Below are 92,844 nucleotides of genomic sequence, written 5' to 3' on the forward strand. Positions count from 1 at the left end.
GCCAAGCGCCGTCCGCTGCTGTTCCGCGTGCACGAGGAACCCGCGCCCGAGAAACTGGAAAGCCTGCGGGAAACGGCGCAGGCTGCCGGATTGAACCTCGCCAAGGGGCAGGTGCTGCAAACCCGCCACCTGAATGCGCTGCTGAACGCCGCCGCCGGGACCGAGGATGCGGAACTGATCAACCTGACCACCCTGCGGTCAATGGCACAGGCATATTACAACCCTGAGAACTTCGGCCATTTCGGGCTGGCGCTGCGGAACTACGCGCATTTCACCTCTCCTATCCGGCGCTATGCCGATCTGGTCGTGCATCGGGCGCTGATCTCAGCTCACGGTTGGGGCACGGACGGTTTGACCGAAGACGAGATTACCCGGCTCGAAGAAACGGCCACTCATATCTCGGATACTGAACGCCGATCCATGATGGCTGAACGGGACACGACTGACCGCTATCTGGCCGCGTATCTGAGCGAGCGGGTCGGCAATGAATTCACAGGGCGGATCAGCGGCATTGCCCGGTTTGGTGCTTTTGTCAAAATGGATGAAACCGGTGCGGATGGCTTGGTTCCGGTGCGATCACTTGGGCGCGAGTTTTTCCATTTCGACCGCGAGGCCGGGACACTTATGGGGGCGGACACGGGGCTGACTATCGCCATTGGTCAACGTGTCACCGTTCGACTGACCGAAGCGACACCAGTGACCGGGGGGTTGGAGCTGGAGCTGCTGTCCATTGACGACCAGGCCCTGCCGCGCGGACAGGGGCCAAAAGGGCGATCATCCCGGCGCAAAGCGATCAGCACCAAGCGCAAGAAAGACAAGATCAAGCGCAAGGTCGAACGCAAACGCCGTCAGAGGTGATAGGTCAACGCCCGGGCAATCAGCCATCCGTGGCGTGTTGGATCGATTTGTGTAGTGTCATCAAACAGAACGGCACGGTTCCCATCTATCTGATCCTCGCCCGGAAAGGCGGATGTGAAATCGCTTATCAACCGGGTTTGGCAGTGCACAAACAAGGCGAAACTTGCCGACTTGTGCGCGCCCAGCCGGATCGTTGACCCCTTGGGCGCAAGATAGGCGGGCTGACCCCACCGCAGCTCCTCTTGCACCGTGGGGGCGGCAGGCAGAGAGGCTGCCGTGTCAAACACAAGCGCCCGCAAGGCCAGAGCCCCCGCACGGGTTTGCGGGGGCAGGGCTTCAAAGGCCGAAGCGACCAAAGGGTTTTCAAAGGGTTTCATGCAATTGGTATCGCCTGTTCCAACCGATCCACGTAGCTGTTTAGCAGGTTATCCTGTTTGATCCGGCGGGTCAGGGGGGTGTCCGCAGGTGTGGCGCGCATTGCGGCAAGCATTGGACCAACGCTCATGTCCGCAGATGTCGGCCGGTCCCCAAGCAGGAAAGAGGATTGCCACAGATAGGCCGAGATCGCCTCGAGGTCACGTTCGATCCGGTCCAGCCGTTCGGACAGCGAAAACCGCCCGATTCCCTGCGACGTGATCCCCTTCAGAACGGATTTCCGGATCGCATTGGATGCGGGTTTTCGGATCAACGCCGGAATTCCGGTAAAGAACGTATCTCGCAAGATCGGCCAGACTTGGTCATTGCCCCAGCGATCCAGAACGATGTGAAAATACAGATGCTCTTCGGCCATGCGCACCAGGGCGCGGGACTGCGCCTTTTCGACATCCGTCAACCCTTTGTCGAAATCCGCGCCCTGCTGTTCCAACCAATCGCGGATCAGGTCGCTGTCCGGGACTAGGCGTTCCGGCGTCCGCAAAACGGGCAGCTTCTGGTGGGGCATCTTGCGGGGGTCAAGCATGTCCGAGCGCTGCCAGGTCTGGCCGGACTGCTGAAGCATCAATGCTGTCTTGACACAGAAGGGGCTGGCACTGAACAGGCCGAAGGCAGAGGGGAAGGTGAGAAGGGTCAGCATTATAAGGCTCCGTGTTATGGGGTGCTGACTGAGTATCGGGACCTAATGACAGTTTCTGTCATTAGGGATAAGCTATAATACATCATGTCCCGCACCGCCCGTTTGTTCCAACTGATGCAAGCCCTGCGTTCTGGCCCTTCGCCCAGAACATCCGAACAGTTGGCGCAGGATTTGGGTGTTTCGGCCCGAACAATTCATCGGGATATTGATGCATTGCGCGGACTGGGTGCCGTGATCGATGGCGAAGCGGGGTTTGGCTTTACGCTGATCGAGGACGCAACCCTGCCCCCATTGGGGTTCACTGATGATGAGCTTGAAGCGTTGGTTCTGGGCCTGCGCGAAGTTCAGGTGATTGGCGATCCGGCTTTGTCGGGCGCAGCGGGCACGGCCCTGCGGAAACTTCAGGGACGCTTGCCGCAACGCCAGTCCCACCGGCTCAGCCATGCGGTTCTGGCTGCTACGCGGTTCAACCGCCCGCCTGAACCCACGATTGACGTGGCCACTCTGCGGCAGGCGACGTGGGATGAGCGCGCGGTTGAGTTTTTCTATACGGACGCGAAAGGCGATGCTACGCACAGGCGCGTCAACCCGTTGAGCATCGTCTATCTGGATCACTCGAACGTGTTGTTGGGCTGGTGCCACCTGCGACAGGATTTTCGCGTTTTCCGGTTGGATCGCTTGCAGGACATGTCAGTGACGGAACAAAGTTTCAGGCCGAACCGCGTGCCCCTGCTGCGCGAAGCATTGGAACGCATTCGGGCAGAGCGTGCCGCGCAGGAGCGTGAGGCGAACGTCTGAGCTCTTTGTGAATTTCCGATTTTGCGCTACCCTGTGGCCGAGCAGTAATCAGGAAAAACGGAATGCGAAAATGCGTAGGCGGCGTCATGACCGTCGCATTGTGGGCATCCATAGTGCAGGCGGAAACAACAGAGAACACCAGATGGGCAGACAGCGGGATATCGCGCGATGCGTTGCAACTGGCTTCGGCGGATGTGACCGTTTCGATCCGTCCGGTCCCGCGCCCGTTGACTGAGGCCTTGCCCGTGGCTTCTGCGACAACGGCACGGTTTCAGACCTGGCTTGGCGCGTTTCAGGGCCGCGCGCGGCGGCAGGGCATTTCGCAGGGAACACTGGCTCAGGTGTTTTCGGGCATGAGCTATGACGCAGATGTCCTGGAACGGGATCGCAATCAGGCGGAGTTTTCGAAACCCATCTGGGAGTATCTTGAGACCGCAGTTTCGGAAACGCGCTTGTCGAATGGGCGCGCCGCCCTGCAGCGGCATCGGCAGGTGTTGAACCGGATCGAGGCTGAATACGGCGTTGAAAAAGAGGTGGTCACAGCCATCTGGGGACTTGAAACCTCTTTCGGGTCTTATCGCGGCAGCAGTCCAACGCTTCGTTCATTGGCGACGTTAGCCTTTGATGCGCGGCGGGCACAATTCTTTGAAACGCAGTTGGTCGCTGCCCTGCGGATTGTGCAGGCTGGTGATATCAGTGCCGGCAACATGCTTGGCAGTTGGGCGGGCGCAATGGGGCATACGCAATTCATGCCCACGTCATATCTGGATCACGCGGTAGACTTCGACGGTGATGGCAGGCGCGACATCTGGTCGGATGACCCTACGGATGCGCTGGCTTCGGCGGCGTCTTATCTGGCGCGGCATGGTTGGACGAAGGGTCAGCCGTGGGGCGTGGAGGTGCGTCTGCCCACGGATTTCGATTACGCCTCAGCCCGTCGTGATTTTACGCTGATGCCGTCCGAATGGGCTGCAAGGGGTGTCGTGGCGCGGGATGGCACCGTCGTGCCGGATCATGGGAAGGCCGCGATCCTGCTTCCGGCTGGAAGTCAGGGCGTCGCGCTGATGATTTTTGACAATTTCAACGTGATCGAGGCGTATAACGGGGCCGATGCCTATGTGATCGGCATCGGGTATCTGTCCGACCGGCTTGCGGGGGGCGCACCGTTTCAATCTGACTGGCCGCGCGGCGATCGGGTGCTGAGCTTTGCCGAGAAAAAGGAACTTCAGACACGTCTGACGGATGCGGGCTTTGACACAAAGGGTGTCGACGGGCGCACTGGGCCAAATACTATCAACGCGGTTCGAGCGTATCAACTGGCGCAAGGGTTGGTCCCGGACGGATACCCCACGCCAAACCTGCTGGAGCGGTTGCGATGACAAAAAAAGGCGGCCCATATGGACCGCCTTTTAAGATGCATAAATCGCTGAGTTAGGATGCGGCTTTCATCAGCCCCTGCGCAATGATCTCGGCCTGTGCTTCGTCCAGCGACTTGTAGATCCGCACGAACATCTCGTCGATATCCGCAGGCGTCAGGATCAGCGGGGGTGAGATGATCATCCGGTCGCCGACATGGCGCATGATCAGGTTATTGGCAAAGCACCGATCACGGCAGATATAGCCGACCGTGCCGGGTTCGGATGCGAATTTGGCGCGGTTTGCTTTGTCCGGGGTCAGCGCGATAGACGCCATCATGCCAACGATCTTAGCCTCACCCACCAGCGGATGATCTGCCAGTGCTTCCCATTTCTCTTTCAGATAGGGGGCGGCAACGTCGCGCACATGCTCAACGATCTTCTCTTCTTCGAGGATGCGCAGGTTCTCCAATGCCACGGCAGCCGCGACCGGGTGGCCGGAATAGGTATAGCCATGGTTGAATTCGGTACCGCCGATTACTTCGGCGATTTCGTCGTTCACGATGGACCCGCCGATGGGCGCATAGCCCGAGCTAAGGCCCTTGGCGATGGTCATGATATGCGGTTTGATGCCAACGGTTTCAGAGCCGAACCAGTTGCCTGTCCGGCCAAATCCGCAGATGACCTCGTCAGCTATCAGCAAGATATCGTACTTGTCGCAGATACGCTGAATTTCCGGCCAGTATGTATCGGGCGCGACAATCACACCGCCTGCACCCTGAACCGGCTCGGCGATAAAGGCGGCTACCCGGTCTTCGCCCAACTCCTCAATCGCCTCTTCCAGCTCGCGCGCGCGGGCCAGACCGAATTCTTCGGGCGACATGTCGCCGCCTTCGGCCCACCAGTTGGGTTGGTTGATGTGGTGGATGTTCGGGATCGGAATGCCACCCTGTGCGTGCATCCCGGCCATACCACCCAGCGAGGCCGAGCCCACGGATGAGCCGTGATAGGCGTTCTTTCGGCTGATGATAATGTTCTTGTCAGGCTGGCCCTTCTGGGCCCAGTAGGTGCGCACGAGGCGGATATTGGTATCGTTTGCCTCGGACCCGCCTGCTGCGAAAAAGACATGGTTCAGGTCGCCCGGAGCCAGTTCGGCAATCTTGGCAGCCAAAGCAATCGCCGGGACGTGGGTCGTTTTGAAGAAGGTGTTGTAATAGGGCAGCTCGCGCATCTGGCGCGCGGCAACATCAGCCAGCTCATCACGCCCGTACCCGATATTGACGCACCACAGGCCCGCCATCGCGTCCAGAATTTCTTCGCCTTCGCTGTCAGTCAGATAAACGCCAGTGGCACGTGTGATCACGCGCGCTCCTTCCTTCCCCAGCGCACCATTGGCCGAGAAGGGGTGAATGTGATGCGCCGCATCCAGCGCCTGCAATTCGGCGGTCGGCATATGGTTGGTGATGGTAGACATCGGAGAATCTCCTTCAAGAACGCAGTTGGCGAACACAATATGATCAAATTTTTTCGTGTCAATCGAATCAGGCTGAATCAGACGGACGTCAATGCTTCCGCCATCAGGTCCATGCCTTGTTCGATGTCCTGGGCGGTTGCCTTTGCGGTCATTTCAGCGTCACCGACGCGCAATGCGGCAATAATGTCCTTGTGCCGATCCGGAAGGCTCTGTGTGCCGAAGCGCCCGCAGACAACACGCAATGAGGGGCCAAACCGCAACCAAAGTCTTTCAGCCAGGTCACTGAGGATCGGCGCGTTTGCGTAAGAATACAGCGTTTCGTGAAAAGCCTGGTTCAAACGCAGATAGCCACCGACATCTCCATCGGCGATCATGCGATCCAAATGCCTGTCCAGGCGTTCCAAGTGATCAATGTCCTGCGTTTTCAGGTTGGCGGTTGCACGTCTGGAAAGCTCTGATTCTATTGAAATTCTGGCGAAGATCATCTCTTCAATATCGTTGGAGTTCAGCAACGGTACACTGACGCGCCGATTGCCCTGGAAAACCAACCCTCCATCCGAGATCAACCGGCGAATCGCTTCGCGGACCGGAGTCATCCCAACACCCAGCGAATCAGTCAGACCCTGGATTGTGACGGGCTGACCTGGGACCAGTTCACCGAACAGAATCTGTGATCTGAGTGTTTGGTAAACCTGCTCATGCGCGGGTTGTTTGCCCCCTTCGGTCGACGGCGCATATGCCTTATTTTTGATCAAATCCAATTGGTTCTTCCTATTTCGACTAAGCCTGACTTGTCAGGTGACTGGCCACGTGAAACCATACGCTGGATCGAGGGAAAACGCAAAACTTGATCAAATCCAAAAAAACGGGAAAATACCCGTACACTTGCAGGGAGAAGAATATGACAATCAAAACGCTGACCATGACAGCGGTCATCGCATTGGGGACTTCGGCGGCATTTGCCGAAGAGGTGCGTGTTTACAACTGGTCCGACTACATCGACGAAGAACTGCTGAGCAAGTTCGAAGCAGAAACAGGTCTGACCCTGATCTATGACGTGTTCGACAGCAACGAGGTTCTGGAAACCAAGATGCTGGCCGGTGGCTCGGGCTATGATGTGGTTGTACCGTCAGGTACATTCCTTCAGCGCCAGATCCAGGCCGGCGCGTTTCAGCAGCTGGACCAAAGCAAGCTTTCGAACGCCGGAAACCTTTGGGATGTAATCGAAGAGCGAACTGCCGGTTATGACCCGGACAACGCGTATTCGATCAACTATATGTGGGGAACAACCGGGATCGGCGTGAATGTCGGTAAGGTCAAAGAGGTTCTGGGCGACGACATTGCCCTGAACAGCATGGACTTGGTCCTGAAACCCGAGAACATGGAAAAGCTGGCCACTTGCGGTGTGCATTTCCTGGATGCCCCGGCCGAGATCATTCCCATGGTACTGCAATACCTTGGAGAAAACCCTGACAGCCACGACGCGGACGTGATCGGAAAGACCGAAGCGGTTCTGACAGCGGTCCGCCCGCATATCCAGAAATTCCACAGCTCGGAATATATCAATGCGCTGGCAAATGGCGACATCTGCGTTGCTGTTGGCTGGTCGGGTGACATCCTTCAGGCACGCGACCGTGCCGCAGAGGCAGATAACGGGGTGGAGATCGAGTATCACCCCTTCGCCGAAGGGTCACTGATGTGGTTCGACCAGATGGCAATTCCTGTCGATGCTCCAAATCCCGAAGGCGCACACACGTTCCTTAACTTCATTCTGGACGCCAACAACATGGCGGCGGCATCGAACTATGTGTATTACGCCAACGGCAACAAAGCGTCTCAGGAATTTCTGGAAGAGGACGTGATCGGCGATCCGGCCATCTACCCGGATGATGCCACGATGCAGAACCTGTACATCACGACACCTTATCCGGCGAAAACGCAGCGGGTCGTGACGCGTCTGTGGACCAAGGTCAAATCGGGCACCTGATCCGAATTGCACCGGCAGGGCGGCGCCGCCGCCTTGCCTCTCTTTTCAGCTATTCGAACGAGGGCCGTAGTGAATTCTGACGTCTTTGCGCCATGGGATGACCCGCAGGCGAAACCCTTGATCCAGTTCCGAAACGTGACCAAGCGTTTTGGTGAATTTACTGCCATCGACAACCTGTCTCTGGATATCTTCGAGCGAGAGTTCTTTGCCCTGCTTGGTCCGTCTGGATGTGGCAAAACGACGATGATGCGGATGCTGGCCGGGTTCGAAACACCTACCGAAGGCCAAATCCTGCTTGGAGGGAAGGATATCGACCCAATCCCGCCCAATAAGCGTGCCGTAAACATGATGTTCCAGTCCTATGCCCTTTTTCCGCATCTTAGCGTCTGGGAAAACATCGCCTTTGGCCTGCGCCGGGACAGAATGCCCAAACATGATCTGGAAGACCGGGTCGAAGAAATGCTGCGCCTGACCCGGCTTGAACAGTTCGCCCGCCGTAAACCGCATCAGATTTCGGGTGGGCAGAGGCAGCGTGTGGCGCTGGCGCGCTCGCTTGCCAAGGCACCCAAGCTTTTGCTGCTGGATGAACCGCTGGGCGCACTGGACAAGAAATTGCGCCAGGATACCCAATTCGAACTGATGGATATTCAGGAAAAAACCGGCACCACATTCGTGATCGTTACGCACGATCAGGAAGAGGCCATGACAGTCGCCAGCCGTGTGGCGGTGATGGATCAGGGTCAGCTTATGCAGGTTGCCACTCCGGACCGGATTTACGAAAATCCTGCCTCGGTCTATGTCGCTGATTTCATCGGGGACGTGAACATCATAGAAGGGCGCGCGACATCTGTCGGAGAGGATACCTATCAGGTAGACTGGGCTGAAGGGCAAGCGCCGCTGACCGCAGCGTCAGCGAAGAACTTTGAAAACAGTCAGTTGTGCCATCTGGCGATCCGCCCGGAAAAAGTGACAATCTCGGCTGAGCGTCCGGCGGATGCAGTGAATGCGGTGCAAGGCAAGGTTCATGACATCGCGTATCTGGGCAATCTGTCCACTTATCACGTTGAACTTGCAAACGGCACAATCATCAAGGCGCAGACGGCCAATACCCGCCGCATCTCGCGCCGTTCATTCACCTGGGAAGACCCGGTCTGGCTGTCCTGGACGGCCACCGCTGCGGTTCTGCTGGTCGACTGATGCGCCGTGCTGTTCTGATCGCCATACCTTATGTCTGGCTGTTGGCGCTGTTCATGGTGCCATTCTTCATCGTTCTGAAGATTTCGCTGTCGGATACCGCGCTTGCGATCCCGCCCTATACACCGACACTGGATTTTTCAGCTGGTTGGTCGGGGATCAAAGAGTTCTTCAGCCAGCTTGATCTTGAAAACTTCATCTGGCTGACCGAGGACGACCTGTACTGGAAAGCGTATCTGTCCAGCGTCAAGATCGCTTTGATCTCAACCTTCCTGACTTTGCTGGTTGGTTACCCCATCGCCTATGGCATGGCCCGTGCGCCCGAGGAATGGCGCCCAACGCTGATGATGCTGGTGATCCTGCCTTTCTGGACGTCATTCCTGATCCGGGTTTATGCTTGGATGGGCATTCTGTCGAATGAAGGGTACCTTAATCAACTGCTTCTGTGGACGGGTATCATTTCGACGCCTTTGACGATCCTGAACACCTCGACTGCCGTCTATATCGGTATTGTTTACACCTATCTCCCGTTCATGATCCTACCGATTTATTCGTCATTGGAACGTATGGATGGTTCGCTGATCGAGGCGGCCGAGGATTTGGGCTGCTCGAGGGCACAAGCCTTCTGGCTGGTCACCGTTCCACTGTCCAGACCGGGCATCATCGCAGGTTGTTTTCTGGTGATGATCCCCGTGATCGGCGAGTTTGTGATCCCGTCACTACTGGGAGGGTCCGGTACGCTGATGATCGGCAAGGTGTTGTGGGAAGAGTTTTTCTCGAACCGAGACTGGCCCGTGGCAAGTGCTGTCGCGATCGTGCTGTTGCTTATTCTGGTCGTTCCCATCGTGCTGTTCCAGCGCAACCAGCAGAAACAGGCGGAGGCTGACGGATGAACAGATTAAGCTGGTTCAATACGGTTTCGCTGACGCTGGGTTTTGCGTTCCTGTATATTCCGATGATCATCCTGATCATCTTCAGCTTTAACGAAAGCAAGCTGGTCACGGTTTGGGCCGGGTTTTCGACCAAATGGTATGGCGAACTGGTTCAGAACGAGGCATTTCTGGATGCCGCATGGGTCACGGTCCGGGTTGCGGTGTTTTCTTCGACATTGGCAACCATTCTGGGGACTGCGGCCGCTTATGTGCTTGTCAGGGGCAAGCGGTTCTTTGGTCGGACACTGTTTTCCGGCATGATCTACGCACCGCTTGTGATGCCCGAGGTGATCACCGGCCTGTCGCTGCTGTTGCTCTTTATCGGGATCGGGCTGGACCGGGGTATCCTGACCATCGTTCTGGCTCACACAACATTTTCGATGTGTTTTGTGTCGGTTGTCGTCTCGTCACGGCTTGTGACATTCGACAAATCGCTGGAAGAAGCCGCTCTGGATCTGGGTTGTTCACCCGCGCAGGCCTTTGGTCTGGTCACCTTACCGATTATCGCGCCCGCGGTAATCTCGGGCTGGCTGCTGGCTTTCACATTGTCGCTGGATGATCTGGTTATAGCGTCGTTCACATCGGGCCCGTCGGCGACGACCCTGCCGATCAAGATCTTTTCGGCCGTGCGGCTGGGCGTCAGCCCCGAGATAAACGCGCTGTCGACGATCATGATTGCGGTCGTGACGGTTGGGGTGATAACGGCCTCACTTGTGACCAAGCGCGCCATGATGCGTCAACGGCAGGACGAGCAGGCCGCTGCGCGCACCGAATGAAACGGATATTTCCCGAATACACCTATGGTGCGGGTCCTCGTGATGGTTGCTGGTGGGACGAGACCATTGCAAACCCGAACTGGCCAGAGTTTCAGGGCGATCTGAACGTTGATGTCGCCATCGTCGGTGGCGGCTTTACAGGGGTCTCAGCGGCTTTGCATCTGGCTGAAAACGCGACCTCGGTTGCTGTGCTCGAGGCAGGCCCACCGGGGTGGGGCGCATCAGGTCGCAATGGCGGTTTCTGCTGTCTTGGCGGATCGAAGCTAGGGCAAAAGTCCATGGTGCGCCGCTATGGCCGCGAAGCGGCGCAGGCCTATGAGACGGCTGAACAGGACGCGGTCCAGCTGGTTGCCGATCTGCTGGCGCGGCATCGGATAGATGCGGATACGCATTCCAATGGTGAGACCCAACTGGCCCATTCGCGACATGCGATGGATGTCCTGCGCCGACACGCGGACGAGACCGGCATTCTGCACCAAGCTGCTGATTTGCCAGCGCTTGGTATGTGTGGTGCATTCTTCGGAGGGTATACTCTGCCGGTCGGCTTTGGGCTCAATCCCCGGAAATACCTGTTCGGGTTGGCAAGCGCTGCGGCGGCTTCGGGTGTGAATTTCTTTCAGAACAGCCCCGTTCTGAACATTGAAAAAACAACGTCCGGCTTCAGACTGCAAACAAGCGCAGGGCAGGTTAACGCTCAGGTCGTGCTGATTTGTACCAACGGGTATTCTAGCGAAGACATCCCCGATTGGATGTCCGGACGCTACTTGCCCGCGCAATCGACCGTGATGGTAACGCGCCCGCTTAGCCAGGCTGAACTATCGGCGCAGGGCTGGAACTCGGACCAGATATGTTACGACACGCGTAATCTTCTGCACTATTTTCGCCTGATGCCGGATGGGCGCTTTTTGTTCGGAATGAGAGGCGGCTTGTTATCGTCGCCCCGGTCCGAGGCCGCGATCCGGGCAAAGGTTCAACAGGATTTCAAACGCGTGTTCCCGGCCTGGGCGGCGGTTGAGGCGACTCATATCTGGTCAGGTATGGTGTGCCTCTCGCGAAGCCTGATGCCTTTTGTTGGTGCCGTGCCCATGCAGCCAGGCATGTTTGCCGGATTTGCGTATCATGGCAACGGCGTCGCTATGGGCACATACAGCGGACGCGCATTGGCACGGCTGGCTTTGGGCAAGGATGCCCGTTTGCCTGCCCCGATGAGGCAAACTCCTGAACGGTTTCCGTTGGGCCGCTGGCGTCGCGCATTGATGCCACCGGCATACGCCTTGTTTGCGCTTTCGGACCTCAGGTGAATTCGTTCGGTTTCAGGGTTTCGATTTCCAGTTTCAAGCCTTCGGAATAGTCGGGTGCACCGTTTTCCGCGCGCCACAGGCAATAAGCGGCCATGCGCCAAGCATACCATGGCTTGAGCCGTTGATAACGGGAAACAATCTCAGGTCTGCGATAGGCGGACAGAAACTGAACTTCTTCCGCGTCCGACAAAGGTGAGCCCCGGTAAAGCCTTTGCATCGCCGGGGACAGAAACATCGCAAGGTCTTCGCACGGGTCGCCAAAGGCAGGGCATTGCCAGTCGATCAAGGTCAGGCCGCGGGATGCAACCAGAATATTCCCAGCGACCGGGTCGCCATGGATCAGGCAAGTCTTGGTCGTGGAAGGGACAGATATCGAGGGTTGCAATACTGCCAGTTCGTTTCTGGTTTCTGACCTGCACCCTTGCAGAATTCTGTACCCATGGGCCATCAGATCCGCGCTGCCGTTGCACCCGGCAGGCGCTGGAATGGTGTTGGGCAGCGAATGCAGCCTGCGCAGCAGTTCACCAACCTTGTCCGAGCCATTCCGCCAGGGTGTTCCGGGTGCGTGGTCGTAAAACACCCAATGCGCGTCCTTGTGCTGTCCTGCGGCGCGCAGCCTTGGCACAAAACCGGTCGGACCAAGCGCCTTAAGGCAGAGGGTTTCCAGCTTTGCATCATTTCGAAACAAGGGGTTGCGCAGGGTCGGGCTGTAAAGCTTCAGCACTTTGTCGCCGTCGTCCCCCAGCACTTTCCAAACCCTGTTGGTCCGACCGCCATACAGGATTTCGAACTGCGCATACATGTTGACCAGCCCAAGAGAGCTGAGGTGTTCAACCAGATCATGAGGGGGGGCAGGCAGGTTGGGCAGAGGTCTTTTCACTTCTTCTGGCGAGTCAAGTTGCCAACCTTTGGCCCGTCCAGCCCAACAGATCAAGCGCCCGTTCGAACAGCCGTGACCAGATCTGCGGGAATCACCTGACCGCCTTGCAGGGTCAGCAGAACAGCATCTTCTCCCACCTGCGCCTCGACGACCCGGTTATAGGCAGCGACGGGTTTCTCGGAAATCAGCCGGTCATTCTTGTAGCTTTCAAGCGTCGCGGTGTAGTTGCCAGCAGCCATCGGATCACCTGAGGAACTTACACCTGCCCAAGCAAACTCCGTCGCCGTTGTAGGAACAGAAACCGTGTCGACGACTGTGCCTTCATGATCACGGATCACCAGTTTGGTTGCGTCCGCGTCAGAATCCGCGCGCGAAAACAGGGTCACTGGCTGGCCGTTGAAATGAAAACCCGAGGCAGATCTGACGTCCATTCCGACCCAGCTTGCAAGGTCGTTCAGATTGACACTGCCAAGCGTGCTGGTCAGGGCGGAAAGCAGGTCATTGGTTTGAACCTGTTGTTCAACCATCGAAAACTGCGCAAGTTGCGATGCGTATTCGGTTGAGTCCATCGGCTCCAGCGGGTCCTGATTCTGGGCTTGCGCGGTCAGCATCAACAGAAACGTTTCGAAATCCGAAGTGATCGCAGAACTTCGGGACGGACCGGCAGTTTGCTGAGATGTGGCAGCCTGTGTGGCAGTGACGGGTGTGATCATCTTTCAATATCTCATATCGATGCCCCTGACCGGAGCAGGAGTTTGTGGATGTGGCGTGGCTTGCGCGAGGTGTACGTTCCGAACCAGTTCGGATTCCGGTGTGGCCTGAGCGTCGAATTCATTTGCCGGTTGATCCCGTGCACCTGAATCCGACGGAGTCCCCAGATCGATGTTCAGGTTTCCATAGCCCAGTTTCTGAAACTCCTCCGTAAGAACGGACAGGTGGCGGCGTATAAGTTCCATCGTGTCCGGGCGTTCGGTGGCGATTGTCATCTGGAGCCCGTCATCCCTACCGTTCAGCACAATGGATACACGCCCCAGTTCTTCGGGGCTTAGCGAGATTTCCATGATGCCGGTTCCCGGTCGGGTCTGAATCGTTGCCGCCAATTGCCCGGCTATAGCACGAGCAATTTCAGCACGGGCGGACGGAGAGGGCATCGCCGTGTGTTGTGCCACCTCGCGGGGGGCTTGCTGAACGGGTTCGTCTAAGGCGATGGACCCCGCGTCAACCTCCTGCGCCGGTGCCGCCTGTTCCGCTTCGATTGAGTTGAGGATCAGTTGAAGCTGCGCAACGGGTGTCGCGCGGTTTGGATTTGTCGGCTTGGGCGTGGCAGCGATTTCTGCTGTCTCGGGCGCCGCCTTTGTGCTTTCAAGGAGCGGTTCGGTTTTCACCCCGGTTGTCTGGTCCTTAGATTGGGGTGGCTGGCCCAAAACAGGCAAAGCCTCTGTGGGTTTTTGGGCAGGCACGACCTGGGTCGAAGCGGCGTGAACCTGCCTTTCGGTTGGTTGTCCGTGCACAAAGGGTTGAATGTCGGTCTGACGGGGTAAACCCGTTGACGCAACGGTTTGTTCCGGTTCTGTCGTGCCCGTTGCGGGGATATCCGCCCTAGCAGGTATAAACGGCGCGGGATGCACCGTATTCGCCGTAGGCGTTTCAAACGTTCCGACAATTTCGGTCTGCGGTGAAATGTTATCTGCCAACTCTGGTGCCCGAGGTGAAATCGCCACGACACATGCCTCAGCCGTGTTTGGCAGAATGGCCTCCACCTCAATCTCGGCAGTTTCGTCGGTGGTTTCGATAGAAGCGTCCAAAACCGTATTGTCAGTGGCGGGACTTGTTTCGTTTCCCTGTTCAAGGATGTCCTCGAAACTGCCCACCCCGGCAGCACGACCCGGTTCTTTTGCGGGCGAATTGGGTTTCGCAGTTGCTGTTGGCGCTGCGGTCGCCAGCGTTAGTGGGTTGGGCATTTTGCTCTGGCTCCGTGTGACTGATCAGAACTCTGCCCGCAGGAAGTTACGTTTATTTTAACCGCTTTCACCTTTGATCGAGAAAGTTCGAAGCATTTTCGGAGAATACCATGCAGGTTTCGACATTTCCCCAGGCGGTTCAAACGCCCTTGACCCAGACCCGACTAAAAGAAGCGGCCATCGAATTGGAGGCCGCATTCCTCAGCGAAATGATGAAGTCCGCCGGATTGGGCAAAACGCGCCAGTCCTTTGGTGGCGGGGCCGGTGAAGACCAGTTCTCTTCGTTTCTAGTTCAGCATCAGGCCCGGCAACTGGCCCGGGCTGGCGGAGTGGGCTTATCAGAAATTCTGCTGAAATCTTTGATGGAGAAAACCGATGACGTCTGAGGTCGACATGGCACTGATCAAATCTCTGGAAGAAGTTCTGGATCTGGAGCGTGCGGCGCTTGTCCAGGGTGATCTGGATCGTCTGACGCATATGGTGCCGGAAAAAGAAAAACTGATTGGCGCGATCAACGACCTTCAGGTGCTGAACAGCGATGCACTCATGCGGGTGCAGCAGAAAGTCGAACGCAATCAGGCATTGCTGAACAGTGCCGCCGACGGGATTCGGGCCGTGGCCAGCCGCATGGCCGAACTGCGGTGGGTTCGGCAGGAATTCAGCACTTACGGCGCGGATGGGCAACGAAGTGAATTTCCCGTTCGTAACACGGCAAAGCTGGAAAAGCGCGCATAGGCCTGGGTTTGATTCAAATCTGAAACTTCTGGTTCGGGCGTTTTAGCACTCCGTTAGGGGATCGGGCTCAAAAGTGATGCTGCACCTGGAAGCATCAGGTGGCGCGAACAGCCACGCGGCGCGTCGCACAAGTCAGAAAGACACCAATGCCCGCAGATACTGTGGGGTGAACATGGGCGAAAATGGCCCGAAGGCAAAAGGATAAAAGCTATGTCCAGCATTCTGACAAACAATGGCGCGATGGTTGCGCTGCAAACTCTCAAGTCGGTCAACAAGAACCTGGCAATGACCCAGAACGCGATTTCGACCGGTAAGGACGTCGCGACAGCCAAGGACAACTCGGCGGTTTGGGCGATCTCGAAAGTGATGGAATCCGACGTCAAGGGCTTCAACGCGATCAAAGACAGCCTCGCGCTGGGCGAATCGACAGTAGCTGTTGCGCGAAATGCGTCTGAAACCGTCACCGACCTGTTGACTCAGATGAAAAGCAAGATCGTCGCGGCGCAGGAAGACAACGTTGATCGCGGTAAGATCAATGACGATGTGACCGCACTGAAGGATCAGATCGCATCGGTTGTCAGCGCTGCCCAGTTCAACGGTCTGAACCTTGTTGACGGCTCGACCGGCTCTGCCTCGATCCTTGCATCGCTGGATCGTGACAACACCGGGGCGGTGACTGCGTCGTCAATCTCGGTCTCGGGGCAGAACCTGTCGACCGGTGGGTATGTCACCAAACAGGTTTTCGACGGCTCTACCGGTGCATCGACCGGCAACGACCGCGTGGGGGCAACCATTGACAATGGTGCAACGGCTGCGACGGCGTTGGTTACCGATGAATCCAGTGGCGCTTTCGCTGCCGGAGATAAGGTTGTCGTCGCCATTAACGATCAGGTTGTGTCCTATACCGTTTCTGCGGAAGATGCTGCCGCGACAACGACCGGTGACCTTGTTGCCGTCGGATTGAAATCGAAGATCGAAGAGCTTGGAATTACCGGTCTGACCGTCGATTACGACTCCGGAACTGCGGGTACGTTGTCGGTTACAAACGGCACAGGATCTGACATTTCGTTCTCGGCTCAGTTCGTGAATGCGGGTGCCGGTGGTTTGGGCGCGCTGGCAGGTATTGATGTGTCGACAGGTGCGGGGGCAACCGCTGCGTTGGCGGCCGTCGAATCGCTTATAGATACGTCGATTGATGCTTCGGCCGCCTTTGGCTCGGCGCAGGGGCGTATCGAGACCCAGAAAGAGTTCATTTCGAATCTCTCTGACTCGTTCAAATCCGGTATCGGCGCGCTGGTCGACGCTGACATGGAAGAAACCTCGGCGCGTTTGCAGGCCCTTCAGGTACAGCAGCAGCTGGCAACACAGTCGCTCTCGATTGCCAACCAGGCTCCGCAGTCGATCCTGTCGCTGTTCCGCTAATACGCAACGCGGTCCGGGGCGCGATTATCGCACCCCGGTCGTGACCACCTGACGACGGCTTTTTGGAAGGAATTCAAGTGACCCCGCAAACCCTCGCTCAATACACTTATGCGCAAGCCGCCGCGCCGACGCGAACGCCCCGTGACACTGAATATGAGGCAATTTCCAGGATTACGCGGCGTCTCAAGGCGGCTACCGCACGCAAGGCAACGGATTTCTCAGCGTTTGTTCAAGCCGTTCACGAGAACCGCCGGTTATGGGGCGTGATGGCAACAGGTGTCGCGGATTCGGCAAACGCGTTGCCAAACGATATTCGCGCCAGGATCTTCTACCTTGCCGAGTTTACGGAACTGCACAGCAGCCGCATTTTAGCGGACGGCGCATCCATCGAACCATTGCTTGAAATAAACACGGCGATTTTGCGCGGATTGCGCCAGATGAGCGCAACGTGATGAGCGGGCTGGTTCTGAAACTCGCCCCGAAGGAAAGGGTGTTGATCAATGGTGTTGTGATTGAAAACGGCGACCGCCGTGGCCGGTTTTCGATCATGACGCCGCAGGCCAATGTCCTGCGGCTGCGCGATGCGATACATCCGGATGAAGTAAATACTCCGGTGCGCCGTGTCTGCTATGCCGCACAGCTTGTTCTGTCCGGAGACATGGATCCGGCTCGGGCGCGTCAACACCTGTTGCGCAGCGTGGAAGAGCTGAGCCAGGTTTTTACAGATACAGACAGCCGTCGTGTATTGTCCGAGGCGACAGACGCGCTGGTGGCCGAGCAATACTATAAATGCCTCAAGTCACTTCGCTCGCTTCTTCCGCGCGAAGAACGGTTGATGGCCTATCAGCAATGAGCTTTCAACCGGTCATCCCCACTGGCGGGATCGTCGGCTGGCGGTTTCTGCAACGTAGTTATCAAGGTCAGTTTCAAAGTTTCTCGTCTTCGGCAGTGAATGAGAGGGAGACGAAGTATTTCCTGGACAACATTGGGAAAGTGAAGACCGCCGAACAGTTGGTTTCGAACCGCAGATTGTTGCAGGTCGCTTTGGGTGCCTTTGGGTTGGAGGCGGATGTGGACAACCGGTTCTTTATCCGGAAAATTCTGGAGGATGGAACACAGGCGGAGGACGCTTTGTCCAATCGTTTGGCGGATAAACGGTACCGGGAATTTTCGGATGCTTTCGGGTTTGGCCCGGGGGCTGTTCGAAAAACGGTGCTGGTTACCAATATGGAAAAGATAGCCCAGGCCAATCTGTCTGCGCGGTTTGAGGTTGCGGTCGGACAGTCGGATGAGACGATGCGCATTTCGCTCTATGCCCAGCGCGAGCTGTCTGATCTGGCGAAAAGCGGAAGCAGTACAGATACGAAATGGTTCGATCTTATGGGATTGCCACCACTGCGCAAAATGATGGAAACGGCGCTTGGGCTGCCACAGTCATTCGCCCAACTGGATATCGACAAACAATTGGTCGAGTTCAAAAGCCGGCTATTCCATCTGACTGGATCGGATGATCTGGCACAGTTTTCGGACCAGAAAGCAGTTGAGAAACTGACCGACACCTATCTGGCCAGAAGTCAAATCGCGGGTTTTCAGAGTACGATCTCGCCAGCGCAGACCGCTTTGATCTTGCTTGGGGCTGTGTGATCAGAAGACGCGGGGCAAAAGCCCGGGCCGCAATCAAGTATCCGACGTCTCTCGTTTAACCTGCACAAACCACATGTTAACCGTTCATAATCTCGTCGGCCGTGGTGTGCAAAGCGTAGCATACAACGGGTCGAGACACGTTGTGCAGGTTGACCGCGCCCAATGGCAAGGCGTTGGAACAGGCAGGCTCGATATCTTCGGAAACGACTATGCGATGCCCTTCGGTTTTCCCATATTCGCCCAACCGCGCGGCTATGTTGGCCGCTTGTCCAATAACCGTAAAATCAAGACGTTCACGAGAGCCCACATTGCCATAGGTGACGCGCCCATAAGCCACGCCAATCGAACAGTCGCAATGTATGCCGGTACCTGCTTTGCGCAACTCACCGAATGTTTCGACGATCTTGATTGCCGAGTGCTGTGCGTTGGCACGGGCCGCGTTGGCGTTTTCATCGGCTGCAGGGAATACCGCCAGAACAGCGTCACCAATGAATTTCAAAACTTCGCCTTCGTTTTCGTGAACGATACCCGAGACGGTTTCAAAGAACTCGTTCAAAACACTGATATACGTGCCCCGCCCCAGTTTCTCTTCGAGGCTCGTCGAGTTGCGGAGGTCACAGAACATGATTGCCGCGTCGATCTCATCCCCGTCACCGCGCCGGATCTCGCCCCCCAGAACGCGTGCGCCAGTGCGTTTTCCAACATATGTTTCCAGCAAAACCTGCGCATTCTCGCGTTGCATGAACACTTCGTAAAAGCGGGCGATCACCGAGGAGCATTCGAACACAAGGCCAAGATTCTCGGTGGTGAAGCCGTTGGGGTGGTCACAGGTCAGGGTCAGAACGTTGGTTCGCCCGTCAGAAAAGGGCAACGGCATCGCGACATAGTCGGTGGCACCCTTGGCCCGCAACTCCTCCATGATCGGGAAGCTGTTATGCGGGTTATCGTCGTTCAGCCTTTGCCGTACGCCGCCTAACCCGTTCGAGACATGGCGCAACGGGCTGTTGATGAAAGCCGGGTGATCATAGATTTCGTAGGTCGGGGCGCGGGTCAGAATCTCGTCCTGATCCTTTTCCCAGATATAGTGTTTGCCCGCGATCAGGGGGTGCAAGGACCATGCCAGAATGCTCAGCCGCTGGATGGCAATGCCGTGCTCCAGCATCTTCTCGGCCAATGCCTTGGTAAAGCTTTCGGGCGTAGTCGCGGCCGAAGCACCGCGCATCAGCCAGTCGATCAGAGGTCCGCTGATATTGCCGTCGTCCGGCTCGCGCAGGCGATTGTCGCCCAGGTCAATCCGGGTGTAGGCGCCGGACACAAACCCGATACATCCCCGGATATCCGCGCTTTCCGGCAGGGCTTGTTCATAAGCCCAGACGGAATTGGTCAAAGGCCCCGAGGCCAGTTGGATGTCGTGGTAAGTGGCGGTGCCTTTGAACGGGCAGAATGTTTGCAGGTCTGTTTCTTCGCTCAGATCCACACATACATCTGCACGGGGAACGTAAATCGTTGGCGGCAAACGCGTTTCATACATCACCTTTGCGTTTGTGCTTTCAGCCAAAAGAATGTCGTTCCGGTAAATGGCAATCCTGCCATCCAGCGGCTCAACCGAGATTCCATATCCATTCATCTGTGGCGCGGCGTGGACGTTCATAAGCGACCTCCTCTGCCTGGGGTTTGTTTAGAATGGGGTTTTCCATCTGACATTCCAAGAGGCTGCAACGGGAATTTACCGGGTGCGAGCGACGCGTCAAAACATCAGACCATTTGAATGACGTCCTTCTCGATCGACAGCATGTACCCCTTCTTGGCAATATTCTTGACCAGCAGTTCGCTAACCATCTGGTTGCCAAGCGCATCGCGCAACCGTTTGATCCGTGTTGCGCCAGCGGCTTCGTCACAATCGGCAGCATCGCGACCGGAAATCATGGCCTCGATCTGGGCGCCGGACAACACCTCGTCATCCAACCGGGATTCCGCCAGAATCGACAGGGTTTCCATGGCGGCGGGTGTCAGTTTGAAATCCATGTTGTTAAGGTAAACAGTGTTTTCTTCGCGACTGATCAGCAGAGACGTCACCTGAATGCCGGTACGTTCGATCTGCGCCATGCGCCGGTTCAACAAGACCAGCATCACCAGAAAGACCAACGCCGAGATCATCATCGCGCTGGCAAAAACCAGCAACACATAGATCACCATCCGGTAACTGGACAGGGTGTCAGCAAACGCGGTGCCCGATTGGGCCAGAATTTCAAGCAGGCGAATCTCGGTCTGTGACGTCAGATCGGCCTCGACAAACAGCCGTTCGACACGAGCGTTGAACGCATTTGCGTCCGGCAAGGTCCAGAACAGGAAAACGGCAGCGGTGATCAGAATGACGACAATGGCCGCGATGCCCAGCACAACCAGGCGGACACCCGACCGGCGTGCATCAGAAACGGAGATAGAATTGTCCGGCATTGCCTTTCCTCTGATCCAACCCTTCCGGCCCGAAAACGGACTGCACTTCAAGCAAGGTCCAACCTGATGCGCCCAGGCGCTGGGCGATTTCTGCCCGGGCCTGCCCCTTGTCGCAGTTTGTGACCTGCATGACGCCGTAATGCAAACGCAGCGGGTTGTCCTTCTTGGCTTTGTAGTCCGCATAACAATCTGCCGCTGTCGCAGCAGAACCAAGCGATAACAGGGCCGCAAAGGTCAGAGAAGAGAGGATCTGTTTCATAGGCCGCATCCTGCGCATGAGTTGTCGCGATATTCAATAACCCAAGGGGTTTGCGGCCCCTGATATCCGATAACACCGGGCCGTTATTGCTTGTCTGGGGCAGGTGTCCCCACTTTCAGGGCAATCAGCACGCGGTCCGTCATACGGTCGCACGAACATCCGAAAGGACAGGCATCATGCATAAGAAATTCATCGCTTTGATCATTGCAACCGCAGTTGCGATTACCGGTGTTTCAGCTTCTCAGGCGAAGGCGGCCGACGCAAAGGACATTCTTGGGGGGCTGGCGGCCATCGCAATTATCGGTGCCGGTGTTCATTACTATAACAAGGAAAAGAAAAAGGACCGGGCAACGCGTCAACAGACCTATTCCCATACACCATATGTGGCGCAGCCAGTGCGCCCGTTGCCGCCGCATGTGGCGCGTTACGACCTGCCCCAGCGCTGCCTGCGCACCTATGATGGGTATTCGCAGGATCATCCGCTGCTTGGGCCGAAATGCCTTGAAAAACACTACAAACATGCCAATAGCCTGCCGCAAGAGTGCAAGGTCGGTTTCTGGAATGGCAAAAAGGTCAGGCAGGCCTATGAACCTGCATGCCTGCGCCAGAAGGGATACCGCGTCGTTTATCAGTAGTTTGGGTTGAGCAGGAACGGTGCCACAGAAGTGCCGTGAGAGAGAGGGTGGTGTGGGCCGCCCTCTCTTTTTTTCTTGCGGTACTGCGCGAAACGCGGTTTTCCAAGGGCATGACAATGCCGACTTTCGAACTTGAGCAGGCGCTGCTGGACATGGGCCACATCCGTATCGCAGGTGTGGATGAGGTCGGGCGCGGCCCATTGGCCGGGCCGGTTGTGGCTGCCGCCGTGATTCTGAACCCGCAGCACTTTCCTGATGGCCTGAATGACTCAAAAAAGCTGACCGCAAAACGCCGGGCTGCGCTGGACGCTGAGATTCGAAACACTGCTGAGTTCGCGGTAGCCGAAGCTTCTGTCGCCGAAATTGATGAGGTCAATATTCTGAGGGCGTCGCACTTGGCGATGATGCGCGCGGTGGAGGCGTTGACCTCGGCACCTGATTTTGTGCTGATTGATGGCAACCTGATACCGCAGGGTCTGAGAATTCCGTCACAGGCCGTTGTGAAGGGCGATGCACGATCGGTGTCGATCGCGGCTGCTTCGATCCTGGCGAAAAACTGGCGCGATCAGGTGATGGTGGATTTAGCGCAACAGCATCCGGGTTATGGGTGGGAAACCAACGCGGGCTATCCGTCAAAACAACACAAGGAAGCGCTGCGAAATCTTGGCGTGACCCCACACCATAGGCGTTCGTTCAAACCGGTGCACAATATCTTGTATCAAGAGTAAATCGTAAGTTGCTGATTCAAAAAAGAATTTGACGGCGAATCGACTTTGACTCATCCTTGTCTCAACCAAATGAGCGCAAAAGCGCCGTGGACACTTGAGGCAGTGATATGACAACAACCACCAAAAAGGGCGCAAAAGCGCTCCCTTTAAACACGATTCTCTCCGGGGACTGCATCGATGTGATGAACAGTCTACCCGAGGCATCTGTGGATCTGATTTTTGCGGACCCGCCGTATAACCTGCAATTGAAAGGTCAGTTGCATCGTCCGGATAATTCGCAGGTCGATGCGGTGGATGATCACTGGGATCAGTTCGCAAGTTTTGGAGCGTATGACCAGTTTACGCGCGAATGGCTGAAGGCGGCGCATCGTCTGCTGAAACCCAATGGTGCGATCTGGGTGATCGGGTCTTATCACAACATTTTCCGCGTGGGGTCAGCGCTGCAGGACGCCGGATACTGGATCCTGAACGATGTCGTGTGGCGCAAGTCGAACCCGATGCCGAATTTTCGCGGCAAGCGGTTCACCAATGCGCATGAAACGATGATCTGGGCGTCCAAGCGCGAAGGCGCGAAATACACCTTCAACTATGAGGCGCTTAAAGCTCTGAACGAAGGTGTGCAGATGCGCAGCGACTGGGTACTGCCGATTTGCACCGGGCATGAGCGCCTGAAGGACGAAAACGGCGACAAGGCGCATCCGACGCAAAAACCGGAATCGCTGTTGCACCGCGTGCTGGTCGGCTCGACCAACCCCGGCGATGTGGTGCTGGACCCGTTCTTTGGTACCGGAACCACCGGGGCCGTCGCCAAGATGTTGGGGCGCGAGTTCATTGGTATCGAGCGAGAGGAAAGCTATCGCAAGGTGGCTGAAAAACGCATCGCCAAGGTCCGCAAGTTTGATCGCGAAGCTCTGGAAGTCAGCGCCAGCAAACGTGCCGAGCCACGCGTGCCATTCGGTCAGCTGGTCGAGCGCGGAATGTTGCGCCCGGGTGAAGAGCTCTATTCCATGAACCAACGTCACAAGGCGAAGGTGCGTGCGGACGGAACGCTGGTGGGTGACAATGTCAAAGGGTCAATCCATCAGGTCGGCGCGCATCTGGAAAACGCACCGTCCTGCAACGGCTGGACATACTGGTGCTTCAAACGGGACGGCAAGACCGTACCGATTGACATCCTGCGGCAACAGATCCGCGCAGAAATGCACAATTGAATTCACGAACACCGCCGGTGCCTGTGGCCTGACACATGGCACTATGCCTTGCCCCGCCGATCAATCGGCGGGGTCTTTTGTTTTGCCTTCAACAGTGATTGCATAAGACTGCCAAGCCTCCGCAAGAAAGACCACGGCCATGACCGAGACGACCGCACAGCCCCGCCGAAGCCTGTTTTTCACCCAGCCCGATGCGTTTGATCTGGACAACAAATATACCGAGGCTGCGTTGGAACGGCACAAGCGCGAGGGTCTGGAACTGGCTGTGCGTGCGCGATGGGTGGCGATGGCGCTGACTGCGGTGCTGCTCATTTTTCTGAACCCGCAATGGGAGGTGCTTTGGTATCACTTCATTCTGCTGCTGATCTGCGGCAACGGGTGGTTGATCCGCCGTGCAGGTCGTGTCGGGCAATCGCGGGGCGAGTTGTTTTTGATTTTCGTCGACCTGCTGATCATGACGCTCGGGATGATCGTGCCCAATCCCTTCAGCGATGATGTCAGGCCATTGGCCATGCAATACCGGTTCGACAACTTTCAGTACTTCTTCGTCATTCTGGCCGCAGGCACGTTGGCTTATTCCTGGCGGACCGTGATCGCCATCGGAACCTGGACGGCGATGATGTGGACGATCGGTTGGATCGTTGCGTCGTGGGTCGCAACGCCTATTCCGGGGATCAGCGAAAAAGTTGCAGCCGCCCTGCAAGGCTACCCAGATGTTGCCGAGCTTCTGGATCCGAACAGTTTCATGGCGCCTCAGCGCATCCAGCAGGTGATCGTGTTCATGATGGTGGCCGTGACTTTGGGCATTTCGATGCAGCGGCTGAACCGGCTATTAATGAGCAACGCAGGGCTGGAACGGGAACGGGCCAACCTGTCACGCTATTTCTCGCCCAACGTGGTAGAGGAGCTGAGCCAGAATGACGAGCCGCTGAAACGGGTCCGAAAAGAGAATGTGGCCGTTCTGTTCATCGACATCGTCGGGTTTACAAAATACGCGGCCGGGCGTGACCCCTATGATGTGATCGAAGTGCTGCGAGGCTTTCACGCCCGCATGGAAACCGAGGTTTTTCGCCACCACGGAACCCTGGACAAGTATCTGGGGGATGGTCTGATGGCGACCTTTGGCACCCCGGTGCCTACACCGCTGGACGCAAGCAATGCGCTGGGATGCGCACGCGCGATGGTCGGCGTGATTGATCGATGGAACCTGGACCGCCGCCGGACGGGAGAGCCGGAAATCCGCGTCGGGATTGGGGTGCATTATGGCTCGGTCGTATTGGGCGACATTGGTGCGAACCGGCTTGAATTTGCTGTCATCGGGAATGCCGTCAACGTCGCAGCCAAGCTCGAGGCGCTGACGCGTGATTTGCAGGCGCGTATCGTGGTCAGTGATGCCGTGCGCGTGCGGATTGCAGAGGAAAACCAGTCTGCGTCGGTCGCCATGACTGGTTTTGCAGAGCTTACCGATCAATCCGTGCGCGGCGTGGAAACACCGATGGATATCTGGGTGATGAAAGGCTGAGGACCGTACACCCCACCAGAACAGCACCCTAAGCGCCGAGCCTGATGGGCAGGGCTGCGCATCGGTTACGCATCAGGTACCGGGTTCAGGGCCTTGTTATAGGCGTGCCAATCGGTGATCTCGGGGTAGTACTGGCGTCGCCATTCCCGGACCCGCGGGTTCATGACCCGCCGCCACAGCGGTGGGATCATCGCAGCCACAGTCATGACGGGATAGCCAAAGGGCAGTTGCGGTGCCTTTTCGGGCGTGTGGTGTTGAAGCAGCGGAAACCGGCGGTTTGGTTTGTAGTGGTGATCCGAATGGCGTTGCAGATTGATCAGCAACCAGTTTGAAGCCTTCTGTGATGCGTTCCAGGAATGCCTGGGCAGGACGTGTTCATACCGCCCGTCCCCCAGATGTTTCCGGGTCAGGCCGTAATGTTCCACGTAGTTGACCAATTCCAGCTGCCAGATCGCGACACCGGCCTGCAACAGAAAAAGGGCCAGACCTGACCAGCCTCCGATCAGCGACGCCAGTGCCAGCATCCCCAATTGCAACGCCCAGTAACGCCAGAACGGGTTGGAGCGGTCGGTCCAGGGTCGGTCCTTGCGGGCCAGTTTTCCGCGTTCGGCGATGAAGGCCGAGACCAGACTTTGCCGCAACACCCTAGGGTAAAAGCGGTGAAACCCTTCGTTGTATCGCGCCGTCACCGGATCGCGTGGCGTTCCTACATAACGGTGATGGACCAGCAGATGCTCGGACCGGAAATGAGAATAAAGCACCATTGCAAGAAGGATATCGCCCAGCCAGCGTTCCCAACGGCTTTTCTGATGCATCAGCTCGTGGCTGTAATTGATACCGACCGTACCCGAGATAACACCCATGCCAAAGAACAGGCCGATTTTCTCAGGCGTCGAAAGCTGGCTGCCGCGGCTCGCGTACCAGATCAGGCCAAACAGGGTAAGGAACTGAAGGGGTGCCCAAAGCTTGGTCAGCAGGATGTACCGTTGCAGATCGCCGTCCGGCGTCTCGGGGTCCGCATTTTCCACGTTGAGCCCGGTGATCCGGTCCAGCACGGCAAAGACCCACCAGGTCGAGATCGGGATCAGCAAAACCCACCATCCGCCCGCGAAAGCAGTGAACCAGATCAGCGGGATCAACAGCAGGGACACCCAGAAGGGTGATGCTGATTGCCAGCGTGCCAACGAGACTGTTGCGTTCATCTCTGGTGCTCCTGCTAGATGGGAACAGCCTAGCCGCGAGGCCAAGGAATGCACAGCGGTCTTATTGTCCTTTCCACAGATCATAGGCTTTGCGCATCACCGTGGGCAGGTCGCTGGGTTGGAAGCTGTGCTTTCCCACTGCGATCAAGTGTTCGGGAACATCCTGACCGGTGGTTTCCGCGGCCCAGATTCTTAAAATCAGATGAAAATGCGTAAAGGTGTGGCGCACCTCGCCCGGCACCATTTTCCAATCTGCCGCAAGCGGGGGGTGCTCGACCGGATCGTCAGCCCACTCCGATCCGGGCCAGCCCAGCATTCCGCCCAGCAGACCTTTGTCCGGTCGGCGCTCCAGCAGCATGGCCCCATCTGACATGCGCACAATATAAACGTGACCGCGACGGGTGGGTTTGGGCTTTTTCGGTGTTTTTCGGGGAAGATCAGCCTGTGTTCCCGCGATCCGCGCTTTGCATGGTTCGCGCAGCGGGCAAATGCCACATGCCGGGGATTTCGGCGTGCATATCGTGGCCCCCAAATCCATGACCGCCTGCGCGTAATCACCGGGCCGAGTAGAAGGTGTCAGCGCTGAGGCTTTTTCCTTCAGCAGGGGTTTCGAGCCGGGCAGCGGCGCGTGGATGTCGTAAAATCGGGCCATGACGCGTTCGACATTGCCATCCAGAACCGTTTCAGGCTGATCGAAGGCGATGGCCGAGATTGCCGCAGCTGTATAAGGGCCGATGCCGGGTAGCGTCAGCAGCGCATCATATGTATCGGGGAACTGACTATTGTGATCCCGTGTCACAGCGCGGGCGCATTTCAAGAGGTTGCGCGCACGCGCGTAATAGCCAAGACCGGCCCATTCCCCCATGACCTGATCATCCGGCGCGGCGGCCAGCGCCTGAACCGTAGGCCAACGTGTCACGAAGCGCAGAAAGTAATCCCGCACCGCTGCTACAGTCGTCTGTTGCAACATCACTTCGGATAACCAGACCCGATAAGGGTCAAGGCGTACCCCGGCGGCGCGCTCTGCCGGTCCCGTGCGCCATGGCATGGCGCGAGCGTTGTGGTCATACCACTCCAGAAGCGCAGCGCTGACGGTGAATTCAAAGGAATCACGCAAGTTTTATTCGTCTCCCTGTCAGGTTTCGCTGGCACCCGGTGTTCTGCCTATTACAATAGCGGCGCAGGAGTTGGAAACCAGATGCAACGCAGACGTTCGTCAACCCGCGGGTTCAAGCGCACCGCGTCTTTGCTGAATGACCAGATCAGACGCGCCGGGGAAAGCCGGGGCTTTGCTGTGTCACGTCTGTTGACCCATTGGGCCGAGATCGTGGGTCAGGATACCGCCGCCATCGCGCGCCCAGTCAGTGTCGGCTATGGCAAAGGCGGTTTTGGCGCGACCCTGACCGTTCTGACCACAGGCCCGCAGGCCCCGATGCTGGAAATGCAGAAGGAACAGCTGCGTGGTAAAGTGAACGCGGTTTACGGTTACAATGCCATTAGCCGTGTCCGGATCACCCAGACCGCTCCGACCGGATTTGCCGAAGGGCAGGCCAGTTTCGACCATAGACCGAAGCAAGCAAAACCCGAGATTGCACCTGAAATTGCTGCCGAGGCAGACAAAGTGTCACGCAGTGTAAATGATGAAGATTTGCGCGCGGCCCTTGAACGTCTTGGGCGCAACGTTTTATCCAAACAGAAACGCTGAGAAAGGGCTGAGAATGAGCCGTATTGCAACCGTAATCTGTGCGGCCGTCGCCGTGGCCGCAGGCGGCTATTGGGTGTCGCTGTCAAATTCCAACACAAGTTTTCCGCTGGTCAGCGCCGCCGAGGCGCAAGAGGCGGACCTGGATACATCCACCATCATTGACATGGTTCAGGGCGCCGAGGGCGCGCCTGTCGAAATCATCGAATACGCATCCTACACCTGCCCGCATTGCGCGAATTTCCACAAGAGCGCGTATAAACAGCTCAAGAAGGATTTCATTGACACCGGCAAGGTCAAGTTCACCTATCGTGAGGTCTATTTTGATCGCTATGGTCTGTGGGCGTCAATGGTGGCCCGCTGCGCCGGTCCCGAGAAATTCTTTGGCATCACTGATCTGATTTACGAAGGTCAGGCAGAATGGACGCGCGCAGGAGGCCCGGCCGAGATCGTCGATGAACTGCGCAAGATCGGTCGTCTGGCAGGTATCGATGGCGACCAGCTTGAGGCCTGTTTGCAGGATGGCACCAAAGCGCGGACATTGGCCGCGTGGTATCAGGAAAACGCTGAACGCGATGGAATTCAGGCAACCCCGTCCTTCATCGTGAACGGCAAGAAAGTCGACAATCAGTCCTACGCGGATTTCAAAAAGCTGATCGAAGCAGAGCTCGGCAGCTGACCCGCCCCCGGCTGACCCCGCCGGAGGCCAGCCTGAGTTACTTTGGTGAAGGGACGGCTTTCAAAAGCATGTCCCTGACCCTGTCGGCGTCTGAAATCTGAAGCCGAACCGGCAAAGTGATCACCTTGCTTCGGAAAGCGGGCGGCAGGCGAACGGCGTCTTTTTCGGTGGTGACCATCTGAGCGCCAAGTAAACGCGCATCATTTTCCAGTCGGGTCATCAGGGCCTGTGTCAACGGTTGGTGATCGTCCAACGCCTCGGCCCGTACCAGATCAACACCCAGCCGCCGCAGGGTTTGGAAGAACTTTTCGGGATAGCCGATGCCTGCGAACGCCAACGCACGCGTTCCTGACCAATCCATACCGGTTTGCAGGGGTTCGACTGCCCCGGTGACATGAGGAACGGTCAACCGGCCTTTCCAGTTGTTGGCAAATACCTTTTGTGCCGCCTCTTCACCCAAGGACAGTACAAGATCGGCCCGTTGCAGGCCGGTATCGACGGGCTCTCGCAATGGACCGGCTGGCAGACATAATCCGTTTCCAAATCCGCGCTGGGCGTCCACAACGATAATCGAGAAATCCTTGGCGACCGAAGGGTTCTGAAAGCCATCATCCAGAACGATCACCGTTGCCCCCGCCGCGGCCGCTGCACGCGCGCCCGCCGCCCGATCCTTGGCGACCCAGACCTCGGCAAACATCGCCAGCAACAGCGGCTCGTCCCCCACCTCGGCGGCGGTGTGCCTGCCCGGATCGACCCGTACCGGGCCTTCCAGCGATCCGCCATGCCCTCGTGTCACGACATGCGGCTTGTGCCAGGCGTTACCAAGCTGTTCGAGGGTCCAGATCACGGTGGGCGTTTTCCCGGTTCCACCTGCATTGAGATTGCCGATGCAGATCACGGGCACACCGGGATTTTCCCCCGATTTCGAGGCAATCCTGCGGGCAGTCGCCGCTGCATAAAGGCGGCCCAGCGGGGCCAGCAGCCGCGCCCTCAGATCCGGCTGGTCCGGAGGAGTGTTCCAGAACTCAGGTGCCCGCATGATCTGCGCTCCTCTCGTCCAGAATATCCTGCACCAATTCGATGAGAGTGTCTGCCTGTGGCGCACCTTCGGTGATTATCTGCCATCCTGCCAAAGCCATGTCAGCGGCGCGGTCCGGTGCCAGAAGCTGTACGACGGCATCGCCCAACTCGGTTGCTGACTTGACCTCCTTGGCTGCGCCAGCCTGTTGCAGGTGGGCGTAAAGCTCTTGATGGCGATGCACGAATGGTCCTGAAATTATGGCAGACCCCAGCGCGATTGCGTCGGACGGGTCCTGACCGCCTGCACCGCGTTCCAGTGAACTGGCCATGAACGTCACTGCCGACACACGGTGCCACAACCCCAGATTTTCTGGGTCCGCAGTCAGAACGACCTGCGTGCTGTCTTCGATCAAGTCGCCATCGTCCCAGTTAACACAGCGTAGATCCATCGCCTCCAGCCTCCGTTTTAGGGGGGCAGCTTCGTGAACGTCGGCGACGTGAAGTACAAGAACCAGCCGGTGCAAAAGGCGCAATGCCTGACGATGTGCTGTCAGAACCGAAATGAACTCTTTGTCCTGCACCCAGGCAGCCAACCAAACAGGTCGCCCTGCAAGCGTGTGGTTGGTTTCGATCAGCTCGTCTTCTGGCCAAGGTCTTGGATTTGGGCTAATGCGCAAAGGCGGCGATTCTTCGACTGTTGAAAACGGGATGCCAAGTCTCCGGATGTGACGGGCGGTTTCAGAATTTGCAGTCAGTATCTTGCGAAAGCAGCTAAAGGTCACTCTGGTTATGTCTGGCAGCCAGCGCGCGTTCCGGGACAGTGCAACGGTAAACTGGGCGTCAAACAACACAAGGGGTACAGCCTGTTCATCGGCTCGGGTTATGATGTTGGGCATCAAATCACCGCCGACCCAAATCCCGATACCTGGGCGCCAGTATTCGATAAAGTCACGCGCGGCCCCGCTCTGTTCCTGAGGCAGGTTGATCAGGGGAAAGCTGCATTCCGGCCAGGCAGACAGATCCGCGTCCGGCGGAGCGGTCAGTAGAAAATGCAGCTTGGATCGGGACTGAAGCAACCGGCGACAAAAATCACTCACCGCCCGCAGGCGGTCTGGCGTGGCGACGTGCATCCACACGACCTCGCCTTCGGGGCGTGGCAGGTCGGTTTTTACACCAACGCCGTTCCGCATTCTCCAGGACAGCACCCGATAAGCGGCAAGGCTTAATGAGCGCGGTTTGCTCATGCGCTGATTCCGGGCCCGATCGGGTCCAGCTGAGCAGACAGTTGCGCATGGATTGCGGTGCTGGCGGCGATTACGCCATTCAGCCTGGGGTGGGCATTGTTGAAGATCAGAGGATGACCCAAACGGTCTGAACTGACGCCGCCTGCCTCTCGGATGATCAGATCGCCAGCGGCAATATCCCATTCCCAGCTTGGGCGAAGGGTCAGCATGGCATCGAACCGCCCCTGCGCGACCAGCGCCATGCGATAGGCAAGCGAGGGACGGTACGCGCGGTGGAAGGCTGGAACATTCTGATTGCGCCAGTGCTGTGCGTCCAGATTTGGTTTGGCGGCCAGAACCTGCGACTGCAATAACTCAGACGTTTTCGACGTCGTGATCTTTTGCCCGTTGAGAGTTGCGCCCTGACCTTGCGCGGCAGCATAAAGCAAGTCGCGCATCGGCAGATAGATTACGGCGGAAGTCACAATGCCATCCACTGCAACAGCCAGCGAATGCGCCCAGGTGCGCGCGCCTTCGGTAAAGCTGCGGGTGCCGTCAATCGGATCGACGATAAAGGCATTGCTGCGGTCCAGCCGCTCGGGCGAATCCTCGGATTCCTCGCTGAGCCAGCCATAGCCCGGTCGCGCAGCGCACAGCTTTTCTTCCAGCATCGCGTTGACGGCCAGATCGGCCTCGGTCACCGGACCGGCGCCACCGGGTTTGTCCCAACGCTGTGCCTGCGTCCCGGAATAGCGTGTAGCGATCTTGCCGGCCTCAATCGCGGCCTCAATCAGAAGGGGCAGATCAGTTGCCGGCAAGTGTCATTCCTTCGATCAACAGCGACGGGACCACGCGCGACAAATATGGGCGGGCGTCATTGGCGGGAATGATCCGCCGCAGCATATCACGCAGATTGCCTGCGATTGTGCATTCGTTGACAGGATGCGTGATCACACCGTTTTCGACCCAAAAACCTGATGCACCACGGGAATAGTCGCCCGTATTGGGGTTGATCGTCGATCCGATCATGGACGTGACCAGCAAACCGGTGCCCATATCGCGCAACAGATCGTCGCGACTGCGGGTTCCCTGCGTAAGGCTCAGGTTCCAGTTGCTGGGTGAGGGTGGGCCGGACACACCGCGCGCAGCGTTGCCTGTTGAGTCCATTCCCAGCTTGCGGCCACTCGACAGATCCAGTGTCCAGCCCGTCAGGACACCGTTTTCCACGATCACCCGGCGCTGCGTGGGCAGACCTTCGGCATCAAATGGGCGCGAGCCAGAGATACGCGGGCGGTACGGATCTTCGATCAGTGACAGATGCGCGGGCAGCACGTCTTGCCCCAGGCAATCCTTCAGCCAAGAGGCGCCGCGCGCAATCGCGGCCCCATTGCTGGCGGCCAGAAGATGCCCGATCAGCGAAGACGAGATACGTTCATCAAACAACACCGGGAAACTGCCGGTCGCCGGTTTGCGCGCGCCAACCTGTTGCACAGCGCGTTCCCCTGCTTTGCGCCCAATCTCAGCCGCGTCGCGCAAGTCGGATTGAAACGTCCGGCTGTCACCGTCATAGTCGCGCTCCATCCCGGTGCCTTCACCAGAGATCGCAACGCATGAGATGGATCGGCTGCTGCGCTCATACCCACCGGAAAACCCGTTTGTAGCCGCCAGATGCACCCGGTGCGCTCCGTAGCTTGCAGCCGCATCCGACACCTGCGTGACGCCTTTTACTGTCAGTGCTGCGGCCTCGGCGGCCAGCGCATCCTGCATCAGGCTTTCTGCGGACGGGGCCGGGGCGGAGTCCAGCAATTCCAGTGACTGAATATCCCAGTCACAGGCCAGTTGGCTTTTGTCCGCCAGCCCGGAATAGGGATCTTCGGGCGCTTCTTTTGCCATGGCCACGGCGCGTTCGGCCATCGCCGCAAGGGTTTCCGGGCGGCTGTCAGAGCTGGACACAATGGCTGAGCGTTTACCCAGAAACACGCGCAAACCCAGATCAGCGCCTTCCGAGCGTTCCGCATGTTCCAGTGCGCCGCCCCGCACATCGACCGAGACCGAGGACCCTTCGAGAACGATGGCATCTGCCGCTTCTGCGCCTGCCCGGCGAGCAACATCGAGCAATTGTTGGCTGATTTCTTCTGGTGAGCGGGTCATGAGGTCTCCGGGTTGATTGCCAAGGACCTAGCCTTGCACCGCCCGCCCCGCAAGACCTGTGACCGGATTGTGCTGTGTGGATCGGGATAAATCCATGCCGCTACCGGGTTTGGCACAAGGTTCACAGGAATGGAAAGGGCCGCACTGCGCGGCCCTTTCAGATAGGTATCACTTGATACGCTGGCCATTCGCCAAAATCTGACCGTCTTCCGTGAATTCGATGGTCGAGTTCAGGGTGTCAGGCTCATCGCCGGGGACAGCCATCAGACCCATCATCATCCGCGCGCCCAGTGCATCGTCGTCCGAAATGAGGCCCATGCCGATCAGCGTATCGATCAGCTGATTGGCGCCAACAAGTTTCAGGTTCGCCACGCCGCTTGGGCTAGGCATTCCGCCAAACTCTTCTGTGTTCGAATTGTCGAAGGCGAAATCGCCATCACCGGTCAGTTTGGCACCAACCAACGAAACCAGAAGCTGGCTGATTTTCAGCGAATGTAACTCACCCGGAGTCTCATCCGACTCAACGTCAATTTCCGGATCGAAGATGTTCATCAGAACTTTTGCCGTGCCGGTCGTTTCCAGCGCGATTGTCGCCGGATCGCGGGGCAGCGCGCCTGCCGGGTCAAAAATGCCCCACAAGACATCAGACATGGTGAAATCGGTCATGTTCAGGCCAAAGGCGAAGGGCTGTATTTCGTCCGATTGCTGGATCGGGAATTCGAAGTTCAACCCTGCACTGGCCATGGACAACTCGATCGGGAACGGCAGATCCGCTGTTGTCACCGCCAGTTTGGTGCTGTTCTGCGCGATGTCATAGGCGATGCGCTCGGCGTCGATGCTGGCGGCAAAGTGCCCACCCTCCGAGGTGCTGTTCATCGAGAACGCCTGTCCTTCGCTGGTCCCGCTCAGATCGGTGCTGCCGGATGCATAGGTAAACGTGCCATCAAAGGCGAAACCCGCTTGGTAAAACGCCTGCGGATCAGACATGTCAAAATCCAGTGGGATCACGTTTTCGCCTTCAAAGGCCAGTTGGCCCAGTTGGCCATTGATCAGCCCGCTTTCACCACTTTCCGGATCCTGAAAGTTCAGGTTATAGGTCAGTGTATCGCTGTTGAATATCTGAGTGATGTTTCGGTGTTCGCCGATTTGCATCCGCGACCGACCGGCCAGATCACCTGCCTCGACCGCGATGCTGAAAACCTCGTTCGGCAGCGGTTCGCCATCGACTTCGATCGAATCCAGTGCAATGCCCAGTTTGTCAGCGGTGTAGTCATAAGTCATGTCTTCGGGTGTACCCGAAACGACCATGTTCAGCTGGCTGTGCGAATAAATCACTTTGGCTGCAAACTCTTCATCGTCGGCTGTTCCCGTGACGTCCATGGGAAAGCTCTCGGGCAATCCGATGGTAACGGTTCCGTCACCATTTTCGGTCAGCGTCATTTCCGGCATGACCATCTGGAACTGCCCGTCTTCTTCCGGAAAGGTCAAAGAAAGTGTCATGTTCGAAATTGTGGTGACGTCACCGGCGATGCTTTCGTCGCCTGTAACGGTGTAGCCCATTGATGTGAAATAGCTTTGCCAGTCGGACCAGACATCATTTGCAGTAAGGTCGGCGAACGCGCCCTGGGTCGCGACGGCATAAGCCAGAACAGCACCGCAGCTGCGGTGGAGGAAAACGGACATAAGGTAACCCTTCTTGATCAATTTGCGGCGCATGGTCGGGGTTGTGGCACCTATCGTCAAGGGGGCAAGGGCTGGACCATTTCCCCGTTTCCGCGTTACGCCTGTTGCCGGGATCAATAACAATGCGTGAGGAGAGGCGAATGCAGGGGAAAACAGTTCTGATAACCGGGGCCAGCCGTGGCATCGGGGCCGAAGCGGGGCGCGTTTTTGCCGCAGCCGGGGCCAATGTCGCATTGGTGGCCCGCAGCCGCGATCAGATTGATGCCTTGGCCGCTGATCTGGGTGATCAGGCCATCGCGCTGGCCTGCGATGTCAGCGATTTCGCGCAGGTCGAGCAGGCTGTGGCCACTTGTGTGGATCGGTTCGGCGGGCTGGATGTTCTGATTGGCAATGCCGGTGTGATCGATCCGATCTTTCATCTTTCCAACGCCGATCCTGAGGCCTGGAGCAAAGCCATCGACATCAACCTCAAAGGCGTTTTCTACGGGATGCGTGCGGCATTGCCGGTGATGCGGGCCGCCGGGGGCGGAAGCATTCTGACCGTCTCGTCCGGCGCGGCGTCCAACCCGGTTGAGGCGTGGAGCCATTATTGCGCGTCAAAGGCCGGGGCAAAAATGCTGACGGAATGCCTGCATCTGGAAGAAGCCCAACACGGCATTCGCGCAATGGGGCTGTCGCCGGGGACGGTTGCCACGGATATGCAGCGGTCCATAAAGGCAAGCGGCATCAATCCGGTCAGTCAACTGGATTGGGAAGCGCATATTCCTGCAGATTGGCCAGCACGTGCCCTGTTGTGGATGTGTTCCAAGGGCGCGGACGAATACTTGGGAACGGAAATCTCGCTGCGCCTGGAAGACATCCGAAAAAGGGTCGGGTTGATATGATCGACCTGACGAAACAGGATGGCCTGTGGGTCGTTACGATCAACAATCCCGAAAAGGCAAACGCCCTGACCGGAGCGATGCTGAATGAACTGGCCGGGATTGCCGAGGCCGCAACCAGCGCGCGGGCGCTGATCCTGACGGGCGCGGGCAAAGTGTTCAGCGCGGGGGCCGATCTGGACGAGGCGCGCGCCGGTCTGGCCACCTCTGACGTCTGGGAAAGACTGTCCGGTGCCATCGCCGCATTGCCCTGTCTGACCATTGCGGCATTGAACGGCACTCTGGCTGGCGGGGCCAATGGCATGGCTTTGGCCTGTGACCTTCGCATTGCGGTGCCAACGGCCAAGTTTTTCTATCCGGTGATGAAGCTGGGGTTTCTGCCGCAACCGTCCGATCCGAAACGGTTGGCGGCATTGGTGGGTCCGGCCAGAACTAAGTTGATCCTGATGTCAGGTCAGAAGATCACCGCGCAAGAGGCGTATGACTTTGGTCTGGTTGATCGGATTGTCGAATCCGATCACCTGATGAAAACCGCGCGTGAGCTTGTGACAGACAGCGTGAACGCTGACCCCGTTATTGCCAGGGACATCGCAAGGATGTGTTCATGAGGATTTCGGCCATTCGGTTGCGGGTCACTGACCCGAAAAGACTGGCCGTATTCTATCGCGACGTTCTGGGTATGCGGGTTTATCCGCAGGGGTCAGGTTGCCGCGTCGGCTACAACTCGGAAGATGCGGACCTGCTGCTGCTGCCGGGTGGCGGGGGATACACCCATGACCGGGGCCAAAGATATTGGAAGATCGGAATTACCGTCCCTGATGTCGATCTTGCGGCAGCGCATTTGCGCGCGCTGGGTACTGCGGTAAGCGCGCCGAGCCAGTTTTTGGATATAGGGTACATGTGCCATCTGGCTGATCCCGAAGGGTTTGTCATCGAATTGCTGCAGCATGATTTCGAAGGCAACAAACCGGCGCAGGTGGCAGATCCGGATGCTCCGTTTGCGCAGGCCCGGATCGGTCAGATAACCCTTCGGACCGGTGATATCGCGGGTGAGGACGCGTTTTGGCGCGCGCAAGGTATGTCCTTGCTGTCAATGCAGGAGGTGGCCCCCCATGGCTTTGATCTGCATTTCTATGCCTTTACCGACGAAACCCCTCCAAACGCCGATTTGTGGGCCGTCGAGAATCGCGAGTGGTTGTGGAAACGACCGTATACGACACTGGAATTCCAGCATCTTGCGGGTGCAGAGTTTGCGCCTGTACCGGATTACCGGGGAATAGAAGTCGAAGGGTTGGCCGCACCTTTGAAAGACGCCTTTGGCGATCCGGTCTTGCCGGGCTGATCACCTGTTGCGTCGCTTGCCCGGAACTTTCGACCGAAATCCGGGTGGGCGTTCACGCACCCATATCAGGAATTTCTCAAGCCTGGGATGCGCGCGCAAGGCTGCGATCGTGTTGTAACAGCGCGCCAGTTCGGCCTCGGTCAGGGTGGCATGGACTTCTTTGTGGCAAATCTGGTGCAGAAGAACGGTGGGTCCGCCCTTGCCTCCTTTGAGTTTTGGGATCAGATGATGCAGGCTGCCACCCCCGCTGGGGATCGGGCGGTCGCAGAGCGGGCAGATCGGATCGTTGTTCGCCATGATGGTTTGAAACTTGCGCCGATAGATGGCGAAGGCAAGAGGGTGCGAATGGCGCAGGCAGTCGTGATCGGAGCAGGCCCCGCAGGGTTGATGGCGGCCGAGCAACTGGCCGAGGCCGGGCATTCCGTACTGGTTGCCGAAGCCAAGCCCTCGGTTGCGCGCAAATTTCTGATGGCAGGTAAATCGGGGCTGAACCTGACAAAGGACGAACCGCCTGAGACACTGATGCGGTCTTATGCCGATGCGGCGGACTGGTTGCGCCCGATGATCACCGCCTGTGATGCGCAAGCCGTGCAGCACTGGGCGCGTGGACTGGGACAGATATTATTCACAGGTTCTACCGGGCGGGTTTTTCCCGAGGCCATGAAGGCGTCGCCTTTGTTGCGCGCATGGCTTGCGCGACTGGGCACAGCCGGGGTTGAGATCAAAACCCGTTGGCGATGGAAAGGTTGGGAAGCTGATGCGCTGGTATTCGACACACCGGCCGGGCCGCAAAACCTGACTGCTGCTGTAACCGTGCTTGCGCTGGGCGGGGCCAGCTGGGCCCGCCTTGGGTCGGATGGTCATTGGGCGCAAATCCTGTCTGACAGGGGCGTCGAACTGGCACCGTTTGAACCTGCGAATTCAGCCCTGTCGGTGGACTGGAGCACTCATATGCAGCCACATTTCGGGGCGGCGCTGAAGTCGGTTCGGTGGAAGGCCGGTGACCTGGATAGCCGCGGCGAGGCTGCGATCTCGGCAACCGGGCTGGAGGGAGGGGGGCTTTACACTCTCACCCCTGTTTTGCGCAAAGGGCAGCTACTTTTTGTCGATCTGGTGCCCGACCTGGAACAGCAGTCCTTGCAGGCGCGTTGGTCTTCCAGAAAGTCGAAAACCACACTTTCGCAATGGTTGAGAAAGTCGTTGAACCTGTCACCGCAGAAGATCGCCGTGTTTCACGAGATGGCAATACGCAGTCACTTGCCGCTGCCCGGCGAAGTGGCGGTCCTCAAGAAACTGCCAATCCTGCACGCGGGGCTGCGACCGATGGATGAGGCCATTTCGACGGCAGGTGGCGTGAAACGATCCGCGTTGGGTGACGGGCTGATGCTGAAGACCATGCCGGGCGTGTTCTGCGCCGGTGAGATGCTGGATTGGGAAGCGCCGACCGGGGGGTATCTTTTGACAGCCTGTCTTGCCACTGGCCGCTGGGCCGGTCGGGCCGCTGCCGATTGGCTGGATCAGGGCAAGTAACTCAGCGCGACCGCGCAAGCATCGCCAGACGAATCATTGCGCGCTCGACCAGTGCCATTGAGGGGGCGGTCTGTCCGGCGGAGCGCAGGGAGAGGTCGGTATCCGTAAGAACGGTCAGAGCAGTTTGCAGCTTGGGCGCGCCCCAGCCCTGTGCCTGACGCAGAATACGGTCACGCCGTTTGCCGTAAACCGGCGGGCGCAACTTGCCGATACCCTGCGCCGCACCACCGGGATCCGAGGCGCAGGCATAAAGGGTGCGGAAATGCCGGGTTGCCCCAATACACAGAGTTACCCCGTTGGTACCCTGTGCCTGCAACCGCCGGATCAGCGGTCCGATCTCACCGGCGCGGCCTTCTGCAACCACGTTCAGCACGTCGTCAAGCGCCGCCTCGGTCGAACGCGGGGTACAGGCTTCGATGTCTTCCATGGTCAACTCAGAGTTGTCACCACGCTTGTAAAGCGACAGTTTCTCAATGGTTTGGGTGAAGTCACCGGGGCTAAGACTGTTGGCCAGTTCGCTGATGGCAGACATGACATCGCGGGGGATGTTATTCAGTTGCGCCTCAGTCAGAACCCGCTCGACCTCTGCACGCGATGGCGGGTCGTCATAAATGCCTATCGCATAGGCCGCAGGATGCCCCTCGAACGCTTTGCGGATTTTTGAGTTTGGTTTCAGCTGACCAGCCGTCACGATGATCTGAGCGTCGCCGGGGGTCCAATCTTCAAGTGCGGCCAGAATCGCAGGCGAGGCGGTTTCGGTGGCGTCTTCCACAAACACCGCGCGCGGGCCGGGGAAAAACCCAACCGCCTTGACCGCGTCCAGCAGAGACGCCGGATCGCCGCGCAAGTCGCCACCCGGCAGGCGGGTCAGGCGCATTTCCTCTTCCGCACCAGGACCAAGCAGGGCGGCCAGAACCTGCTGCCGCTTAAGCGCCACCCGCATGGCATCCGCACCATAGATCAGCAGCCCGGTCTTGTCCGCATCCGGCTTGGCGAAATACCCGTCAGCCTCGCGCGGGCTCAACTTCATTTGGATAAGCCCGGCGTTGAATATAGGCGGTTCACGATATGCCCGGACAGGATCACCATCAGGCGTTCTTTCGCATCGCGTTCGTTAGCCAGCGTCGAAACGGTAGAACCCGAAGCAGAATAGCCCACAAAATCGGTTACGGTGCCGGACGCCGCGACTTGCCCGGTCTCATTGGATTTCAACGCGTATTGGGCCCGTCCATCAATCGTGTACCGCGTTGTCTCGTTCGTCGTGGTGATGGCCGCGCCGCGGGTTTCGATCGAGACCTGAACATCCAGAGCGTAATCGCTGATAGAGCCCGCGCTGCGGCCCAGTTGTTGTTCAAGGTTCTGAACCAGAAGATAGCTTTCAACGGTATTTGGCGCAGATACCGCCACCCGACCGAACAAGGCAGAGCCCGACCCACCCGGAGCATAAACCGGTTGAAAGCCGCAGGCAGCCAGCGCTAGCGGCATAACAAGCAATGTTCTGCGATCAAACAACGACATTCACGATCCGGCCCGGAACAACGATAACTTTCTTCGGCGCGTTGCCATCCAGCGCCTTTTGGACAGCTTCGGTGCTGAGCGCGATATTTTCAACCTCGGCTTTGTCCATATCTTTTGGAACGCTGATTTCCGCGCGACGCTTGCCGTTGATCTGGATCGGCAGGGTGACGGTGTCATCAACCAGCATCGCTTCATCTGCGACGGGCCACGGGGCGACAGCCACAAGGCCCTCACCGCCCTGATGCGCCCAGATATCTTCCGCCAGATGTGGCGTCATCGGCGACATCAACTGGGCCAGTGTTTTGATTGCCTGTTTCTGAGCCGCCGCACCGGCCTTGGATTTTGCCAGTGTATTGGTGAAGGCGTATAGTTTGGCGATGGCTGCGTTGAAGCCAAAGCTTTCGACACCCAATGTCACGTCGCGGATGGTTTTGTGCATCTCGCGCAACAGATCCTCATCGGTTTCGCCCGCTGCATCGGCGTCCATGGCGCCGATCCTGTCACACAGATTCCAAACGCGATTCAGATGCTTATAGGCGGCTTCGGCCCCTGCGGCCGTCCATTCCACGTCCCGTTCGGGTGGCGAGTCGGACAGCACGAACCAGCGGGCCGTGTCGGCCCCAAAGGCCGAAATGATGCTGACCGGGTCGACCACGTTTTTCTTGGATTTCGACATCTTGGCTGAGGGGATGATTTCGACCTCTGTGCCATCGGCCAGTTTGCCGTTGGTTACATCCTCGGGCAGGTGATAGACCGGGCGGCCGTTGGCGTCGCGCGTCTGGTAAATCTCATGCGTCACCATGCCTTGCGTGAACAGCGCGTCGAACGGCTCGATGGCCTTCTTCGGCAAGTGCCCGGTGAGGTGCATCGCCCGCGCAAAGAACCGGGAATATAGCAGGTGCAGAATCGCGTGCTCAATGCCGCCGATATACTGGTCGACATTCATCCAATACTCGGCCTCAGCCAGATCGGTGGGTGTTTCCGCACGCGGAGCGGTAAAGCGCGCGAAATACCACGACGAATCGACGAAGGTATCCATCGTGTCGGTTTCGCGCTTGGCCGGAGCACCGCAGGAGGGGCAGGAACAATCGCGCCAGGTCGGGTGGCGGTCCAGCGGGTTGCCGGGTTTGTCGAATGTGACATCGTCAGGCAGGCGGACCGGCAGGTTTTCTTTTTTCTCGGGCACCACGCCGCAGCTTTCGCAATGCACGACGGGAATCGGACACCCCCAATAGCGCTGACGGCTGAGGCCCCAGTCCCGCAGACGGTATTTGGTGACACCCTCGCCCCAACCGGCTTGTTCAGCAAAATCGACGGTGGCGTTGATGGCTTCTTCGCCTGTCGCTTCGGTCAAACCGGCGAAGTGGTTCACCCAGCGGACTTTCTCGGTTTTCGGCGGGACGAATGCAATTTTGTCGACCGGCGTGTCGTCATCCAGTGCAAAGAATGTGTCGACCACAGGAAGGCCGTATTTGCGGCAAAAGTCGAGGTCACGCTGATCATGCGCAGGGCAGGCAAAGATTGCGCCCGTGCCGTAATCCATCAGGATGAAATTGGCGATCCAGACCGGCAGTTCCCAGCTCGGGTCCAGCGGGTGCTTGACCTTGATGCCTGTGTCAAAGCCCAGCTTTTCGGCGGTTTCTATGGCTTCCTCAGTGGTACCACCTTTGCGACATTCGGCCACGAATTCAGCCACTTCTGGATTTTCGGCTTCAAGCTGTTTTGCGATCGGGTGATCGGGCGAGATGCCAACGAAAGATGCGCCCAGCAGCGTGTCGGGCCGGGTTGTATAGACGGTGATCGGATCGCCGCCGTCTGTGCGTTCAAAGCCGAATTGCAGACCACGGGATTTGCCGATCCAGTTCTCCTGCATCAGGCGCACTTTGGCGGGCCAGTTGTCCAGAGTGTCCAGCGCATCCAGCAATTCTTCGGAATAGTCCGAGATCTTGAAGAACCACTGGGTCAGCTCGCGTCGCTCTACCAATGCACCCGAACGCCAGCCACGACCATTTTCAACCTGCTCGTTGGCCAGAACGGTCATGTCGACCGGGTCCCAGTTCACCACAGCGTTTTTGCGATAGACCAGCCCGGCATCGAGCATATCGAGGAACAGCGCCTGTTGCTGGCCGTAATACTCGGGGTCGCAGGTCGCGAATTCACGAGACCAGTCGATGGACAGGCCAAGTGGTTTCATCTGGTCGCGCATGTCGGCGATGTTGCTGTAGGTCCAGTCCTTCGGATGACCCCCGATGGCCATCGCGGCATTTTCCGCAGGCATCCCGAATGCGTCCCAGCCCATCGGGTGCAGCACGTTATGGCCTGTAGCCAGCTTGTGCCGGGCGATCACGTCACCCATCGTATAGTTGCGCACATGCCCCATATGGATTCGGCCAGACGGGTAGGGAAACATCTCAAGCACATAGTATTTCGGCTTGTCCGCCTTGTGGTTAGCGGTGAAGATCCCGGCCTTGTCCCAGGCCTCCTGCCATTTTGCTTCGATTTCAGTGGCCGAGTAGCGCGACATTGTGCGGTCCTTCGTGAATGAAAACGCCGGGTAGGAACCCGGCGTGGTAATATTGTGATTTTCGGCGGGTTGCTAGAACTTGTTGTCTGCTATGCGTAGTTGCCGGGCGCGCGACAGAATCGCATCCTCGACTGCGCGGGATGTTGCCGCACTCACAGGAGCCCCCCCGCTTGATTGCAGCGCAACCGACAAAGAGCGCGCGGCAAGCGCCGGATCGCTGATATGAACAGTTGCCCGGTAGGATCGGCCGCCGCCCGGAGGCGTGCCATAACCCGTTACGATTACTCCGGTAAACGGATCAACCTCTTGCACTGGCAGGAAGCTCAGCACATCCAGCGAAGCCGCCCAAAGATACCGGTTCACGTTTGTTGTCTGTTCGGCGGTGCTGCGGTCAAAGATGTCCCAGATAGTTGCCCGCTCGGGGTCATTCAGCTCCTGTTCGTCCGAATTGCCGCCAGCGAGGTTAGGGGAGTACGTTGTCGAAGTGTTTCGATTCTGCCCACATGCCGAAAGAGCGGCGGTCAGCAGGATCATTCCCAAAATCGTCGGCAGGCGCATTGCAAACAGGTCCTGTTTCACTTGTTCTACAGTATTCAGGGGATACTCCTAGCCAAGGACCCCCGCTGCAACAAGTCCATTCTTCTGAAATGTAAGTGTATCAGCTGCATCGGGGCGAAAACTGACTGTGGCATCCTTGCACCAATTTGACCTCAATGACGCTGACGTCTTTATGCCAAGCTTGCGCAAAGGGGGCAAAAAGAGCGAAACGGTGTCCGTGCTGAGACATGTGCCGAGGCATATGTCGAGTAGATAACTCTTTTGAAACCGAGGGAAACAAGATGAAAAAAGTTCTCTTCGCATCGACGGCGCTGATCGCGACCGCAGGCGTTGCAGCAGCTGAAGTTAACTTCAGCGGTTATGGCCGCTTTGGTATTGGCTACGTTGAAGATCGTAGCGGAACCGTTACAAACTTCCAAACAACCGGTACCGCAACAGGTACTAACACTGCGGTTGTTCAAACAAGCGACGCGATCCTGGTCTCGCGCTTCCGTCTGAACATCGACGGTAGTGCAGAAACCGACGGTGGCGTTCGTTTCGAAGGCCGCGTTCGTCTGCAAGCTGACGAAAACAGCGGCAACGGCGAAGCAAACCGCGCTGGTCTGAACGGTGCACGCTTCTCGGTCATCTACGGTGGCCTGCGTGTTGACGCCGGTAACGTTGCAGGTGCCTTCGACAACCTGGCAAACTACTACGGCAACGAAGTTGGTCTTGAGCTGTTCGCAGGTCAGTACTCGGGTGTTAACTACAACTTCTTGGGTTACACTTCGACCGGTTCGGGCTCTAACGCCGTGTTCTTCCAGTACTCGGTTGGCGACTTCTCGTTTGGCGCATCGTACGACCAAGCGACTGTAGCTCTGAACGGTGCACCTATTAGTGCAGACCGTTGGGACATCAGCGCAACCTACACCTTCAACAACATCACAGCTGCTTTGGCCTACGGCCAGACCGACGCTGGTGTTGCTGGTGTAAGCGATCCGAGCCTGACCGTTCTGACCCTGGGTGGCGAATGGGGTGACTTCTCGGGTACTCTGTTTGTTGCAGACGACGCAACTCAAGTTACTGCAACTGACGGTACCGCATGGGGTCTGTCGGCTGCCTACAACCTGGGTGCTGCAACCACCCTGCTGTTCACCTACGGTGACGGTAACGCGTCTGCTGATACTCAGCAGGTTGCTGTTGGCGCGATCTACGACCTGGGCGGCGGTGCATCGCTGCGCGGTGGTATCGGTGTCAACGACTGTGACAGCTGCACAGACTCGACCATGGTTGCTGACTTCGGTGCTCAGTTCAACTTCTAAGCTGATCTGAACCGCAAGGTTTAAGGGCGGGTCTTCGGACTCGCCCTTTTCTTTTGCGCCGACTTGGTGTTTTTCTGCGCAAAACAGGATGAGGGTCCCATGTCGCTGCAAGACATCACCGCACGTATCGCCAAAGCCGAAGCCAGGTCGGACAGACCGGCTGGTTCTGTCAAACTGATTGCCGTGTCCAAAGTGCAGCCGAATGAAAGGGTGCAGGCCGTTCTTGAGCAGGGGCACAGATGTTTTGGCGAGAATCGCGTGCAGGAAGCAGCAAGCAAGTGGCCCGCGTTCAAAGAACAGTTCGAGGGTATTGATCTGCACCTCATTGGCCCGTTGCAGACCAACAAGGCCCGTCACGCAATGGAACTGTTTGATGCGATCCATTCGGTAGATCGACCCAAACTGGCCAAGACACTGGCGCGTTTGGCACAGGAAATGGGAACCTGTCCGGACCTGTTCATTCAGGTCAACACCGGTGAGGAAGACCAAAAGGCCGGTATCCTTCCTGCGGACGCGGATGGTTTCATTGCCGAGTGCAGGTCATTGGATCTGCCTGTGTGTGGATTGATGTGCATTCCCCCGGTCGATGAAGAGCCGGCTTTGCACTTTGCGCTATTGGCCAAAATCGCCGCACGCAACGGGCTTGATGGATTGTCTATGGGAATGAGTCAAGATTTCGAACAGGCCATCGCCCTTGGCGCGACACATGTGCGCGTTGGCTCGGCCATCTTTGGCGAACGGGTTAAACCTCAGGAATGATCAGCCGTGATCCGGGGGCAATGTGCCCTGCGATCCAGTGCAGATGGTCCCGGCGAAAGGCAATGCAGCCTTCGGTTGGATAACCGGGTCTGCGCCATTGGTGCAGAAAAATCGCTGACCCTCTGCCCGGAACGGCGTTTGGCCAGTTCCAGTCGGTCAACAGAATCAGATCATATAACGGGTCGGCGCGGCGCAGCTTTTCGTGGCTGAATGCATAGGGTGCGCTGACCATGTGGTTGTATCTGCTTTCAGACACGTCGTCAGACCACAAGTCCCGTGGGCCAATGGCACGGGCCCATTTGCTGGGGGCGGCCATTCGGTCGGCCCGGTACAGCATACCGACGATTCGATGATGTCCGGTTGGGGTCGCGCCATCGCCTTCGCGTTTTGCGTTGCTCAACCCGCCTTTGCCCACGGAACAGGGGAACTCCCTGCCAAGAAACCGGATGCCGCGCGGGGTCAGAACAAGATCGTTTGGGGTCAAAGCAGATGGCCCGACTTCTTGGCCTTGGTTGCCAGGTATCCCCGGTTGTGAGAGGTTTCGCCAACCCTCAGAGGGACACGCTCGGTTACTGCGATACCTGTTCGCTCCATCATGGCGATCTTGGCCGGGTTGTTGGTCAGCAAGCGGACAGAATTGAAGCCCAGCGACTTCAATATGTCCGACCCAAGCCGAAAATCGCGCTCATCGTCCTCAAAACCCAGCCTGTGGTTCGCCTCAACAGTGTCAAAACCCTGATCCTGAAGGAAATAGGCGCGCATTTTGTTGGCCAGACCGATACCGCGCCCTTCCTGATTCAGGTACAAAAGAACGCCTGCACCTTCTGCCCCCATCTGTTCCAGGGCACCGCGCAGTTGCGGGCCGCAATCACATTTCAGGCTTCCCATCAGATCGCCGGTGAAACAGGCAGAATGCAATCGGGCCAGCACAGGCTTGTCGCGGTCCGGGCGTCCGATCTCGACGGCGTAGTGCTCTTCACCACCGTCTTCAGGTCGGAATACGTGCAACCGACCGGCTTCGGACACCTCCATCGGAAGGCGGGCCGCGACGACTTCGTGCAAAGTGCTGCGATCCGCCAGATGAGGTGTGGCGCGCGTGTGATCAATGCATGTCAGACCGTGCGACGCGGCAAATGCCCTGCCGTCCTCGACAGGTACCACGACCACAGCGGGAAGGATGCGCGCGGATTTGGCCAATGCAATTGCGATACGGTGGAGATTGGCATTACCGTGCCGCTCGGTCATCAACGGGCCCTTCATGGGTGCGTTCAGATCGTCGGAAGGATCGGCAACCGCCTGTACCCATGCGATATCCGCATCCGCCGGGATCGATACACGTGCCAGATCCCCGTCGTACGCCCGCGCTTTCAGGGTTTCAGCACGTCGCCCAGTTATGGCCACCACCGGACTCCCTAGTTTTTTCAGGTCGGCCAGACGCTGCGGGCTGAGCGTTTCGGCAGAAACCGCAAGCACGCTGAAGCCGCTGTCATCAGTCAGTGCAACGGGAACGCCCATGCGCAGATCGGCCCGGGCCCGGGCGAGAAGTTCCGTGATGTCGGGGATGAGACTCATCAATGTTACCCTATAACGCTCAATCTTTCTCCTAGCTCTTTCGAAAGGAAATGTGAAACATTTCCGCGAACTCTGACACGAAGGCGTGAAACGGTTGCAGCAAATCTTGTTGATTGCATATTCCACGCGCAAGTGATGGAAAAGCGTTTGGAGGACCGGGAAATGGCTCAACTCAAGAAAATCCTGCTAGTGGACGATGATGAGGATCTGCGCGAGGCGCTCAGCGAGCAACTTGTCATGACCGAAGACTTTGACGTGTTCGAGGCGTCGGACGGTCACTCTGCCATGGAGCGCGCGCGCGAAGCGATCTATGATCTGGTCATTCTTGATGTGGGTCTGCCGGATACCGACGGGCGCGAACTGTGCCGCCTCATGCGCAAACAGGGTGTCAAAAGCCCGATCCTGATGCTGACCGGTCATGACAGCGATGCCGATACGATCCTGGGCCTGGATGCCGGCGCGAATGACTATGTTTCGAAACCATTCAAATTCCCGGTGCTTCTGGCACGCATCCGTGCGCAGCTTCGCCAGCACGAACAATCCGAGGACGCAGTATTTGTACTTGGCCCCTATACGTTCAAACCGGCGATGAAGATGCTGATCACGGAAGAGGACAGAAAAATCCGCCTGACCGAGAAGGAAACCAACATCCTCAAATTTCTGTACCGCTCGACCGACGGCGTGGTGGCACGGGATGTGCTGCTTCACGAAGTTTGGGGGTATAATGCTGGTGTTACAACGCATACGCTGGAAACCCACATCTACCGCCTGCGTCAGAAGATTGAGCCCGATCCGTCAAATGCGCGCCTTTTGGTCACAGAATCCGGTGGATATAGGCTGGTGTCTTAACTGGGTGTGGATTGACTTGGATCAAAGTGATACCCTGTACTCATAATTAGGTTACTCCCAACCCGCGCATGTCCGGGTTATGACATGCACCTCCCTGTTGGACTGCCGGGCCGAATGGCCCGGCTTTTTTCTTTTTTGAAGGGCGAGATCATGCGCCGCCTATACCGTCACAGGCGTTGCGAAATCCATTTTGTTCCTGTAATGTTCTAATTCTTGCGAAAGGTTGGAGGAGCGCGTGATGATCGAAGGAAGCTGTTTGTGCGGGGCGGTGAAGTTTAACCTGAAGTCTCAACCATCCGTGATGGGAACCTGCCATTGCTCAAGATGCAGAAAAGCCGGGGCCAGCACAGTTGTATTTGTCAACAAAGAAGACTTGGTGTGGGTTCGGGGAAGGGAAAACGTAACGCTGCACCAGCCTGATCCGCCTTACAAATACGGCAGGTGTTTCTGCACGAAATGCGGGACATCTTTGGGCGAAATCACTTCAGAAGCAGACAGTTTTCCAATCGCTGCAAACGCATTGGATACTGGGTTAAAGCAGAAAGTTCAGTTTCACGAATTTGTTTCGGAAAAGCCGGACTGGTACGAGATTTGCGACGATGCCCCCCAAAATGAAAGCCACCCGTCCTAGCTTTTTTTCTGATGGCACCCCACCCCCCACCGCGTTAACCTTCGCCAAATCGCGACAGAGGAATCCTCGCCATGCCCTTCACACTTGCCACCTGGAACATCAACTCGGTCCGACTGCGCGAACCTATCGTGCTGAAACTGTTGGAAGAAGAGGCACCGGATGTTCTGTGTTTGCAGGAATGCAAGTCTCCGGTTGAAAAGATTCCGACCGAAGGGTTCGCGGAGCTGGGCTATACCCACATGATTGCCCGTGGCCAGAAAGGATATAATGGCGTCGCCATCCTGTCCCGCCTGCCGATAGAGGAGGTGGGCGACATGGATTTCGCAGATCTCGGCCACGCACGCCACATAGCCGGACGGATGGAGAATGGTGTCACGATCCACAACTTCTATGTTCCCGCTGGCGGTGATGTGCCAGATCGTGAAGTGAATGAGAAATTTGGCCAAAAGCTCGACTATCTCACGGGCATGCGCGATTGGTTCCACGCAGAAAAGCCGGAAAAATCCATCCTCGTCGGCGATCTGAACATTGCTCCGCGAGAAGATGACGTCTGGTCGCACAAACAATTGCTCAAGATCGTCTCGCACACTCCGATTGAAGTGGAACATCTGGCCGAGACCCAGGACGCGGGTGGTTGGGTCGATATCACCCGGCAGGATATTCCCGAAGGGCAGCTTTTCAGCTGGTGGTCCTACCGGGCCCGCGACTGGGATGCGGCAGACAAGGGGCGGCGGCTGGATCATGTCTGGGCCACGCCCGATATTTCGAATGCGGGTCATTCCAGTCGCATTCTGCGGGATGCGCGTGGGTGGGAGAAGCCCAGCGATCATGCGCCGGTCTTTGCGACTTTCGACATCTGAACTGAAACTCTGCACTTGGTTTCTGCGACAAGCGATTGCATATAGAGCGCAAGTTCGAACGAAAGAGTGATTGCCATGGACATCCTGAACGGCGCAGCCGCCCCAGCCACCGATCTGATCAAGGACGGGACCGAGGCCACTTTCATGGTCGATGTGGTCGAAGCTTCGCAGGAAACGCCTGTTATCGTTGACTTCTGGGCACCTTGGTGCGGCCCGTGCAAGACGCTGGGCCCGATGCTGGAAGACGCTGTTACCGCCGCCAAAGGCGCGGTGAAGATGGTCAAGATCAACGTGGACGAGGCACAGATGATCGCCTCGCAAATGCGCATCCAGTCGATTCCAACGGTCTACGCGTTTTTTAAAGGGCAACCCGTGGACGGTTTTCAGGGCGCGCTGCCGGGGTCCGAGATCAAGGCTTTCGTAGACCGCGTGATCGAGGCGTCAGGTGGGGAAAGCCCCGGTGGTCAATTGGATGACGCGGTAGTTGCCGCCGAAGAAATGCTGAGCGAAGGCGCAGCGGCAGATGCCGCGCAGACTTTTGCCGCCGTTCTTGGCGAAGACCCGAACCACGCGGCAGCATATGGCGGGCTGGTGCGGGCACATATCGCCACTGGCGATCTGGAGCATGCCGAGGCCATCCTGAACGGTGCACCGGCTGAAATATCCAACTCGGCCGAGGTCGAGGCTGCGCATGCGCAATTGCAACTGGCCAAGCAAGCGGCTGATGCGGGTCCGGTGGCTGATCTGACAGCGGCCGTTGAAGCAGACCCCGAAAATCTTCAGGCCCGGTTTGACCTGGCACAGGCATTGCATGCGAACGGCGAAGTGGAAGAAGCCGTGGCGCAATTGCTGGAATTGTTCCGCCGGGATCGTGAGTGGGATGACGGGGCCGCCAAGACCCAGCTTTTCACGATCTTTGATGCGCTCAAGCCCAATGACCCGATCGTTCTGAACGGTCGCCGCAAACTCAGCTCGATGATATTTGCCTAATTTCTGATCAGAGCTAGAATTGGGACATGATGCATCCCGCCGATCTGCCGGACACCGTATCCGTGTTCCCCTTGCCCGGGGCGCTGTTGTTGCCCCGCTCGCGCTTGCCGCTTCACATCTTCGAGCCGCGCTATTTGCAAATGCTGGACGATGCGCTCAAGACCAAGGAACGGCTGATTGCGATGGTCCAGCCAAATCCTTCGGCCCATGATGAGAACAAACTGCACCGCATCGGATGCGTCGGGCGTGTGACCCAGTTTTCCGAAACGGAAGATGGCCGTTATCTGATCACGCTGACCGGTGTGTCCCGGTTCCGCGTGGTTTCAGAGTTGGACGCTTTCACGCCATACCGGCGGTGCGAAGTTTCGTGGGACGGCTTTGACAGGGATCTGGGCAAGGCCGAAAACGACGACAGGTTCAATCGCACCAAGTTCCTAGCTTTGCTGGAACGCTTCTTTTCGTCCCGGCAATTGTCCACCGATTGGGCTTCTCTGAAAGATGCCGAGGATGAATTGCTGGTGAACTCGCTGTCCATGTTGCTGGACTTTGACCCGGAAGACAAACAGGCCTTGTTAGAGGCCCCTTGCCTGCGCACACGGCGCGAGACGCTGATGACATTGATAGAATTCGCAATGCGAGGCGGATCGAATGAGGAAAAACTGCAATGACTGACCCTGAACACGCCTTTGATCGCCGCATGCTCGAAGCTCTGGTCTGCCCGCAGACGCAAACGACCCTGCGCTATGACGCCGAAAGGCAGGAACTTGTGTCACAGGCCGCAGGTCTGGCTTTTCCCATCCGCAACGGCATTCCGGTCATGCTGGTCGACGAGGCACGGCAGCTGGACTAAATTGGCTGCCCTTGCAGCAGCTTGGGCAAATCTCCGGTCAAACCGGCGGCTTCGCGGACGAAACCGCGCTGCAACCCCGGCAGTGCGCCGACAATTCCCATACCAACGTCTCGCCCAATGCGCAGCAACGGGTTGTCGTTCGAGAACAGTTTGTTGAAAACATCCGTTGCCATCGCAAGAGCAGCGGTGTCGAACCTGCGCCATTCCTGATAGCGTTCCAGCACCATAAGCGACCCGATGTCTTCGCCGCGCCGCCCTGCCAAGGTCAGAACCTCTGCCAGCGCGCCGACATCACGCAGACCGGCGTTAAGGCCCTGACCGGCAATCGGGTGCATCCCGTGGGCGGCATCCCCGACCAGTGCCAGACGATCAGCGACAAAGGAATTGGCGATGGTCAGGTTCAAAGGATAGGTGAAACGATCTCCTGCCAGGCGGATTTCACCTAGGAAATCGCCGAACCGTGGGCGTAGGACTTGCAGATAGTCGCCCTCGGGCAGGGCGTTGATCTGTTGCGCGGCCTTGGTGCGTTCGCTCCATACAATGGAACTGCGATTGCCGGTCAGCGGCAGAATCGCCAAGGGGCCTGGCGGCATGAAGAACTGATGGGCAATGCCGTGATGCGGCAGCTCGTGTTCAATGGCGCAGACAAGTGCGGTCTGGCCATACTCCCAACCTGTGCGCTTGATACCTGCGCGGCGCGCGGTGCCGCTGTGGCGGCCGTCACACCCAACCAGCAGGCTGCTGTTCACAGTCGAACCATCGTCCAGCGTCACGGTCACTCCAGTGGTGTCGGCTTGTTGCGACACAACAGTCTTGCCACTCAGCTGAGTGATGCGGGGCTCATCAGCCATAGCGTCCAGAAAGGCGCGGCGCAGGTGACGGTCTTCGACCATATACCCCATCGGGCCTTCTTCTATTTCGGCGTGGTCGAAATGCATGAAAAACGGTGACGGGCCTGTACCGGCGTGGCCGTCTGTGACCTTGATCTCCAGCATCGGTTGGGCGTGTTCCGCAACGCGGTCCCAGACACCGATGGCAGCCAGCAAGCGCTGTGACGCCAAGGCCAGCGCATAGGCTCGCCCGTCGAATGCCGCATTCTTGCGGACCTTCTCTTCCAGCGCATCAATCACTGTGACCGAATGTCCGGTTTGTGCCAGAGCCAATGCCAAAGCCGGGCCGTTCAGCCCGCCGCCCACGATCAGAATGTCAGATGCCTGTGTCATGCCCTGCAATATGCGCGCCCTTTCGGGATTGTCCATGTGCAGTCCTGTCGCTACCGTTCTTTCAAGCCAAAAAGCAGGAGGGGGCGGGATGCAGGATTGGTTGACCATGACGGCGTGTGATTTGGGCCGTGGAATTGGGATGGGCCAGATCGATCCGGTTGAATTGACGGAAACCTACCTGTCTGCAATAGACGCCCATCCGCACCGCGACCGCATCTATGCCCGCGTCACCCATGACCGCGCCCGCGCCGAGGCCGAAGCCGCGCAGCAACGCGCGAAGATGGGATTGCGGCGGTCGTTGCTCGATGGGGTTCCGATCAGTTGGAAAGACTTGTTCGACACCGCTGGTACCGCGACCGAGGCCGGGTCGGCGCTTTTGAAAGACCGGGTGCCGGACGCGGATGCACTTGTGGTACGCAACGCAACCCAGATGGGAACGGTCTGTCTGGGTAAGACGCATATGAGCGAGCTGGCCTTTTCCGGCCTTGGATTGAACCCGATCACTGGTACGCCGCCTTGCATTGACGATGAGGACGCCGTGCCTGGCGGTTCATCTTCAGGCGCGGCGGCTTCGGTTGCGTGGGGTTTGGCAGCTGGGGGTATCGGGTCCGATACTGCTGGGTCAGTACGCATCCCATCGGCTTGGAACAATTTGGTTGGACTAAAAACCACCGCCGGGCGGATAAGTTTGGAAGGGGTTGTACCTCTGCGCCTTCGGTTTGACACGGTGGGCCCTTTGGCGCGCTCAGTTGAAGACGCAGCACATATGCTGGCTTTGCTTGAGGGCGGAACGCCTGCCGATCTGCGAGGTGCAAACTTGAAAGGCCGCCGTTTTGCAGATTTGCAAAACGTGGTTAAAGACGATTTGCGCGATGTACCGCGAGTCGCTTATGAGGTTGGTTTGGAACGACTTCGAGACGCAGGCGCAAAGGTTATTCCTCTTGAGGTTCCCGAACTTCACAACGCAATGTCCCTGTCTAGTGTTGTCGATCCCACCGAATCGTACGGACTGTGGCGAGATGTGATCGAAGCGAATCCTGATGTAATGTATCCTCCGATACTGGAACGGTTCCGGGCTGGAAAAGACGTATCCGGTCCGGACTACGTCGCTGCGTGGTCGAAGCTGGAAGCCTGTCGCGCGGCATGGGATACCGCCACCGCCGGGTTCGATGCCGTTCTTGCGCCAACCGTTCCCAATCTGCCACCCAATCTGGACCGGTTGATGACCGATCACGACTATTACGTGACTGAAAACCTGCTGGCCCTTCGCAACACGCGGATCGGCAACCTGATGGGGCTTGCGGCGCTGACCCTGCCCACCGGAACGCCCGGTTGCGGGCTGATGATGATGGGGTATCCGAACTCGGAAGAGGCCCTGTTGCGGTTGGGGTCAGCGGCAGAATCGGCATTGGCTTGAATGCCACAATCCACTGATTCGGAACCTCTTTGTCTGGACGAAGAGGTATGCGGGCTGTAATCTTCCAAAAAAACGGGGCGCAAATGACCCCGATATTGAGGCAGTAATATGGATTTCCCCGAGCGGTTTTCGAACCTACCGGAATATGCATTCCCGCGTTTGCGCGCCCTGTTGGATCACCATCAACCGGGCGGTAACGTCGTTCATATGACGATTGGCGCACCCACGCATGACTTTCCGGCCTGGGTGACGGATGTCATCATGGAAAACGCGGCCGGGTTTCAGGGCTATCCGCCGAACGAAGGCTCGGAAGACCTGCGCGGTGCAATCACGGGCTGGATCAAGCGGCGCTATGGGGTCGAAATGGACCCTGACACCAACGTCATGGCGCTGAACGGCACACGTGAGGGGCTGTATAATGCGGCCATGGCGCTGTGCCCGGAACAGAAGAATGGCAAACAACCGATCATCCTGTGCCCGAACCCATTTTATCAGGTCTACATGGTCGCGTCGATTTCGGTGGGTGCGCAACCTTATTTTGTCCCTGCAACCGCTGCGACAGGTCATCTGCCGGATTATTCCAGCCTGTCCGAAGATGTGCTGAACCGAACTGCGGTGGCTTATGTCTGTTCCCCGGCCAACCCGCAGGGTGCAGTTGCGTCGCGCGACTATTGGGCTGACCTGATCCGTCTGGCCGAGGCTTATGATTTCCGGATCTTTGCCGACGAGTGCTATTCTGAGATTTACCGTGACCAAGCCCCGACGGGGGTTCTGACCGTCGCGCAGGAACTGGGGACTGATCCCGAACGGATCACGCTGTTTAATTCCCTGTCCAAACGCTCGAACCTTGCCGGTTTGCGCTCGGGCCTGATTGCAGGTGGACCAAAGTCCATCAGTCAGGTGAAAAAGCTGCGCACCTATGCCGGGTCCCCACTGCCTTTGCCCTTGCAAGCCGCCGCCGCGCGCGTCTGGGCGGATGAGATACATGTCGAGCAAAACCGCGCGCTCTATCAGGAGAAATACGCCATTGCTGATGAGGTGTTTGCGGGCGTGCAAGGTTACATGTCGCCAGAGGCCGGGTTCTTTCTGTGGTTGCCGGTCGAGAATGGTGAGGACGCGGCATTGAAGGTTTGGAAGGAAACCGGGGTTCGGGTTCTTCCTGGCGCATATCTTTCACAAGGCGATCCGGGAAATAACCCGGGCGAAGGCTTTATCCGGGTTGCATTGGTAGCGCCAAAAACAGAGTTGCAGCGTGGTCTGATCACACTCCGCGACTGCATCTATACGTGAGGTACGAGGGCAAAATGGCATCATATAATGCGCGAAACCGCGACCCATTGCTGGACAGCACAACACAGGCAGCCCTGGAGCGACGCAGTAAGGAACTGATCGGTATCGCGCTGATCCTGTTGGGCTTGGCCGCGGCTGCGATGATCTGGTCCTATACGCCCGATGATCCCAACTGGATGGTTTCGACCGATGCACCGGTGCAGAACTGGATGGGACGGGTGGGCGCGTCTATTGCAGCCCCCTTGTTCATGATCGTGGGCTGGGGAAGCTGGGGCATCGCGCTTGTTTTGGCTGGATGGGGTCTGCGTTTTGCGGGCCATTTCGGTGAAGACCGGGCCATTGCCCGCCTGATCTTTGCCCCGATCTGGATCGCTGTAGCCTCGGTCTATGCCGCAACCCTTGTTCCCGGTGCCGAGTGGCGTGCAACGCATAGCTACGGTTTGGGCGGTTTGTTTGGCGACACGGTCATGGGCGCGTTGCTGACGCTGTTGCCGATCTCCTCGCATTTTCTGGTCAAACTGATGTCTCTGGCCATGGCCGTCGGTATGACCGCGCTGGGTGTTTTTGTGCTGGGCTTCACCAAGGCCGACGTGAAACGTGGCTTCCGGGCCTTCATCCTGGGCCTTGTGATGTCTTATGACATGCTGATGACGCTGATGGGGCGCGGTGCGGCTTCGGCCGCGCAAGCGGCACGGGATCGCCGGGCGCAGTGGGAAGAACGCAAGCTTGCTCGGGCTGAAGCGGTCGAGGCGATGTTTGACGACGAACTGGTCTATGCCGACCCTGTTTTTGAAGAACCTGAATTGGGACGCCCTGAACCTCCGGTCAAATCGGGCCTGTTGGCGCGAATGCCGTCGCTTATCCGTCGCCCCGATCCAATGCCCGAACCCGAGCTGGTGGACCCGGAACCGATCGCGGGCTTTGACGACATGCCCGGCGAAGATCGCATCCGCTCCAAAATCTCGGCCGCCGTGCGAAATCGCAAGGTTGCTGTGGGCGAAATGACACCCGAGCCAGATCCCAGCCTGCCGTTGACCAAAGGTCGTGGACGCCGTCCCGATCCGCTGATCCTGAACCAGCATACCTTGTCCGAATTGCCCCCGGAACCGCCGGTGACGGCGTATGGTCTGCGCCCCGAGCCGCAGGTGTCCACTGGTGACACGCCAGAGGCACCAGAGCTTGCTTTGATGGGTTATGAGGCCGGGACGGAACAATACGACTACGCGTCCGAGTTGGATATCGATGATGAATCGGTTTTCGAGGATGTCGCCGATGCCATGCCGCAACCGCGTCAGGCGATGAAGATCCCAGTGGCTGAACCGCGGAAGCCTGTGGTGGCGCAGCCCGTGCGCCGGACACCGTTGCCGTCCCGTCGTGCGCAGGCCGAAGCGCAACCGGCATTGTCCTTCGAGGAACGACACTCTGATTTTGAACTGCCGCCTCTGGGCTTATTGTCCAACCCCGCAAATATCCAGCGCCATCACCTGAGCGATGAGGCCTTGGAAGAAAACGCGCGGATGCTGGAAAACGTTCTGGACGATTACGGCGTCAAGGGTGAGATCGTCAGCGTACGCCCCGGCCCGGTCGTGACCATGTACGAGCTGGAGCCCGCTCCGGGCCTTAAGGCGAGCCGTGTGATCGGTTTGGCAGACGATATTGCGCGCTCGATGTCGGCCCTTTCGGCACGTGTTTCGACACTGCCCGGCCGTTCGGTGATCGGGATCGAGTTGCCCAATGAAAACCGGGAAATGGTGGTTCTACGCGAAATCCTCGCCAGCCGCGATTTCGGCGATGGCAATCAGGCGCTGCCGTTGGCGCTGGGCAAGGATATCGGCGGCGCGTCCGTGGTGGCGAACCTGGCCAAGATGCCTCACCTGCTAATCGCCGGGACCACGGGTTCGGGCAAGTCGGTGGCGATCAACACGATGATCCTGTCGCTGCTTTACAAGCTGACGCCGGATGAATGCCGCCTTATCATGATCGACCCCAAGATGCTGGAACTGTCGGTTTACGATGGCATCCCGCATCTGCTGTCGCCCGTTGTGACCGATCCGAAGAAAGCGGTCGTGGCCCTGAAATGGGTCGTGGGCGAAATGGAAGACCGCTATCGCAAGATGTCCAAGATGGGCGTGCGCAACATCGCTGGCTACAATGGCCGTGTGAAGGATGCGCTGGCCAAGGGCGAGTTGTTCAGCCGCACGGTGCAGACCGGGTTTGACGATGAAACCGGTGAACCAACATTCGAGACGGAACAATTCGCGCCCGAAGCGATGCCCTATATCGTCGTCATTGTTGATGAGATGGCCGATCTGATGATGGTCGCGGGCAAGGAGATCGAAGCGTGTATCCAGCGTCTGGCACAAATGGCGCGAGCCTCGGGCATTCACCTGATCATGGCAACACAGCGCCCGTCTGTTGACGTGATCACCGGCACGATCAAAGCCAACTTCCCGACGCGGATTTCGTTCCAGGTGACCTCAAAAATCGACAGCCGTACCATTTTGGGCGAGATGGGCGCCGAGCAGCTGCTGGGGCAGGGCGACATGCTTTACATGGCCGGTGGCGCCAAGATCACCCGATGCCACGGGCCGTTTGTGTCGGATGAAGAGGTCGAGGAAATCGTCAACCACCTCAAACAATTCGGCCCGCCCGATTACGTGGGCAGCGTTCTGGATGGACCGGCCGAGGACAAGGTCGACAACATTGACGCCGTTCTGGGGTTGAATACAGGTGGCAACACGAACGGAGAAGACGCGCTGTACGATCAGGCGGTGGCAATTGTGATCAAGGATCGCAAATGCTCGACCTCTTACATTCAGCGGAAACTCGCCATCGGGTACAACAAGGCGGCGCGGCTTGTTGAGCAGATGGAAGAGGAAGGTGTTGTTTCGTCAGCAAATCATGTCGGGAAACGCGAAATCCTCGTCCCCGAGCAATAGGATATTTAATAACAAGGGCAGACAGCCTATCTGTACGGCATGAAACAGATTGCTTTTGCCCTTGCTTTGACACTGGCTGCACCAGCCGCCTGGGCGGCGGAAAAACTGCCGCTTTCGCAAATCTCAAGTTACCTGAACGGATTGAAAACGGTTCAGACAACGTTCACGCAGGTGAATGATGATGGCTCGTTGAGCACCGGGCAGCTGTGGATGCAGCGCCCGGGCAAGATGCGGTTCGAATATGACCCGCCCAACAGCGCTGTGGTGCTGGCGCGCTCGGGCAGTGTACAGATCTTTGATCCCAAATCGAACCAGCCGCCCGAGCAATACCCGCTGAAGCGCACGCCGCTATCCATTGTGCTGGCGCGCAATGTGAATCTTGATCAGGCCAATATGGTTGTCGGCCACAGCTTTGACGGCACGGCCACAGTGGTCACTGCACAAGACCCCAAGAACCCTGAAGCAGGCCGGATTGAATTGATGTTCACCGATAACCCGGTCGAGCTTCGCAAATGGGTGATCCATGACAACGCGGGCAGTCAGACCACAGTTCTTCTGGGCGCGCTGACGGAAAGCGATGACCTGGATCAGGGCCTTTTTTCGAACAAGGAAAGACGCGGGTCAGTCAATCGCTGACCCGTTGAGTATGACTCAGTACCGGCAGTTCGCTAATTGCGCCTGATACAGTTGCGCGCGTGCGTCCACGTCATTGGCCACGCTCAACAACCATGATTTGCTGTTGTGGGTGCCGCGTGCGTACCCCGTGTGGCCTTCGTGATAGGCCAGGTATTGATTGCGTGTGTCGCCGGGGTGGATGCCGTTGCGCTCATAGCTTTTGTTCATATACCAGCCGATGAAGTCCGACGCGTCGCGGATGCGATCCCGCTTGGCCCGACGCTTGCCGGTTTCGCGCTGATATTGATCCCAGGTGCCGTCCAGTGCTTGGCTGAACCCATAGGCGCTGCTTTGCCGCCCCATCGGGATCACGCCCAGCACGTAACGGTGTGGGGTACGTGCATCGTGGCGATATCGGCTTTCCTGATAAATCGTGGCCATCTGAACGTGAACCGGAACACCCCATTTCTGCTCGGTGCTTTTGAAAGCCTTGATAAAATCCGGTCGCTCGAGCGCAATACTGCATGCGTCGTTCAGTTTGCTGGGCGGTTGTTTTGACCCGCCGCCACAGGATGCCAAAAGCAGCACCCCGAAGAGTACGATAAGAATTCTGCTCATGTGCCTCATGCCTTTTTTTGTTTATTCTAGCGTAGATTGAGCTCTGAGGAAATCACAATCGCTACAAAACAATGGCAAGAATTACGGGTAACGCCGCCACGGAAAGCACAGTGGACACCATGACCATGCCGGCAACGGCATCGGAATCGGCCTCAAATCGTTCTGCCAGCAAATATGAGGTCACAGCGACCGGCGTACAAATTTGCAGGACCAGAACGCCAAAGGCGACAGTGTCCAGATCAAACAACACTCCAATCCCCCAGCCCAACGCAAAGCAGACGATAAGTTTCAGGACTGACAACCAGAGTGCTTGCCCCAGACTGCGCGAGGTCAGGCGGGCGATTGCCACACCGACCGTGACCAACATCAGCGGAACAGCCATTTGCCCCAAAAGCTCTAACGTGTTGGTTAGAAATGTCGGAGTTTGCCACCCTTGCCACAAAAACACTGCACCCAGAATGGTCGCCCACGCCATCGGCTGGCGCAAGACTTGTCCCCATGCGCCTTTTCCGGCGACTAGGTATATTCCATAAGTGAAAGAAAACAGCGCAGTTACAGACAGAAAGATGACTGCGTAACCCAAGCCAATCTGTCCGAACGCAAAGATACATAGCGGCAAGCCAAGATTGCCGGTATTGCCGAAAATCAGCGGTGACAGGTACGTGCGCTGATCCAGTTTCAAGACGCGAACCAGCAACCAGAACACCCCTGCCAGCAGAAGATTTGCGACCAGGGTCGCGGATGTGAAACGCGACAAATCTCCGCCCGGGATGTCGGTTTGCATGAGCGCAACAAAGATCAGACTGGGCATTGCCAGCGTCGTTGCAAAGCGTGTCACAAATTGCAGCCGGTATTCGAACCCCAGTTTGACCCAGGTAAAGCCAATGGCTGCCAAGAGAAAAACCGGGGCCACGATTTCGAACACTGTCAGTATTAGGTTCACAGACTGTTTCCCTGAATTTCACATCAATGATTGGCATTTCGGGCCAAAAACCGTTAGTAAATGCGGTGGGGGCTGAAACAATGTTAAAGACACGCGCGAAATACGGATTGGGCCAGGTGGTCCGTCACAAGAAACACCCTTTTCGAGGGGTGATTTTTGACGTGGACCCAGAGTTTTCGAACACAGAAGAATGGTATCAGGCCATTCCGGAAGACAGCCGTCCAAGGAAAGAACAGCCGTTCTACCACCTGTTGGCAGAGAACGACCAATCCTTCTATGTTGCTTATGTTTCAGAACAAAATCTGGTTGCAGATTATTCCGGCGAGCCGGTTGAACACCCGGATATCTCCAACATGTTCGGCCCATTCGAAGACGGTGCTTACCCTCTGCATTTCCACCTGAACTAGGTGTGGCGAACCGGTCGGCATTGTACTGCCGCTGATCAGTATCCAAGGGCGCACCCATCCTTGCGCGGGTCGCTGGCACCTTCCAAAACACCGTCTTTTCGGATTCGGATCGCTTGCGCTCCACCAAGCGGAGTTTCCGGATTTTCAATATTGTGGCCGATTTCAGACAATTGTTTCGCCACTTCTTCAGAATAGCCCCGCTCCAGTTTCAGGACACTTCCATCAAAAAAGGCACGCGGCGCGTTGATGCTTTCCTGTAGCTCCAGCCCAAAGTCCCTAAGGTTCGAAACGAAACGCGCGTGCCCGGTCGGTTGATAAGCACCGCCCATGACGCCGAATGGCATCGTGACACGGTCATTCTCGGTCAACATCCCCGGTATGATCGTGTGCATCGGGCGCTTGCCACCAGCCAGTTCATTGGGGTGACCCGGCTGAAGCGTGAACCCCGCGCCCCTGTTCTGAAGCAAGATGCCGTATCTCTCGGACGCGATCCCTGACCCAAAGCCATGAAAGATCGAGTAGATCAGCGACACAGCCATAAGGTCGCGGTCGACCACTGTGATATAGACCGTGTCTTTGTGTATGGCTTCCGTCAAAGGTGCTGCTGCGGGCATTGCGCGTTTTGGGTCAATCAATGCCGCCAGCCTGACTGCTACATCCATATCAAGAAACCGCTCGGCCCGCGCGACATGATCGGGATCAGCAATAAACCGGTTGCGCGCGTCATAAGCCAGCTTGGTGGCTTCAGCCTCGATATGAACCCGTTCTGCTCCAAATGGATCCATACTGGCCAGATCGAACTGTTTTAGAATGTTCAGCAGCAGGATCGCGGTTGCACCTTGGCCGTTCGGCGGGTGTTCGACCAGATCAACACCCTTGTAGGCCCCGCGCATGGGCTGCGTTTCAGTGCACTTGGTGCGGTGGAAGTCCTCGGCGGTGTGGACACCTCCGAGTGCGGACAGAGCCCGGATCATATCCTCGGCAATGTCTCCTGAATAAAAAGCGTCTCGTCCCTGGCTGGCGATCCTGCGCAAGACCTCAGCCTGACCGGGGGCGCGAAAGATCTGCCCGATTGCGGGTATTTGCCCATTGACCAGATAATGATCACGCGCAGCGCCCTGTAATGTGGTCGCCCCTGTTTTCCAGTCAAATGCAACCCGAGGGGCCACCGGAACGCCAGCATCGGCATAGTAGATTGCGGGTTCCAGAATCGCGCCCAGCCCCAAACGTCCTTCGGTTTCTGCAAGGTGACAGAAGGCGTCCACGGCACCGGGAACAGTCACCGCGTCCGGGCCGTTCAACAGTACAGATGACAGACCCTTGTCTCGCAAGGGCTGCGCCCGCGCGGCGGCCGGCGCGCGACCCGATCCGTTCAATGCGCGTATCCGGTTTTCGCCCGCACGGCTGAACAAAACGAAACAATCGCCCCCCAACCCGGTCATCTGCGGTTCGCAAATCCCAAGGAGAACTGCACCTGCAATCGCTGCGTCCATGGCGTTGCCGCCGCGCTCAAGAATATCGATTGCCACCTTGGCGGCCAGCGGGTGCGACGTTGCGCACATCCCCCGCGTTGCAAAAACTTCCGACCGGCCAGGTTTGTGCAGATCACGCATGGTGGTTCTTTCTCCTTAAAACAGGGGAAAGCTATTCTCTGATTGCCGGTTGTCCAGTCAATTCAAGTTGGGGGGAGATCCTCGGCGCCGTTCACTGGGTGGGGGCTGTGATAATTGGCGCCGAGGGAAGCTATCTGAGCTACGAGTCACTGTATGGCGGCGATTTGCGGCGCGACAATGTTTCGAAAATGGCGTTATTGTGGCCAATTGCGGCTGATTACCCGTTCTTGTCAAAGTTAAATCGCAAGGATAGCCGATTGCACCCGTCGCGACGCTCATAACAGATATCGCTGGTAAGTTGATGAATCAGGAACCAGCCGAACCCGCCTTCGGGCAGATCCTGAATGCGGGTTCCCAGTGGTGCTGGTGTTCCGTCTGGTGGTTCGTAGCCGGGCAATGGATGGCCCGTGTCCGAGATCAGAATGTCCAGGCGGTTTCTGTCCAACCGGCATGTGACCTGAACCCCGGCCGGGGCCACGTCCATATAGGCATGTTCCACAACGTTGTTGATTGCTTCTGCCAGTGCGATCTTGACGTCGTCCGCCTTGTGCGGCGGCAACCCTCGTTTCGCCAGTCCGGCACTGAGTTTCGCAATCCCCGCGCTGGCTTCTGTTTCCGCTGCGGGAAAGCTCACTTCCAGGCAGGTCGCGTTACAAATGGGCTCCATGTTGTCGCACTCCTGCTCTTGTCACCTGTCCGGTTTCGACAGGGCGTCATCCAGTGTCGCAAACAACCTGAACACGGTATCCATGCGCGTCAGGCGAAAGACCTTTTCCACCACGGGCTGCGGGCCTGCCAGATCAAGCCTTCGGTTCAGCCCCAGTTGTTTCATGGAGGCCACGATTGCGCCCAGCCCGCTTGAATCGATGAACTCGACACCTGAAAGGTCAAGGATAACCCGATCAGCGCAGGCCTCGGTCTCTGCGCGCATGTCTTCTTTGAACTGAATGGCCATCGCAGCGTCGATCCGGTCAGAGTGAACGGTGATAATCTGTGTCGTACCGTCTGATGTGCTGGTCAGCCCCATGGTCCGGCCGCCCTCCAATTTGAAAATGAGTCGTAGAAATACGCTAGACGCGAATTCTTACCATTCGGTATTCAAGGACCGGACGACAGGAGGATTATCCGGATGAGAGATGTTGTTATTGCAGGTGCTGCCAGAACGCCAATGGGTGGTTTTCAGGGCATGTTCGACGGTGTCGCAGCATCCGAGCTTGGCGGCGCAGCGATTCGTGCCGCGTTAAAGCAGGCAGGGGCACAGACGGTTGACGAGGTGTTGATGGGATGTGTCCTGCCCGCAGGTCAGGGGCAGGCTCCGGCGCGCCAGGCGGGTTTCGCGGCGGGCTTGGGCGAGGAGGTTCCCGCCACCACGCTGAACAAGATGTGTGGTTCCGGGATGAAGGCGGCGATGATGGCCTTCGACCAGATCGCATTGGGTTATGCGGATACAATGGTCGCCGGAGGTATGGAGAGCATGACAAACGCGCCCTACCTGCTGCCGAAAATGCGGGGCGGTGCGCGCATCGGTCATGGTCAGGTGATCGACCACATGTTCCTTGACGGGCTGGAAGACGCCTATGACAAGGGCCGCCTGATGGGAACCTTTGCCGAAGACTGCGCTGAGGTGTATCAGTTCACCCGCGAAGCGCAGGATGAATATGCCTTGAAATCCTTGTCCAACGCACTTTCCGCGCAAGAAAGCGGTGCTTTCGCGGGCGAGATCGTCCCCGTCACAGTGCGCACGCGAAAGGGTGAGGTTGTACAGGTGGCTGACGAGCAACCCAAATCTGCCCGTCCCGAGAAAATTCCGACGCTGAAACCCGCTTTCCGCAAGGACGGGACAGTGACCGCCGCCAATTCCTCGTCAATATCCGACGGCGCGGCGGCGCTTGTTCTGGTATCGGCTGAAACGGCAGAAGCGCGAGGGCTGACAGTTCGGGGCCGGATTCTGGGACATGCCAGCCATGCTCAAGCGCCCGGACTTTTCACGACTGCGCCGGTTCCGGCGGCGCAAAAGCTCCTGTCCCGCATCGGTTGGAACAAGGATGATGTCGACCTGTGGGAGGTCAATGAAGCCTTCGCAGTTGTGCCGATGGCTTTCATGCACGAGATGGGATTGCCGCGCGACAAGGTAAACGTAAATGGCGGTGCCTGTGCCTTGGGCCATCCTATAGGAGCATCTGGCGCCCGTATAATAGTCACCTTGTTGAACGCGCTCGAGAAACGAAATCTCAAGCGGGGAGTTGCTGCAATCTGCATCGGCGGCGGTGAAGGAACAGCTATCGCGATCGAACGCATTTGACCCTTCATCTTTTTCGAAATACTCCGGGGGTTCGGGGGCAGAGCCCCCGGGGGTTTTCCAAGGGGTTCGGGACCTATGACCGTCGATTACAGTACGCTGGCCAGTACAATTGCAGCATTGACCGAAGGCGAAACCGATCAGGTTGCCCTGATGGCCACCGTTGCTTGCGAGGTCCACTATTCTGACGACCGTTTCGACTGGACCGGGTTTTACCGGGTGACAGAACCGGGATTGCTGAAAATCGGCCCGTACCAGGGTGGGCATGGCTGTCTGGTCATCCCGTTCGCGCGCGGCGTCTGCGGGGCGGCAGCGCGCACTGGCGAAGTGCAGCTGGTGCCGGATGTCGACGCGTTTCCGGGTCACATCGCTTGCGCCAGTTCAACCCGGTCCGAACTTGTTCTGCCGGTGCGGAACGCAGCGGGCGAGTTGATTGCAGTTTTCGACATCGACAGCAATCAACCCGATGCGTTCTCAATTGAAGACGCGGATAACCTGTCCGCGATCCTGTCAAAGACCTTCGCACAAGCCTGATTGATTCTCGGTCCGTACAAGGTGCGTCTACCGGTTTCCTCTTTTCGATTTCGCTCGGGGCCTGATAAAACCGGAAAGCCCGATACGTATTGGATTAACCATGGTTCCAGGCCATTTCCGAACTCCGCGCCTTTCGGTTCGCAACTGGAAGGTTGAACTCACCGATCCGCGATTGCGAGCTCGGCTTGAAGATGATCTTGTCGCGCTTCTGACCCCTGCGGTCCTGAAACACCTGCCACCGTCGATGCAGTTGCAGGGCCGGGATATTTCGAACTGGATTGATGACAGACGTGCTGAAAGCGATATTCTGCTTGCGCGCTATAACCGCGGTAACCACCTTATTGGCCTATTCGTGTTGGCCATGAGTACAGAGGCCGATTCAATTCCAAACCTTCACGTTGGCTATCTGATTGCAGAATCCGCTTGGGGGAATGGCTACGCCTCCGAGATGTTGCAAGGCTTGCAGGACGCATTGACGCCTGGGCCTGCCGTGCGTCTCATTGCCGGGGTCGGGCGTGACAATCCGGGTTCAGCCCGCGTTCTGCAAAAAACAGGCTTCACGCTTTGGCACGAGCGCGCCTCTGCCACCACCGATACATATGTTTGCCATATCAGCTGAGTGACCGAACCGTCAGGGCATAGCCAATCCGGAATACGGGCTTGCGTGAAAAAATGCTTGGAAATTTCACGGAATCGAGACATCTTGAAAAACGAGATCAAATTTTCACGAGAGTTGGAGCCCCCTTGAACAGCCAGGCCCCGCAAAGTGCAACACTTGGTGCAGATATCCGCGCGCTGCGCAAGGCGCGTGGATTGACGCTGAGTGCTATCGCAACCCGGCTGGACAGGTCTGTGGGCTGGCTCAGCCAGGTCGAACGTGACATGTCTGAGCCGTCGATCTCGGACCTGAGGCAGATCGCCGAATGCCTTGGCGTACCCATGTCGATGTTGTTTGCGCATTCGGCGGCACCTGCGGACGAGCAGGGATATGTCGTGCGTGCCGGCTCGCGCCGGCCCATGGGGTCGGGCGAGGAAGGGTTGATCGAAGAACTGCTCTCGCCGGATCTGACCGATGATTTCGAAATGGTACATTCTACCTTCAAACCCAACTCGCAGATGCAGACACCGGCCAATCGTCCGACACAGGAAGTCGGATACATGATCTCGGGCAAGTTGGACCTGACAATCGGGGCGCGCGCGTTCACGGTTGGGCCAGGTGACAGTTTTCGGATCCGACACGAACCTTATCAATGGGCCAACCCTTACGACGAGCCCGCTGCGGCCATCTGGGTCATCGCCCCGCCGGTCTACTGATGTCGTTCGAAGCCTGGACCATATTTGCGTTTTTCTGGGTGGTTTTCGTAACCACGCCGGGCCCAAATGCGGTCAATTGCATCTCGAACGGGATGAGCCTTCCGTTCCCAAAGGCAATGCTGGGCGTATTGGCAATTCTCACGCAAGCCAGCGCCTTTCTGATCCTGTCTGCGCTGGGTGTGACGGCGCTGATCGCCGCATCGCCGACCGGGTTCTTTGTCGCCAAGCTGATTGGTGCGGGGTTTTTGATCTGGTTGGGCATTCGCGGATGGATGAATGCAACAAAACCCGCACCAGCCTCCAAGCGTCCGGCGCGACATGTCTATCTGCACGCGCTGGCAGTGGCAACGATCAATCCCAAAAGCGTCGCCGGATACCTGGCCGCGTTTTCGCAGTTCGTTCAGCCCGAGGTCCCGGTCTGGCAGCAGATGGGGGTTATCATGCCTACCGCGCTGATCATCACCACACTCAGCTACACCGGCTTTACGGCGCTGGGCGCCTTGATGGGCAGGGCAGCGCTGAGCGCCGTGTTCAATATCTGGGTGCGCCGGATCATGGCGGTCTGTTTTGTCATCTACGGTGTGTTGTTGGGAACCAGCACCACACCCGCAATAAGGGGGTAGTCAAATGCACAAGGGATCCTGCCTTTGCGGCTCGGTCGCGTTCACGATTGACGGAGACCTGTCGCTGCCTTCGGTCTGCCATTGCGGACAGTGCCGCAGACAGTCGGGCCATTTCTGGGCTTCGACCTCAACCCATCAGGACAACCTGAGTTTCTCGGCCAGCGACACGCTAAGCTGGTATCGCGCGTCTGACATCGCCCGACGGGGGTTCTGCAGCAAATGTGGCTCGTTTCTCTTCTGGCAACACAACCAGGAGGACACGATTTCGATCTCCATGGGCGCACTCGATGCTTCCACGGGTTTAAAGCTCTCAAAGCACATCTTTGTGGCTGACAAGGGCGATTATTACGACATCACGGACGATCTGCCTCAAGAGGCACAGTAACAAGGATCAAAACGCATGAGTGATTTTCCAACAAAAGCCCGCGTGGTCATTATCGGCGGTGGCGTGGTGGGGGCTTCCTCGCTATATCATCTGGCCAAGAAGGGCTGGACCGATTGTGTTCTGCTGGAAAAGAACGAGCTGACTGCCGGGTCGACCTGGCATGCGGCAGGGAACGTTCCGACCTTTTCGACCTCATGGGCGATCATGAACATGCAGCGCTATTCGACCGAGCTGTATGCGCGTCTGGGTGAAGAAGTCGATTATCCGATGAACTACCACCAGACCGGTTCGATCCGACTGGCGCATTCGAAAGAACGTGTGCAGGAGTTCGAGCGCGCCATGGCGATGGGCCGGTATCAGGGGATTCCCATGGAGATGTGGACTCCGGAAGAAGCGAAAGAGCGCTATCCCTTCCTGGAAACGCACGATCTTGAAGGTGTTCTCTACGACCCGACGGATGGTGATATCGATCCGGCGCAGCTGACGCAGGCGCTGGCCAAGGGCGCGCGCGATATGGGGCAGAAGATCATCCGTTTCTGCCCGGCGACTGGCGTGACACAGCATGACGACGGCACCTGGACCGTGCACACGGACAAAGGCGATATAGCCTGTGACTATGTTGTGAACGCAGCCGGGTATTATGCGCAGCGTGTGGGCGAATGGTTCAAGCCCTTCGGTGGCCGCACCGTTCCGGCAATGGTCATGAGCCACCAGTACCTGCTGACCGATGAAATCCCCGAGATCGAAGCATGGACCAAGCAAAGCGGTGCCAAGCTGCCGCTGCTGCGTGATGTGGATGTCTCTTACTACCTGCGGCAGGAAAAGAACGGCTTCAACCTTGGTCCTTACGAGCCCAACTGCAAGGGCCACTGGATGACCGAAGACGATCCGATGCCTGACGATTTCAGCTTTCAGCTGTGGAATGACGATCTGGACCGCATCGAAGATATCGTCACCGATGCGATGGAACGGGTGCCGCTGATGGCAACCTCGGGTGTTGGGCGCGTTATCAACGGGCCGATCCCCTATGCGCCTGACGGGCTGCCGCTGATCGGCCCGATGCCCGGTGTGAAAAACGCGTTCGAGGCACATACTTTCACCTTCGGCATCGCGCAGGGCGGTGGCGCAGGCAAGGTTCTGGCCGAATGGGTCGTTGATGGCGCGACCGAATGGGATATGTGGGCCGTCGATCCGCGCCGCTATACCGATTACACCGATCAGGATTATTGCAACCAGAAAGGCATGGAAGTCTATGGCAACGAATATGCCATGCACTTCCCGCACCATGAATGGCCCGCCGCGCGCGACAAGAAACTGTCACCCGTGCATGACAGGGTCAAGGCGCTGGGTGGCGTAATGGGCGCCTATAACGGCTGGGAACGCGCCAACTGGTTTGCCCAGCCCGGCGATGACACCTCGCTCGAGGCGACCCACACCTGGGGTCGGTCCGGTCCGTGGGAACAGCGGATCAAGGAAGAATGCGAAGCTGTGCGCGATCATTGTGGCGTGTTGGACCTGCCGGGCTTCTCGCGCTTCATGGTCAAGGGTAACGGCGCTGCCGAAGCTCTGCGCGGCCTTGCAACCGGCGGGCTGCCAAAGGTCGGTCGGATGAACCTCATCTATGTCTCGGACGACCGTGGCCGCATCCTGACCGAAATGTCCTGCATCCGGCTGGGTGAAGAAGCGTTCATCATGATCACGGCGGCGACTGCGCAATGGCATGATCGTGATATCCTGATGAAGGCAATGCCTGCCGGGGTCTCAATCGAAGATGTCACCACCACGCGCGACACGCTGATTGTGACTGGCCCGAAATCGCGTGAGATCCTGTCGTCAATGACCGACGCCGATCTGACTTCGGGATGGCTGACCCACCAGTCCGCCACCGTCGCCGGCCAACCCGCCTATCTGATCCGGGTTTCCTTTGCCGGTGAACTGGGATGGGAGGTGCATGCACTGAACGAACACATGCCTGCAATCTACGACGCGATCATCGATGCCGGTGCCAAGCCTTTCGGCATGTATGCGCTGAACTCGCTGCGGATCGAAAAAGGGTACCGCGCCTGGAAGGGCGATCTGTCGACCGACTATTCCCTGCTTGAAGGCGGGTTGGAACGGTTCGTCAAGCTCGACAAACCACAGGACTTCCCGGGCAAGGCTGCAATCCTGAACGAAAAGCAGCGAGGCGTGAAAAAGTCCTTCGTCACCCTGACCGTTGATGCGGGCGATTGCGACGCGCCGTATATGTCCTGTATCTGGCAAGGCGATGAGATCGTCGGCGAAACCACATCCGGCGCATGGGGCTACCGCGTTGGCAAATCCATCGCGCTGGGCATGATCCGGGCCGAGTTTGCCAACCCCGGAACTGAACTTGAGGTCGAAATCTACGGTCAGAAATGCCGCGCCGTGGTAGAGCTGGATCAACCGCTCTGGGACCCCGAGAACGAGCGGTTGCGGGCGTGACGCGTCTGGCGACCATGTCCGGCGTCTATCTGACCGGCCATGGCGGAACAGAGGCGCTGGAATGGCGCGACGATATCCCAGTCCCGGCCCCTGGGCCGGGGCAGGTGCTTGTTCGGGTCGCCGCGGCAGGGGTCAATAACACGGATATCAACACAAGGGTCGGCTGGTATTCATCGGATGTCACCGGCGGGACGGATGCCGTCGATCAGGATATTGAAGCCGGAGGGTGGGGCGGCGCACTGAACTTTCCCCGCATTCAGGGCGGCGATCTGTGCGGTATCGTTGAAGAAGTCGGGCCAAACACGGGGTTCAAAAAGGGCCAGCGTGTGACGTGCCCGATCAACCTTCCACGTCCGCGCCCCGGCAAACCTCAGGGCTTTATTGCGCTCGGGTCAGAGATTGATGGGGCCTTTGCCCAATATTGTCTGGTTGAAGCAAATGATCTTTACGACGTAAGTGCATCGCCCCTGTCTGATGTTGAAATTGCGGCCATTCCCTGCGCCTTTGGTACTGCCGAAAACCTGCTGACGCGCGCGGGCGTGACGTCTGGGCAAAAAGTTCTGATCACTGGCGCGTCAGGCGGCGTCGGTCTGGCGGCGGTGCAGCTTGCGGCGCTGCGCGGAGCATCGGTTTGGGGTGTGACGGCTGCAGAGAAGGCAGAGGTCGTCAGATCCCAAGGGGCGTTGGGCACATTCGGCCGGGATGAACTGCCGCCGCAGGATATGTTCGACGCGGTTATAGATGTTGTTGGCGGGCCCGCATGGGCATCGCTGATCCTTGCCCTGAAGCCCGGCGGGCACTACGCCGTTTCTGGGGCAATCGCCGGCCCGATTGTCGAGGCTGATCTGCGGGACATCTATTTGCGCGACATCACCATTCACGGCTGCACGCATCAGGCACCCGAAGTCTTTGGCCGCCTAGTGGAGTTGATGAATACCGGACGGATCAAGCCACTGGTTTCCCGAACCTACCCGTTGAAGGATATCGTCCGCGCACAGGCTGATTTTCAGGCAAAGACCCTTCCGGGTAAACTCGTGCTGCTGCCTTAAGGAGCAACGACATGACAAAGATCACTCTGTTGGACGGTTCAATCGGACAGGAATTGGTCAAACGCAGCGGAGACCGGGCGACGCCACTATGGTCCACACGTGTGATGATCGACCACCCTGATCTGGTCGGCGCGGTGCATGGCGACTACTTCCGTCGTGGTGCCACGGTTGCCACCACCAATACCTATGCCGTCCACCGTTCACGCCTAGTGCGAGTGGGGATGGAGGACCAGATGCCCGCCCTTATCGACACTGCCCTGACACAGGCCGAACGTGCTCGTACTTCGACCGGGGGGCGGATTGCGGGGTCTCTGGGGCCGCTTCTTGCATCTTACCGACCCGACCTGAATCCCGACCCGGCAGATGCGGCGGGAAAGTTTGCTGAACTTGTGGCTTTGATGGCTGCGCGCGTCGATCTGTTTCTGATCGAGACAGTATCTTCGGTGCAGGAGGCCGAGGGTGCGCTGCGTGGAACGACCGGATGTGGCAAACCAGTCTGGCTGTCATTCACGGTCAATGACGAAGATGGCAGCCGCCTCAGGTCCGGCGAACCGCTCAGGTATGTCACGCCCTTGGTTGCAGAGTTTTCACCTGATGCGCTGCTGATCAATTGTTCGCGCCCCGAAGCGATCCCAGCTGCTCTGGACATTCTGTCCGGCATGAACAAGCCTTATGGTGCCTATGCCAACGGCTTTACACATATTTCGGATGAGTTTCTAAAGGACGCGCCGACAGTGGATGCGTTGGATCAACGCCATGATCTTGGTCCCGATGCCTATGCGGATCACGTCATGCGTTGGGTCGATCAGGGGGCCACGATTGTCGGTGGATGCTGCGAGATCGGCCCGGACCACATCGAAGCGCTGGCCAAGCGGTTGCGTACTGCCGGGCATGAGATCGTCTAAGGTGACAGCGATGAGGAAATTTGCTTCTGAATCACCGCAGGCGATACAGCAACATTTCGATATTTTGGTCGCACCCGGATTTGTGCTGCTTGAACTGGCCTCATTGGTCGAGGTTCTCAGGCTGGCAAATCGTGTGTGTCCGAAGCCGCCGTTCACTTTTGCCTATCGGTCGCTCAAAGGTGGCCCGATCTCCAGCAGCAGCGACGCGGTGGTGCAAACGGAACGCGTGCAGGCGCAGCCCAAGGCGAATTATCTTTTTGTGATTGGCAATTCTGACCCGGATCACCCGGACTTGTCTTTGGGGCGGGTGGTGTCGGATTACACCTTCCGGGATGCCAAGGTGTTTCTGCTGGCGGAAGCCGCCAGCCGGTATATCGACGAACAGGGTACAGACGACTTGGCAACCCACTGGGAGAATGCCTCGTTCCTGCGGGAACGCGGGGCCCGGTTTGAAGCCAAACTGTCGATTGCAACCGAACAGGGCGCCGTTGTGACCTGTGCCGGAATGGAGGCGACAACAGATATCGCGCTGGCAGTGATCGGCCGTCATATCTCGGGGCCCGCAAAAATGACCGTGGCGGACATCATGTTGCATGAAAATATCCGGGATTTCGCCTCGATGCAGCCATTCTCTGGGGTAAAGTTGACGGCGACCGGAGATGTGAAGCTGGATCAATGCATCAAACTCATGCAGGCCAATATCGAAGACCCTCTGCCGATCAATCAGATCGTCGATTCGCTGCAACTGTCGAACCGTTCGCTTGAGCGTAAGTTCAAAACTTTCTTTGGCACCACGCCCAACGGATTCTATCGTGAAATGCGGCTGGCCAAGGCCAATAACCTGCTTCTGAACACCACTATGAGCGTTCGCGAAATCGGATTGGCCTGCGGTTTTCCGAACGGGTTTTCCTCTGTTTACAAAAGCTTCTTCGGGGTCACGCCTTTTGTCGTTCGACGTGAAAAGCGGGCCGCGACACATCGGTGAAAACTGCTGATCTTGTGACGTTTTTGGTGCATTTGTTGTCGATCTTCCGTGGCAGTTTACGCCAAACCTGACACAGCGGAGATTTCAGGATGGTTGATCTTCCCAGCAAGGCCCGAGTGGTCATCATCGGTGGCGGCGTCATCGGATGTTCGGTCGCGTATCATCTGACCAAGAAGGGCTGGACTGATGTTGTTCTTCTAGAGCGCAAGCAACTGACCAGCGGCACCACCTGGCACGCGGCGGGCCTGATCGGGCAACTGCGCGCGTCTTCCAACATGACCAAACTGGCGCGCTATTCCGCAGAGCTCTATCTGGGTCTCGAGGAAGAGACCGGTGTCGCTACCGGCCTGCGTCAGGTTGGATCCGTTTCGGTCGCCCTGACCAGTGAGCGGTTGGAAGAGCTTCACCGAAATGCGGCAATGGCCCGTGCCTTTGGCGTGCCGGTCGAAGAGCTGTCACCGACCGAAGTCAAAGAGCGATATGAGCATATCAACCTCGACGGTGTGGCAGGTGGCGTCTGGTTGCCGACCGATGGCCAGGCGGATCCTGCTAATATTGCCTTGGCGTTGGCCAAGGGTGCGCGTCAACGCGGTGGGATGATCAAGGAACGGGTGAAGGTGACCGGGATTTCCCGACACGGACGGCGTGCAACCGGTGTCGACTGGGTCAGTGATGACGGGCAGTCCCAAGGGCATATCGCCTGCGATATGGTTGTTAATTGCGCGGGAATGTGGGGGCGCGAGATAGGCAAGATGGCCGGTGTGAATGTGCCGCTGCATGCCTGCGAACATTTCTACATCGTCTCTGAACCCATTGAAGGGTTGAGCCAGATGCCGGTTCTGCGGGTGCCAGATGAATGCGCCTACTACAAGGAAGATGCAGGCAAAATGATGCTGGGCGCATTCGAGCCCAATGCCAAACCCTGGGCCATGAACGGTATTCCAGACAGCTTCGAGTTCGACCAACTGCCCGAGGATTTCGACCACTTCGAACCGATCCTCGAAGCGGCCTGCAACCGGATGCCAATGCTGTCCGAGGCGGGTATTCACACCTTCTTCAACGGCCCTGAATCCTTTACTCCCGACGACGCCTATCACCTGGGTCTGGCACCCGAGATGGACAATGTCTGGGTCGCGGCCGGGTTCAACTCGATCGGTATCCAGTCCGCCGGTGGCGCGGGCATGTCGCTGGCCGAGTGGATGGATACCGGTGAAAAGCCCTTTGATCTGGGCGACGTGGATATCGGTCGGATGCAGCCGTTTCAGGGCAATAAGAAGTACCTTTTTGAACGCTCAAAGGAAACGTTGGGACTGCTCTACGCCGATCACTATCCCTATCGCCAGAAAGCCACCGCGCGTGGTGTGCGCCGAACCCCGTTCCACCATCACCTGAAAGAACAAGGCGCCGTTTTTGGCGAACTCGCAGGTTGGGAACGCGCCAATTGGTACGCGAATGAAGGGCAGGAGCGCGAATACCGGTACAGCTGGAAACGCCAGAACTGGTTCGAGAATTCCGCTGCCGAGCACAGAGCCGTGCGCGAGAATGTGGGCATGTATGACATGTCTTCCTTCGGCAAGATTCGCGTGGAAGGCCCTGACGCTGAAAAGTTCATGAACTACATCGGCGGGGGAGACTACTCGGTCCCTGTCGGCAAGATCGTCTATACGCAGTTTTTGAACCGCACGGGCGGGATCGAAGCGGACGTCACCGTGACCCGCCTGACCGAAACTACCTATCTGGTCGTGACCCCCGCAGCCACGCGCTTGGCGGATCAGACATGGATGATGCGCCATGTCGGGAATTTCAACGTGGTCATTACGGATGTCACAGCGGGTGAAGGCGTTCTCGCTGTCATGGGGCCAAACGCTCGGGCTTTGTTGGAAAAAGTCTCGCCCAATGATTTCACAAACGCGAACAACCCCTTTGGCACCGCGCAGGAAATCGAGATCGGAATGGGCCTCGCCCGCGCTCATCGTGTGACCTATGTGGGTGAGCTTGGGTGGGAAATCTATGTTTCCTCGGACATGGCGGGCCACGTCTTCGAGACGCTGCATGAGGCCGGTCAGGACATGGGGCTGAAGCTGTGTGGTATGCACATGATGGACAGCTGCCGGATCGAAAAGGGTTTCCGCCATTTCGGCCATGATATCACCTGTGAGGATCACGTGGTTGATGCTGGTCTTGGCTTTGCCGTCAAGGTGGACAAAGGTTGTGATTTTATCGGGCGTGAAGCGGTGATTGCACGAAAAGAAAGCGGCCCCAAAAGGCGTCTGGTACAGTTCCGTCTGACCGACCCTGAACCGTTGTTGTTCCACAACGAGCCGATCGTGCGTGATGGCGAATATGTCGGCTACCTGAGTTCCGGCAACTACGGTCACAGCCTCGGCGGTGCCATCGGAATGGGCTATGTACCGTGCGAAGGTGAAAAGGCCGCAGACGTTCTGGGTTCAACCTATGAGATCGATGTTTGCGGCGTGAAGGTCAAAGCCGAAGCATCGCTTAAACCGATGTATGACCCGAAATCCGAACGGGTGAAGGTCTGACAGACAGGGCTGGGGGCTCTGCCCCCGCCGCCCGTGCCGGGCGACTCCCCCGGGATATTTTGGGCCAGATGAAGTGCGGATCCCTTGCTTCACCTGGCTCTAAATATCCTGGAGCGCGAGGCAGAGCCTCGCATTTTGGCGGCAACAGCTGCGGTCAGCTAACTTATCACAAATCGTTATGTGACACTTCACTGTTTTCAGAGTTTTCAATCCGTTCAGTTCTGCCGTAAACGAAACCGGTATCAACCGGAGAACCTTCGTGACAGACACGCCTTTACCACCTCAGAATGCGGACACGCCCAAAGGTCTGGCTTTGGCTGTCACGGCGTATGTCCTGTGGGGATTTCTGCCGCTTTATATGAAAGCGATGGATCACATTGGACCGGTTGAGGTGGTGGCGCATCGGGTTATCTGGTCTGTTCCGGTTGCAGGTTTGCTTCTGGTCGCGCTGGGGCGTACCCGGGACTTGAAAGCTGCACTGGGCAATCCCCGGATGCTGGCCATGGCGGCTTTGACGGCGGCGCTGATTTCCGTGAACTGGGCGATTTATGTTTGGGCGATCTCGACGGGGCACGCGCTGGACGCGGCGCTTGGGTATTACATCAACCCGCTTTTCAGTATTGCGTTGGGCGCAACTCTGCTGCGTGAGCCCCTGACGCGGACCCAATTGTTTGCGGTGGGGCTTGCCGCGCTGGGCGTTCTTGCGCTTGTGCTTGAGGCAGGGCGGCTTCCCTGGGCGGCGCTGAGTTTGATGGTCAGCTGGGGTTTCTATGCGTTCTTCAAGAGATCCCTTCCAATTGGTCCCAACCAGGGTTTTCTGCTTGAGGTCCTGATCCTTTTGATCCCGGCCTTGGCTTATGTCACCTGGCTGGGCGTGCAAGGCACAGGCCATTTTGGGGTCGCGATGCCTGATACCCTACTGTTGTCCTGCGCAGGTATCGTCACGGCGGTTCCATTGCTGGTCTATGCGAACGGGGCCAAGCTGGTGCGCCTGTCGACCATGGGCATCCTGCAGTACATTGCGCCGACTATGATTTTCATTACAGCCATCACTCTGTTTGGTGAGAAAATCGACACCGGACGCATGATCGCATTCCCCCTGATCTGGGTGGCTTTGGTCATTTACTCGATCCCGATGATCCGGCAGGCGCGGGCTCAGGCCTAAAGCAACAGGCGTGCTGCAGCGTCTGCCCACAGCGCATAGGCCCGGGGGCTTGGGTGATACCCGTCCGGTGCCGCCAGGGCCGGGTCGTCGGGCAGATCAAGCCTTAGATGTTGCACGTGTGAATGGACGGAAACAACCTGTTGCAACGCGTTATCCAGCCGCGCAGCCTGACGGCCAAGCACCCAGGCCAATGGGTGTGGCAGGGCCGGAAACCTGTTCATTTGCGGAACGCCGGTGATGATAATGCGACGCGCCCCCAGGTCTTTTGTCAGGATGTTGATAAGCTGCGCCTGACGATCCGCAAATGTGCGGCAAGAGACGGCGCGGGTGACGTCATTCACCCCCAAAGCGGTGACCACCGCATCGAATTCGCCCTTTATGCGCCTCAGGCGGTCAATTGTGTCCAGCGTCGTGTGCCCTGTGGTGGCCTCAAGTTGCCATTCAACCGTATGATGTCCGGTCAGCCGGTCCACAAGCTGCCCCGACAAGGCCTGCGCCTGAGTTCCCGCGCCCACTCCGGCCGCCGAGCTGTCGCCGGTGATCAGCAGACGCAGGCGGGGGCCACGCCCTGTTCGGCCCGCTCGCGGGCCAGTCGGCTCCGGCAAAAGTCGGGCATTGCGGCGCACCAAAAGGGCTTGCGCGGCCAGAATGGGCAACAAGGGCACACGTAAAACCTGGTCGGGTGCTATCAGAGTGCGCATCATCAAGTCACGTCAGGGCGTTTTTGAATTCCAGAAAACGAGCGTCAGTCATCACGCGCGCCATCATCGCCTCGCGTAATGCGCCGACTGTTTTGTAGGGGCGCATGGCCACTTCGAAGATTTGGATCAAACCATCCTCGTTCAGCGTAATGAGGTCAACGCCAATGCCGTCCAGATCTCCAATCTTGCATTGAAACTCCAGTGCCCAATCGTTGCCAGCGCCCATGATCCTGCGATACCGGAAGTCGGAAAAGACCTGCCCGACATGACCAAGAACGGCAGCCACAGGTGAGCGCCCGGTCCAGGTGCTGTAATAGGTTGGTGGCAGGAACTGCACATCTTCGGCCAGCAGATCGTGGATCAGCGCCTCATCGCCCTTGGCGACAACCTCTTGCAGTCGTTCAATTGTGGGGTGCATGTCCTGTCCTCCTGCGCAGAAGTTCACCGAACATGATCGGGCGCGCAAGGACGACGTTGCGGGAAGGTGCGTGCTGAGATAGGCAGGCCCGCATGAGCGAAACCTATGCCCCCCCGCAAACCGCGCTGGACGTGCTGCACGAAGATGCGCAGCTGATTGTGGTGAACAAACCGTCAGGTCTGCTTTCCGTGCCGGGGCGGGGCGAGCATCTGGCTGATTGCCTTCTGACACGCGTGCAGGCAGCTTTCCCTCAGGCGTTGCTTGTGCATCGACTGGACCGGGACACATCAGGTGTCATGGTTTTTGCCCAAACACCCCATGCGCAGCGGCATCTGAGTATGCAGTTCGAGAAGCGGCAGACCCGGAAAACCTATATTGCCCGTGTCTGGGGGCGGATGGAGCCAAAGACCGGCACCGTTGACCTGCCGTTGATCGTGGACTGGCCTAACCGACCCAGACAAATTGTGTGTCATGATACGGGTAAACCTGCTGTCACCGATTGGCGCGTCGTGAAACATGAGGGCGAGACCTCTCGCCTACGTTTGTTTCCCAAAACCGGGCGGTCTCATCAGTTGCGCGTTCATATGCAGGCATTGGGTCACCCGATTCTGGGCGATCCGTTCTATGCAACAGGTGCGGCAAGGGAATTTCCCAGATTGATGCTGCATTCCGAAGAACTGCGCCTGAAGCATCCCGAGGGCGGGCACTCGATGAAATTTCGCGCCCAGCCCGATTTTTGACCTCAGACTATTCCGGCCCACAGCATCTTCAGGTTGCCCAGCGAAATGCGTCTTGTTCGTTTCGTCGAAACCGGCTGGCGGCAATGGCGCTCCTGCGCGAGCTCACGTTCAATCTCGAAGGCACGCAGTGTGTGATCCTGTGACCATTGACCAAGCTTCAGTGTCATCATGACGTGGTTGTCGAGGTGCGGCATTTCTTGGCTCCTTGTGTGATATCCACCCATTATCGCGCGTCACTGCTGACAGCATGTTGTCAGTGGGGTGTGCTAGGGTGTCAGCAGAGTGTCAGGAGAATGCGATGCGCCGTTCGACCCGTTTGTTTGAAATCATCCAGATTCTGCGGGCCGCAGGTGCGCCGGTCACGGCAGAAGCGCTGGCTGCCCGGCTGGAGGTGTCCATGCGCACCGTCTATCGTGACATTGCCGAATTGCAGGCCCAGCGAACACCCATCGAAGGTGAGGCCGGTGTCGGCTACATGATGCGGCGTGGTTACGATTTGCCGCCGCTGAATTTCGACGCCGAAGAGGTTGAGGCTCTGTGGGTTGGCCTGTCTCTTCTGGCGCGCACCGGCGACAGCCACTTGCAGCGCGCTGCAAGTCGAATCTGTCGGAAGATCGATGCACTGCATAGCCCGACCGATTGGTTGCAGGTTTCACCCTGGGGGGCTCCGGCGGATGATCCCGAGAAGGGATGTGTTTCTGTTTCGCATTATCGCGAAGCTATTCGGGCAGAACGGAAAATTCGCATCACTTACGTAGATGGTGAAGGCGAACAAACCATCCGCGTGGTGCGCCCGCTGGCGCTGATCTATCATATCGAATGCACGTTGCTGGCAGGGTGGTGCGAAATGCGAAACGGCTTTCGCCATTTCAGAACCGATCGCATCTGGTCCAGTGAATACACTGACGAAGGATTTCTGGGACAGGGTAAATCTTTGCGTGATCTCTGGCAGGAACAACAGCACGCGGGCACCTTTGCGGAACCGGTATGAATGGCCTTTGGCGGGTATTCGCCTATTTCACCGCATTGTTGCTTGAGCCTGTGAGCAAGCGCAGTGATATACTGGGTGAAATGGATCAAGCCCGAAGAACGGGTACCGGAGCAGAAGGTGATATCATGACGATTTCAAAGTTTTTTCTGGCGACAGGCCTGTGTTCAATCATGGCGGTGACGGCCTGTACCGATCCGGGCACCCTGACCGTTCAGAACGACCCCAACAAAAATACGAAGCAGGGTGCGGTTCTGGGTGGCCTTATCGGCGCGGGTGTCGGCGCGATTGCCAATAATTCGAACCCGGGTCTTGGGGCGCTGGCCGGCGCCGCCATTGGTGCCGCCGGTGGCGGTCTGATCGGCAACCAGTTGGACAAGCAGGCTGCCGAGTTGCGCCAACAACTGGCGAATGACGGGATTACAATCGTCAATGCGGGTGACCGGCTGATCGTGACTGTCCCGAATGACATAACGTTTGACACAGACAGCTCGACCGTGCGCCCGGCGCTGCGGGCGGATCTGGTGAAAGTGGGCCAAAACCTTGTCAACTATCCCAACTCGAACGTTCAGATCATCGGTCATACCGACAGCGATGGTGACGCGTCTTATAATCAGGGTTTGTCCGAGCGTCGCGCAAACGCGGTCGCGGATATCCTGCAAGCCAATGGTGTCAGCTACAGCCGTATCAGAACCTACGGTCAGGGTGAAAACAACCCGGTCGCGTCCAACCTGACGCCGCAAGGAAAAGCGCAAAACCGGCGGGTTGAGATTGTTGTGGTCCCCAGCGGAAACGCGTGATCCTGAAACGCAGGACCGATCTGGCCCGGCCCCTGTTGCGCAATGACTGTGCGTCAATGGGGGTTTGGTCAGGGTCAATCTCGGTCTAACTATTGGGAAACACTGAAACGGAGTTGTCCCTGATGTCTCAACCGACCCTGCTTGGCCTGTCCGGCTCCCTGCGCAAGGACGCGACGAATCGCAAGCTGCTGCGCGAAGCTGCCCGGTTATTCGACCCTGTCAGCTATGCCGAAGCAGACCTGAACCTGCCGCTTTATGATGGCGATCTGGAGGATGCCGAAGGGATACCGGCACCTGTTCAGATGCTGGCCGACCAGATCGGGCAGGCGGATGCGGTGATCATCTCGACGCCCGAATACAACAAAGGGCCTTCGGGTGTTCTGAAAAACGCGCTGGACTGGGTCAGCCGGACGAAAGGCAATCCGTGGGCGGGCAAGCCGGTTGCCGTGATGTCGGCCGCGGGTGGCCGCGCTGGTGGGGAAAGGGCGCAGATGATCCTGCGCGCCTGCATGGTGCCCTTTCAGCCCCGTATCTTGCAGGGTCCGGAAATCCACATCGCTGACAGCTCGAATGAGTTCGACGATCAGGGTAGGTTGTTGTCCGAGCGATACGAAAATTCGCTGCACATGCTGATGCAGAAACTCAGGGCCGAGGCCGGTTTCTGAGCTTGGACTGCCCATATGTTGGAACAGCGTCAAAGCGATATCCTTGATCCGGCCCGTGCCGCATCGCTTCAGGTTGCGTTAGGCTCTGAGCCAACAATTGCCAATGGTTCAGCTCTGCCGCCATTCTTCCATCAGCTCTATTTCTGGGCGCCGCAACCGCCTGCTGCGCTGGGGCGGGATGGGCATCCCATGGTGGGTGGCCTGATCCCGGATATGGGATTGCCCCGCAGAATGTGGGCCGGTGGGCAATTGGAATTTCATGCACCGCTGATCGCGGGTAAACCTGCTGACAGGACATCGGTTCTTGATAACCAAAGCACAAAAGAGGGGCGGTCCGGCCCGTTGGGTTTTGTCACTTTGCGGCACGAGATACGGCAAAGTGGCCAACTTTGTCTGACCGAATGGCAGGATCTTGTTTATCGTGAAGACCCCACGCCGGGTGTGATGACTCAGACGCCGCCCCGATCGCGCACGGATGAAACGGATATCCGTGCGGTTGCGTTCGATACCACCCTGCTGTTTCGCTACTCGGCGCTGACCTTCAACGGCCATCGCATTCACTACGATCTGGACTATGCACGCGATGTGGAAGGATATGAAGGGCTGGTTGTGCACGGGCCACTTCTGGCGCAGCTTCTGATGCTGTTTGCAGTTGATCTTGGCGGACCATTCAAATCGTTTTCTTTCCGTGCGACCTCACCGTTGATGCATTTCGAGACTGCCCAGCTGTGCCGGAACGGTCAGGACATGTGGGTGCGCGGCCCGGACGGGCGGGAATGCATGAAGGCTGTGGCCCTATCACAGTGAGGCTTCGGGGCGGAAGTCATCGGGGATCGAATCCCGATCCTCCAACATCAGATCAGCCATGACCTCGGCCACTTTCGGAGCCATGCCAAATCCGATCTTGAAGCCGCCATTGGCGATGAATTGACCCTGGTGCAACGGATGCAGGCCCAACATCGGGGCGCGACTTTTGCTGCGGGGACGCACCCCGGCCCAACGTTCGATCACCTCGGCCCCGTGCAAAAGCGGCAGCGCGCGCGTGGCGCGGTCTATGACATCGTCCAAAGCACTGTCTGTGCTGGTCGGGTCGTCATAATCCCGTTCAGACGTTGATCCGATTGCAAGCGTTCCGTCCGCATGTGGCACGATATGGACCGCATCTGCGAATAGCTGTGGCATCTCTCCTGCATCAAAGCGCAACAGGGCGGCCTGGCCTTTGACACCGTTTCCGACGGTTTTTCCGTAGGCGTCGTTCAGTTCCAGTAATCCTGCTAGGCCCGTGGCGTGGACAACCTGTCCTTTATCATCAGCGTTACTGACAACGTGAACGCCCATCACCTCAAGGGCTGCAGCCAGAGCGGCGCAGGCCCGCCGGGGATGCATGCGCGCTGTCAGTGTATCGCGGATGACAAAGCCGGTGGGGCTGGGCGGGCACCACGATCCGGCCTGCGATGTTTTGATCACCCGCCATTCTGCCTGCCCCTGCCAATGCTGATCGGCTGAACCTTCGCGTTGCCGGGCCAGATCAAGGCTGCGGATGTCAGGAATGGGTTGAAGACGGCCCAGACGGCCATAGCCGGGGGAAACGCCGCCGGTACCCTCGACCTGCTGCCAAAAGGCTTCGGCCATGATCAGGCTGTCGAACTGAAAAGCTTTCTTGGCATTCCAGTTTTCGGGCACATGCGGGGCCAAGGCCCCCACCAGACCGCCACTGGACCCGGAGCCCGGCCCAAAAGGATCGACAACCTGTACCTTCGCGCCCCGCCGGGCGCTGATCCAGGCGATGGACAGGCCGAAAATTCCTGCCCCGCGAACCGTCACATCGACCATTGCCAATTCCCTTTTCCTTGTTCAGTGTCGCGCCGCTTAGCTACAGGATTCCCCGATGGCAGACCAGCATGCCGAATTGACGTGGACCGAGGATCAGATACCGGTCTCGGACCGTTTCGACGATCCCTATTACTCGTTGCAAAACGGGCTGGAAGAGACGCGCCATGTGTTTCTGGCAGGCAATGGTCTGCCAGAACGCTTTGCGCCGGGGTTTCATATTGCCGAGATGGGCTTTGGGACCGGTCTGAACCTGCTGACGGTTTGGTCTGAATGGGAGAAATCCGGCCAAACAGGCCCGCTTCGGTTCACCAGTTTCGAAGCCTTTCCCATGGCCACGGATGATATGCGTCGCGCGCTTGAGGCCTTCCCCGAGTTACACCCGTGGAGCAGCCAGTTTCTGGCCCATTGGACAGGTCACGCCTGCAATCTTGAAACCCTTCAATGCGAAGTGATCATCGGCGATGCGCGCAACAGCCTGCCGCAATGGGCAGGCATGGCCAACGCCTGGTTCCTTGACGGGTTCTCTCCTGCCAAGAACCCTGAATTGTGGGGGGCAGAGTTGATGCAGCAAGTGGCGGCGCATACTGCCACCGATGGCACGGCAGCCACATATACGGCCGCCGGGTTTGTTCGACGCGGGCTTCAGGATGCCGGTTTCACCGTCACCCGTACATCCGGCTATGGCCGCAAGCGGCACATGACGCGGGCGCTCAAGGCATGACGCAGAAAAACAATGCAGGTGCGGGTATCGCCCTGATGGTGGGCGCGACGATTGTCTTTGCCTTGCAGGACGGTATCTCACGCCATTTGGCCGGAACCTATAACACCTACATGGTGGTGATGATCCGCTATTGGTTCTTCGCGGCCTTTGTCATTGCGTTGGCGGCGCGATCCTCAGGCGGGTTAAAGGCGGCCATGCAGACGAACCAGATGGGTCTTCAGATCCTGCGGGGCCTGCTGCTGGCCACCGAGATCTGCGTCGCCGTGTTTGGTTTCACAGTGCTCGGTCTGATCGACAGTATGGCCGTTTTCATAAGCTATCCCCTGCTTGTCGCCGCGCTGAGCGGTCCGGTTCTGGGCGAAAAGGTCGGATGGCGGCGCTGGGTCGCGATCGGCGTTGGTTGCATTGGTGTTCTGATCATTCTGCAGCCGGGCGTTGGTGTCTTTGATCCTTGGGCCGTCATTCCGCTGATCTCGGCGTTTCTGTTTGCGATCTATGGCCTGCTGACGCGCTATGTCGCACGTCAGGACAGCACGGCCACCAGCTTTTTCTGGACCGGCGTCGTTGGCGCCGTCGCCATGACTCTGTTTGGAATGTGGTTCTGGGAGCCAATGGCCCGCAGCGACTGGCTCTGGATGGCGTTGCTGTGCGTCAGCGGGGCAACGGGGCACTGGCTGCTGATCAAATGTTATGAGATGGCCGAAGCCAGCGCCGTCCAACCCTTTGCCTATTTTCACCTGGTCTGGAGCGCGATTCTGGGGATTTCGATCTTTGGTGAAACACTGCGCCCTGAAGTTGTCGCGGGCGCAGCGATTGTTGTAGCCGCAGGGCTTTTTACCTTATGGCGCGAACGCCGCCAGCGATGATCCGATCAGTTCCTGCGAAAACGGAACCGGCAGGGCGGGCTGCCCCAGTCGGGCGCGGTAGACCGGCAAGCTTTCGGTCACGCGCATCACATAGTTGCGCGTCTCATCGAACGGAATGGTCTCGATCCAGTCTACGATATCCACCTCGCCGGTGCGTGGATCACCATAGCGTTCCATCCACGAGATCGGGCGCTTTGGACCAGCATTGTAACCCGCCGCCATCATGACGACATTCCCGTTGAACTCGGTCGCAAGGCCCGAAAGATAGTTGGCGCCAAGCTTGGCGTTGTATTGCCAGTCCGACGTCAACCGACCGGTCTGATGGCCGCTGAGTATCCCCAGCTCTCCGGCTACAAGCTTGGCTGTTGCAGGCATCACCTGCATCAGGCCGCGCGCACCCGCGCCGCTGACGACAACCGGATCAAATTCGCTTTCGCGCCGTGCGATGGCCAGCGTCATTTCCTTGGCCATTGGCAGACGCATGTCGGCCACCGGATGAACCGGGTAGTAGGCCGCAGGCAAAATGGTGCCCGTGGTCGCAGCCCGCTTGGCTATCATCACAGCCAGATGCGGCTGCTTAAGTTCAATTGCAAGGTCGCCCAACTGGTTGGCCTGCACAGGGTCAAGACCTTCGACAAGATGGGTCAGGAACCTCTCGGACAAGTTGTCTTCCCCGGCCTTCAGCAACAGCAGCCCGGCTTCCAGAACGCTGGATTCGGCGAACTCAGCCTGACGCCAGTGCGGCGCGCGACGCGGATTGGCCAGTTCCTTGTCAAATGGCCGTCCGATCCGTTCCGCCGCAAGCAGACCATAAAAAGAGGTCTGATGATCCGCGCCCATCGCATAGGCCTCATAGGCTTTGTCTGCTTCCCCAAGCTCGGCGTAAGCTCGCCCCAGCCAATAGCCGCCGCGCCCTTTCGAGATCGGCGATTGCACGGCATTCGAAAAATTCTGGAAGTGCCGCACGGCTGTGGCAGGGTCATTCAGTTTGCGCAGGGCCAGAAACCCGGCCAGCCACTCGAGATCCGCATAGGAATATCCCATTTCGGGGGTCATATGGTGCTTGGCCGCCACGTCATAAGCGCGCGCCGCTCGCCCCGATCGCATCTCGAGCCGGGCCAGACGGCGGCGTCCCTCGGCCCATTTGTCAGGCTCGCCCAGAGCCTCCGGTCCGGTTGACCGTGCCAGCATCAGGTCGACGGCGCTGTCATCCAGTTCTTTCTTGTCCCGCCAGACAAAACGGTCGAATGCCAGCCCCGGCGCATCTGCCAGCGACTTCGGTACCGCCGCCACCTTGCCGTCTACGCCTGGCTGGCGTTTCTGCAACGCGATTCGCGCTTCGGCCAGCTTGCGCTCATCCGTGCTGACCAGGGGCAGCATCTGTTCTGCGCTGACCAAATGGCCATCCCACAGCATCCGGTCCAGCCGCGCGGCATGGTGTGGCTTCAGCAGTTTGGCAAAATTCTCCAGATAGTCCTTTTGCAACCCCGACCCCATCGGCATGGTACGCCAGGCTGTCACGATGTCGGCTTCCGCCTCGCCAATGCGCCCTTTGGCCTTAAGGGCCACCGCATAGTTCAGCGCGCCTTCAGCAGTCTGAGGAGTCAAGCCAGCGTAAAACTTCAGAACCCTGTCGGGATCGGCCCCGGTAAAGACCGGCTCACTCTTGCGGCGCAGCCAATCCAGCCCGGGCCAATCCGGGCGGCGTTCGAGAAACACCAGCACATCGCCCGAGCTGCCAAACCCCTCACGCAGCCAGTGCCAGACAATGACATCGCGCGGGACCGAGCCGCGCTGGCCCGATACGCGCAGTGCCGCGTTCCAGTCGCCCTTGCGCATTTCATACAGCCCGGCGCGCAAATCACCGGCCGCATCCGCGCGTGCGGCTTGCGGTGTCGTCACTGCGTATAGAATCACACCAGTCAACAGTGCCAGAAAGCGTGTCATCCCTTGCATTTCCCAACCAACCGAGGATAGAGCCTGTGAGGATAAACCCTGCGCCGGCGGGATCAACTCACAAAGCTGGAAACGTGAGAGGCCGAGGCGCAAAAACCGCAATGTGCACCTTAAGGAGCGTGTCATGTTCAAAGGCTCGATGCCAGCTCTCGTCACTCCGTTCAACAACGGCGAGTTGGACCTGAAGACGCTTAAACATCTGGTCGAATGGCAGATCTCCGAAGGCTCGACCGGGCTGGTGCCCGTTGGAACCACCGGCGAAAGCCCGACGCTCAGCCATGACGAACACGAAACGGTCATCGAAGAAGTGGTCAAAACGGCTGCTGGCCGTGTTCCGGTTATTGCCGGTGCCGGGTCGAACAACACGGTCGAAGCCGTCCGGTTCGTTCAGTTCGCCGAAAAAGTTGGGGCCGATGCGGCGCTGGTTGTCACGCCTTACTACAACAAACCGACTCAACGCGGCCTGATCGCGCATTTCCAAGCCCTGCACGAGGCTGCGGATATTCCGATCATCATCTACAACATTCCCGGGCGATCGGTCATCGACATGACCCCCGCCACCATGGGCGAATTGGCCCGGTTGCCGCGTATTGTCGGGGTCAAGGATGCGACGGGCGATCTGGCGCGCGTCAGCCAGCAGCGTGCGATCTGTGGCAAGGACTTCTGCCAACTGTCCGGTGAAGACGCCACGGCACTGGGTTTCAATGCCCATGGCGGTGTCGGATGCATTTCAGTTACCGCAAACGTGGCCCCCAGACTCTGCGCCGAATTCCAGCAGGCCACATTGTCGGGCGATTATGCAAAGGCACTGGAATACCAGGACAAGCTGATGCCGCTGCACGAAGCGATCTTTATCGAACCCGGGTTGGTCGGCGCCAAATACGCGCTCAGCAAACTGGGTCTCTGCAGCACTGAAGTCCGCTCGCCTCTGACCGAGCTGGAAGACAGCACAAAGGCCGCGATTGAAGCAGCAATGGCACACACGGGCCTCATCTGACCCGGTCTTCAGAAACCGGAAAAGGCGGCCTCGACTACCGAGCGCCGCCTTTTTCTTTTTCAGGATCCAGACTTCATCTGGCCAAAAATATCCCAGGGGAGTCGCGGTGTGCCGCGGCGGGGGCAGAGCCCCCTCAACGTTTGCCGTAATAAAGCCCCACGACATGTTCAGCCTGCGCAAAGAACAACCAGCGCGAGGTCGCGACACCCGCCAGATGCGATGCCACCGCCAGCAAGGCCAGTAAATGGTTGAATGGCAGGACCAGCAACAGAACCGGCAGGACAAAGGCCAATACAAACGAGATCACCCGCAATTTCTGTGCATGTTTGCGCCCGACCACATGAACAAACTCACGCAGCAGATAGTTGGTACCGGTATGCGGTGGTTCGAACGCTCTGACTGTGCCCCGGTTACCCAAACCTGTCGCCGTGCCCAGATCCGTTCCGGATGCCTCCAGCGCTTTGTCGCCTTTCTTCCAATACAAGAATTGAACCAAAGCGGCGATCAGCAGAAGCGGAATAGCAACACGTGTCTGGCCCGCCAGCAACGCACCACCCGCCAGGCTGAAGCTCAGGAACATGGCGGGGGTCAGGTTCATATTCCAGCGCGGGATGGTCTTGAGTTGCGTGTAGATCATCGATGTCGTGAACACGGTCGCCAGTGACATCAACGCTCCGACCCAACCCAGCAGGCTCCAATGCCGATCCAGAAACACTACGCCAATCGCATAAAGTCCCATGACGACCAGGGCGAGCACGGCACACCAGCCCTCACGGCTAAGCCAGCTGGTTTTCCATTGGGTAAAAGCCTTCCAGGCCCGTTCCGGGTGGCCGAGGTGGAAGGTCGAGGCCATCAGCCCTCCGACGGCCAGACCGTAAGCGATGGCGAAAAACACAAAAGCCACCCAACCCGAGACAGCCGGAAGGCCAAGACCAAGGAAGAAGAGCAGGCCGAAGCCCAGACCGGACAGAGTGGTGAAGAGGATGACGGAGGGTGCAGGATGCATCAGAGTTTCTCCAACGTCTTGTCGAGCCAGCCGAGGAAGCCCTTGGGCTCTTCAGCGACAGGTGCCAACAGCGGGGCCAGGATGTCGATCTGATCTTCCACCGTGTCTTTCGGGCGCGGTGGAAGATATTTGTTGACGGGTTTGGTGCCCATTTCGGGCATCAGGTCCATTCCGCCGCGTTCCGCAACAAGCTTGCTGACGTCGCTCTCCGGATTGCCCAGATCGCCAAAGTGCCGCGCGCCCGCCGGACAGGTTCGAACACAAGACGGAATCCGGTCCACCTCGGGCAGGTTCTCGTTGTAAATCCGGTCGACGCAGAGGGTGCATTTCTTCATCACCCCCTCGGCCCTATCCAGTTCACGCGCGCCATAGGGGCAGGACCAGGCACACAGGCCACACCCGATGCAGTCGCTTTCATTGACCAGCACGATGCCATCCTCGACCCGCTTGTAACTGGCCCCGGTTGGGCAGACGGTAACACAGGGCGCGTCTTCGCAGTGCAGGCAGGATTTCGGGAAATGGATCAGTTGCGCGTGCCCTTCCGCCGGTTGCACCTCGTAGGAATGCACGCGGTTCAGGAAAGTGCCCGACGGGTTGGCGCCATAGGCATCCTGATCGGACAGCGGCGCGCCGTAATTTTCCGTGTTCCAGCCCTTGCAGGAAATCACGCAGGCATGGCACCCAACGCAGGTGTCTAGGTCGATCACCAGACCCATCTTGCGCTCGGTGGAGTTCGGTAGCTGGGTCATGTCAGGATACCTGTGCTGTTGAGGACGGGTGAGGGGGCCAGCCCCCTCTTGAGCCTGCGGCTCAATTCACCCCCGGGATATTTGTGGCCAGATGAAGAGCGGGTCCGGGTCATTCGCCCACCTTCCACGCCAAATTCGCAGGGCCAGCTCCTACCGGTGATTTGATCGGGTCAAAATGAGGCTGGCTCTGAGCATCGGCGGGCGCGTCGGCCTTTTCGATTTTGACTTTCAGGTCAAACCATGCGGCCTGACCAGTAATGGGGTCGGAGTTGGCCCAGCGTAGCCCGTCGCCTTTTGGCGGCAATAATTCGTGGATCAGGTGGTTGAGCAAAAAGCCCTTAGTGGCCTCGGGCGCGTCATGCTGCAGGGCCCAGGCGCCTTTGCGTTTGCCGATGGCGTTCCATGTCCAGACGGTGTTTTCGTTCAGGGCGGCCATTTCCATCACAGGGACGGTAATCTCACCATGAGGGGATGTGATTTTGGCCCAATCTCCGTCGCTCAGGCCGTGCTTGTGCATCAGCTTGGTCGGAACATAGAGCGGGTTTCGCCCGTGCAACTGCCGCAGCCAGGCGTTTTGCGTGCCCCAGCTGTGATACATCGCCATCGGGCGCTGGGTCAGCGCGTTGACAGTGAAGCCGTCGTTGCCCTGCTGGTCTGTTTCGTACCAGATTGGAAGTGGGTCCATCGTGTCTTTGATCCGCTGGCGCAGATGATCAGGCGGCTGTCGGTCGCCATGGCCTTCGGCTGCCAGCTGAAACTTGCGCATCGGCTCGGAGTAGAGTTGGAATAGGTATGGCTGCGGGCTGTCATAGAGCCCCATGCCCACGGCCCATTCCTGATAGGCCGCATTCCATGGTTTGTAGTAATCCGCGCCTTGCGGGATATGCGCCACGTAGAAGCCGCCGTTCTCTATATAGCGGTTCAACTGATCCGGGTTGACTTCTCCGCGCCCTTCCTTGTCGGCATTTTCGCCACGGAACCCGGCTAGTGGGCCAATACCCGGCTTGCGTTCGTGATTGACGATATAGTCGGCGTAATCGACCCATTTTGCGCAGCCGTCTTCATGGGTGAAGCCCGGAAGTTTCATACGGTTTGCGAGATCGATCAATACTGACTGAAACCCGCGCACGTCACGGTCCGGTTCGATCACAGGCCAGCGGATTGCGTCAGCGGCCGCATCCGCCTCGCAAATCGGGCGATCCAGCAGCGAGATACAGTCGTGGCGTTCGAGGTAGGTTGTATCCGGAAGGACGAGGTCCGCGTAGGCCACCATCTCGGAAGAATAGGCGTCCGAATAGATGATGCGCGGGATCACGTAATCGCCGTTTTCACCCTTGTCCGTCAGCATCTCGATGACACCCTTGGTGTTCATGGTCGAGTTCCACGACATGTTTGCCATGTACATGAACAGCGTATCGATCTTGTACGGGTCGCCCGCATGTGCGTTCGAGATCACCATATGCATCAGCCCGTGGCTGGACATCGGGTTTTCCCAGGTGAAAGCCTTGTCGATCCGTGCGGGGCTGCCATCTTTCTTCAGCGCAAGGTGTTCCGGGCCGCGGACGAAACCCAGATGCGGGCCATCCAGGGGCGAGTTGGGCGTCACCTTGCAATGCGGTGTCGGGTGCGCCTCGATCGGTTTGGGGTAGGGGGGCTTGAAGCGGAAGCCGCCGGGAACCTCGACCGTGCCAAGGATGATCTGCAGCACATGCAGCGCGCGGCAGGTCTGGAAACCATTGGCATGAGCCGAAACGCCGCGCATCGAGTGCATCGCAACAGGGCGGCCAATCATCTTGGTGTGTTTCTCGCCCCGGAAATCGGTCCATTCGTGATCCAGCTCGAACGCCTCGTCAAAGGCGACGCGCGCCAGTTCCGCAGCAATCGCGCGAATGCGCTTGGCGGGAATACCGCATTTTTCGGCAACAGCTTCGGGCGCGTGTTCCTCAGACAGGTATTTTTCCGCCATCAAGTGAAACACAGGGCGATGAACGACACCGTCGTTTTCGTAGATCGCTGACAAATCCGGGCGAACGCCAGGCGTGTCGAAGGCCGTCAGCTTGCCTGTATTCCGGTCGATGACCAGGGGCTTTCCGTCATCGTCGCGCAGGAACAGGCCGTTTCCGGCGCCTTCGGACGCGTCCACCAAAACCGGGGCATTGGTGTAGCGGCTCAGATAGTCGAGATCGATCTTTCCGGCTTTCATCAGTACATGGATCAATGACAGGATGAACAGCCCGTCAGTTCCCGGTGTGATGCCGACCCAATCATCGGCGACGGCATTGTATCCGCTGCGGATGGGGTTGACGCCGATTACACGTGCGCCGCGCGCTTTGATCTTGCCAATACCCATTTTGATCGGGTTGGAGTCGTGGTCTTCGGCCACGCCAAACAACATGAACAGCTTGGTATGGTCCCAATCAGGCTGGCCGAATTCCCAGAACGCGCCGCCCATCGTATAGATGCCGCCCGCGGCCATGTTGACCGAACAGAAGCCGCCATGCGCCGCATAGTTGCAGGTTCCGAAATTTTGCGCCCAGAAGCTGGTAAAACTCTGACTTTGGTCCCGGCCGGTGAAAAAGGCCAGCTTTTCCGGGTTGTCTTTACGGATTGGCTCCAGCCAGCTGACAGCCAGTTCCAGCGCTTCGTCCCAGCTGATCTCCTCAAATTCACCCGAGCCACGCGGGCCGACCCGTTTCAGTGGCTTGCGCAGGCGCGAAGGGGCGTTGACCTGCATGATCCCGGCGGACCCCTTGGCACACAAGACGCCCTTGTTCACCGGGTGGTCGCGATTGCCTTCGATATAAGCAACCTTGCCGTCTTTCATGTGAACGTTGATGCCGCATCGGCAGGCGCACATGTAGCAGGTGGTCCTGCGGATTTCGTCCGAGACTTTCGGTGACGTATCAAGGATCGGCTGCTGATGGGTCATTTGCGGGTCCAGTTGGTTATGTCAGGAGGATTTTGTCAGTTTCCTCGGTATTTTAGAACATCGTTCCGGGAGCGGTGCGAAAATTAAGTGTTACAGTCTATTTGCCTGTAATGCGGTCACGGCGATCATCTGGGTCACATCCTCGGCGCTGCATCCGCGGGACAGGTCGTTGGCGGGTTTGGCCAGCCCCTGTAAGACCGGTCCGATGGCGGTGTAGCCCCCCAGTCTTTGGGTGATTTTGTAGCCGATATTGCCAGCATCAAGATTGGGAAAGATCATCACGTTGGCCTGCCCGGCGACAGACGAACCCGGTGATTTACGCTCACCAACCGAAGGTACAAAGGCGGCGTCGAATTGCAGTTCACCGTCGACGTTCAGGTCTGGCGCGGCCTGGCGCAGCATTTCTGTAGCCTCGATCACCTTTTCCACGTCCGGATGCTTGGCGCTGCCCTTCGTGGAAAAGCTGAGCATCGCGATCTTTGGATCGACCTGCAGCAGCGTCCGGGCCGATGTGGCGGATGCCATGGCAATCTTGCTCAGCTCGCCCGCGGTCGGATTGATGACCAGCCCGCAATCGGAATAGAGCATCGCCCGCGCCCCGGGCTGAGCGTTTTCCGGCGGGTACATCAGGAAAAAGGACGACACCATTCCTGCATCGGGGGCCATGCCAATCACTTGGATGGCTGCACGGACGATTTCGCCGGTCGTGTGAACGGCCCCTCCTACGGTGCCGGTGGCGCGTCCGCTGCGCACCAGCATGGCGGCATAGACGGGGGGTGTTTCAACGGCAGCACGGGCTTTGACCCGGTCGACGCCTTTATGCTGGCGCAGTTCGAAAAAGGTCTGGGCAAATTCTTCGGTCAGGTCCGAAGTCACAGGGTCATGGATCTCAACTCCGTGAGAGGCAGCAGCCCCCTGATCTTTCAGGGCTGCTTCGACCTCGGCGTACGGGCCAACCAGAATGATATCGGCCAGATTGGCCCTCTGCGCGTTGAGGGCTCCTTTGGTGATGCGGGGGTCGTTGCCTTCGCTGAGGGCGATTATGGGACGGGTGGCCGGAGCGTTTTGCCGCAACAGCTCGACGGGTGTCAGGGTCATGTGCTCCGGCCTCGTCCTGGG

General features: G+C 58.0%; 96 protein-coding genes (1 of these 96 cut by a window edge). 57 read left to right on the forward strand and 39 right to left on the reverse strand.

Features of this window, described 5'->3' with window-relative positions; genetic code table 11:
* On the forward strand, nucleotides 1-858 hold the end of the coding sequence (gene rnr, locus ACR0BK_RS13295; protein WP_480554998.1) for a ribonuclease R. 1,401 nt of this gene lie to the left of the window's left edge; only the last 858 of its 2,259 coding nucleotides appear in the window; the start codon falls outside the window, past its left edge; it ends in the stop codon at nucleotides 856-858.
* On the opposite strand, the gene ACR0BK_RS13300 is transcribed toward rnr, so the two are convergent.
* Nucleotides 849-1,235 (reverse strand): DUF1801 domain-containing protein, encoded by a 387-nt coding sequence (locus ACR0BK_RS13300; RefSeq protein WP_480555000.1) that lies wholly within the window; start codon nucleotides 1,233-1,235, stop codon nucleotides 849-851. The two genes, rnr and ACR0BK_RS13300, sit on opposite strands and share 10 nt — an antisense overlap.
* Nucleotides 1,232-1,930, reverse strand: a complete 699-nt coding sequence (locus tag ACR0BK_RS13305) for a glutathione S-transferase family protein (protein ID WP_480555001.1) — start codon at nucleotides 1,928-1,930, stop codon at nucleotides 1,232-1,234. The genes ACR0BK_RS13300 and ACR0BK_RS13305 overlap by 4 nt, the downstream gene beginning before the upstream one ends.
* Nucleotides 1,931-2,014: 84 nt before the next feature.
* On the opposite strand from ACR0BK_RS13305, the gene ACR0BK_RS13310 reads away from it, so the two are divergent.
* Together ACR0BK_RS13310 and ACR0BK_RS13315 are read left to right on the forward strand one after the other, a co-directional pair.
* Nucleotides 2,015-2,728: a helix-turn-helix transcriptional regulator gene (locus ACR0BK_RS13310; protein ID WP_480484146.1), complete on the forward strand. Its 714-nt coding sequence runs from the start codon at nucleotides 2,015-2,017 to the stop codon at nucleotides 2,726-2,728.
* A 62-nt stretch (nucleotides 2,729-2,790) separates the two neighbouring features.
* Nucleotides 2,791-4,107: a lytic murein transglycosylase gene (locus ACR0BK_RS13315; RefSeq protein WP_480555002.1), complete on the forward strand. Its 1,317-nt coding sequence runs from the start codon at nucleotides 2,791-2,793 to the stop codon at nucleotides 4,105-4,107.
* 52 nt (nucleotides 4,108-4,159) lie between these two features.
* Here the strand turns inward: ACR0BK_RS13315 and ACR0BK_RS13320 are convergent, their stop codons facing one another.
* Nucleotides 4,160-5,557, reverse strand: coding sequence for an aspartate aminotransferase family protein (locus tag ACR0BK_RS13320; protein WP_480517901.1), 1,398 nt, complete (start codon nucleotides 5,555-5,557; stop codon nucleotides 4,160-4,162).
* A gap of 77 nt (nucleotides 5,558-5,634) precedes the next feature.
* On the reverse strand, nucleotides 5,635-6,318 hold the full coding sequence (locus tag ACR0BK_RS13325; protein ID WP_480474182.1) for a GntR family transcriptional regulator: 684 nt from the start codon (nucleotides 6,316-6,318) through the stop codon (nucleotides 5,635-5,637).
* 140 nt (nucleotides 6,319-6,458) lie between these two features.
* On the opposite strand from ACR0BK_RS13325, the gene ACR0BK_RS13330 reads away from it, so the two are divergent.
* From ACR0BK_RS13330 to ACR0BK_RS13350, 5 genes are all read left to right on the forward strand, one after another.
* Entirely contained in the window at nucleotides 6,459-7,544 is a 1,086-nt protein-coding gene (locus ACR0BK_RS13330) for a polyamine ABC transporter substrate-binding protein (protein WP_480474181.1), read from the forward strand.
* A gap of 69 nt (nucleotides 7,545-7,613) precedes the next feature.
* Nucleotides 7,614-8,741, forward strand: a complete 1,128-nt coding sequence (locus ACR0BK_RS13335) for an ABC transporter ATP-binding protein (protein ID WP_480474180.1) — start codon at nucleotides 7,614-7,616, stop codon at nucleotides 8,739-8,741.
* Nucleotides 8,741-9,631, forward strand: coding sequence for an ABC transporter permease subunit (locus tag ACR0BK_RS13340; RefSeq protein ID WP_480517899.1), 891 nt, complete (start codon nucleotides 8,741-8,743; stop codon nucleotides 9,629-9,631). The genes ACR0BK_RS13335 and ACR0BK_RS13340 overlap by 1 nt, the downstream gene beginning before the upstream one ends.
* Complete coding sequence (locus ACR0BK_RS13345; protein ID WP_480474178.1) at nucleotides 9,628-10,446, forward strand: ABC transporter permease; 819 nt, start codon at nucleotides 9,628-9,630, stop codon at nucleotides 10,444-10,446. Before ACR0BK_RS13340 ends, ACR0BK_RS13345 begins: the two co-directional genes overlap by 4 nt.
* The gene (locus tag ACR0BK_RS13350) at nucleotides 10,443-11,747 is read left to right on the forward strand and encodes an NAD(P)/FAD-dependent oxidoreductase (protein ID WP_480555003.1); all 1,305 of its coding nucleotides are present in this window, start codon (nucleotides 10,443-10,445) and stop codon (nucleotides 11,745-11,747) included. Before ACR0BK_RS13345 ends, ACR0BK_RS13350 begins: the two co-directional genes overlap by 4 nt.
* Here the strand turns inward: ACR0BK_RS13350 and ACR0BK_RS13355 are convergent.
* Genes ACR0BK_RS13355 through ACR0BK_RS13365 form a run of 3 tightly spaced genes read right to left on the reverse strand, consistent with a single transcriptional unit; the run spans nucleotide 11,740 to nucleotide 14,588 of the window.
* Complete coding sequence (locus ACR0BK_RS13355; RefSeq protein ID WP_480474176.1) at nucleotides 11,740-12,627, reverse strand: phosphotransferase; 888 nt, start codon at nucleotides 12,625-12,627, stop codon at nucleotides 11,740-11,742. The genes ACR0BK_RS13350 and ACR0BK_RS13355 overlap by 8 nt on opposite strands.
* A 50-nt stretch (nucleotides 12,628-12,677) precedes the next feature.
* A complete protein-coding gene (locus ACR0BK_RS13360) occupies nucleotides 12,678-13,340 on the reverse strand; it encodes a flagellar hook capping FlgD N-terminal domain-containing protein (protein WP_480555005.1) in 663 nt (220 codons plus the stop codon).
* A 3-nt stretch (nucleotides 13,341-13,343) separates the two neighbouring features.
* Nucleotides 13,344-14,588, reverse strand: coding sequence for a flagellar hook-length control protein FliK (locus tag ACR0BK_RS13365; RefSeq protein ID WP_480555007.1), 1,245 nt, complete (start codon nucleotides 14,586-14,588; stop codon nucleotides 13,344-13,346).
* A 110-nt stretch (nucleotides 14,589-14,698) separates the two neighbouring features.
* Between ACR0BK_RS13365 and ACR0BK_RS13370 the strand changes: the two genes are divergently transcribed.
* From ACR0BK_RS13370 to ACR0BK_RS13395, 6 genes are all read left to right on the forward strand, one after another.
* Complete coding sequence (locus ACR0BK_RS13370; RefSeq protein WP_480517891.1) at nucleotides 14,699-14,974, forward strand: rod-binding protein; 276 nt, start codon at nucleotides 14,699-14,701, stop codon at nucleotides 14,972-14,974.
* Nucleotides 14,964-15,323 (forward strand): flagellar biosynthesis protein FlgN, encoded by a 360-nt coding sequence (locus tag ACR0BK_RS13375; RefSeq protein ID WP_480555009.1) that lies wholly within the window; start codon nucleotides 14,964-14,966, stop codon nucleotides 15,321-15,323. Before ACR0BK_RS13370 ends, ACR0BK_RS13375 begins: the two co-directional genes overlap by 11 nt.
* A 210-nt stretch (nucleotides 15,324-15,533) precedes the next feature.
* The gene (locus tag ACR0BK_RS13380) at nucleotides 15,534-16,745 is read left to right on the forward strand and encodes a flagellin N-terminal helical domain-containing protein (RefSeq protein WP_209505009.1); all 1,212 of its coding nucleotides are present in this window, start codon (nucleotides 15,534-15,536) and stop codon (nucleotides 16,743-16,745) included.
* A 77-nt stretch (nucleotides 16,746-16,822) separates the two neighbouring features.
* Nucleotides 16,823-17,197, forward strand: a complete 375-nt coding sequence (flaF, locus tag ACR0BK_RS13385) for a flagellar biosynthesis regulator FlaF (protein WP_480555010.1) — start codon at nucleotides 16,823-16,825, stop codon at nucleotides 17,195-17,197.
* Complete coding sequence (gene flbT / locus ACR0BK_RS13390) at nucleotides 17,197-17,598, forward strand: flagellar biosynthesis repressor FlbT (protein WP_267366588.1); 402 nt, start codon at nucleotides 17,197-17,199, stop codon at nucleotides 17,596-17,598. The genes flaF and flbT overlap by 1 nt, the downstream gene beginning before the upstream one ends.
* Nucleotides 17,595-18,389 (forward strand): DUF1217 domain-containing protein, encoded by a 795-nt coding sequence (locus tag ACR0BK_RS13395; RefSeq protein ID WP_480555011.1) that lies wholly within the window; start codon nucleotides 17,595-17,597, stop codon nucleotides 18,387-18,389. Before flbT ends, ACR0BK_RS13395 begins: the two co-directional genes overlap by 4 nt.
* Nucleotides 18,390-18,465: 76 nt before the next feature.
* On the opposite strand, the gene ACR0BK_RS13400 is transcribed toward ACR0BK_RS13395, so the two are convergent.
* The 3 genes from ACR0BK_RS13400 to ACR0BK_RS13410 all read right to left on the reverse strand — a co-directional run bounded on the left by ACR0BK_RS13400 (nucleotide 18,466) and on the right by ACR0BK_RS13410 (nucleotide 21,105).
* Complete coding sequence (locus tag ACR0BK_RS13400) at nucleotides 18,466-20,040, reverse strand: DUF427 domain-containing protein (protein ID WP_480555012.1); 1,575 nt, start codon at nucleotides 20,038-20,040, stop codon at nucleotides 18,466-18,468.
* A 104-nt stretch (nucleotides 20,041-20,144) separates the two neighbouring features.
* Nucleotides 20,145-20,846, reverse strand: a complete 702-nt coding sequence (locus tag ACR0BK_RS13405) for a winged helix-turn-helix domain-containing protein (RefSeq protein ID WP_267365085.1) — start codon at nucleotides 20,844-20,846, stop codon at nucleotides 20,145-20,147.
* Nucleotides 20,818-21,105, reverse strand: coding sequence for a hypothetical protein (locus ACR0BK_RS13410; RefSeq protein ID WP_480517881.1), 288 nt, complete (start codon nucleotides 21,103-21,105; stop codon nucleotides 20,818-20,820). The genes ACR0BK_RS13405 and ACR0BK_RS13410 overlap by 29 nt, the downstream gene beginning before the upstream one ends.
* Before the next feature lie 176 nt (nucleotides 21,106-21,281).
* Here ACR0BK_RS13410 and ACR0BK_RS13415 point away from each other — a divergent pair, with 176 nt between their 5' ends.
* The 4 genes from ACR0BK_RS13415 (at nucleotide 21,282) to ACR0BK_RS13430 (ending at nucleotide 25,201) form a co-directional block, all read left to right on the forward strand.
* Nucleotides 21,282-21,740 (forward strand): hypothetical protein, encoded by a 459-nt coding sequence (locus ACR0BK_RS13415; protein WP_480517879.1) that lies wholly within the window; start codon nucleotides 21,282-21,284, stop codon nucleotides 21,738-21,740.
* Between the two features lie 110 nt (nucleotides 21,741-21,850).
* Nucleotides 21,851-22,468 carry a ribonuclease HII gene (locus tag ACR0BK_RS13420; protein ID WP_480555014.1) on the forward strand — a complete coding sequence of 206 codons (618 nt, stop codon included), beginning with the start codon at nucleotides 21,851-21,853 and terminating at the stop codon, nucleotides 22,466-22,468.
* Nucleotides 22,469-22,575: 107 nt separating this feature from the next.
* Nucleotides 22,576-23,679, forward strand: a complete 1,104-nt coding sequence (locus ACR0BK_RS13425; RefSeq protein ID WP_209505001.1) for a site-specific DNA-methyltransferase — start codon at nucleotides 22,576-22,578, stop codon at nucleotides 23,677-23,679.
* Nucleotides 23,680-23,818: 139 nt separating this feature from the next.
* Nucleotides 23,819-25,201, forward strand: coding sequence for an adenylate/guanylate cyclase domain-containing protein (locus ACR0BK_RS13430; protein WP_480555015.1), 1,383 nt, complete (start codon nucleotides 23,819-23,821; stop codon nucleotides 25,199-25,201).
* A gap of 65 nt (nucleotides 25,202-25,266) precedes the next feature.
* On the opposite strand, the gene ACR0BK_RS13435 is transcribed toward ACR0BK_RS13430, so the two are convergent.
* Nucleotides 25,267-26,403 carry an alkane 1-monooxygenase gene (locus ACR0BK_RS13435; RefSeq protein ID WP_480555016.1) on the reverse strand — a complete coding sequence of 379 codons (1,137 nt, stop codon included), beginning with the start codon at nucleotides 26,401-26,403 and terminating at the stop codon, nucleotides 25,267-25,269.
* Nucleotides 26,404-26,464: 61 nt separating this feature from the next.
* Nucleotides 26,465-27,520, reverse strand: a complete 1,056-nt coding sequence (mutY, locus tag ACR0BK_RS13440) for an A/G-specific adenine glycosylase (protein WP_480555018.1) — start codon at nucleotides 27,518-27,520, stop codon at nucleotides 26,465-26,467.
* 81 nt (nucleotides 27,521-27,601) lie between these two features.
* Between mutY and ACR0BK_RS13445 the strand changes: the two genes are divergently transcribed.
* Complete coding sequence (locus tag ACR0BK_RS13445) at nucleotides 27,602-28,108, forward strand: DUF721 domain-containing protein (RefSeq protein WP_209504997.1); 507 nt, start codon at nucleotides 27,602-27,604, stop codon at nucleotides 28,106-28,108.
* A gap of 13 nt (nucleotides 28,109-28,121) precedes the next feature.
* Complete coding sequence (locus ACR0BK_RS13450) at nucleotides 28,122-28,784, forward strand: DsbA family protein (protein ID WP_267365070.1); 663 nt, start codon at nucleotides 28,122-28,124, stop codon at nucleotides 28,782-28,784.
* 37 nt (nucleotides 28,785-28,821) lie between these two features.
* Here the strand turns inward: ACR0BK_RS13450 and lpxK are convergent, their stop codons facing one another.
* The 5 genes from lpxK to ACR0BK_RS13475 all read right to left on the reverse strand — a co-directional run bounded on the left by lpxK (nucleotide 28,822) and on the right by ACR0BK_RS13475 (nucleotide 34,894).
* A complete protein-coding gene (lpxK, locus tag ACR0BK_RS13455; protein WP_480555020.1) occupies nucleotides 28,822-29,823 on the reverse strand; it encodes a tetraacyldisaccharide 4'-kinase in 1,002 nt (333 codons plus the stop codon).
* A complete protein-coding gene (locus ACR0BK_RS13460; RefSeq protein ID WP_480555021.1) occupies nucleotides 29,810-31,048 on the reverse strand; it encodes a 3-deoxy-D-manno-octulosonic acid transferase in 1,239 nt (412 codons plus the stop codon). The genes lpxK and ACR0BK_RS13460 overlap by 14 nt, the downstream gene beginning before the upstream one ends.
* Nucleotides 31,045-31,845: an inositol monophosphatase family protein gene (locus ACR0BK_RS13465; RefSeq protein ID WP_480517865.1), complete on the reverse strand. Its 801-nt coding sequence runs from the start codon at nucleotides 31,843-31,845 to the stop codon at nucleotides 31,045-31,047. Before ACR0BK_RS13465 ends, ACR0BK_RS13460 begins: the two co-directional genes overlap by 4 nt.
* On the reverse strand, nucleotides 31,832-33,178 hold the full coding sequence (locus ACR0BK_RS13470) for a TldD/PmbA family protein (protein ID WP_480555022.1): 1,347 nt from the start codon (nucleotides 33,176-33,178) through the stop codon (nucleotides 31,832-31,834). Before ACR0BK_RS13470 ends, ACR0BK_RS13465 begins: the two co-directional genes overlap by 14 nt.
* Nucleotides 33,179-33,346: 168 nt before the next feature.
* Nucleotides 33,347-34,894, reverse strand: a complete 1,548-nt coding sequence (locus tag ACR0BK_RS13475) for a DUF2125 domain-containing protein (RefSeq protein ID WP_480555024.1) — start codon at nucleotides 34,892-34,894, stop codon at nucleotides 33,347-33,349.
* Between the two features lie 107 nt (nucleotides 34,895-35,001).
* Here ACR0BK_RS13475 and ACR0BK_RS13480 point away from each other — a divergent pair, with 107 nt between their 5' ends.
* From ACR0BK_RS13480 to ACR0BK_RS13490, 3 genes are read left to right on the forward strand one after another with little or no spacing between them, the layout of a single operon-like run.
* The gene (locus ACR0BK_RS13480; protein WP_480474155.1) at nucleotides 35,002-35,745 is read left to right on the forward strand and encodes an SDR family oxidoreductase; all 744 of its coding nucleotides are present in this window, start codon (nucleotides 35,002-35,004) and stop codon (nucleotides 35,743-35,745) included.
* Nucleotides 35,742-36,350 carry an enoyl-CoA hydratase/isomerase family protein gene (locus ACR0BK_RS13485; protein ID WP_480517858.1) on the forward strand — a complete coding sequence of 203 codons (609 nt, stop codon included), beginning with the start codon at nucleotides 35,742-35,744 and terminating at the stop codon, nucleotides 36,348-36,350. The genes ACR0BK_RS13480 and ACR0BK_RS13485 overlap by 4 nt, the downstream gene beginning before the upstream one ends.
* Nucleotides 36,347-37,084, forward strand: a complete 738-nt coding sequence (locus ACR0BK_RS13490) for a VOC family protein (RefSeq protein WP_480555026.1) — start codon at nucleotides 36,347-36,349, stop codon at nucleotides 37,082-37,084. Before ACR0BK_RS13485 ends, ACR0BK_RS13490 begins: the two co-directional genes overlap by 4 nt.
* On the opposite strand, the gene ACR0BK_RS13495 is transcribed toward ACR0BK_RS13490, so the two are convergent.
* Entirely contained in the window at nucleotides 37,085-37,381 is a 297-nt protein-coding gene (locus ACR0BK_RS13495; RefSeq protein ID WP_480555027.1) for an HNH endonuclease, read from the reverse strand.
* Nucleotides 37,382-37,429: 48 nt separating this feature from the next.
* On the opposite strand from ACR0BK_RS13495, the gene ACR0BK_RS13500 reads away from it, so the two are divergent.
* A complete protein-coding gene (locus ACR0BK_RS13500; RefSeq protein ID WP_480555028.1) occupies nucleotides 37,430-38,614 on the forward strand; it encodes a TIGR03862 family flavoprotein in 1,185 nt (394 codons plus the stop codon).
* Between the two features lies 1 nt (nucleotide 38,615).
* On the opposite strand, the gene holA is transcribed toward ACR0BK_RS13500, so the two are convergent.
* From holA to ACR0BK_RS13520, 4 genes are all read right to left on the reverse strand, one after another.
* Nucleotides 38,616-39,644 (reverse strand): DNA polymerase III subunit delta, encoded by a 1,029-nt coding sequence (gene holA, locus ACR0BK_RS13505; protein WP_480555029.1) that lies wholly within the window; start codon nucleotides 39,642-39,644, stop codon nucleotides 38,616-38,618.
* Entirely contained in the window at nucleotides 39,641-40,132 is a 492-nt protein-coding gene (lptE, locus tag ACR0BK_RS13510; RefSeq protein WP_480555030.1) for an LPS assembly lipoprotein LptE, read from the reverse strand. Before lptE ends, holA begins: the two co-directional genes overlap by 4 nt.
* On the reverse strand, nucleotides 40,119-42,656 hold the full coding sequence (gene leuS, locus ACR0BK_RS13515) for a leucine--tRNA ligase (protein WP_480555031.1): 2,538 nt from the start codon (nucleotides 42,654-42,656) through the stop codon (nucleotides 40,119-40,121). The genes lptE and leuS overlap by 14 nt, the downstream gene beginning before the upstream one ends.
* A 72-nt stretch (nucleotides 42,657-42,728) precedes the next feature.
* Nucleotides 42,729-43,214 (reverse strand): DUF3576 domain-containing protein, encoded by a 486-nt coding sequence (locus ACR0BK_RS13520; protein ID WP_480555066.1) that lies wholly within the window; start codon nucleotides 43,212-43,214, stop codon nucleotides 42,729-42,731.
* A 281-nt stretch (nucleotides 43,215-43,495) separates the two neighbouring features.
* Between ACR0BK_RS13520 and ACR0BK_RS13525 the strand changes: the two genes are divergently transcribed.
* Together ACR0BK_RS13525 and ACR0BK_RS13530 are read left to right on the forward strand one after the other, a co-directional pair.
* Nucleotides 43,496-44,515 carry a porin gene (locus tag ACR0BK_RS13525; protein WP_480555032.1) on the forward strand — a complete coding sequence of 340 codons (1,020 nt, stop codon included), beginning with the start codon at nucleotides 43,496-43,498 and terminating at the stop codon, nucleotides 44,513-44,515.
* 99 nt (nucleotides 44,516-44,614) lie between these two features.
* A complete protein-coding gene (locus ACR0BK_RS13530; RefSeq protein ID WP_480555033.1) occupies nucleotides 44,615-45,274 on the forward strand; it encodes a YggS family pyridoxal phosphate-dependent enzyme in 660 nt (219 codons plus the stop codon).
* On the opposite strand, the gene ACR0BK_RS13535 is transcribed toward ACR0BK_RS13530, so the two are convergent.
* Both ACR0BK_RS13535 and ribA read right to left on the reverse strand, forming a co-directional pair.
* On the reverse strand, nucleotides 45,258-45,758 hold the full coding sequence (locus ACR0BK_RS13535; RefSeq protein WP_480517844.1) for a L,D-transpeptidase family protein: 501 nt from the start codon (nucleotides 45,756-45,758) through the stop codon (nucleotides 45,258-45,260). The two genes, ACR0BK_RS13530 and ACR0BK_RS13535, sit on opposite strands and share 17 nt — an antisense overlap.
* Nucleotides 45,755-46,846 carry a GTP cyclohydrolase II gene (ribA, locus tag ACR0BK_RS13540; protein WP_480474143.1) on the reverse strand — a complete coding sequence of 364 codons (1,092 nt, stop codon included), beginning with the start codon at nucleotides 46,844-46,846 and terminating at the stop codon, nucleotides 45,755-45,757. Before ribA ends, ACR0BK_RS13535 begins: the two co-directional genes overlap by 4 nt.
* Nucleotides 46,847-47,008: 162 nt before the next feature.
* Between ribA and ACR0BK_RS13545 the strand changes: the two genes are divergently transcribed.
* The 6 genes from ACR0BK_RS13545 (at nucleotide 47,009) to ACR0BK_RS13570 (ending at nucleotide 51,026) form a co-directional block, all read left to right on the forward strand.
* Nucleotides 47,009-47,695: a response regulator transcription factor gene (locus ACR0BK_RS13545; protein WP_171724917.1), complete on the forward strand. Its 687-nt coding sequence runs from the start codon at nucleotides 47,009-47,011 to the stop codon at nucleotides 47,693-47,695.
* 238 nt (nucleotides 47,696-47,933) lie between these two features.
* Nucleotides 47,934-48,326, forward strand: a complete 393-nt coding sequence (locus ACR0BK_RS13550; protein ID WP_480517840.1) for a GFA family protein — start codon at nucleotides 47,934-47,936, stop codon at nucleotides 48,324-48,326.
* Nucleotides 48,327-48,397: 71 nt separating this feature from the next.
* Nucleotides 48,398-49,186 (forward strand): exodeoxyribonuclease III, encoded by a 789-nt coding sequence (locus tag ACR0BK_RS13555; protein ID WP_480506418.1) that lies wholly within the window; start codon nucleotides 48,398-48,400, stop codon nucleotides 49,184-49,186.
* 75 nt (nucleotides 49,187-49,261) lie between these two features.
* The gene (gene trxA, locus ACR0BK_RS13560; protein WP_480474140.1) at nucleotides 49,262-50,176 is read left to right on the forward strand and encodes a thioredoxin; all 915 of its coding nucleotides are present in this window, start codon (nucleotides 49,262-49,264) and stop codon (nucleotides 50,174-50,176) included.
* A gap of 26 nt (nucleotides 50,177-50,202) precedes the next feature.
* Nucleotides 50,203-50,844 carry an LON peptidase substrate-binding domain-containing protein gene (locus ACR0BK_RS13565; RefSeq protein ID WP_209504974.1) on the forward strand — a complete coding sequence of 214 codons (642 nt, stop codon included), beginning with the start codon at nucleotides 50,203-50,205 and terminating at the stop codon, nucleotides 50,842-50,844.
* Entirely contained in the window at nucleotides 50,841-51,026 is a 186-nt protein-coding gene (locus ACR0BK_RS13570) for a Trm112 family protein (RefSeq protein ID WP_209504973.1), read from the forward strand. Before ACR0BK_RS13565 ends, ACR0BK_RS13570 begins: the two co-directional genes overlap by 4 nt.
* Here ACR0BK_RS13570 and ACR0BK_RS13575 read toward each other — a convergent pair.
* Nucleotides 51,023-52,285: an FAD-dependent monooxygenase gene (locus tag ACR0BK_RS13575; RefSeq protein WP_480555034.1), complete on the reverse strand. Its 1,263-nt coding sequence runs from the start codon at nucleotides 52,283-52,285 to the stop codon at nucleotides 51,023-51,025. The two genes, ACR0BK_RS13570 and ACR0BK_RS13575, sit on opposite strands and share 4 nt — an antisense overlap.
* Before the next feature lie 52 nt (nucleotides 52,286-52,337).
* Here ACR0BK_RS13575 and ACR0BK_RS13580 point away from each other — a divergent pair, with 52 nt between their 5' ends.
* The 4 genes from ACR0BK_RS13580 to ACR0BK_RS13595 all read left to right on the forward strand — a co-directional run bounded on the left by ACR0BK_RS13580 (nucleotide 52,338) and on the right by ACR0BK_RS13595 (nucleotide 58,531).
* Nucleotides 52,338-53,666, forward strand: a complete 1,329-nt coding sequence (locus ACR0BK_RS13580) for an amidase (RefSeq protein WP_480539611.1) — start codon at nucleotides 52,338-52,340, stop codon at nucleotides 53,664-53,666.
* Nucleotides 53,667-53,774: 108 nt separating this feature from the next.
* The gene (locus ACR0BK_RS13585; RefSeq protein ID WP_480555035.1) at nucleotides 53,775-54,956 is read left to right on the forward strand and encodes an aminotransferase class I/II-fold pyridoxal phosphate-dependent enzyme; all 1,182 of its coding nucleotides are present in this window, start codon (nucleotides 53,775-53,777) and stop codon (nucleotides 54,954-54,956) included.
* Nucleotides 54,957-54,970: 14 nt separating this feature from the next.
* A complete protein-coding gene (locus tag ACR0BK_RS13590) occupies nucleotides 54,971-57,895 on the forward strand; it encodes a DNA translocase FtsK (RefSeq protein ID WP_480517832.1) in 2,925 nt (974 codons plus the stop codon).
* Between the two features lie 39 nt (nucleotides 57,896-57,934).
* A complete protein-coding gene (locus tag ACR0BK_RS13595) occupies nucleotides 57,935-58,531 on the forward strand; it encodes a LolA family protein (RefSeq protein ID WP_480474135.1) in 597 nt (198 codons plus the stop codon).
* A gap of 15 nt (nucleotides 58,532-58,546) precedes the next feature.
* Here the strand turns inward: ACR0BK_RS13595 and ACR0BK_RS13600 are convergent, their stop codons facing one another.
* Both ACR0BK_RS13600 and ACR0BK_RS13605 read right to left on the reverse strand, forming a co-directional pair.
* A complete protein-coding gene (locus ACR0BK_RS13600; protein ID WP_480555036.1) occupies nucleotides 58,547-59,128 on the reverse strand; it encodes a transglycosylase SLT domain-containing protein in 582 nt (193 codons plus the stop codon).
* 61 nt (nucleotides 59,129-59,189) lie between these two features.
* Entirely contained in the window at nucleotides 59,190-60,071 is an 882-nt protein-coding gene (locus ACR0BK_RS13605) for an AEC family transporter (RefSeq protein WP_480493874.1), read from the reverse strand.
* Nucleotides 60,072-60,151: 80 nt separating this feature from the next.
* Between ACR0BK_RS13605 and hspQ the strand changes: the two genes are divergently transcribed.
* A complete protein-coding gene (gene hspQ, locus ACR0BK_RS13610) occupies nucleotides 60,152-60,478 on the forward strand; it encodes a heat shock protein HspQ (RefSeq protein ID WP_209504966.1) in 327 nt (108 codons plus the stop codon).
* 35 nt (nucleotides 60,479-60,513) lie between these two features.
* On the opposite strand, the gene ACR0BK_RS13615 is transcribed toward hspQ, so the two are convergent.
* From ACR0BK_RS13615 to ACR0BK_RS13625, 3 genes are all read right to left on the reverse strand, one after another.
* Complete coding sequence (locus ACR0BK_RS13615; RefSeq protein WP_480555037.1) at nucleotides 60,514-62,091, reverse strand: gamma-glutamyltransferase family protein; 1,578 nt, start codon at nucleotides 62,089-62,091, stop codon at nucleotides 60,514-60,516.
* Between the two features lie 217 nt (nucleotides 62,092-62,308).
* On the reverse strand, nucleotides 62,309-62,758 hold the full coding sequence (locus ACR0BK_RS13620; protein ID WP_480555038.1) for an ATP-binding protein: 450 nt from the start codon (nucleotides 62,756-62,758) through the stop codon (nucleotides 62,309-62,311).
* A 21-nt stretch (nucleotides 62,759-62,779) separates the two neighbouring features.
* Nucleotides 62,780-63,118 (reverse strand): STAS domain-containing protein, encoded by a 339-nt coding sequence (locus ACR0BK_RS13625; protein ID WP_480555039.1) that lies wholly within the window; start codon nucleotides 63,116-63,118, stop codon nucleotides 62,780-62,782.
* Nucleotides 63,119-63,220: 102 nt separating this feature from the next.
* Here ACR0BK_RS13625 and ACR0BK_RS13630 point away from each other — a divergent pair, with 102 nt between their 5' ends.
* From ACR0BK_RS13630 to rarD, 12 genes are all read left to right on the forward strand, one after another.
* On the forward strand, nucleotides 63,221-64,393 hold the full coding sequence (locus ACR0BK_RS13630; protein ID WP_480555041.1) for an acetyl-CoA C-acyltransferase: 1,173 nt from the start codon (nucleotides 63,221-63,223) through the stop codon (nucleotides 64,391-64,393).
* 75 nt (nucleotides 64,394-64,468) lie between these two features.
* Nucleotides 64,469-64,924, forward strand: coding sequence for a GAF domain-containing protein (locus ACR0BK_RS13635; protein WP_480555042.1), 456 nt, complete (start codon nucleotides 64,469-64,471; stop codon nucleotides 64,922-64,924).
* A 100-nt stretch (nucleotides 64,925-65,024) separates the two neighbouring features.
* Nucleotides 65,025-65,543 (forward strand): GNAT family N-acetyltransferase, encoded by a 519-nt coding sequence (locus ACR0BK_RS13640; protein WP_480555044.1) that lies wholly within the window; start codon nucleotides 65,025-65,027, stop codon nucleotides 65,541-65,543.
* A gap of 125 nt (nucleotides 65,544-65,668) precedes the next feature.
* A complete protein-coding gene (locus ACR0BK_RS13645) occupies nucleotides 65,669-66,238 on the forward strand; it encodes a helix-turn-helix domain-containing protein (protein ID WP_480474127.1) in 570 nt (189 codons plus the stop codon).
* Entirely contained in the window at nucleotides 66,238-66,861 is a 624-nt protein-coding gene (locus ACR0BK_RS13650; RefSeq protein ID WP_480555045.1) for a LysE family translocator, read from the forward strand. Before ACR0BK_RS13645 ends, ACR0BK_RS13650 begins: the two co-directional genes overlap by 1 nt.
* 4 nt (nucleotides 66,862-66,865) lie before the next feature.
* Nucleotides 66,866-67,246, forward strand: a complete 381-nt coding sequence (locus ACR0BK_RS13655; RefSeq protein WP_480555047.1) for a GFA family protein — start codon at nucleotides 66,866-66,868, stop codon at nucleotides 67,244-67,246.
* 15 nt (nucleotides 67,247-67,261) lie between these two features.
* Nucleotides 67,262-69,709, forward strand: coding sequence for a GcvT family protein (locus tag ACR0BK_RS13660; protein ID WP_480555048.1), 2,448 nt, complete (start codon nucleotides 67,262-67,264; stop codon nucleotides 69,707-69,709).
* 14 nt (nucleotides 69,710-69,723) lie between these two features.
* Nucleotides 69,724-70,758: an alcohol dehydrogenase catalytic domain-containing protein gene (locus ACR0BK_RS13665; protein ID WP_480555067.1), complete on the forward strand. Its 1,035-nt coding sequence runs from the start codon at nucleotides 69,724-69,726 to the stop codon at nucleotides 70,756-70,758.
* A gap of 11 nt (nucleotides 70,759-70,769) precedes the next feature.
* Nucleotides 70,770-71,663, forward strand: a complete 894-nt coding sequence (locus tag ACR0BK_RS13670; protein ID WP_480484093.1) for a homocysteine S-methyltransferase family protein — start codon at nucleotides 70,770-70,772, stop codon at nucleotides 71,661-71,663.
* A 10-nt stretch (nucleotides 71,664-71,673) separates the two neighbouring features.
* Nucleotides 71,674-72,648 carry a GlxA family transcriptional regulator gene (locus ACR0BK_RS13675; RefSeq protein WP_480555049.1) on the forward strand — a complete coding sequence of 325 codons (975 nt, stop codon included), beginning with the start codon at nucleotides 71,674-71,676 and terminating at the stop codon, nucleotides 72,646-72,648.
* A gap of 89 nt (nucleotides 72,649-72,737) precedes the next feature.
* A complete protein-coding gene (locus tag ACR0BK_RS13680) occupies nucleotides 72,738-75,191 on the forward strand; it encodes a GcvT family protein (RefSeq protein WP_480555050.1) in 2,454 nt (817 codons plus the stop codon).
* Between the two features lie 259 nt (nucleotides 75,192-75,450).
* Nucleotides 75,451-76,356, forward strand: coding sequence for an EamA family transporter RarD (rarD, locus tag ACR0BK_RS13685; RefSeq protein WP_480555051.1), 906 nt, complete (start codon nucleotides 75,451-75,453; stop codon nucleotides 76,354-76,356).
* Here rarD and ACR0BK_RS13690 read toward each other — a convergent pair.
* Entirely contained in the window at nucleotides 76,353-77,060 is a 708-nt protein-coding gene (locus ACR0BK_RS13690) for an SGNH/GDSL hydrolase family protein (protein ID WP_480555052.1), read from the reverse strand. The two genes, rarD and ACR0BK_RS13690, sit on opposite strands and share 4 nt — an antisense overlap.
* 4 nt (nucleotides 77,061-77,064) lie before the next feature.
* Nucleotides 77,065-77,475 carry a nuclear transport factor 2 family protein gene (locus ACR0BK_RS13695; RefSeq protein WP_480474118.1) on the reverse strand — a complete coding sequence of 137 codons (411 nt, stop codon included), beginning with the start codon at nucleotides 77,473-77,475 and terminating at the stop codon, nucleotides 77,065-77,067.
* 92 nt (nucleotides 77,476-77,567) lie between these two features.
* Here ACR0BK_RS13695 and ACR0BK_RS13700 point away from each other — a divergent pair, with 92 nt between their 5' ends.
* Nucleotides 77,568-78,215 (forward strand): RluA family pseudouridine synthase, encoded by a 648-nt coding sequence (locus ACR0BK_RS13700; protein ID WP_480555053.1) that lies wholly within the window; start codon nucleotides 77,568-77,570, stop codon nucleotides 78,213-78,215.
* A gap of 2 nt (nucleotides 78,216-78,217) precedes the next feature.
* Here ACR0BK_RS13700 and ACR0BK_RS13705 read toward each other — a convergent pair whose 3' ends face one another.
* Nucleotides 78,218-78,409 carry a hypothetical protein gene (locus ACR0BK_RS13705; RefSeq protein WP_480484088.1) on the reverse strand — a complete coding sequence of 64 codons (192 nt, stop codon included), beginning with the start codon at nucleotides 78,407-78,409 and terminating at the stop codon, nucleotides 78,218-78,220.
* 104 nt (nucleotides 78,410-78,513) lie between these two features.
* Here ACR0BK_RS13705 and ACR0BK_RS13710 point away from each other — a divergent pair, with 104 nt between their 5' ends.
* From ACR0BK_RS13710 to ACR0BK_RS13725, 4 genes are all read left to right on the forward strand, one after another.
* Nucleotides 78,514-79,206, forward strand: a complete 693-nt coding sequence (locus ACR0BK_RS13710) for a helix-turn-helix transcriptional regulator (protein ID WP_480555054.1) — start codon at nucleotides 78,514-78,516, stop codon at nucleotides 79,204-79,206.
* A gap of 125 nt (nucleotides 79,207-79,331) precedes the next feature.
* Nucleotides 79,332-80,003: a YiaD family glycine zipper/OmpA-like lipoprotein gene (locus ACR0BK_RS13715; protein WP_480484182.1), complete on the forward strand. Its 672-nt coding sequence runs from the start codon at nucleotides 79,332-79,334 to the stop codon at nucleotides 80,001-80,003.
* Between the two features lie 122 nt (nucleotides 80,004-80,125).
* Complete coding sequence (locus ACR0BK_RS13720) at nucleotides 80,126-80,668, forward strand: NADPH-dependent FMN reductase (RefSeq protein ID WP_480555055.1); 543 nt, start codon at nucleotides 80,126-80,128, stop codon at nucleotides 80,666-80,668.
* Nucleotides 80,669-80,683: 15 nt separating this feature from the next.
* Nucleotides 80,684-81,475 carry an HTD2 family dehydratase gene (locus ACR0BK_RS13725; RefSeq protein WP_480555056.1) on the forward strand — a complete coding sequence of 264 codons (792 nt, stop codon included), beginning with the start codon at nucleotides 80,684-80,686 and terminating at the stop codon, nucleotides 81,473-81,475.
* Here the strand turns inward: ACR0BK_RS13725 and ACR0BK_RS13730 are convergent.
* Nucleotides 81,467-82,501: an NAD(P)/FAD-dependent oxidoreductase gene (locus tag ACR0BK_RS13730; RefSeq protein ID WP_480555057.1), complete on the reverse strand. Its 1,035-nt coding sequence runs from the start codon at nucleotides 82,499-82,501 to the stop codon at nucleotides 81,467-81,469. The genes ACR0BK_RS13725 and ACR0BK_RS13730 overlap by 9 nt on opposite strands.
* A 55-nt stretch (nucleotides 82,502-82,556) precedes the next feature.
* Between ACR0BK_RS13730 and mnmC2 the strand changes: the two genes are divergently transcribed.
* Both mnmC2 and ACR0BK_RS13740 read left to right on the forward strand, forming a co-directional pair.
* On the forward strand, nucleotides 82,557-83,222 hold the full coding sequence (gene mnmC2, locus ACR0BK_RS13735; protein WP_480555059.1) for a tRNA (5-methylaminomethyl-2-thiouridine)(34)-methyltransferase MnmC2: 666 nt from the start codon (nucleotides 82,557-82,559) through the stop codon (nucleotides 83,220-83,222).
* Complete coding sequence (locus tag ACR0BK_RS13740) at nucleotides 83,219-84,088, forward strand: DMT family transporter (protein WP_480474111.1); 870 nt, start codon at nucleotides 83,219-83,221, stop codon at nucleotides 84,086-84,088. Before mnmC2 ends, ACR0BK_RS13740 begins: the two co-directional genes overlap by 4 nt.
* On the opposite strand, the gene ACR0BK_RS13745 is transcribed toward ACR0BK_RS13740, so the two are convergent.
* A complete protein-coding gene (locus ACR0BK_RS13745; RefSeq protein WP_480474110.1) occupies nucleotides 84,062-86,035 on the reverse strand; it encodes a lytic transglycosylase domain-containing protein in 1,974 nt (657 codons plus the stop codon). The two genes, ACR0BK_RS13740 and ACR0BK_RS13745, sit on opposite strands and share 27 nt — an antisense overlap.
* Before the next feature lie 133 nt (nucleotides 86,036-86,168).
* Here ACR0BK_RS13745 and dapA point away from each other — a divergent pair, with 133 nt between their 5' ends.
* Nucleotides 86,169-87,041, forward strand: coding sequence for a 4-hydroxy-tetrahydrodipicolinate synthase (dapA, locus tag ACR0BK_RS13750; RefSeq protein ID WP_480555060.1), 873 nt, complete (start codon nucleotides 86,169-86,171; stop codon nucleotides 87,039-87,041).
* 133 nt (nucleotides 87,042-87,174) lie between these two features.
* On the opposite strand, the gene ACR0BK_RS13755 is transcribed toward dapA, so the two are convergent.
* The 4 genes from ACR0BK_RS13755 to pta form a co-directional block, all read right to left on the reverse strand.
* On the reverse strand, nucleotides 87,175-88,047 hold the full coding sequence (locus tag ACR0BK_RS13755; protein WP_480555062.1) for a dimethyl sulfoxide reductase anchor subunit family protein: 873 nt from the start codon (nucleotides 88,045-88,047) through the stop codon (nucleotides 87,175-87,177).
* Nucleotides 88,047-88,796, reverse strand: coding sequence for a 4Fe-4S dicluster domain-containing protein (locus ACR0BK_RS13760; RefSeq protein ID WP_480555064.1), 750 nt, complete (start codon nucleotides 88,794-88,796; stop codon nucleotides 88,047-88,049). The genes ACR0BK_RS13755 and ACR0BK_RS13760 overlap by 1 nt, the downstream gene beginning before the upstream one ends.
* Before the next feature lie 109 nt (nucleotides 88,797-88,905).
* Nucleotides 88,906-91,725 carry a molybdopterin oxidoreductase family protein gene (locus tag ACR0BK_RS13765; protein WP_480555065.1) on the reverse strand — a complete coding sequence of 940 codons (2,820 nt, stop codon included), beginning with the start codon at nucleotides 91,723-91,725 and terminating at the stop codon, nucleotides 88,906-88,908.
* Nucleotides 91,726-91,815: 90 nt separating this feature from the next.
* The gene (pta, locus tag ACR0BK_RS13770) at nucleotides 91,816-92,823 is read right to left on the reverse strand and encodes a phosphate acetyltransferase (protein ID WP_480555069.1); all 1,008 of its coding nucleotides are present in this window, start codon (nucleotides 92,821-92,823) and stop codon (nucleotides 91,816-91,818) included.
* Between the last annotated feature and the right edge of the window lie 21 nt (nucleotides 92,824-92,844).

This window comes from Ruegeria sp. AF1, assembly GCF_056542125.1.

What these genes read in the sequence shown, in the direction of transcription:
- ACR0BK_RS13300 (WP_480555000.1), bottom strand. Translation starts at nt 1,235, where the DNA reads ATGAAACCCTTTGAAAACCCTTTGGTCGCTTCGGCCTTTGAAGCCCTG.
- ACR0BK_RS13305 (WP_480555001.1), bottom strand. Translation starts at nt 1,930, where the DNA reads ATGCTGACCCTTCTCACCTTCCCCTCTGCCTTCGGCCTGTTCAGTGCC.
- ACR0BK_RS13310 (WP_480484146.1), top strand. Translation starts at nt 2,015, where the DNA reads ATGTCCCGCACCGCCCGTTTGTTCCAACTGATGCAAGCCCTGCGTTCT.
- ACR0BK_RS13315 (WP_480555002.1), top strand. Translation starts at nt 2,791, where the DNA reads ATGCGAAAATGCGTAGGCGGCGTCATGACCGTCGCATTGTGGGCATCC.
- ACR0BK_RS13320 (WP_480517901.1), bottom strand. Translation starts at nt 5,557, where the DNA reads ATGTCTACCATCACCAACCATATGCCGACCGCCGAATTGCAGGCGCTG.
- ACR0BK_RS13330 (WP_480474181.1), top strand. Translation starts at nt 6,459, where the DNA reads ATGACAATCAAAACGCTGACCATGACAGCGGTCATCGCATTGGGGACT.
- ACR0BK_RS13340 (WP_480517899.1), top strand. Translation starts at nt 8,741, where the DNA reads ATGCGCCGTGCTGTTCTGATCGCCATACCTTATGTCTGGCTGTTGGCG.
- ACR0BK_RS13345 (WP_480474178.1), top strand. Translation starts at nt 9,628, where the DNA reads ATGAACAGATTAAGCTGGTTCAATACGGTTTCGCTGACGCTGGGTTTT.
- ACR0BK_RS13350 (WP_480555003.1), top strand. Translation starts at nt 10,443, where the DNA reads ATGAAACGGATATTTCCCGAATACACCTATGGTGCGGGTCCTCGTGAT.
- ACR0BK_RS13360 (WP_480555005.1), bottom strand. Translation starts at nt 13,340, where the DNA reads ATGATCACACCCGTCACTGCCACACAGGCTGCCACATCTCAGCAAACT.
- ACR0BK_RS13365 (WP_480555007.1), bottom strand. Translation starts at nt 14,588, where the DNA reads ATGCCCAACCCACTAACGCTGGCGACCGCAGCGCCAACAGCAACTGCG.
- ACR0BK_RS13370 (WP_480517891.1), top strand. Translation starts at nt 14,699, where the DNA reads ATGCAGGTTTCGACATTTCCCCAGGCGGTTCAAACGCCCTTGACCCAG.
- ACR0BK_RS13375 (WP_480555009.1), top strand. Translation starts at nt 14,964, where the DNA reads ATGACGTCTGAGGTCGACATGGCACTGATCAAATCTCTGGAAGAAGTT.
- ACR0BK_RS13380 (WP_209505009.1), top strand. Translation starts at nt 15,534, where the DNA reads ATGTCCAGCATTCTGACAAACAATGGCGCGATGGTTGCGCTGCAAACT.
- flbT (WP_267366588.1), top strand. Translation starts at nt 17,197, where the DNA reads ATGAGCGGGCTGGTTCTGAAACTCGCCCCGAAGGAAAGGGTGTTGATC.
- ACR0BK_RS13395 (WP_480555011.1), top strand. Translation starts at nt 17,595, where the DNA reads ATGAGCTTTCAACCGGTCATCCCCACTGGCGGGATCGTCGGCTGGCGG.
- ACR0BK_RS13400 (WP_480555012.1), bottom strand. Translation starts at nt 20,040, where the DNA reads ATGAACGTCCACGCCGCGCCACAGATGAATGGATATGGAATCTCGGTT.
- ACR0BK_RS13405 (WP_267365085.1), bottom strand. Translation starts at nt 20,846, where the DNA reads ATGCCGGACAATTCTATCTCCGTTTCTGATGCACGCCGGTCGGGTGTC.
- ACR0BK_RS13410 (WP_480517881.1), bottom strand. Translation starts at nt 21,105, where the DNA reads ATGAAACAGATCCTCTCTTCTCTGACCTTTGCGGCCCTGTTATCGCTT.
- ACR0BK_RS13415 (WP_480517879.1), top strand. Translation starts at nt 21,282, where the DNA reads ATGCATAAGAAATTCATCGCTTTGATCATTGCAACCGCAGTTGCGATT.
- ACR0BK_RS13420 (WP_480555014.1), top strand. Translation starts at nt 21,851, where the DNA reads ATGACAATGCCGACTTTCGAACTTGAGCAGGCGCTGCTGGACATGGGC.
- ACR0BK_RS13425 (WP_209505001.1), top strand. Translation starts at nt 22,576, where the DNA reads ATGACAACAACCACCAAAAAGGGCGCAAAAGCGCTCCCTTTAAACACG.
- ACR0BK_RS13430 (WP_480555015.1), top strand. Translation starts at nt 23,819, where the DNA reads ATGACCGAGACGACCGCACAGCCCCGCCGAAGCCTGTTTTTCACCCAG.
- ACR0BK_RS13435 (WP_480555016.1), bottom strand. Translation starts at nt 26,403, where the DNA reads ATGAACGCAACAGTCTCGTTGGCACGCTGGCAATCAGCATCACCCTTC.
- ACR0BK_RS13445 (WP_209504997.1), top strand. Translation starts at nt 27,602, where the DNA reads ATGCAACGCAGACGTTCGTCAACCCGCGGGTTCAAGCGCACCGCGTCT.
- ACR0BK_RS13450 (WP_267365070.1), top strand. Translation starts at nt 28,122, where the DNA reads ATGAGCCGTATTGCAACCGTAATCTGTGCGGCCGTCGCCGTGGCCGCA.
- lpxK (WP_480555020.1), bottom strand. Translation starts at nt 29,823, where the DNA reads ATGCGGGCACCTGAGTTCTGGAACACTCCTCCGGACCAGCCGGATCTG.
- ACR0BK_RS13460 (WP_480555021.1), bottom strand. Translation starts at nt 31,048, where the DNA reads ATGAGCAAACCGCGCTCATTAAGCCTTGCCGCTTATCGGGTGCTGTCC.
- ACR0BK_RS13470 (WP_480555022.1), bottom strand. Translation starts at nt 33,178, where the DNA reads ATGACCCGCTCACCAGAAGAAATCAGCCAACAATTGCTCGATGTTGCT.
- ACR0BK_RS13475 (WP_480555024.1), bottom strand. Translation starts at nt 34,894, where the DNA reads ATGCGCCGCAAATTGATCAAGAAGGGTTACCTTATGTCCGTTTTCCTC.
- ACR0BK_RS13480 (WP_480474155.1), top strand. Translation starts at nt 35,002, where the DNA reads ATGCAGGGGAAAACAGTTCTGATAACCGGGGCCAGCCGTGGCATCGGG.
- ACR0BK_RS13485 (WP_480517858.1), top strand. Translation starts at nt 35,742, where the DNA reads ATGATCGACCTGACGAAACAGGATGGCCTGTGGGTCGTTACGATCAAC.
- ACR0BK_RS13490 (WP_480555026.1), top strand. Translation starts at nt 36,347, where the DNA reads ATGAGGATTTCGGCCATTCGGTTGCGGGTCACTGACCCGAAAAGACTG.
- ACR0BK_RS13495 (WP_480555027.1), bottom strand. Translation starts at nt 37,381, where the DNA reads ATGGCGAACAACGATCCGATCTGCCCGCTCTGCGACCGCCCGATCCCC.
- ACR0BK_RS13500 (WP_480555028.1), top strand. Translation starts at nt 37,430, where the DNA reads ATGGCGCAGGCAGTCGTGATCGGAGCAGGCCCCGCAGGGTTGATGGCG.
- holA (WP_480555029.1), bottom strand. Translation starts at nt 39,644, where the DNA reads ATGAAGTTGAGCCCGCGCGAGGCTGACGGGTATTTCGCCAAGCCGGAT.
- lptE (WP_480555030.1), bottom strand. Translation starts at nt 40,132, where the DNA reads ATGTCGTTGTTTGATCGCAGAACATTGCTTGTTATGCCGCTAGCGCTG.
- leuS (WP_480555031.1), bottom strand. Translation starts at nt 42,656, where the DNA reads ATGTCGCGCTACTCGGCCACTGAAATCGAAGCAAAATGGCAGGAGGCC.
- ACR0BK_RS13520 (WP_480555066.1), bottom strand. Translation starts at nt 43,214, where the DNA reads ATGCGCCTGCCGACGATTTTGGGAATGATCCTGCTGACCGCCGCTCTT.
- ACR0BK_RS13525 (WP_480555032.1), top strand. Translation starts at nt 43,496, where the DNA reads ATGAAAAAAGTTCTCTTCGCATCGACGGCGCTGATCGCGACCGCAGGC.
- ACR0BK_RS13530 (WP_480555033.1), top strand. Translation starts at nt 44,615, where the DNA reads ATGTCGCTGCAAGACATCACCGCACGTATCGCCAAAGCCGAAGCCAGG.
- ribA (WP_480474143.1), bottom strand. Translation starts at nt 46,846, where the DNA reads ATGAGTCTCATCCCCGACATCACGGAACTTCTCGCCCGGGCCCGGGCC.
- ACR0BK_RS13545 (WP_171724917.1), top strand. Translation starts at nt 47,009, where the DNA reads ATGGCTCAACTCAAGAAAATCCTGCTAGTGGACGATGATGAGGATCTG.
- ACR0BK_RS13550 (WP_480517840.1), top strand. Translation starts at nt 47,934, where the DNA reads ATGATCGAAGGAAGCTGTTTGTGCGGGGCGGTGAAGTTTAACCTGAAG.
- ACR0BK_RS13555 (WP_480506418.1), top strand. Translation starts at nt 48,398, where the DNA reads ATGCCCTTCACACTTGCCACCTGGAACATCAACTCGGTCCGACTGCGC.
- trxA (WP_480474140.1), top strand. Translation starts at nt 49,262, where the DNA reads ATGGACATCCTGAACGGCGCAGCCGCCCCAGCCACCGATCTGATCAAG.
- ACR0BK_RS13565 (WP_209504974.1), top strand. Translation starts at nt 50,203, where the DNA reads ATGATGCATCCCGCCGATCTGCCGGACACCGTATCCGTGTTCCCCTTG.
- ACR0BK_RS13570 (WP_209504973.1), top strand. Translation starts at nt 50,841, where the DNA reads ATGACTGACCCTGAACACGCCTTTGATCGCCGCATGCTCGAAGCTCTG.
- ACR0BK_RS13575 (WP_480555034.1), bottom strand. Translation starts at nt 52,285, where the DNA reads ATGGACAATCCCGAAAGGGCGCGCATATTGCAGGGCATGACACAGGCA.
- ACR0BK_RS13580 (WP_480539611.1), top strand. Translation starts at nt 52,338, where the DNA reads ATGCAGGATTGGTTGACCATGACGGCGTGTGATTTGGGCCGTGGAATT.
- ACR0BK_RS13585 (WP_480555035.1), top strand. Translation starts at nt 53,775, where the DNA reads ATGGATTTCCCCGAGCGGTTTTCGAACCTACCGGAATATGCATTCCCG.
- ACR0BK_RS13590 (WP_480517832.1), top strand. Translation starts at nt 54,971, where the DNA reads ATGGCATCATATAATGCGCGAAACCGCGACCCATTGCTGGACAGCACA.
- ACR0BK_RS13595 (WP_480474135.1), top strand. Translation starts at nt 57,935, where the DNA reads ATGAAACAGATTGCTTTTGCCCTTGCTTTGACACTGGCTGCACCAGCC.
- ACR0BK_RS13600 (WP_480555036.1), bottom strand. Translation starts at nt 59,128, where the DNA reads ATGAGCAGAATTCTTATCGTACTCTTCGGGGTGCTGCTTTTGGCATCC.
- hspQ (WP_209504966.1), top strand. Translation starts at nt 60,152, where the DNA reads ATGTTAAAGACACGCGCGAAATACGGATTGGGCCAGGTGGTCCGTCAC.
- ACR0BK_RS13615 (WP_480555037.1), bottom strand. Translation starts at nt 62,091, where the DNA reads ATGCGTGATCTGCACAAACCTGGCCGGTCGGAAGTTTTTGCAACGCGG.
- ACR0BK_RS13620 (WP_480555038.1), bottom strand. Translation starts at nt 62,758, where the DNA reads ATGGAGCCCATTTGTAACGCGACCTGCCTGGAAGTGAGCTTTCCCGCA.
- ACR0BK_RS13625 (WP_480555039.1), bottom strand. Translation starts at nt 63,118, where the DNA reads ATGGGGCTGACCAGCACATCAGACGGTACGACACAGATTATCACCGTT.
- ACR0BK_RS13630 (WP_480555041.1), top strand. Translation starts at nt 63,221, where the DNA reads ATGAGAGATGTTGTTATTGCAGGTGCTGCCAGAACGCCAATGGGTGGT.
- ACR0BK_RS13635 (WP_480555042.1), top strand. Translation starts at nt 64,469, where the DNA reads ATGACCGTCGATTACAGTACGCTGGCCAGTACAATTGCAGCATTGACC.
- ACR0BK_RS13640 (WP_480555044.1), top strand. Translation starts at nt 65,025, where the DNA reads ATGGTTCCAGGCCATTTCCGAACTCCGCGCCTTTCGGTTCGCAACTGG.
- ACR0BK_RS13650 (WP_480555045.1), top strand. Translation starts at nt 66,238, where the DNA reads ATGTCGTTCGAAGCCTGGACCATATTTGCGTTTTTCTGGGTGGTTTTC.
- ACR0BK_RS13655 (WP_480555047.1), top strand. Translation starts at nt 66,866, where the DNA reads ATGCACAAGGGATCCTGCCTTTGCGGCTCGGTCGCGTTCACGATTGAC.
- ACR0BK_RS13660 (WP_480555048.1), top strand. Translation starts at nt 67,262, where the DNA reads ATGAGTGATTTTCCAACAAAAGCCCGCGTGGTCATTATCGGCGGTGGC.
- ACR0BK_RS13665 (WP_480555067.1), top strand. Translation starts at nt 69,724, where the DNA reads ATGTCCGGCGTCTATCTGACCGGCCATGGCGGAACAGAGGCGCTGGAA.
- ACR0BK_RS13670 (WP_480484093.1), top strand. Translation starts at nt 70,770, where the DNA reads ATGACAAAGATCACTCTGTTGGACGGTTCAATCGGACAGGAATTGGTC.
- ACR0BK_RS13675 (WP_480555049.1), top strand. Translation starts at nt 71,674, where the DNA reads ATGAGGAAATTTGCTTCTGAATCACCGCAGGCGATACAGCAACATTTC.
- ACR0BK_RS13680 (WP_480555050.1), top strand. Translation starts at nt 72,738, where the DNA reads ATGGTTGATCTTCCCAGCAAGGCCCGAGTGGTCATCATCGGTGGCGGC.
- ACR0BK_RS13690 (WP_480555052.1), bottom strand. Translation starts at nt 77,060, where the DNA reads ATGATGCGCACTCTGATAGCACCCGACCAGGTTTTACGTGTGCCCTTG.
- ACR0BK_RS13695 (WP_480474118.1), bottom strand. Translation starts at nt 77,475, where the DNA reads ATGCACCCCACAATTGAACGACTGCAAGAGGTTGTCGCCAAGGGCGAT.
- ACR0BK_RS13700 (WP_480555053.1), top strand. Translation starts at nt 77,568, where the DNA reads ATGAGCGAAACCTATGCCCCCCCGCAAACCGCGCTGGACGTGCTGCAC.
- ACR0BK_RS13705 (WP_480484088.1), bottom strand. Translation starts at nt 78,409, where the DNA reads ATGCCGCACCTCGACAACCACGTCATGATGACACTGAAGCTTGGTCAA.
- ACR0BK_RS13710 (WP_480555054.1), top strand. Translation starts at nt 78,514, where the DNA reads ATGCGCCGTTCGACCCGTTTGTTTGAAATCATCCAGATTCTGCGGGCC.
- ACR0BK_RS13715 (WP_480484182.1), top strand. Translation starts at nt 79,332, where the DNA reads ATGACGATTTCAAAGTTTTTTCTGGCGACAGGCCTGTGTTCAATCATG.
- ACR0BK_RS13720 (WP_480555055.1), top strand. Translation starts at nt 80,126, where the DNA reads ATGTCTCAACCGACCCTGCTTGGCCTGTCCGGCTCCCTGCGCAAGGAC.
- ACR0BK_RS13725 (WP_480555056.1), top strand. Translation starts at nt 80,684, where the DNA reads ATGTTGGAACAGCGTCAAAGCGATATCCTTGATCCGGCCCGTGCCGCA.
- ACR0BK_RS13730 (WP_480555057.1), bottom strand. Translation starts at nt 82,501, where the DNA reads ATGGTCGATGTGACGGTTCGCGGGGCAGGAATTTTCGGCCTGTCCATC.
- mnmC2 (WP_480555059.1), top strand. Translation starts at nt 82,557, where the DNA reads ATGGCAGACCAGCATGCCGAATTGACGTGGACCGAGGATCAGATACCG.
- ACR0BK_RS13740 (WP_480474111.1), top strand. Translation starts at nt 83,219, where the DNA reads ATGACGCAGAAAAACAATGCAGGTGCGGGTATCGCCCTGATGGTGGGC.
- ACR0BK_RS13745 (WP_480474110.1), bottom strand. Translation starts at nt 86,035, where the DNA reads ATGACACGCTTTCTGGCACTGTTGACTGGTGTGATTCTATACGCAGTG.
- dapA (WP_480555060.1), top strand. Translation starts at nt 86,169, where the DNA reads ATGTTCAAAGGCTCGATGCCAGCTCTCGTCACTCCGTTCAACAACGGC.
- ACR0BK_RS13755 (WP_480555062.1), bottom strand. Translation starts at nt 88,047, where the DNA reads ATGCATCCTGCACCCTCCGTCATCCTCTTCACCACTCTGTCCGGTCTG.
- ACR0BK_RS13760 (WP_480555064.1), bottom strand. Translation starts at nt 88,796, where the DNA reads ATGACCCAGCTACCGAACTCCACCGAGCGCAAGATGGGTCTGGTGATC.
- ACR0BK_RS13765 (WP_480555065.1), bottom strand. Translation starts at nt 91,725, where the DNA reads ATGACCCATCAGCAGCCGATCCTTGATACGTCACCGAAAGTCTCGGAC.
- pta (WP_480555069.1), bottom strand. Translation starts at nt 92,823, where the DNA reads ATGACCCTGACACCCGTCGAGCTGTTGCGGCAAAACGCTCCGGCCACC.